Origin of the sequence: Paraburkholderia sp. BR14320, assembly GCF_040948665.1 — a bacterium.
In the GTDB taxonomy this organism is placed as follows: domain Bacteria; phylum Pseudomonadota; class Gammaproteobacteria; order Burkholderiales; family Burkholderiaceae; genus Paraburkholderia; species Paraburkholderia youngii.
This window is the reverse complement of sequence record NZ_JBFPKG010000020.1, coordinates 1-114,454: the sequence shown is the minus strand read 5'-3', so window position 1 is coordinate 114,454 and position 114,454 is coordinate 1. Positions and strand designations below refer to the sequence as shown.

The following is a 114,454-nucleotide window of genomic DNA, read 5'->3' as shown; positions in this document are numbered from 1 at the left end:
TTTCTCGCGCTTGAGTAACTCGCGGATGCGCGCCTTCAGCGCCCGCTTCTCCTCCGCGGACGGCGTCTCGGGCACCTTCGCCCACGCCTGCCCGATCCCGCAGGTCGTGCCCTGCGCCTGAGGCCGATCGAATTCGACGGTCCTGATCGCCTGCTGCTCCATCATCTCCTCTGCCCTCACCTGGCCGCCGCGGCTTGCCACTCGCGCAACACGCGCAACGCATTTGCACGGCCCAAAAATGCAAAACCCCGCCAACGCGGGGTTTTGTGACGTCCTTAAATTTTAATAGATTTCAGGCATAGCGACGCAGTCGCATCGCGAAGTCTTGCAGCGCCTTGATCCCGCTCTGCTCGGCGCGATGGCACCAGTCCTGCAATTGCGCCAGCAATTGCTCGCGCGACGCGTTGGAGCGCTCCCACATCGCCGCCAGTTCGTTGCGCATGTCGATGTAGGTCTTCAGCTTCTGGCTGCTCGCAAAAATTTGCGGCAGCTGGAGCCTCTGCGGCTCATTGAGGCCCGCCTCTTCCTTGTGGAACCAGCTACGCGCACCGCGCATCACCTGATACTTCTCGCGTGCGCCGACTTCCTTCAGATGCGCGAGCTCCTGACGGTACGCGCGCTTGATCGCCTTCGCGTAACGCTCCATCACTTCGTAGCGGTTCGCGAGCACGGCCTGCAGCGTGTCCTGATCGAGCACGAGCTTGCCGGTGGTCAGCCGCGGCGTCGGCGCGATCTTCTTCACCTTGGCCAGACGAAATGCCTGCATGATGCGGATGTACATCCAGCCGATGTCGAACTCGTACCACTTGTTCGACAGCTTCGCCGACGTCGCGTACGTGTGGTGATTGTTATGCAGTTCCTCGCCACCGATGATGATGCCCCACGGGAAAATGTTGGTGCTCGCATCCGACGAATTGAAGTTGCGATAGCCCCAGAAGTGCGCGAGGCCGTTGACCACGCCTGCGGCCCAGAAAGGAATCCACACCATCTGCACGGCCCAGATGGTCAGACCGACGACGCCGAACAGCGCGACGTTGATCACCATCATCAGGCTCACGCCGAGAATCGGGTATTTCGTGTAGACGTTGCGCTCGATCCAGTCATTCGGCGTACCGTGACTGAACTTGCGCATCGTTTCTTCGTTTTTGGCTTCGGTGCGATAGAGTTCGGCGCCTTCGAGCAGCACCTTCCAGATGCCGCGCGTCTGCGGGCTGTGCGGATCCTCTTCGGTTTCGCACTTCGCGTGATGCTTACGGTGAATCGCGGCCCACTGGCCGGTCAGCATACCGGTGGTCATCCACAGCCAGAAACGGAAAAAATGGCTGGCGATCGGGTGCAGATCCAGCGCGCGATGCGCCTGGCAGCGATGCAGATAGACGGTCACGCCGATAATCGTGATGTGCGTCACGATCAGCGTGTACACGACGAGTTGCCACCACGAGAAATGCAGCAGTCCGTGGGCAAGGAAATCGAGCAAAGAATTCAACAAGGTAAGTTACCTGCAGAACGAGAGATACGAAGCACACGCGGCGCGTGTGTCATGAAAGTGAAAGCATACAGCGGGATAGGACGATATTCTACTGGAAGCGTTCCAAGTGTTTGTAACAAATAGGGATTTTTTGTGCGCTATCAAGCTGCTAGCGATTGTCTCGGAACTGGCGCATCACTTGCGACGGCCAAAAGCTGGGCCTAACGACCGTCGTTGGTGGCCCCGTCGGCGGCCCTGAGCGCTGAATCGGTCGCGGCCTCGTGCGCGGGATCGGTCATTACTTCCGGGTGCGGCATTGCGCCGCCTGCCTGACCGACGATGCGCACCTCACGTTGCGCAAGCGGAATCCTGATGCCGTGCTCGGAAAAGAGGCGCCAGATGTTCCGGTTGACCGCCGAGAGCACGCCACGTGTGCCGCTCGCCGCGTCTTCGATCCAGAAGCCCAACTCGAGATTGACGCCGTCCGGGCCGAAACCGACCAGAAATGGCGTCGGCGCCGGCTCGCTCAACACCCGCGGCACGTCGGCGGCGGCCAGGGCGAGCAGCGTCATCGCCTGCTCGACGTCGGATGTGTAGGCGATCTGCACGGGCACCCGCGCGTGGCCACGAGTCAGAAACGACGACTGGTTCTGTACGACGTCGGTGATCAGCTTCTCGTTCGGAATCAGCGTTTCGATACCGTCGAGTCCGCGCACGACCGTATAGCGCGTGCGGATCTGCGTGACGCGGCCCTGCAGGCCGCCCACGTTGATCGTGTCGCCGATCCGCAACGAGCGGTCGAGCAGGATGATGAAGCCCGACACGTAGTTGCTCGCGATCTTTTGCATGCCGAAGCCGAGCCCGACGCCGAGCGCGCCGCCGAACACGCCGAGCACCGTGATGTCGATGCCGACGATCGACAGGCTGATCAGGATCGCCGCGAGCACGAAGGCCGCGCGCCCGACGCGCGCGACCACCACCTTCAGGTTTGCGTCGAGCGTCTTGGAGCGCATCAGGCGATCTTCGAACGACGAGCCGAGCCACATCGCGACGATCATCGTGACGGCGACCCACAACAGCCCCGTGATCAGCGACAGCAGCGTCATATGCGCATTGCCGACGCGGAAGCTCACGCTGTCCATCCATGCGATCACGGCATTCTGAATGCCCAACAGCGTGAGCACCATGCCGACCCAAACGACCACCGACACGATTTTCTCGACCAGAAACAGCCACGGATGCTCGCCCCCTTCGCGGTTGAACACCCGCCGCGCGAAGAAGAACACGATGTAGATCAGCCCGATGCCGACGAGCGGCACCAGCGCCAGATCGAGCAGCGCGGTGTCCATGAACTGGCCGGCGATCGCCCGCGCGAGCCACACGAGCGCCGCGCCGATCAGCGGAAAAGCCGCTCGATCCAGACTTTCCATGCCGAAACGCAGGCTCTCGTAGCGCGGCGATTGCGACCGCTTGATCCGGCGGCGCAGCGTCCGCGCGAGCAGCCATGCGACGAGCAGCGTCCCGAGCAGGATCGCGACCTGCCACAGCATCACGGGCTGACCGAAGTCGCGCGCGATGTCGCTGAACATGTGGGGGAAAATCGTGTGCATGGATGTCGCCGAAATCGCCGGCACGTGCGGATTCATCGGCCAATCCGCGCGCGCCGGCCTGCAGCCGGTTGCCTAGCTCTGGCGCTCGAGCACGGCGGCGAAGAAGCCGTCGGTCGCGTGGCGGTGCGGCCACAGCGACAGGTAGTCGCCCATCTCCAGCTCGATGCGCTGCTCGGCGAGCACGTCGCGCACGGGCACCAGCGCGAAATCAGTGTGGTCGGCGAGGAACTGCTGCACGACCGCCTCGTTTTCCGCGTCGAGAATCGAGCACGTGGCATAGACGAGCCGCCCGCCCTTCTTCACGAGACGCGCCGCGCTCGCCAGAATCGACGCCTGCTTCGGCGCCAGCTCGGCAATCGACTCCGGCGACTGGCGCCACTTCAGGTCCGGATTGCGGCGCAGCGTGCCGAGGCCGCTGCACGGCGCATCGACGAGCACGCGGTCGATCTTGCCAGCCAGACGCTTGATCTTCGCGTCGTGTTCGCTGTCGATCAGCACCGGGTTCACGTTCGACAGACCGCTCCTCGCGAGACGCGGCTTCAGCTTCGCGAGACGCCGCTCGGAGATGTCGAACGCGTAGAGCCGGCCGGTCGAGCGCATCGCCGCGCCGAGCGCCAGCGTCTTGCCGCCCGCGCCGGCGCAGAAATCGACGATCATCTCGCCGCGCCGCGGCGCGACCAGCGAGCACAGCAGTTGGCTGCCCTCGTCCTGCACTTCGAGCCAGCCCTGCTGGAACGCGTCGAGCTTCGTCAACGCCGGCTTGCCGACCACGCGCACGCCGAGCGGCGCGAACGGCGTCGCGCCTGCCTCGATGCCGGCCTTCGCCAGCGCGCCCAGCACGTCGTCGCGGCTCGCCTTGATCGGGTTCGCGCGCAGATCCAGCGGCGCGGGATAGTTCAGCGCGGCGGCCAGCTGCGCGAGCTCAGGGCCCTCGAAACGCGTGCTCAAAGCCTGGCAGATCCAGTCGGGCAGATTCAGGCGAATCCGCAGCGGCAGGCTTTCCGGGTCGATCTTCGACACGTGTTCGAGCCACGTCGCCTCGGCCTCGGTGACGAACGGCTTGAGCGCCGAGCGTCCGACCGTTTGCATCAGGCCCAGCAGGGCCATGCGGCGCGCCGGGCTGCCGGTGCCGCTTTCGGCCAGATGCGCGAACTCCATCCGGCGGCGCAGCACCGCGAACACCGCCTCGGCGATCACACCGCGCTCGGCGTGGCCGAGCTTCGGATGCGCGCGGAAGAAGCGGCTCGTGGTGGCGTCAGCGGGGCCGTTCAGCCGCAGTACTTCGGCCAGCAGCGTTTCAGTTTGTCCAATCAGGAAACCATGCAATCTCATGCGCCCTCTCCGGCGGTGTGACCGGCAAAGAGCCATTGCGGCTCCGACGGCGTAAGCGTGACGCGCGAGCCGTCCAGAGCGAGACGCCCTTCGACGAACCAGCGCACCGCGCGTGGATAAATGATGTGCTCGGTGGCGAGCACGCGTGCGGCGAGCGTCTGTGCGGTATCGCCCGCCTCGACAGGCACGGCCGATTGCACGACGATCGGCCCGTGATCCAGCTTTGATGTGACAAAATGCACCGACGCGCCGTGGAACCGCACGCCGGCGTCAAGCGCCTGCTGGTGAGTCTTCAGGCCCGGAAAGCTCGGCAGCAGCGACGGATGCACGTTCAGCATGCGCCCGGCGTAATGGTCGACGAAGCGCTCGGTCAGCACCCGCATGAAGCCCGCGAGCACGACGAGGTCCGGCGCGATAGCGTCGATCTGCTCGGCGAGCGCCGCGTCGAAGCTGTCGCGATCCGGAAACTGGCGGTGGTCGACCACCGCCGTGGTGATGCCATGCGACGCCGCGAATGCGAGCCCCGCGGCATCGGGACGGTTGGCAATCACGGCGGCGACCCGCGCCGGCCAGCCTTCGCTCGCGCAAGCGCGCACGATGGCTTCCATGTTGCTACCCCGCCCGGAAATCAGGATGACGAGTTTTTTCATGCGCGGATTTTATCATTCGGCAATCGCCCGACCGCGACCGCGCAGCCGTCTATTGCGCCAAGCGTTTATAATCGATTGTTTTGCGGCACCCTGCCCGCGTCCCTATTGCAATCGCAGCAATCCGCTATCGTGAGAGTCTTCCGCGGTCTTCCCAATGCCGAGAGCCGCGCGCCGTGCGCGCTGACCATCGGCAACTTCGACGGTGTCCACCGCGGCCACCAGGCTCTGCTCGCGCACGTGCGCGCGGCCGCCAACGCGCGTGGCCTGCCCGTCTGCGTGATGACCTTCGAGCCGCACCCGCGCGAGTTTTTCAACCCGGCCGGCGCGCCGCCGCGCATCGCGATGCTGCGCGACAAGCTCGAGGCGCTGCGCACCAACGGAGTCGACCGGGTCGTCGTCGAGCACTTCAATCACACGTTCGCGAGCCAGTCGCCCGATGCATTCGTCGAGCGGATCATCGTCAACGGCTTGCACGCGCGCTGGATCATGATCGGCGACGACTTCCGCTACGGCGCGAAGCGCGCCGGCGATTTCGCGTCGCTGCGGGAGGCCGGCAAGCATTACGGCTTCGAGGTCGAACAGATGGCGACGGTCGCCGATCCGTCGGGCGCGCGCATCTCGAGCTCGGGCGTGCGCGCGGCGCTGGTCGCGGGCGACCTCGACTCGGCGCGCGCCGCGCTCGGCCGCGACTATCTGATCAGCGGCCACGTCACCCATGGCATGAAGCTCGGCCGCGATCTCGGCTTTCCGACGCTCAATCTGCCGATCGCGCACAAGCGTCCGGCTCTGGCCGGCATCTTCGTCGTACAGGTGCACGGCATCGCCGAGCACCCGCTGCCGGGCGTCGCGAGCCTCGGCCTGCGCCCCACCGTCGACGATTCCGGCCGCGTGCTGCTCGAAGTGCACCTGCTCGATTGGCACGGCGACGCGTATGGCAAACTCGTGCGCGTCGAATTTCTGAAGAAGCTGCGCGACGAGGAGAAGTTCGTCGACCTCGAAACGCTGACCGCCGCGATCGCGCGCGACGTCGCCAATGCGCGTGCATGGTTCGCCGCGGTGGGCGCCGGCACGCCGGGCAGCCGTTCCACCGGTTTCGCCACTTCGGCCACCGACCGAATTAGATAACCGCCGCGGTTCGGGCCGGCGCGCCGCGCCGCACGAACCGTCGCCGCGCGCATCGAAGGGCATCCGGGCTTCACGCGGAGCCGCCTGCCGGGCGCGCCCCGCTCCTCGCGCAGCGCGCAATCCGCGCGCCGCTACGCATAGAAACGAATTCACCGCCACCCACATCATGAGCAACAAGAAAGCCGATTCGAAACCGCAGTCCCGCTACCCGGTCAACCTGCTCGACACGCCGTTTCCGATGCGCGGCGACCTGCCCAGGCGCGAGCCGCAATGGGTCAAGGACTGGCAGGAACGCAAGGTGTACGACAAGATCCGCGCCGCCTCCAAGGGCCGCACGAAGTTCATCCTGCACGATGGCCCGCCGTATGCGAACGGCGACATCCACCTCGGCCACGCGGTGAACAAGATCCTGAAGGACATGATCGTCAAGGCGCGCAATCTGGCGGGCTTCGACGCGGTCTACGTGCCGGGCTGGGACTGCCACGGCATGCCGATCGAAATCCAGATCGAAAAGCAATTCGGCAAATCGCTGCCGGCGGCCGAAGTGATGCAGAAGGCGCGCGCCTACGCGACCGAGCAGATCGAGAAGCAGAAGGCCGGCTTCCGCCGCCTTGGGGTGCTCGGCGACTGGGACAATCCATACAAGACGATGAACTTCGCGAACGAAGCCGGCGAAATCCGCGCGCTCGCGAAAATCATTGAAAAGGGCTACGTGTTCCGCGGCCTGAAGCCGGTCAACTGGTGTTTCGACTGCGGCTCGGCGCTCGCTGAAGCGGAAGTCGAGTACAAGGACAAGACCGATCCGACCATCGACGTGCTGTTCAGCTTCGCGGAACCGGAGAAGACCGCGCAGGCGTTCGGCCTCGCCGCGCTGCCGCGCAACGAAGGCGGCATCGTGATCTGGACCACCACGCCGTGGACCATTCCCGCCAACCAGGCGCTGAACCTGCACCCGGAAATCGTCTACGCGCTCGTCGACACGCCGCGCGGCCTGCTGATCCTCGCCGAGGAACGCGTCGAGGACTGCCTGAAGCTGTACGGCCTCGAAGGAAAGGTCATCGCGACGACGCCGGGCGAAAAGCTCGTGAACCTGCGCTTCAACCACCCGCTCGCGTCCGCGCACCCGGGCTACAAGCGCACCGCACCGGTCTATCTGGGCGACTACGTGACGACCGAAACCGGCACCGGCATCGTGCACTCGTCGCCCGCGTATGGCGTGGAAGACTTCGTGTCGTGCAAGTCGCACGGCATGGCCGACTCGGACATCATCAATCCGGTGATGGGCGACGGCCGCTACATCGAATCGCTCGCGCTGTTCGGCGGCCTGTCGATCTGGGCGGCGAATCCGCAGATCGTCGAGGCGCTGCAAGGTGCCGGCGCGCTGCTGCGCACCGAAAAGTACACGCACAGCTACATGCACTGCTGGCGCCACAAGACGCCGATCATCTACCGCGCCACATCGCAGTGGTTCGCCGGCATGGACGTGAAGCCGAACGACGGCGACAAGACGCTGCGCGAGACCGCGCTCGAAGGCATCGAGAACACGGCGTTCTATCCGTCGTGGGGCAAGCAGCGCCTCTTCAGCATGATCGCGAACCGCCCGGACTGGACGCTGTCGCGCCAGCGCCAGTGGGGCGTGCCGATGGCGTTCTTCGTGCACAAGGAAACCGGCGAGCTGCATCCGCGCACGCTGGAGTTGCTCGAACAGGTCGCGCAGCGCGTCGAAAAGGAAGGCATCGAGGCATGGCAGACGCTCGATCCGCGCGAGCTGATCGGTGACGACGCCAACCTGTACGAAAAGAACCGCGACACCCTCGACGTGTGGTTCGACTCGGGCACCACACACTGGCATGTGCTGCGCGGCTCGCACAAGGACGAGCTGCAGTTCCCGGCCGACCTGTACCTCGAAGGCTCGGACCAGCATCGCGGCTGGTTCCATTCGTCGCTGCTGACCGCCTCGATGCTCGACGGCCGCCCGCCCTACAACGCGCTGCTCACCCACGGCTTCACCGTCGACGGCGAAGGCCGCAAGATGAGCAAGTCGCTCGGCAACGGCATCGATCCGCATGAAGTGGCGAACCGCCTCGGCGCGGAAATCATCCGCCTGTGGATCGCGTCGACCGACTACTCGGGCGAGCTCGCGATCTCCGAAGAAATCCTGAAGCGCGTGACGGAAGGCTATCGCCGTATCCGCAATACGCTGCGCTTCCTGCTCGCGAACCTGTCGGACTTCGACTTCGAGCAACACGCGCGTCCGGTCGAAGACTGGCTGGAAATCGACCGTTACGCGGTGGCGCTGTCGGCGGATCTGCAAAACGACATCCTCGCGCACTACGAGAAGTACGAGTTCCACCCGGTCGTCGCCAAGCTGCAGACGTTCTGCTCTGAAGACCTGGGCGGCTTCTACCTCGACGTGCTGAAGGACCGCCTGTACACGACGGCGCCGGATTCGGTCGCGCGCCGCTCGGCGCAGACCGCGCTCTATCACATCGCTCACGGCCTGCTGCGCGTGATGGCGCCGTTCCTGTCGTTCACCGCGGAAGAAGCGTGGAAGGTGTTCCAGCCGAACAGCGAAACGATCTTCACCGAGACCTACCACGCGTACCCGGCCGTGCCGGACGCGGGCGCGCTGCTCGACAAGTGGACGCTGCTGCGTGCAGTCCGCGGCGACGTGACCAAGGCGCTCGAAGAGGCTCGGGTCGCGAACCTGATCGGCTCGTCGCTGCAGGCGGAAGTCGAAATCCGCGCGAGCGGCGCGCGTTACGACGCGCTCGCGAGTCTCGGCGACGACCTGAAGTTCGTGCTGATCACGTCGGCGGCGAGCGTCGTCAAGGTCGATAGCGAAGCGGACGAAGGTGTCGAAGTGATCGCCTCGAAGTACCTGAAGTGCGAACGCTGCTGGCACTATCGCGCGGACGTCGGCGCGAACCCCGAGCATCCGTCGCTGTGCGGCCGCTGCTTCAGCAATCTGTTCGGCAGTGGCGAAACGAGGAGCGCGGCATAATGGCGAGAACCATGTCGAAAACGTCCACCGCAAGCGGCTCGCTCGCACCCTGGCTCGGCATCGCGCTGATCGTCATCCTGTTCGACCAGCTGACGAAAATCGCGGTGCGCAAAGTGTTCGCCTACGGTGTGCCGCACGAGGTTACGCCGTTCTTCAACCTGATTCTCGTGTTCAACCGCGGTGCCGCATTCAGCTTCCTCGCGATGGCGGGCGGCTGGCAGCGCTGGGCGTTCACCGCGCTCGGCGTGATCGCGGCGCTCGTGATCTGCTACCTGCTCAAGCGGCATAGCGGGCAGAAAATGTTCTGCACGGCGCTCGCGCTGATTCTCGGCGGCGCGCTCGGCAATGTGATCGACCGGCTCGCGTACGGCCACGTGATCGACTTCCTCGACTTCCACGTGGGCGGCTGGCACTGGCCGGCGTTCAATCTCGCCGACAGCGCAATCACGATCGGTGCGATCCTGCTCGTGATCGACGAGTTGCGGCGGGTACGCGGCACACGCTAACGTCGCCGACGTGAGGCACGGCCGCGGTTGCGAGAGCCGCGCCTCACGTCCGGTTTGAAACGCGCGGCGACGGAGACGGGCAACACCCTCGCGCCGCCTCGCGATCACGCTTTGTCGGAGGCTTTCGTTGGCAACCGCTGAACTCGCAGGCAAACACCTCGTCCTCGGCATGACGGGCGGCATCGCCTGCTACAAGATCGCCGAACTGACGCGTCTGCTGACCAAGGCAGGCGCGACCGTGCAGGTCGTCATGACCGATGCGGCCACCCAGTTCATCACCCCCATCACGATGCAGGCGCTGTCGGGCCGGCCGGTCTACACAAGCCAGTGGGACGCTCGCGTGCCGAACAACATGGCGCACATCGATCTGTCGCGCGAAGCCGATGCGATCGTGATCGCGCCAGCATCGACCGACTTCCTTGCCAAGCTCGCGCACGGCATGGCCGACGATCTGCTGTCGACGCTGTGCATTGCGCGCGACTGCCCGCTGCTCGTCGTGCCGGCGATGAACCGGCAGATGTGGCAGAACCCGGCCACGCAACGCAACGCCGCGCAATTGCGCGCGGACGGCGTCGAAGTGCTAGGCCCCGATTCGGGCCCGCAGGCCTGTGGCGAGATCGGCGATGGCCGCATGCTCGAAGCGGCCGCGACCTACGAGGCGATCGCGTCGTTCTTCGCGCCGAAGATCCTGTCCGGCCGGCGCGTGCTGCTGACCGCCGGGCCGACCTTCGAGCCGCTCGACCCGGTGCGCGGCATCACCAATCGTTCGAGCGGCAAGATGGGCTTCGCGCTCGCGCGCGCCGCGCAGCAGGCCGGCGCCGACGTGCATCTGGTGGCTGGTCCGGTCGCGCTGGAAACGCCGTGGGGCGTATTGCGCGAGGACGTGCAGACCGCTCAGCAGATGCACGACGCAGTGATGCGCGCGGTCGCGCAGGCGGACATCTTCATCGGCGTTGCGGCGGTGGCCGACTGGCGCGTCGACCACGTCAGCGATCGGAAGATCAAGAAGACCGCCGAGCGCACGCTGCCGAGCTTTTCATTCGTCGAAAATCCGGACATCCTCGCCGCGGTCGCCCGGCTGCCGAAGCCGCCGTTCGCGGTCGGCTTCGCTGCCGAAAGCGACAATCTCGAAGTCCACGGCGAGGAGAAGCGCGCGCGCAAGAACGTGCCGCTGCTGATCGGCAATCTGGGGCCGCAAACGTTCGGGCTCGACGACAACGAAGTGATTCTGTTCGAAGCAGGCCGCGCGACGAAGCTGCCACGCGCCGACAAGCAGACGCTGGCGCGCGCGCTGATCGCGGAAATCGCGAAGCGTGTGCCGCCCGGCATCAGTCCGGTTGGCTGAACGAGCAAGCGACGGTGGGCCCGTCTGGCCCTACCGCCTTTGCCTGGCTAGCCGACCGGAATCACCTGGAGCACTACTGCCATGACGCTACTCTCCGTGCTCGATCAAACACCGGTGATCGCCGGCCATTCGGTGGCGGACGCGATCGCCGCGACCGTGGAACTCGCGCAGCTCGCCGACGATCTCGGCTACACGCGCTACTGGTGCGCCGAGCATCACGGCCTGCGCGGCGTGTCGAATCCCTGCCCTGAAGTGATGCTGGCGCGCCTCGGCAGCGTGACCAAACGCATTCGCATCGGCTCGGGCGGCATCATGCTGCCGTACTACAGCCCGTTCAAGGTCGCCGAGCAGTTCATGATGCTCGAGGCGCTGTTTCCGAACCGCGTCGATCTCGGCGTCGGACGCGCGCCGGGCGGCGACATGCGCACCGCGCAGGCGGTCGCCGCCGGCGCTTACAATCGCGGCGAGCTTTTTCCGCAGCAGGTCGCCGAGCTGCTCGGCCTCATGCACGGCGCGCTGCCCGACGATCATCTCGCGCAGGGTGTGCTGCTGCAGCCGCAGATCGAGACGCGCCCGCAGCTGTGGATGCTCGGCTCGAGCGAATTCGGCGGTCTGCTCGCGGCGCAGCTCGGCATCCGCTTCTCGTTCGCGCATTTCATCAACGCGCATTTCGGCAAGCAGGTCGCGCTGGCGTATCGCGAGCGCTTCCAGCCTGGCGACGAGGCATCGAAGCCGTATCTGGCGGCCGCGGTCTTCGTGATCTGCGCGGACACCGAGCAGGAAGCCGCGGACCTCGAAAAAGCCGTCGATCTGCGTCGCGTGCAGATGGCGTATGGTCTGAACGAACCGATTCCGTCGATCGAGCAAGGCATCGCACAGGAATATGGCGAGCGCGAACAGCTCGTAATCGACCGCGAAAAGCCGCGCAGCATCATCGGCACGCCTGAGCGCGTGACCGAGCGGCTCACGGATTTGCAGCAGCAGTTCCAGGCCGATGAACTGATGGTGCTGACCGTCGCGGGCAGTTATCGCGCCCGCTTGCGCTCCTACGAACTGCTCGCCGAGGCGTTCCAGCTCGGCTCGAACCAGGCGGCTTGATCACAGAGGTTTTGCCAGAGTCCGCCGCGCGCCCCTCCACCACACCCACCCCCACTATCGAACCTGAATGAAACTAGACCTGAAGATTCTCGATCAGCGCATGCGCGAACAACTCCCCGCTTACGCAACGACCGGTAGCGCCGGCCTCGATCTGCGCGCTTGCCTCGACGAACCGCTGACGCTGAAGCCCGGCGAAACCGCGCTGGTGCCGACCGGACTCGCGATCCACGTCGGCGACCCCGGTTATGCGGCGCTGATTCTGCCGCGCTCGGGGCTCGGCCATAAGCATGGGATCGTGCTCGGCAATCTGGTCGGCCTGATCGATTCCGACTACCAGGGCCAACTGATGATCTCGACGTGGAATCGCGGCGAAACGACGTTCGTGCTGAATCCGATGGAACGCCTCGCGCAACTGGTGATCGTGCCGGTCGTGCAGGCCAGGTTCAACATCGTCGAGGACTTCGAGGAAAGCGTGCGCGGCGCGGGCGGGTTTGGCAGCACCGGCAAGCATTGATCGATTGCCGCGACGCGGCGGCCGCGGCGTTCAGCGCACGCCGCCGCGGGCAGAAAGTCAGAGCATAAAAAAACGGCGCGGGATAAAACCCGCGCCGTTCTGTTTTTTTGTGTCAGGCCAGTTCGACTCGCCGCCGGCCTGACTGAGATCACTCGACTTCCACCGCCTCCGGATTCGGATTACGCGGCGCCGGATGCTCGTCGAAGGTCAACTGCACCTTGTCCTCGGCATCGACGTCGACCGTCACACGGCCGCCGTTCATCAGCTTGCCGAACAGCAGCTCATCGGCGAGCGCGCGACGGATCGTGTCCTGGATCAGGCGCTGCATTGGCCGCGCGCCCATCAACGGATCGAAACCGTGCTTCGCCAGATGCTTGCGCAGCGCATCGGTGAACAGCGCATCGACCTTCTTCTCGTGCAGCTGATCTTCCAGCTGCATCAGGAACTTGTCGACCACGCGCATGATGATTTCCTCATCGAGCGCACGGAAGCTGATCGTCGCGTCCAGACGGTTGCGGAACTCCGGCGTGAACATGCGCTTGATGTCGACCATCTCGTCGCCCGCCTCGCGGCGGTTCGTGAAGCCGATCACCGACTTGCCCATCGCCTCGGCGCCCGCGTTCGTCGTCATGATGATGATGACGTTGCGGAAGTCCGCCTTGCGGCCGTTGTTGTCCGTCAGCGTGCCGTGGTCCATCACCTGCAGCAGCACGTTGAAGATGTCCGGATGCGCCTTCTCGATTTCGTCGAGCAGCAGCACGCAGTGCGGCTTCTTCGTGATCGCCTCGGTCAGCAGGCCACCCTGGTCGAAACCGACGTAGCCCGGCGGCGCGCCGATCAGCCGGCTCACCGCGTGACGCTCCATGTACTCCGACATGTCGAAGCGGATCAGCTCGATGCCGAGCGTGAACGCGAGCTGCTTCGCGACCTCGGTCTTGCCGACGCCGGTCGGACCGGAGAACAGGAACGCGCCGATCGGCTTGTCGAGCTTGCCCAAGCCCGCGCGCGCCATCTTGATCGCAGCCGACAGCGCGTCGATCGCCGGGTCCTGGCCGAACACGACGCTCTTCAGGTCGCGGTCGAGCGTCTGCAGCTTGCTGCGATCGTCTTGCGACACGCTTTGCGCCGGCACGCGCGCGATCTTCGAGATGATTTCCTCGATCTCGTTCTTGCCGATGGTCTTCTTCTGCTTCGACTTCGGCAGAATGCGTTGCGCCGCGCCCGCTTCGTCGATCACGTCGATCGCCTTGTCCGGCAAATGACGATCGGTGATGAAGCGCGCCGACAGCTCAGCCGCCGCCGACAGCGCACCCGACGAATACTTGACGCCGTGGTGCTCCTCGAAACGCGACTTCAGCCCGCGCAGGATCGCCACCGTCTGCTCGACGGTCGGCTCGGTCACGTCGACCTTCTGGAAACGACGCGACAGCGCCGCGTCCTTTTCGAAGATGCCGCGATATTCAGTGAAGGTGGTCGCGCCGATGCACTTCAGCGTGCCCGACGAGAGCGCCGGCTTCAGCAGGTTCGACGCATCCAGCGTGCCGCCCGACGCGGCGCCCGCGCCGATCAGCGTATGGATTTCGTCGATGAACAGAATGGCGTGCGGACGCTCCTTCAGTTCCTTCAGCACCGTCTTCAGACGCTGCTCGAAGTCGCCGCGATACTTGGTGCCAGCGAGCAACGCGCCCATGTCGAGCGAATACACCTGGGCATCCGCGAGGATGTCCGGCACTTCGCCGCGCGTGATGCGCCATGCGAGCCCTTCGGCGATCGCGGTCTTGCCGACACCGGCCTCGCCGACCAGCAGCGGATTGTTCTTGCGCCGGCGGCACAGCACCTGGACCACACGCTCGACTTCCGACTCGCGTCCGATCAGCGGATCGATGCGGCCGTCCTTCGCCATCTGGTTCAGGTTCTGCGTGAACTGGGCGAGCGGCGTTTCCTTCTGCGCGGCGGCTTCGTCGGACTCGGCATTCGCGTCGCTCGCTTTCGCGGCGTCGGAGCTGCTCGTCTTGGCGATACCGTGCGAGATGAAATTGACCACGTCCAGACGCGTGACGCCCTGCTGCTGCAGGTAGTACACCGCATGCGAATCCTTCTCGCCGAAGATCGCGACCAGCACGTTCGCGCCGGTCACTTCCTTCTTGCCGTTCGAGGTGGACTGCACATGCATGATCGCGCGCTGGATCACACGCTGGAAACCGAGCGTGGGCTGCGTGTCGACGTCGTCCGTGCCCGGCACGGTCGGCGTGTTGTCATGAATGAAGTTGCGCAGGTTCTGGCGCAGATCCTCGATATTGGCCGCGCACGCACGCAGTACCTCTGCCGCCGTCGGGTTATCCAACAGCGCGAGCAAAAGATGTTCGACCGTTATGAACTCGTGCCTTGCCTGGCGCGCTTCCATGAACGCCATATGCAGGCTGACTTCCAGTTCCTGGGCAATCATGCTTCCTCCATCACACACTGCAGCGGATGCCCGGCCTGCCGTGCGTGGGTAACGACTTGCTCGACTTTGGTCGACGCGATGTCCCGCGTATAGACCCCACAAACTCCCCTGCCCTCGCGATGCACCTTCAACATGACCTGCGTTGCGGTTTCACGATCCTTATTGAAATATTCCTGCACGATCATCACGACAAATTCCATCGGCGTGAAGTCGTCATTCAGCAGCACCACCTTGTACATGGACGGCGGCTTGAGTTTCTGCTCCTGCCGCTCCAGTACGGTGCCGTCCTGCTTGTCCGGGATAATCGCCATACACCCATTCTAAACAACTAGGACAGGCCCGCAATCCTGTCAAAACCCGGCCGCCTGGCCGATGAGCCCGTTCGCTGCCGCCCGGCGGTCACAACGCTGTCATGATCGGCCGGCCTGTCGCGTTTTCGACGGGCCGATTGCGGTGCCGGCCCCCATCCTGTCATGCACGGTGCGTGCTGCACCGCGGTCGGATCGAGTATCGCACAACCTGCCGGTACTGGCTTCGAGCGCTCGCCGCGCTGGGCGTCGGCGCCGCGGGCACAGTCAGCATGTGAGTCGATTATGCGACTTTTCAAGCCACGCCGCTTGCGCCACCGCACATACGGAAGCGGTAAAAACCCTGGAAAGCGGCCTGTTTGCAACGCGACAACGACGTCTCAAAATTTTCTTGACACTCGAATAAAGAGCCCCAACAATCAAGCTGGCACTTTTTTCACTAAGCCATAATTTCGAAAAAATGCCGATGGTGAGCTTGTGAGGAGGGGACGACTGCCTCGCGCAGTCGTGGCTTTTCGAGGGCTCGTGGTAGTGACATGAGTTACAGGGGAAGTTGGAAATGGCAACTGGTACGGTCAAATGGTTTAACGACGCCAAAGGTTTCGGATTCATCACGCCTGATGAGGGTGGTGAGGATCTGTTTGCACACTTCTCGGCCATCCAGATGAATGGGTTCAAAACCCTGAAGGAAGGTCAGAAGGTCACCTTCGAGGTTGTGCAAGGCCCGAAAGGCAAACAGGCATCGAACATTCAGACTCCTGCCTGAGGCGGCACTGCGGCGGTTCGTTACCCGTCCTTTCTGAAACCCGGCTTCTCGCCGGGTTTCTTTTTTGCAGCGGCTTTCTGTTGCAGCGGATTTTCCCGCATGAAAATCGCGTGAAACTTCCGGGTAAAAAAATACCCCGGCCGTTTGCTGGCGCCGGGGTTTTTATGCAAACCGGATAATCCCGGCGCATCAATTACATATTTTCGATCATCACTTGCCCAAATGCGGAGCACGACACCTGGGTCGCGCCTTCCATCAGACGGGCAAAATCGTAAGTCACCCGCTTTTGCAGGATCGATTTTTCCATCGAGCTGATTATCAGATCCGCCGCTTCGAACCAGCCCAGGTGGCGCAACATCATTTCCGCTGACAGAATTTCCGAGCCGGGATTCACGTAGTCCTTGCCTGCGTATTTCGGCGCCGTGCCGTGAGTCGCCTCGAACATCGCAACCGAATCCGACATATTCGCGCCCGGCGCGATACCGATGCCGCCCACCTGCGCGGCCAGCGCGTCGGAGATGTAGTCGCCGTTCAGGTTCAGCGTGGCGATCACGTCGTATTCGGCCGGGCGAAGCAGGATCTGCTGCAGGAACGCGTCGGCGATCACGTCCTTCACGACGACGTCGCCGCCGGTCTTCGGATTCCTGACCTTCATCCACGGACCGCCGTCGACCAGTTCCGCGTTGAACTCTTTCTGCGCAAGCGCGTAGCCGTAGTCGCGAAACGCGCCTTCGGTGTACTTCATGATGTTGCCCTTGTGCACCAGCGTCACCGAGCGGCGTTCATTGTCGATCGCATACTGGATCGCCTTGCGCACCAGACGCTCGGTCCCTTCGCGCGACACCGGCTTGATGCCGATGCCCGACGAATCCGGAAAGCGGATCTTCTTCACGCCCATTTCTTCGCGCAGGAACCTGATGATCTTCTTCGCCTGCTCGGACTCGGCCGGCCATTCGATGCCCGCGTAAATGTCTTCCGAGTTCTCGCGGAAGATCACCATGTTGGTCTTCTCGGGCTCACGCACCGGCGACGGCACGCCCTTGAAATACTGCACCGGACGCAGGCACACGTAGAGGTCCAGTTCCTGGCGCAACGCAACGTTCAGCGAGCGGATGCCGCCGCCGACCGGCGTGGTGAGCGGCCCCTTGATCGATACGACGTATTCCTTGACCGCCTGCAGCGTTTCGTCCGGCAGCCATACGTCCGGGCCGTACACCCGGGTCGCCTTCTCGCCCGCGTAGATTTCCATCCAGTGGATTTTCTTCTTGCCGCCGTACGCCTTTTCGACCGCCGCATCCACGACCTTGAGCATGACTGGCGTGATGTCCAGACCGGTGCCGTCGCCTTCGATGTACGGAATGATCGGCTCGTCGGAAACGTTGAGCGAGAAGTCGGCGTTGACGGTGATCTTATCGCCACCTGCCGGAACCTTGATGTGCTGATACGGCATGATCGGACTCCAGTGAAAGCCGTGCAAAAGCTGATGGGAGACTGCGAAAGAGATGCCCTCGCCGCGCAATGCCGAACCACCGCGAGCGGCCAGGCCGCTATTCTAGCCCACGCTCCAGGCACGACGCGGCCGCCCCCGGCGCCGGGTTTTCCAATATGGACGGACCACCGAACGCGCCACGCTCCTCTAAAAGATACAAGAATCTGCATCCCGATTTATGCATTATCATCCCGCCGTATCGCTCTGCCGTATTTGCTCTGCCGTCTCGCTCTCCATGCGCCTTCTCGCCCTCAACAAGCCGTTCGGCACCATCTGTCAATTTTCGCCACATGAGACGCGCGCGTCGCTTGCAGACTGGGTCAAAGTACCCGGTGTCTATCCGGCTGGCCGCCTCGACTCGGATAGCGAAGGCCTGCTGCTGCTCACCGACGACGGCGCGCTACAGGCGCGCATCGCTGAGCCGCGTCACAAGCTCGTCAAACGCTATTGGGCGCAAGTCGAAGGCGCGGTCGACGACGCCGCGTTGAAGCAGCTCGCACGCGGCGTCGATCTCGGCGACTACGTGACACGCCCATGTCAGGCGCGGTACGTCGAACCGTCTGGCTCGCTATGGACGCGCACGCCACCGATCCGCTATCGCGCTGCGATCCCGACCACGTGGATCGAACTGTCGATCACAGAAGGCAAGAACCGTCAGGTGCGTCGCATGACGGCCGCGGTCGGTTTTCCGACGCTGCGTCTCGTGCGCGTGGGCATCGGTGCGCTTGACATTTTTTCACTCGGACTACAGCCCGGTGAGAGCATCGAGTTGCGAGCGAACGCGCCATGGGATGGCGTCGTCTGAACGTGAATCAGCCTGCACGTGATCACTGCAAACACGTTTCACGGCCGTGACATTCAACGCTAACTCGTTGTAGCAGCACGCGAAACAATGCGTGAAACGCAAGCCCGAAGTGCGTGAAACAAATGAGCTCGCGCGAGCCTGAGCGATGCAGTTCGATCGCGTGCGATGAGGTTAAAAATTTCCGCGCAATTCGCGTCAACCGCTGTACAAGCCCACGCGTTATTCGACGCAGATGCCGCCGAAGCTATCCGGCATTCAGCCTTAAAGACCTTTGCATAAGCCGTTTTTGCGCGGCGAGTACGAAAGTCCGAACGCTAGCAGACGCGTCGAAAAATTTTGTTCGATGCGGCTGTCAACCGAAAGGTGGATGGCACGTTTACCGACATGACTCTACATTTGCCGGGTCATTTGGTTAATTAACTCAAGCTGAGGATTCACAAAATGAACAAACTGATCGCCGCTCTGGTCGCTGGCCTCTTCGCAACGGCAGCATTCGCACAAGCATCGGCACCGGAAGCAGCTCCGGCAGCTCCGGCAGCAGCTTCGTCGGCAAAGAAGACCACCAAGCACGCTCACAAGAAGTCGCACAAGAAGGCAGCAGCTGCTGCTGCAGCTTCGGCAGCTTCGGAGTAAGTTGCTTGTAAAAACGCAGTAAAGAACTAGCTTCATTGCCGTTCTTACGGCGTTGTAAGGCAGATCACCGCAAGGCGATCTGCCTTTTTGTTTTTGACGCGCTCGCGTAACATGCGCGAGTCGATTTCAGCAAGGAGTCTTGTCGTGCGATTTTCCATCCGCTCGTCGGTTGCGCGTTTCGCCGTTGCCGTTGCACTGCCGCTCGCGGCGCTGTCGTTCGCCGCTACCACGGCTCCCGCCCTGGCGCAGCAGATACCGCCGGGCGCCAAGCAGCCGAGCGAGTTTCCGCGGGTCAAGCTGACCGCCGGCATGTTCGTGATCGACGCGGCCGTCGCCGCCAACGACGCGGATCGCGAACAGGGCTTGATGTATCGCACGAAGCTCGGGCCGAACGAAGGCATGCTGTTCGTGTTCAACGAGAACGCGGGCCACTGCTTCTGGATGAAGAATACGCTGATTCCGCTGTCGATCGCGTTCATGCGCGCCGACGGCACGATCACCGATATCGACGAGATGAAGGCCGAGACCACCAACAACCACTGCCCGACGCACAACGGCGTGTTCGCGCTGGAAATGCCCAAGGGCTGGTTCACGGCCAAGGGCATCAAGCCGGGCATGCAGATCCAGGGCTTGCCGCCGGTGCCGGGTATCACGCAGTAAAGCCGTCACCGCCGGGCTGCGCCCCTGCGCGGCCCGCAGACGGCCACCCGAGCGTCCCCGTAAGTTGCCACTAGCCAGCCCGACCGTCCGCCGCGCTTTCCAGAAAAACCCGGCGCCTCAACCCGAGGCGCCGGGTTTTTTTCCGCCCGCGCAGCCCCGCGCGGCCGCCCTTCGCGCCGGCTGGCAGGATTCATGCAAAAGACCAATCGACGCGCTATCCTTGTAATCTCGATTTGGTAACGCCACATAAAGCACTAAAGCACCACCCAGACTCCCCGGACGGCTTACGCGGTCGCCCGGCATGCGTTTCAGGCGCGCCATTACAAGGAGATTCACGTGCCCCGCAAGACTCCCATCGAGCGCTACCGGAATATCGGCATCAGCGCTCACATCGATGCCGGCAAAACCACCACCACCGAACGGATCCTGTTCTACACCGGCGTGACCCACAAGATCGGCGAGGTTCACGACGGTGCGGCGACGATGGACTGGATGGAACAGGAGCAGGAGCGCGGCATCACGATCACGTCGGCGGCCACGACCGCGTTCTGGAAAGGCATGGCCGGCAACTATCCCGAGCATCGGATCAACATCATCGACACCCCCGGGCACGTCGACTTCACGATCGAAGTCGAGCGCTCGATGCGCGTGCTCGACGGCGCGTGCATGGTGTACGACTCGGTCGGCGGCGTGCAGCCGCAATCGGAAACCGTGTGGCGCCAGGCGAACAAGTACAAGGTGCCGCGCATTGCGTTCGTCAACAAGATGGATCGCGTCGGCGCGGACTTCTTCCGCGTGCAGCGGCAGATCGGCGAACGCCTGAAGGGCGTCGCCGTGCCGATCCAGATTCCGATCGGCGCGGAAGAGCACTTCCAGGGTGTGGTCGACCTCGTCAAGATGAAGGCGATCTACTGGGACGACGCGAGCCAGGGCATCAAGTTTGAATATCGCGACATTCCGGCCGAACTCGCCGCAACGGCGAAGGAATGGCACGACAAGATGGTCGAGGCCGCGGCCGAGGCGAACGAGACACTGCTCGAAAAGTACCTGGGCGGTGAGCATCATCTGACCGAAGAAGAAATCAAGCAGGGTATTCGCGCACGCACGATCGCCAATGAGATCGTGCCGATGCTGTGCGGCAGCGCATTCAAGAACAAGGGCGTGCAGGCGATGCTCGACGCGGTGATCGACTATCTGCCGTCGCCGGTCGACGTGCCCGCGATCACCGGTCACGACGAGCACGACAAGGAGATCGAGCGCCATCCGAACGACGACGATCCGTTCTCGGCGCTCGCCTTCAAGATCATGACCGACCCGTTCGTCGGCCAGTTGATTTTCTTCCGCGTGTACTCGGGCGTCGTCAATTCGGGCGACACGGTCTACAACGCGGCCAAGGAAAAGAAGGAGCGCCTCGGCCGCATCCTGCAGATGCATGCGAACGAGCGCAAGGAAATCAAGGAGGTCTACGCGGGCGACATCGCCGCGGCCGTCGGCCTGAAGGAAGCGACCACCGGCGACACGCTGTGCGATCCGAATCATGTGATCATCCTCGAAAAGATGATCTTCCCGGACCCGGTGATCTCGCAGGCCGTCGAGCCGAAGACCAAGGCCGACCAGGAGAAGATGGGCATCGCGCTGAATCGTCTCGCGCAGGAGGACCCGTCGTTCCGCGTGCAGACCGACGAGGAATCCGGACAGACGATCATCTCCGGCATGGGCGAGCTGCATCTGGAAATTCTGGTCGACCGGATGAAGCGCGAGTTCGGCGTCGAAGCAACTGTCGGCAAGCCGCAAGTCGCCTATCGCGAGACGGTGCGCAACAAGGTCGAGGACGTCGAAGGCAAGTTCGTCAAGCAGTCGGGCGGCCGCGGCCAGTACGGTCACGCGGTGATCGCGCTCGAACCTTCCGAACAGGGCAAGGGCTACGAGTTCGTCGACGCGATCAAGGGCGGCGTGATTCCGCGCGAATTCATCCCGGCCGTCGACAAGGGCATCCAGGAAACGCTGAAAGCCGGCGTGCTGGCGGGCTATCCGGTCGTCGACGTGAAGGTCACGCTGACCTTCGGTTCGTACCACGACGTCGACTCGAACGAAAACGCGTTCCGCATGGCTGGCTCGATGGCGTTCAAGGAGGCGATGCGCAAGGCGAAGCCCGTGCTGCTCGAACCGATGATGGCCGTCGAGGTGGAAACACCCGAGGACTTCATGGGCAACGTGATGGGCGACCTGTCGAGCCGGCGCGGCATGGTGCAAGGCATGGAAGACATCGCGGGCGGCGGCGGCAAGCTGGTGCGTGCGGAGGTGCCGCTCGCCGAGATGTTCGGCTACTCGACGTCGCTGCGCTCGGCCACTCAGGGCCGCGCGACTTATACGATGGAGTTCAAGCACTACGCCGAAACTCCGAGCAACGTCGCCGAGGCCGTGATCAACGCGAAGAAGCAATGACGCTGACGCGGCGCCGCTGAGCGTCATCAGTCGAAGCCCGCTCCCTGTGAGCGGGCTTTTTTTTCGTGGCGCCGTTGGCATCGTCGTGCCACACAACCGTTTTTTGAACGTGCCAGAATGTCGAACAGGTACGCGGCACCCAAGCCGAGGAGGACGCACGATGAGCCAGGATCACGAACATCCGCATTACCGGGCCGAGCACGAAGCCGCCGAAACCGGCGGACAGATCGACTGGCGCGAGCACGGCGTGAAGGTCATCCGCGGCGATCAGCTCGACACCAACACCGCGCAAACGCCGGGCATGAACCGCGCGGCTGCGATCAACGCGGCGCGCGTCGGCGCGCAGAAGATCTGGGCCGGCACCGTAACGATCCATCCGAACGCGAAGACCGGCGCGCATCATCACGGCGCGCTCGAAAGCGTGATCTACGTGGTGCGCGGCCAGGCGCGCATGCGCTGGGGCGAGCATCTGGAATTCACCGCCGAGGCCGGTCCCGGCGACTTCATCTTCGTGCCGCCCTACGTGCCGCATCAGGAGATCAACGCGAGCACCGACGAGCCGCTCGAATGCGTGCTCGTACGCAGCGACAACGAAGCGGTCGTCGTTAATCTGAACATCGACGCGGTCGAGCAGCCCGAAACGGTCTACTGGGTCGATCCGATCCACAAGCATCCGCACGATCACTGAGTCGCTCATGCCTGCTCATTCACCTGCCGACTGACCCGCCCGCGCCACATGACGCCTACCGCTTCGCTGCGCCGTCGCCTCGCCACGCTCTACGCGGTGCTGATCGTCGCCAACCTCGGCGCATGGCTGTGGGCGCTGATCGCGTTTCGCCACTACCCGCTGCTGCTCGGCACCGCGCTGCTCGCGTATGGCTTCGGTCTGCGTCATGCGGTCGACGCCGACCACATCGCGGCGATCGACGCCGTCACGCGCAAGCTGATGCAAACGGGCAAGCGCCCCCTCGGCATCGGGCTCGCGTTTTCGCTCGGACACTCGACCATCGTGATCGCGGCGACGATCGGCATCGCGTGGACCACGCATTCGCTGCATGGGCGCTTCGAGAGCCTCAAGGAACTCGGCGGCACGCTCGGCACGCTGGTTTCGGCGACGTTCCTGCTGGTGCTCGCGGCGGTCAATCTTGTGATCCTGCGCGATGTGTGGCGTCGCTACCGGCACGCGCAACACGCTGGCGCGGCGGCCACCGCGTCAACCGATTCGCTCGCCCCAGCCGGGCTGCTGTCGCGTGCGTTGCGGCCGCTGTTCCGGCTGGTCACCCAAAGCTGGCACATGTACCCGGTCGGCGTGCTGTTCGGGCTCGGCTTCGATACCGCGACCGAGATCGGCCTGCTCGCGATCGCCGCGTCGCAGGCGAGCACCGGTCTGCCGCTCTACTCGATCCTCGTGTTCCCCGCGCTCTTCACGGCCGGCATGACGCTCGTCGATTCAACCGATAACGTGCTGATGGTGCATGCATACGGCTGGGCGATGGATGACCCGAAGCGCAAGCTGTACTACAACGCGAGCATCACGTTCGTGTCGGCGGTGGTCGCGACCGTGATCGGCGGCATCGAGGCGTTGGGACTACTGTCGGACCGCTTCGGCTGGAGCGGCGGCGTGTTGGATGCGATCGCCCGCATCAACGATCATTTCGGCGCGCTCGGCTATGCGATCGTCGCGGCCTTCATGGCGTGCTGGATCGGCTCGGTGCTGTTTCATCGCTGGAGACGGCCCGTTGTCCCCGAAGCGGCAGGTCAGCAGGTTTTTCCAGTGTCCCGCCATTCCCTCCGTAATCGCGACCACCTCTCGCGCGCACGTGTCCGGTAAACGTTGTGACGACGACACACCGCCCCTCATTTATCGGCGGACCGGCTAACGCGGCACGCCAGAGCCGCGAGCAATCGCTTACACTGAAACCGCTCTGCGCAGCGTTGCGCCTTCGCGACCGCGGCCCCGTCACCTCGCGCCGCCCATCGGGAAGCGCGCTGCCTTCCGCGCTGTCGCGCCGCTCGCGCGACGCTTCGGAACCAGCAATAGAACGGACTGGACACGCCATCGATGAAAACGCCAGCGGACCGATTTCTCGCCCCTGATGCATTGAACGAAGCCCGCCTCGCCGCCGACGCCTACGGCAACCACGCCCTCGACGAGTTCCTCGCCGGCCGGATCACGCGCCGCGAACTGCTGCGTTACGCGAGCGTGATCGGTCTTTCACTCGCGGGCGGCGGCTTGCTCGGCGCGCCGCGAGCGAGGGCGCAAGGTGCGCCGGCCCCGACGAACCAGACCATTCGCGTCGCGCATCTGACGCCGGCGGGCGCCGTCGATCCGCTAACGGTCACCGACGCCGCGAGTCTCGCGCTGCTAAACCAGACCGGCGAATTCCTGATCGACGACGACGGCGAGAAGCTGATGCTCAAACCCGCGCTCGCGCTGTCGTGGAAGCCGAACGACAAGGGCGACGTGTGGACCTTCAAGCTGCGCCCCAACGTCAAATTCCACGACGGCCAGAGCTTCGGCGCGAAAGACGTGGTCGCCACCTTCGACCGTCTCGCCGATCCCGCGAGCGGCTCGGCCGCGCTGTCGGTATTGAAGGGCGTGCTGTCCAAAGGCGGTGCGAAGGTCGTCGACGAACACACGGTCGAATTTCATCTCGACGCGCCGATCGGCAATTTCCCCTACTACGTATCCTCGGATAATTACAACGCGGTGATCCTGCCCGCGAATTTCGCGGGCAACTACGAAAAGAGCTTCATCGGCACCGGCCCGTTCAAACTCGAAAAGTATCAGCCGAAGGTCGGCGCGTCGTTCGTGCGCAATCCCGACTACTGGGGCGACAAAGCGTTACCGCAACGCGTACAGTTTTCGTTCTATGCGGACGAACAGGCGCAACTGCTCGCGCTGCAAGGCCACCAGGCCGACGTGATGGGCACCTTCACCGTGCAGGGCGGCGCGGCCATCCTGAACAATCCGGACTACAAGGCAGTGGGCGTGAAGTCGAGCGCGCATCGGCAGATTCACATGCGCAACGACAGCCCGCTCTTCAAGGACAAACGCGTGCGCCAGGCGCTCGCGTTGTCGCTCGATCGCGACGTGCTCGTGCGCGGTCTCTTCAAGGGTCGCGCGCAACTCGGCAACGACAGCCCGTTCGCGCCGGTGTTTCCGTCGTCGGATGCAGGCGTGCCGCAACGCAAGATCGACGTCGCGAAGGCGAAGCAGTTGCTCGCGCAAGCCGGCGTGCCGAACGGTTTCGATGTCACGCTGACCACCGAAAAATACATGGAGATTCCAGACCTCGCGGTCGTCGTGCAGAACGCCGCGAAGGCGATCGGCGTGCGCATTAATCTGAAGGTCGAGAGCCAGTCGCTGTACTACGGCGCGGGCACGCCGGGCAAATCCGACTGGCTCGACGCGCCGCTCGGCATCACCGACTACGGTCATCGCGGCGTGCCGAACGTGTTCCTCAACGCGACGCTGACGAGCAACGGCACGTGGAATGCTGCGCACTTCAAGAATCCGCAATACGATCAACTGGTCGCGCAGTTCGTCTCGGCGATCGACCTCGCCACGCAGAAGAAACTCTCCGGACAGATCCAGACGCTGCTGCTCGACGAAACGCCGTTGATCATCCCGTTCTTCTACGATCAGCTGATCGCGATGCGCAAGGGCGTGAACGGCGTGCGCTTCACCGCGCTCGCGCAGCTGTATTTCGATCGCGCGACGCTGAGCGCGTAGGTACCGCGCTGCTCAACGCACCTCCGCACGAGAACTCACGATGTCGGCTCCGGCGCCCGCTCCCGCCTCGAACCCATCGCGTTTGCCGCGCGCGACGAACGGCAACGCAGGCCGCGTCGCGCGTTTTCTGGCGACGCGCGTGGGTCTGTCGCTGATCACGCTGTGGCTGCTGTCGCTGATCGTGTTCGCGGGCGGCCAGTTGCTGCCCGGCGATATCGGCCGCGCGGTGCTCGGGCCGCTCGCCGATGCGCGCGCGGTCGCCGCGCTCAACCATCAGCTCGGCGCCGATCGGCCGCTGCTCACGCAATACATCGACTGGATCACGCACTTCGTGCGCGGCAACATGGGGCTGTCGTACGCGTATCGCGAACCGGTCGGGCCCTTCATCGCCGATGCGCTCGGACATTCGGCGAAGCTCGGCCTCTTCGCATTCATCGTCGTCGTGCCGCTCGGCATTGCGGGCGGCGTGTGGTCGGCGATGCATGCGGGACGCTGGCTCGATCGCACGATCAGCATTGCCGGTTTGTCGGCGACCGTGGTGCCGGAGTTCGTGTCATCGATCGTGCTGATCCTCGTGTTCGGCGTGTGGCTGCGCTGGCTGCCGATCGAAGCTTCGTTCCCGCCCGATGCAAGCGTGCTCGAACAGCTGCGGCATCTGGTGCTGCCGGTGCTGCCGCTCGTCTTCGTATTCTTCGGCTATATCGCGCGGATGGCGCGCGCGGGCACCGTCGAAGCGCTCGACGCCGACTACACGCGCACCGCGATCCTCAAGGGCCTGCCGCGCCACGTCGTGATCTGGCGGCACGTGCTGCGCAACGCGCTGCTGCCGACGATCACCGTGGCCGCCACCCAGCTCGGCTACATGATCGGCGGACTCGTGGTGGTCGAGACGCTGTTCCACTACCAGGGCATCGGCTCGCTGATCTACAACGCCGCCAAGGCGAAGGACTTTCCGATGCTCGAAGCGGGCGTGCTGACGATCGGCGTCGTCTATACGCTCGCGAATCTGGTCGCCGATGCGCTGCATGTGCTGCTCAATCCGCGGCTGCGGGTGAGGACCGCCGAATGAATACGAGCGTGCCGCCGGCTTCTTCAACGCCACCGGGCGTACCCGCGCCGGGCGCACCGGGCTCCGCGCCACGCGCGCCCGCCGAGCCACGCTTCCCGCGCCTGCTCCTGCTACTGAGTTCGCCGACCTTCCTCGTGGGCGCGCTGATCGTCGCGTGGTGGATCGTCTGCGCGATCGCCGGGCCCTGGTTCGTGCATCTCGATCCGTACGCGTCCGATCCGCTCAATTCGCTCACGCCGCCCGATCGCACGCACTGGTTCGGCACCGATCAGCTCGGCCGCGACGTGTTCTCACGCGTGATCGTCGGCGCGCGCGACATCCTGACCATCGCGCCGCTCGCGACGCTGCTCGGCACCGCGGCGGGCACCGCGCTCGGCCTGCTGGTCGGCTACTTCGACGGGTGGGTCGACGACGTGATCGGCCGCGTGATCGATGCGGTGCTCGCGCTGCCGCTCGTGATCATCGCGCTGCTCGCGCTCGCGGCGGTCGGCGCATCGAATCTCACGGTGATTCTCGTGATCGGCCTCACCTTCACGCCGATCACCGCGCGCACCGTGCGCGCCGCCGTATTCGCCGAGCGCCATCTCGACTACGTGGCCGCCGCGCAGCTGCGCGGCGAACGCGCCCCGTACATCATGTTCGTGGAGATCCTGCCCAACGTGCTGCCGCCGATCGTCGTCGAAGCAACGGTGCGGCTCGGCTATGCGATCTTCGCGGTCGCGACGCTGTCGTTTCTCGGCTTCGGCATCCAGCCGCCGTCGGCCGACTGGGGGCTCGCGCTGTCCGAGTCGTACACGCTGATGGCGGGCGGCGCGTGGTGGACCGTCGTGTTCGCGGCGGGCGCGATCGCGTCGCTGGTGGTCGGCGTCAATCTGATCGCCGACAGCGTGCAGGGAGTGCTCGACCGATGAACGGCGCGCCGCCCTCCTCGTTCGCCGCGTTCGACGTGTCGAAGAGCGATCGCACCGATGCGCTGACCGTGGTCGGCCTGACGGTCACCTACCGGATTCGCGGACGCGATCGCGAAGTGCTGCAAGACGTGTCGTTTCGCGTGCGGCGCGGCGAGGCGTATGGACTCGTCGGCGAATCGGGCTGCGGCAAGTCGACCGTCGCGATGGCGACGCTGCGCTACCTGCCGCGCAACGGCAAGGTGAAGGCCGGCAAGATCGCGATCGCCGGCGCGGACGTGCAGAAGCTCGGCGCCGATGCGCTGCGCAGCATGCGGGCGACGACCGTCTCGATGGTCTATCAGGACCCGGGCCGCGCGCTGAACCCATCGCTGACGATTGCCCGCCAGATATCCGAAGCATTCGAGGCGGCCGGCGTCGCACGCGACGAAGCGTTGCATCGCACGCTCGAGATGTTGCAGCGCGTGCGTATCGCGGCGCCCGAGCGCGTGATGGACAGCTATCCGCATCAATTGTCGGGCGGCATGCAGCAACGCGTCGTGATCGCGATGGCGCTCGCGTCGAACCCCGCGCTGCTGATTCTCGACGAACCGACCACCGGCCTCGACGCGACCGTTGAAGCGGAAGTGCTCGACCTCGTCGCGCAGTTACGCGAGGAGCTCGGCACCGCGGTGCTGTTCATCAGCCACAACCTCGCGGTGATCGGCCGCATGTGCGAACGTGTCGGCGTGCTGTACGCGGGCAAGCTGGTCGAGGAAGGCGCGACCCAGGACGTGTTCGCGCGGCCGCGTCATCCGTACACGGTCGGGCTGCTGCGCTGCCTGCCGAGCGCCGGACGCAGCAAGGACCGCGAGCGGCTCGATACGATCGCGGGCGGCTTGCCGTTGCCGGGCTCGGTCACGCAGGGCTGTATCTACGCGGAGCGCTGCCGTCTCGCCGACGAGCGCTGCCGGCGCGACGCGCCGCCGCCCTATCGGCTCGGCGCTGCGCATGGCGATCAGATGGCGCGCTGCCACTATCACGAGCGCGCGATCGAATTGCCGCGGGCGGCATCGAGCGAGGCGCCGGTGGTGGCCGCATCATCCAACGCGGCGGCGCGCGCGTCCTCCGCGCCGGTCTTGCGCGCTCGCAACCTGTCGAAAACATTCCACGTATCCGGCGCGCCGCTGCGCGCGGTCGATGACGTGTCGCTCGAACTCGCGAGCGGCGAGACGCTCGGCCTCGTCGGCGAATCGGGCAGCGGCAAGACGACGCTCGCGCGGCTGATGCTCGGCCTGCTCGCACCCGATGCCGGCGGCGTGCTCGAACTCGACGGCGCACCGCTCGCCGCGCGCGTCACGCGACGCAGCGACGAGCAGCTGAAGTCGCTGCAGATCGTGTTCCAGAATCCGGACTCGGCGCTCAATCGCGCGCATTCGGTCAAGCGGCTGATCGGTCGTGCGCTCGCGCGCTTCACCGCGCTGCGCGGACGCCAGATCGACGAAAGGCTCGGCACGCTGACGGACGCCGTGCGGCTGCCCGAGCGCTATCTCGACGCACGTTCGCGCCAGCTATCGGGTGGACTCAAGCAGCGCGTCGCGATTGCGCGCGCGTTTGCCGGCGAACCACGCGTCGTAGTTTGCGATGAGCCGACTTCATCGCTCGACGTGTCGGTGCAGGCCGCGATCCTGAATCTGCTCGCCGATCTGCAGCGCGAGCGCGGCGTCAGCTACGTGTTCATCTCGCACGATCTGCACGTGGTGCGCTATGTGTCGGATCGCATCGCGGTGCTCTATCTCGGCCGGCTGCTCGAAATCGGCCCGGCGGCGGCCGTGTTCGATGGGCCGCAGCATCCGTATACCGAGGCGCTGTTGTCCGCCGTGCCGACGCTGCCGGGCGACGGTGCAACCGGCGAAGTGCATCAACGCACGCGCATCCATCTGACGGGCGAGTTGCCCGGGCCCGGCGCGATGCCGTCGGGCTGCGTCTTTCACACGCGCTGTCCGCGCAAGCTCGGCGCGATCTGCGAGCAGCAGGACCCGCCGTTCCTCGACGCCGGCGGCGCCGCTGAGTCGCCTTCCGCGCACCGGATTCGCTGCCATATTCCGGTCGCCATTCTGCGCGAGCTGCAATGCGAGCCGCGCGACGACAACGCGGGCAACACGACGAACGGCGCCGCTTCCGACGACGCGTCGGAAAACGCCAGCTAGCGTCAATTCGAACCTCATCGACGTCGCGTGACGCGGCGTCATCCAGCACAGCGCCCCCTTAACGAATCCCGCGTCGGAAACACGCTTTTGCGTCCGCGCGTTTCATCGTCGCAACGTTTTCGGGCGTTTTTCCGGCGTGCGCATCGCACATCCCGAGATCGCCCGCGTCGCTTCAAGGCTCGGCGATGCGTGGCATGGATATCGCTAAATTTGCGGCCAGAGATTCGAAGCCACCCCGGGCGCGCAACGCCGCGCACATCCGCACGACGAGCGTCACCACGCGATGACGCGACCTCAAGCGATCAGCACGGCAGCGACGCGCGGGCAACTTCGGCACGACGGACTCGGGGTTCGACAAGACCCGCGTGCAGACAGGTCGGCCGCCGCTGTGGCAGCTGGAGACGCGCGATGAAAATCAGAAAATCAGATCGGCATTGCTGCGCAATGATGCGCCGCGCAGCGGTGCTCGCGGGGGCGGCGGTGCTGGCGGGCGAGGCCGCGTACGGGGCGTCGACGGACGTGATCGCTCGCTCGACGGTGTTGGCCGACGCGTCGCCGGCGCAAACCGGAGATTCAGCGCCGCTGCTGCTCGCGCAGAACGACGACGCGGCGACCGCCGCCACGGCCGCCGACGATGCCGCCTCGGTGTTCGCGCCGGTAGGCTGCGGCGGGCTTGGCGGTCCGGGCTGCGGCCGGCTCGGCGGCGGCAGTGGCAACGGCAGCGGTAGTGGCGGCGCGGCGGGTTCGAGCAATAGCGGGGCTGGCGCAAACGGTAACAGCGGCGCCGGGGCGGCGGGTTCAGGGAGCGGAAGTGGGAGTGGCGGTGCGGGCACGGGCGGTAAGGGAAATAGCGGCGGCGGAAGCAATGGTGGTAGCAGTAGTGGGGGCTGAACTGGTGGGGGTGGCAGTGGTGGCGGTGGAAGCGGTGGAGGCGCAAGCGGTGGAGGCGCAAGCGGCGGTGGCGGTGGCGGTGGCGGTGGCGGTGGCGGTGGCGGTGGCGGTGGCGGTGGAAGTGGAAGTGGAAGCGGAAGTGGAAGCGGAAGCAGCGGCGGCAGCGGGAGCGGCAGCTGCGGTTGCGGAGGCTCAAGCGGTGGCCCGAGTGGTGGTTTCGGCGGCGCGCATGGTGGAGGCTTTGGCGGCGGGTTTGGCGGTGGCTTCGGTGGCGGGTTCGGCGGAGGCTTTGGCGGAGGCTTCGGCGGCGGTCACGGAGCCAAGGGTGGCGGCAGCGGCGGCAGTGGCAACGGTGGCGGGAACGGGCACTAGGCGTCGCCCGTTGCCTTGGGTAGGGAGCCCGCGCCCTACCCGCCGGCGACATGTCCCGGCATACTGTCCGCTATCCGCTGGCAACGGCGGTGGCGTCCCGATCCCCCGGTCGGGCGTCACCGCCGCAGGCCGGCCGGAGCGGCCCACCCGCCTGCGGCGCGCGCTGACGGAATCGCCTGGAGCGCGCGCGAGCCGCGCCTCGCATCGTCGCGCGAACCGCACCGCGAGCGGCGGGAACACAACCTCCACTGCGTGTGAGTGTTATGGAACCAATCCGAAACGACCGCCTCATATCAAATTCATCGTTCGATATGAGGGCCCACAACATGCATAGAAGTGTCCCCCCCTCCGCGACCCGCACGGCAGCCGCCGTGCTGATGGCTAGCGCCCTGGGCCTCGCATCGCTCGCCAATGCGCAAACACCCGCGCAGCCAATGGCGCAAACCTTGTCGCAAGCGGCGCCACCGGTCGACCCGAGCTTCTCCGCCTACTCGCTCGTACAGAGCTGCAAACAGCGCCACGACAACGTCGCGCAAGGGCAATGCGTCGGCGCGATCCGCGGCATCATCCACGGTTATCAGTACGGCGTGCTGTTCCTCGCCCAACGCACCACCTTCCCCGTCAACGAAACCCAGCGCGTGTCGCTATGCCTGCGCGACGTGCCGGTGTCGTCGATCGTCGACGACTTCCTCGCCGATGCCGCCCAGGTACCGGACGACGCGCTGCAGCACACCCCCGCCGAAGTCGCCGTGCTCGGCTCCGTGCATCAGCACCACCCCTGCACCTGAGCGCCGCGTCAGCGGGCGTCCACAGCGCTTCGGGCCTCGCGCGCCGCCGCTCCGCAACGGACGGCGGCCGCGCCAGCGCTTACAGCATCTCCAGCGCACGCTTGCCGCGCGGCGGCTTGAAATACGCGTCGAGCGCGGCGAGTTCGCCCGCTTCCAGCACCAGTTGCGACGCGCGATGGTTGTCGCGCACATGCTCGACCCGCGCCGCCTTCGGAATCGCGCACACATTGGGCTTGCCCAGCACCCACGCGAGCGCCACCTGAAACACGGAGACGCCGCGCGCGTCGGCGATGTCGTCGAGCGGCGAGCGTTTCGGCAGCCGCGCATGATCGATCGGGCTGTACGCCATCGCCGGCATGTCGCGCGCGCCGAGCCATGGCAGCAGATCGAACTCCGGCCCGCGCCGCGCCACGTTGTACAGAATCTGGTTGGTCGCGCACGCGTCGCCGCCTGGCGTCGCGACGAGTTCTTCCATGTCGTCGGTATCGAAGTTGCTCACGCCCCAGTGACGGATCTTGCCCGCGCGCCGCAGTGCCTCGAAGCCATCGACGGTGTCCGCGAGCGGCACCGAGCCACGCCAGTGCAGCAGATACAGATCGAGCCGGTCCGTCTTCAGGCGCTTCAAGCTTTGCTCGCACGCGGCGATCGCGCCGCGTCGGCTAGCGTTGTGCGGATACACCTTGCTGACCAGAAACACCTTGTCGCGCAAACCGTCGAGCGCTTCGCCGAGCAGCGACTCGGTCGCGCCGTCGCCGTACATTTCGGCGGTGTCGATCAGCGTCATGCCGAGTTCGATGCCGCAGCGCAGTGCATCGATTTCCGCCGCGCGCCGTGCCCGCTGCTCGCCCATCTCCCACGTGCCCTGCCCCAGCGCCGGAATGCGCTCGCCGTCCGGCAAGCTCACGCTTGCGATCTCGCTCGTCATGCTGACTCCTTCGAAAGTGGCTCGATCCGGATGCGATGCAATTGCGCGAGACCTCACCGCGCAACGCATGCTACGAAAAATCTGGAGACGAGTTTAGCGGCTCCGCGGCCTCACGACGGCGCGCCAGGCAAAAGCCCGCTATAACGGGGCGCGCCGATGTTTTAAAATTGCCGCTTGCCCATCTTGCGTGAGCCCCATGACCTCTGCCTCGGAAGACCGCTGGCGCGACCTGCGCCCGGACCCGGAAAACGACACGCCGCTCTATCTGCAACTTGCCCGCAAGCTCGGCAGCGCGATCCACGAAAACCGCTGGAACGCCGGTGAAGCGCTCCCCTCGGAGCGGGTGCTGTCGGAGGCGCTCGGCGTATCGCGCATCACGTCGCGTAAGGCGATCGCTCTGCTCGTCGAGCAGGGTTTGATCCGCCGCACCCAAGGCGCGGGCAGCTTCATCACGCCGCGCTATGAAGATCCGTTGTCGCGCCTGTCGAGCTTCAGCGAAATGCTGCGGCGGCGCGGCTTCACGCCGAGTTCGAAGTGGCTGTCGCGCGAAATCTCGCCGGCCAATCGCGATGAAGTGATCCAGTTGGGGCTGTCGCCGGCCGCCGCGGTCACGCGGCTGCGACGACTGAGACTCGCCGACGGCATCGTGATGGCGGTCGAGAATTCCACATTCCCGGCCGCTGTGATTCCCGATCCGCAGGCAATCGGCGACTCGCTGTACACGTATCTGGAGAATCGCGGACTGACGATCGTGCGCGCGTTGCAGCATTTTCGCGCGGTGAACGCGAGTGACGAGATCGCGCAGCAGATGAGCATCGCGCCGAACGAGGCGTTGTTGTTGATCACGCGCGTGGGCTATACCGCGGATCAGCGCGCGATCGAGTTGACGGATACGTACTGCCGCAACGATTACTACGACTTCGTGGCGGAGTTGAGGAAGTAGGCTGCGACTCGGTGAATGGTCGGACGGCCGGGCGCGCCGCGGTTCAAACTCCACCGCGGCGCACGCTACCCTGTTAAGTCCACCGGGCTTCGTGCGCGCCGATGCGCGCCGGCGGCAGCGCATAAAACGCCGGCGTCTGTTCCAGTTCTTCGGCGGGCTGAACGCCGAGCACACACCCAAACTCCGATTGCACGCTCGCGACGCAATCGCGCACATGGTCGAGCGACATTTCCGGCACCTGCGGTCCATCGGCCAGCAACCCGAACGACTGCAGCCAGCGCCCGGTCTGCGCAAGCGACACCTTCACATGCCAGCTGCCACCCTCGCGTGCCCGCCGCGCGAGCGCGACCATCGCGCCGAACGCGGCCAGATAGCCGGTCGCGTGATCGAGCGCCTGACACGGCAGATGCCGCGGCTCGGCCGAACCCGCCGCCGCACGCTCCGTCCACGCGATGCCGCTCGCCGACTGCACCAGACTGTCGAAGCCGCGTCGCTGCGCCCACGGCCCCGTGTACCCGTACGCGCAAACCGACACATAGACGATGCCAGGCCGCAGCCGCGCCAGCTCGTCCGGCCCGAAGCCGCGCGCCGCGAGCGCGCCCGGACGATAGGCTTGCAGGAACACGTCGGCATCGCGCGCGAGTCCGCGCAACGTGTCGCAGCCAGCGGCGTCGCGCAGATCGACGAGCGCCGAACGCTTGCCGCGTCCGTTGTCGATCACGAGCGGCGCGATGTTCGGCAGATGCGGCCCGTTGATCGTCATCACGTCGGCGCCATGATGCGCGAGCGCGCGACCGGCCACCGGTCCCGCGATGATCCGTGACAGATCCAGCACCCGCACGCACGCGAGCGGACGGTCGATGCCGGGCGCGGCGTCGGCATCGGCATGGCGCGGCGGCTCGGCCGGCGCGTCGCCGATGCGCTCGATCTCGAACAGCGGCAAGCGCGCGATCGCTTTGGCCTGCTCGAGCGCGGCCCATTCGTCGGGCGTGCGAATCAAGGCGGCGCATAGGCCCGCGTCGGCGAGCGTTTGATCGAGCGTCGCGCCCTCCCAGCCGCGAATCGCGGCCGCCACCGATTCCCGGCCGTTGTCACAGCCGAGCACATCGAGCACGCCCTTCAAGTGATGCGCAAAATTCGTGTGCAGCTGGATCCAGCGGCCGTCGCCCGTTTCGTAGAAGCCTGTGACCGGATCGCGCAGCGCGGGCGGTGGCCCATCGTCGATCCGCAGATAGCGTTCGCTGCGAAACGCCGCCAGCGCGCGACGCATCTGCACCGACACCCGTTGCCTGCGTCCGCTGCGCAGGCGCCAGTATTCGGCGGCCGCGAGGCCTGTCGCCGCGATGGTCGACGACGCGAGGCTGCCGACGTGATAGACCGACGGCAAGCCGGGGTCCGCGCCGGCGAGCGACACGGCGTGCAGCGCGACCGGATCGCAGCCGGCGAGGGTCCAGATGTGCTTGAGGGCGAGTTCGGGTGTCATGGGATCGGGCGCGTTGACTGCGGACAGGAAGCAGGTGCACCGAGTCTAAATTTACGCCTTGCTGCAATCAATCTTGATTATGATAATCAATATATATTGATTTCTTCGGTTTTCACGCGCTTTCATGTCAGCCCCGATTTATCTGACCGCCGCCGAAGCGGCCGCGACGCTCGGCGTCAGCCTGCCGACCTTGTACGCGTACGTGAGCCGCGGCATGCTCGGCTCGTCGCCCGATGCGCAAGGCAGACATCGCCTCTACGATGCCGCCGAGGTGCGCCGCCTCGCGCGTCGCAAGGCGGACGGCAAGCGCGCCGGCAAGGTCGCGCAGAAGGTGCTCGACTGGGGCGTGCCGGTGCTCGAATCGTCGATCACGCTGGTCGCGGACGGTCGGCTGCTGTATCGCGGGCACGATGCGATCGAGCTCGCACGCAGTGCGTCACTCGAAGACGTCGCGGCGCTGCTGTGGCAATGCAGCGCGCGGCGCATCGCCGATGCGCCCGCCGTGCCGCTCGCCCCCGCGCAATGGGCGGCGTGGCTCAAGCTGTGGAGTGACAGCACGCCGCTCGATCGCGCGCTCGTGCTGCTGCCGGCCGCCGCCGCGCAGATGCCGCGCGTGTGGGCGCTTGGCCGCGACGCGCAACTCGACACCGCGTGCGCGGTGATGCGGCTGCTGGCCGCCGCGATGCTGCCGGCGGCAACGTCGAACGAACCGCTGCATCGGCAGATCGCGACGGCCTGGCGGGTGCGCAGCCGGCAACAAAGCGGGCTGCTGCGCGCGGCGCTGGTCGCGTGCGCGGATCACGAGCTGAACGCGTCGACGTTCACGGTGCGCTGCATTACGTCGACGGGCACGCATTTGTTCGGCGCGGTCGCGGGCGGCCTCGCGGCGCTCTCCGGGCCGCGTCACGGCGGCGAAACCGTGCGCATTGCCGCGCTGCTCGATGAAGCGTCGCGCTCGCCCGATCTGGACCGCTATCTGGCGAACCGGCTCGCGCGGCACGAGCACGGCGCGCAAGGTCCGGTGCTGTCGGGCTTCGGTCATCCGCTCTATCCGGACGGCGATCCGCGCGCGCGGTTGTTGCTGACGATGCTCGCCGACTGCGCGCCGGCCCGCTCGCCGCTCAACGAGGTGCTGCAGCTTGCGCGAGCGGTGCGCGACACGACCGGCGCGGAGCCGACGGTGGATTTCGCGCTTGCGGCGATCGAGCGCGTGCTCGGCTTGCCGACCGGCGCCGCATTCACGCTGTTTGCGCTCGGGCGGGTGGTCGGCTGGATCGCGCACGCGATGGAGCAGACGCGCGATGGCCGGTTGATCCGGCCGCGAGCGCGGTATATCGGGGAGTATGAGGCGGGAGGGGCTGCTTAGGGGCTGCTTAGGGGCTGCTTACGGGCTACGTCCGGCCTGCAAAGCGGCGGCTCGCCGGTTGCCCCGCATCAGACTACGCTCGGCCGACGCGCCAGCCAGGCCGGGATCGGCCAGCCGAGTAGCAGCGTCGGCAGCTTGCGCTGCGAGCCGCTCGCCAGCGCGAAACGCGCCCCTTCCCGCCCCGCGCTGATCCATGCCACCGATCCACGCGCCAACTCGATCGACTGCCCTGCCGCCAGCCAGTGATCTGCATACTCGCCCTCGACGGTCAGCCAGATGTTGCCGCTGATCATCTTGAAAATCGACGGACGCGTAACCCGCCAGGCCGTGACGGGCTCGCCATGTTCCAGTTCGAAAACTCGCACTTCTCGCATCGCCGTTCTCCTCGAAGAACTATCTGTTGTACCGATTATTGGCGTGCGATGATCGGAAACCCATGCACAGTTCCGAACACTTTCATCGGAACTGTTCAGTCAAAAAACCGAACAGTTGGCATGGCTCGCGCGACGCAGGTTAAAAGCTTGTGGGCTCGCCAGCCGGCGACACAAGGCAAGCGTATGAAACTCGAAATCCAGCTCGATCGGGACAACGGCGTACCGCTTACCGAGCAGATCGTCATGGGCGTTTCGGCGTGGATCCGTTCGCGCAATGCGCATCCTGGCTCGAAGCTGCCGTCGATTCGCCAGTTCGCCGCCGACTTCGGCGTAAGCCGCTTTCCGGTGATCGAGGCATACGACCGGTTGGTGTCGCTCGGCTATGTCGACTCGCGCCACGGCTCCGGCTTTTACGTCGCCGATCGCCAGCCGACGGACATGCGCTGTCAGGGCACGTCGGACCCGCGCCGCGCCGATGTCGAATCGGACCATTTGCTCGAACAATTCAACTTTCCGGGCGAGACGCTGAAGCTCAGCACCGGTTTTATTCCCGAAAGCTGGCGCGACATCGACGGCATTGCGCAGGCGATCCGCCATGTGTCGCGAACCGATCCGCCGAGCATGGTCGAGTACGCGACGCCGCTCGGCAATCCCGTCTTGCGCGAGCAGTTGCGCGGCCGCATTGGGCAGTTGGGCATCCAGGCGGACGCGTCGCAGATTCTGATCACCAATGGCGCGAGCCAGGCGTTCGATCTGCTGGTGCGCTACATGCTGAAGCCTGGCGACACGATCTTTGTCGAGGACCCCGGTTACTACAACCTGTACGGCCTGTTGCGACTGCACGGCATGAAGCTGATCGGCATTCCGCGCACCGGCAGCGGTCCCGACCTCGACGTGATGCAGGCGCAACTGAAGCTGCACCGGCCTAGACTGCTGCTCATCAACACCGTGTTCCACAATCCGACCGGCACCACGGTCGCACCGCAGGTCGCGTTCCGTTTGCTGCAAATGGCGCGTGAGCATGGCTTCCATATTGTCGAAGACGACATCTACGCGGATTTTCAGACTGACCTCACCGATCGCCTCTCGACCCTCGACCAACTCGAACAGGTGATCTACATCGGCGGATTGTCGAAGACGCTGTCGTCGTCGCTACGGATCGGCTGCGTGGTTGCGAATCACGCGATCATCAAGGATCTGGTCGATATCAAGATGCTGACGAGCATCGGCGGCTCGCGGTTTGCCGAAGCGGTGGCGGTGTCGATGCTGGAACGCGGCGCGTATCGCAAGTATCTGGAGCGACTGCGCCGCCAGATGCGCGGCGCGCTCGGCTCGACCGTCCAGACACTCGAAGATGCCGGCTGGGAGATTTTCGAAGAACCGGCGGGCGGCAAGTTCGTGTGGGCGCGCGTGCCTCATGTCGCGGACGCCGAGCGACTCGTTGAATGCGGTGTGCCGCTCGGTGTGACGGTGCTGCCTGGACAACACTTCAGGCCGAACCGGGAGCCGAGCCCGTGGATCAGGATTCATGTAGCGTTTGGCAACGATCCACGGGCGCAGGCGTTTTTTCATGCGGCGGCGCAGTTGCCGGCTGATGCGTGAACATCGCGCACAGCGCCGCCGCGACGCAGCGCTGGCACCTGCGCAAGACTGCGCCGCTCGCTGCGCCGGGACCCGCTTTTCCCTAAAATAGCGAGTCCCAGCCCGACCGAGCGCGCCCAGCCGCTTCATATGTCCACGACGCCGACTCCGCCCGCCCTCGCTCCCGACATCCCCTCTGGCCCTTCGCCCCGCGCACTGACGGTGATGCTGTGGCTGGTCGCCACCGGCTTTTTCATGCAGACGCTCGATTCGACGATCGTCAACACCGCGCTCCCCGCGATGGCGACGAGCCTCGGCGAGCTGCCGCTGCGCATGCAATCGGTGGTGATCGCCTACTCGCTGACGATGGCGGTGATGATCCCCGTATCTGGCTGGCTCGCCGACAAACTCGGCACGCGGCGCGTGTTCTTCAGTGCGATCCTCGTGTTCGCGGTGGGCTCGCTGCTGTGCGCGAACGCGCACACGCTGAATCAACTGGTGCTCTTCCGCATTCTGCAAGGCGTGGGCGGCGCGATGCTGCTGCCGGTTGGGCGGCTCGCGGTGCTGCGTACCTTTCCGGCGGAGCGCTATCTGCCGGCGTTGTCGTTCGTGGCGATCCCAGGCCTGATCGGACCGTTGATCGGCCCGACGCTCGGTGGCTGGCTCGTCAAAATCGCGTCGTGGCACTGGATCTTTCTGATCAACGTGCCGGTGGGCATCGTGGGCTGCATTGCCACGTTTATCTTCATGCCGGATAGCCGCAATGAACACACGGGCAAATTCGACCTCGGCGGCTACCTGCTGCTGGTGGTGGGCATGGTGGCAATTTCGTTCGCGCTCGACGGCCGCACCGAGTTCGGCATCCAACATGCGACGGTGCTGGTGCTGCTGATTCTGAGCATGGCGTGCTTCGTTGCCTATGGTCTGCACGCGGTGCGCGAGCCCGCGCCGATTTTTCCGCTCGATCTGTTCAAAATCCACACGTTTAGCGTCGGACTGCTCGGCAATCTGTTCGCGCGGATCGGCAGCGGCTCGATGCCCTACCTGATTCCTTTGCTGTTGCAGGTGAGCCTCGGCTATAGCGCATTCGAAGCCGGGCTGATGATGCTGCCCGTGGCAGCCGCGGGTATGGCAACGAAGCGTCTCGTGACGACGCTGATTCTGAGGTACAGCTACCGGCGCGTGCTGATGGCGAACACGATTCTGGTCGGCCTGATGATGGCGAGCTTCGCGCTTACGAGCACGAATCAGCCGCTGTGGCTGCGGCTCGTGCAACTGGCGATCTTCGGCGGCGTAAACTCGATGCAGTTCACCGCGATGAACACGTTGACGCTGAAGGACCTCGGCACCGGCGGCGCGAGCAGCGGCAATAGCCTGTTTTCGCTCGTGCAGATGCTTTCGATGAGTCTCGGCGTGACCGTGGCCGGTGCGTTGCTGACGACCTTTACCGGCATCATGCAGCGCGTGACTGCCGCAAATTCGCTGCCCGCGTTTCATGCGACGTTCCTGTGTGTCGGCATCATTACCGCATGTTCGTCGTGGATCTTTGCGCAGCTGTCGCCGGAGATCCGCACGCCGGCGAAAAAGACCGATCCGTCGGAGCGCACCTGAAATCCGCGCGGGCCGGGACGACGCATCCTCGCGCGCTTGCAAACGGATTTCCTGGCACCGCTCCACGCGGCCCCGCACGCCGCATCCCTGAACAGCGTCACCGACCCGCAACAGGGCGCGTCCCGCACCAGTGAAGTGCGTGTCATCGCCTTCGTACCGGAGCGGGCGCACGATGTTTGGCTCGGAGCATTGCTGGTGGGCGCTCGAGCTTTGTCGGTACACGCGCATAGTTCTTGCTCGACTATCCTGTAAACTCTTAGTCTGCGCGTGCAAACTCCTGCCGAGCCCTGCAAGCGCCGCCATTTCCACACGACCGACATGATGAGCATGATCGAACTCGATCCTCCCGGCTTCCAGCCACCACGCCCGATGGCCGGCGACGAAGGCTCGCGCCGTACCGTTCTGTATGGCGGCTACACCGTTTTCAGCGTGTTTCAACCGGTCTTCTCGGTATCGCACCGGCGCGCGATCGGGTATCACGCGTCGCTGCGCGTGCACGACGAGCATGAGCAGCAAGTGCCGTCGCACGAAGTCTTTACGCAGGCCGCGCGACGCGGCGACCTGCTGGAACTCGGGCGGCTGGCCGAATCGCTGCACCTCGGCAACTTCAACGCGTTCGACAGCCACGACGAATGGCTCTTCCTCAGCCTGCATCCGGCCGCACTGATGGACACCAGCTACGGCGACGCGCTGCTTGCCAGCCTGAAGACGCTCGGCCTGCCGCCGCAACGCGTGGTGCTCGAAGTATCCGAACAGGCCGGCGGCGAAACCACGCGCTTCGCCGAAATCGTCGATTCGCTGCGCAAGTCCGGTTTTCTGATCGCGCTCGACGGCTTTGGCGCCAAGCATTCGAACATCGACCGCGTGTGGAATCTGCGGCCGGACATCGTGACGCTCGACCGCTGCATCCTCGCGCAAGCGAGTGAACACTCGCACATCGAGCGTGTCTTGCCGGGCCTCGTCTCTCTGTTGCACGAGTCCGGGCAACTGGTACTGATGGGCGGTCTGAGCACCGAGCGTGACGCGCTGATCGCGCTCGAATGCAACGTAGATTTCGTCCAGGGCGCATTTTTCGCAGGCCCGAGCGTCGAACCCGTCAAGCCACAAGTTGCCGCTGGCCTGATGGATTCGCTCTCCGCCTCGCTGCGCGAACGCGTTGCCGCTCGAGAGAAAGCGCAATCCGCCCGGCTCGCACCGTATGTCACCGCGCTCGAGGCCGCCGCAGCGCAGCTGATTGCCGGGGAATCGATCGCGCAGGCGACCGCACCTCTGCTCGCGCTCGGAGAAACGGCACGCTGCTTTGTCCTGGACGGTTCGGGCCGGCAGATCGGCGACAACGTGCTGCCACCGGGCCGCACATCGCAACGTGCAAAGCGCTTCAGCCCGCTGCTGCACTCCGAAGGCGCCAGTTGGGAGCGCCGCCCGTACTTCATTCAGGCGATGCGTCAACCGGGGCGGGTTCATCTAACGCCGCCGTATCTGTCGATCAACGAAGCGCATCTGTGCGTCACGGCCTCGATTGCCGCGCATAACTCGCATGGTACGCAGGTGCTATGCGTCGACATCAACTGGGAAGTCGCGGCTCACCGCAACTGACACGCCCCGAGGGCCCTTGATGCGGGCAAGCAGTTCCCTGACCGCGTCACGGCCCAGCATTCGGTTGGCCGCCCGCAAATGCGCGGCGCTGGCCACGATGCGCAGTGAGACGATTCTCGCCGAAAGGTCCGTTGCGCCATCCGTCACCACGTCGATTAGCCCGACGATGTCGCCGTCGCAGAACAGTGCGATACACACCGCGCCCGCCATTGACACCACCTCGGTATAGCTCGCCTGTTGCGCGAGCGATGTAACCACAGCGATCCACTTCTGACCTGAACCGGGTTCGGGGGCGCCCTGCGCTTCGGCTCCAGGTGTCGGCCCTTGTGCGCGCAGGGCCAGGTTGGCCGTGGGGATTGGAGTGGGTGTAGCGTACAGAGGTACGTCGCTGATCAGTTGCGGCGCGTCGTTGAAAAGCTGCAGCAAGCCCGCCCGGTCTTGCGCTTCGAGCGCCGCGCGCAATCGCTCGACGATGCGCCCGTGCACCGCTGGATCGGGCCGCTCCAATGGCGCGCCCGCCCGTTTCAGACGCTCCTTGGCGCGATGAACCATTTGCCGGCAAGCGGCCGGTGTGCGCTCGAGAATCGACGCGATTTCGGCATAACCGCATTCGAACGCTTCATGCAGGACGAACGCCGCGCGTTCGTCTGGCTTCAGATGTTCGAGCAGCAACATCACGCCATATGACATATCGGCCGCGCGCAATGCCAACTCCTCCGCCGACGGTGCGACCTCGTCGAGCCACGGCTCCGGCAACCAGCCGCTAGCCTGCGACGCGCGCTCGCGCTGCGCGTGCCGCAGACGGTCGATCGCCGCGCGCGTGGTGAGCGTGGTAAGCCACGCGACCGGCGTTTGCACCGCCTGCGTATCGGCAAGATGCCATTTGAGCCAGACGTCCTGCACCACGTCTTCGGCCTCCGCACGACTGCCAAGCATCCGATATGCGAGCGCCAGCAGACGGGCGCGCGCGGCCTCGAAACTGGATGCCTTGTCGATTCCCTGTTCCGTCATGCGTAGACCTCCCGATGTTGCGTCGTGAAAAAGCGGCTGTACACCAGTGGCATGGCTCAGGCGCGCGTCGTGTTCGGTATTCCTGAGCTTGACGGTGGGCAACGGTTGATGTGACAGCTCCGCGCAAAAAAATTTCTGTCACAACGCCGGTCGCCGCTTCGTCAAATGAGCAACAACCCGCGCATGTCACGCGGCTTCTGATCCGAGGCGGGCTGCGCATCCCCGAATGCCCGTGCTATCCATCCTGAACGAGGAATCCATGCCTTCCAGTTACCCGTCTGTCTCCGCCCTGGGCCTCGTGCCCACGGTGATCGAACAATCCGGCCGGGGCGAGCGCGCCTATGACATCTACTCCCGCCTGCTGCGCGAGCGCATCGTGTTTCTTGTCGGGCCCGTGAACGAGCAGTCAGCCAGTCTGATCGTCGCACAATTGCTGTTTCTCGAATCGGAGAACCCCGACAAGGATATTTCTTTTTACATCAACTCGCCCGGCGGCTCGGTGTATGACGGCCTCGCGATTTACGACACCATGCAGTTCATCAAGCCGGAGGTCTCGACCTTGTGCACGGGCTTTGCCGCGAGCATGGGCACCTTTCTGCTCACCGCGGGTCAACGCGGCAAACGGTATGCGCTACCGAATGCTCGCATCATGATTCACCAGCCGTCCGGCGGTGGTCAGGGCACCGCGGCGGACATCGAAATCCAGGCAAAGGAGGTGCTGTATGTGCGAGCGCGTCTGAATGCGATGATGGCCGAACGCACCGGACGCAGCATCGAAGATATCGCGCGCGATACCGACCGCGACAACTTCATGTCGGCGCTCGAAGCGAGGGAATACGGATTGATCGACGACGTGCTGGAAGCTCGCGCGACGTGGAACAACGCAGGTCGTCGCGACACTCTGTAACGGCACTGACATGGAGCCACTCGCTGGGCGGCCGGACAAACCGCTTGCTGCAAATTCCCATCCAACTATCGGTGCGAGCGCACCACAAAAGCTGCTCACCTTCGCTGGAATCGCTATCATGTCGCGATTCGTCTACTTCGACGACCGCTTCAATGGAGATACACATGGCGTCATCCAACGAAAACGTCAGCATGGCGCTGTTCTGCGACTTCGAGAACGTCGCGCTTGGCGTGCGCGACGCGAAATACGACAAGTTCGATATCAAGCTTGTACTCGAGCGCCTGCTGCTGAAGGGCAGCATCGTCGTCAAGAAGGCGTATTGCGACTGGGATCGCTACAAGAGTTTCAAAGGGGCCATGCACGAGGCCAATTTCGAGTTGATCGAAATTCCGCACGTGCGCCAATCGGGCAAGAATTCCGCCGACATTCGGCTCGTCGTCGATGCGCTCGATCTCTGTTATACGAAATCGCACGTCAATACGTTCGTCATCATCAGTGGTGATTCCGATTTTTCGCCGCTCGTGTCGAAACTGCGCGAGAACGCCAAACAGGTCATCGGCGTCGGTGTGCAGCAGTCCACGTCGGATTTGCTGATTGCGAACTGCGACGAGTTCTTCTTTTACGACGATCTCGTACGCGAAAGTCAGCGCGCAGTCGCGAGGCGCGAATCGTCGCGCCAGCAGCAGAGCGCGCAGCAGGCAGCCAAACGTGCGGCTGATGAAGAGAAAGCCCCGCCGAAGGAAGATCTGGAGAAGCGTCGCAGCAAGGCTGTTGAAATTGCGGTGCAGACGTTCGACGCACTCGCTTCCGAACGTGGCGACAGCGGCAAGATCTGGGCGTCCGTGCTGAAGAACGCGATCAAACGGCGCAAACCGGATTTCAACGAAACGTATTACGGGTTTCGCGCTTTCGGCAATCTGCTGGAAGAAGCGCAGGCGCGCGGGCTACTCGAATTCGGCCGCGATGAAAAGTCAGGCGCGTACGTTTATCGAAGCACGGCCGTGAACGTCGCGAGTGAAGCGGCCAGTGAAAATATCGGCGAAACCGCGGCGGAGTCTGCTGAAACGGGGTCGGCTGAGTCGGCGTCGGCCGAACAGGCGGCCGAACATTCGTATCAAGCGCAGGCCGCGCAAGCGGCCGCGTCCGAGTCGGGCGGTAAGCATAAGTCGCGTCGTAAGGAGCGCGGCAACCGCAAGGCGGCCCGCGGTCAGGAGGCTGTGCACGGCAAGCGGGGGCACCACGAAACGGCTGATGAAGAACCTGCGGCTGGCGCTCCGGCTCTCACCGAACAGGCGGAGCCCGCCGAGTCTGCCCCGCGGCAGGAGCCGCGTGAACGCGCGCCGCTCCAAGACGAGTTCGTCACTGAACCGATAGGTGAAAACAGCGAAGCTCGCGCTGTAACAGCGGCAGCGGATACAGCCGCCGAACAAGTCGTCTTCGGTCAAGAAATCGAGCAAACCCCCGACAGCGACCACCCCGCACAGCGTGAAAGCGTCAAAAAGCGCGCTTCGCGCAAAACGGCCGCGAAGAAAGTGAAAAAAAGTACACCGCGCACGATCGAGGAAGTCCCTGAGATCGCGGCGCCGGCCGAGGCCGCTGCTCCGGCAGTCAACTCGGAAGAAGGACCTGAGGCCACCAGGAAGGTCACCCGTAAAACGGCGTCTCGCAGCCGTCGTCCGCGCAAAGCGGCGTCGACGGACAGCACGGAGTAAACAGCGGCACGGATTCGACGGTCGTCGCTACAAGCTACCGGCCGACAATGCAAGACAAGCAAGCCGGCCGGTCCCCCACTATCACCGTTCAGTAGGCCGGATAAGGCGCATACATGACGGGCGGAGGCGGTGCGTAGTAGTAAGGACGGGGCGCAACATACACCGGCTGCGTCGAATAGTAAGGCTGCGGCTGAGCGATCGTCTCGCCCTTCGAGGTCATGCACTGGGCGTAGGCGGTGTCATAGCGTGCCTGCAAGCCGGCCGCCGAGTACTGGGCGCCGTTCGCGCCGTTCGCGCCGCCGATCAGCAGACCGCTGCCCGCCCCGATCGCCGCACCCGCGCCGGCGTTGCCCGCCGCGGCGCCGAGCAGCGCGCCAACCGCCGCGCCGCCGAGCGTGCCGAGTGCCGCGCTGTTCACGCTGTTCGTGGTGGCTGCCTGCGCAGCGCCGGACGGATTCGTCGTTTGATTCGCGTAGTCGCGGCACTCGTAGTCGTTCTGCTGGAACTGGCTGAGCGGCTCGCCGCTGCGCGGCATCGCGGCTATGCTCGGGCCGCTCGGGGGCGCCACTGCGCAACCGCCTAACGCGAGCGCGATGACTGCGGCGGGAATCGCCAGGCTGATCGTTTTATTGCTGGAAATCATGGTGGTGCACTTCAGAGGATTGGAATTCAAACGTTAGGCTAATCGCGAAATTCCGTGGTTACGGCTTAGTTACAGAAAGTTTTTGCACGGCCGCCGAGCCTCGCCCCGGCTGCGCATCGTCGCGGCGTTGGGTAGGTTATATCGACAGGGACCGCCGCCCACACTAGTGTCAAACGGTCCCCGCCGCCCAAGCCAATCGACCGCGCGGAGGCCGCCTCAATCAACCGGTTCATTCTCGCCGCCGCAGCGGCTCGCATTGCCTGCGGCGCGCCCGCCCCCGCCAGCCCGGCGAAGTCGACGGGCGGCCGTCGAGGTCCACTTAGCGCCCCGCGAAACCGCGGTTACCAACTGTGACAAACTTCTTTCAGAAGCGATCCCTACCGTTCCAATCCGCCGCAGAAAAAGAAAAAGCCCTCGCGATGGAGGGCCTTCGTCTCTAGCTACCATCTTCAATCGCGACCGCAAGGATCACGACATCAGACGACGAGCTGCAACCGGAAATCTCAAGCGAAGTTCTTCGCTGCGAAGTCCCAGTTGACGATGTTCCAGTACGCTTCGACGAACTTCGGACGCGCATTGCGATAGTCGATGTAGTAAGCGTGCTCCCAAACGTCGATCGTCAGCAGCGCCTTGGCGTCGGTGGTGAGCGGCGTGGCGGCGTTGCTCGTCGACACGAGGTCGAGCGAACCATCGGCCTTCTTCACGAGCCATGCCCAGCCCGAGCCGAACGTGCCGACCGCGGTCTTCGCAAACTCTTCCTTGAACTTGTCGAACGAACCCCACTTCGCGTTGATCGCGTCAGCGAGCGCGCCGGTCGGTGCACCGCCACCTTGCGGCGAAAGGCTGTTCCAGAAGAACGTGTGATTCCACACCTGAGCCGAATTGTTGAAGATACCGCCCGACGACTTCTTGACGATCTCTTCCAGCGACAGGTTCTCGAACTCCGTGCCCTTGATCAGATTGTTCAGGTTGGTCACATAGGTCTGGTGATGCTTGCCATAGTGAAACTCGAGCGTCTCTTCCGACATGTGCGGAGCGAGCGCGTTTTTCGCAAACGGCAGCGGCGGGAGCGTATGTTCCATGGTGCTTTCCTTCTCTATATCTGTTGTGGGGAGTCTGCGGATGACGCTATCGAGCACTCGATTGTAGGCGAGTTGGAATAACCCCGCAAACGACCGGCCTTTATGTCCGGCATGTCGAACACGCCGTGCGCAAGGCCCTTCGGAAGGGCGCGCATGGCGCGTGCCCGGGTCGTCGGCAGGCAGGACATGACAGGAGATAGGCGCCACGCGCCCACCCGGCAAAACGTCAGAAGCCGTCAGTCAGACGTGCTTGCACGTCGGCGAGCGCGACGTCGGCCGAGCCTTCGGCGAGATGCATCGTCAAACGACGTCCGGGTTTCAGCGACGACGGCGTGCGAATCGCCCGACCGCTTTGCGCATCGAGCACGGCCGCATAGCCGCGCTCGAGCGTGCGCTGCGGACTCAGCACTTCGAGTCGCGCGCCGAGCATGTCGATGCGCGCGACCTGACGTTCATGCTGGCGCGACAGCGCTGCATTCAGGCGTTGCGCCAGCGTGTGGATGCGCGTGCGCTCGGCCGCGAGATCCGGCCGCCAGCGTTGCCAGCGCATCTGCAAGAGCGAGAATCGGGCTCGGGCGTCGCGCACCGGCCGCGCGCCCGCTGACGCGAGCCGCACGCGCAGTTGCTGCAAATGCGTGCGCTGCCGCGCGAGCCGCTCGGCTGGCGACACGAGCCGGCGCGTCAGCCAGTCGAGCTGCTGCGCGCGCCGCTCCATCATGCGGCCGAACCCGCGCGCGAGCGTCGCGTGCCGATGATCGAGTTCGCGCAGCAGCATGACGCGCTGCGGACTCACGAGTTCGGCGGCCCCGGTCGGCGTCGGCGCACGTACGTCGGCGGCGAAATCGGCAATCGTGAAATCGGTCTCGTGGCCGACGCCGCTCACCACGGGTATCACGCTTTCGGCAATCGCGCGCGCGAGCACTTCTTCGTTGAACGCCCACAGATCTTCGATCGAGCCGCCGCCGCGACACACGATCAGCACGTCGACCTCGCGGCGCGCGCCGGCCGTCTCGACCATCGCCGCCAGCTTCGCGCTGACACCCGCGCCCTGCACCGGCGCCGGATAAACGATCACCGGAATATGCGGCGCGCGGCGCGAGAGCGTCGTCAGCACGTCGCGCAATGCGGCCGCCTGCAACGACGTGACGATACCGATCGCGCGCGGATGCGTCGGCAGCGCGCGTTTGCGCTTGGCGGCGAACAACCCTTCGGCTTCGAGCTGCGCCTTCAACCGCAGAAACGCTTCATACAGACGCCCCTGACCGGTACGGCGCACCGCTTCGACATTCAGTTGCAATTCACCGCGCGGTTCGTACATCGTCACGAGGGCGCGCACTTCGATGCGATCGCCTTCGCGCGGCATGAATTCGGCGTACTGCGCGCGACCACGGAACATCACACAGCGCATCTGCGCCTGCGCGTCCTTGATCGAGAAATACCAGTGACCACTCGCGGCGCGCGTGAAGTTCGACACTTCGCCCGCAACCCAAACGAGCGGAAACGAGCGTTCGAGCATCGTGCCGATCGCGCGATTGAGCGCGGAGACGGGAACGACGACCTCACCGCCTGGTGTGGCCGCCGAAGCAAAAGGATTTTCGGGGTTCATGCGAGGAATAAATAGCGCTGGCCGGACAGACGATAGACCGAGCGACGAGCGGCGTCCAGCCGGAATCGCAGGATTGTTAAAAGTGTCCACATGGCGGGAACCGCCTGACGAATTCCGCCAGAACGCCCGCCAACGCCAATAGATTCCTGGCAGACCCTTGATTTATATGGCGTTTGCATCTCAATAGAGAGCGAGCACTTCGATCCAAAGCGCACGGAATGGCCCTCCCGGACGATCGGATGGCAGGTTCTCCACAAAGTTATCCACAGACTGTGGGCGACCGCACATAGCATGGACCGGCGTCCATCAAGCCCTGCGCGACTTGCCGGCCGGGACGCCCGCGCGCTAGAGTTGCGGGTTCGACGGCATGCCGATCGCGCGGTGCCCCGGGGAGCTTGCCGGCCTGAGGCCGATAAGCACGAGCCCTTTCGCCGCGCGGTTTGCACCTCATTTTTCGACCGTATTCGCATTCGATTGCCCGGAGAACCGCGTTGATGTTGACCCCGCGTAGTGCGCACGGCATGCAGTCCTTGCCCGCAACCCGCCCATGAGCGAACTCAGCGACCGTCTCGCAGCGCGCCTCGCGCGCGAATGGCAGCAACGCGGCCCGCTCGCCTGGGCGCTGACGCCGCTCGCCTGCGTGTTCGGCGCGGTCGCGGCCGCGCGCCGCGCCGCGTTTTCGCAAGGCTGGCTGAAGTCGGTGCGCGTCGGCGTGCCGGTGGTGGTGGTCGGCAACGTGACGGTGGGGGGCACCGGCAAGACGCCGACCGTCATAGCGCTCGTCGAAGCGTTGCGCACCGCGGGCTTCACGCCTGGCATCGTGTCGCGCGGCTACGGCGCGCGCGTGAGCACGCCGACCCAGGTCACGCCCGGTTCGTCGGCGCGCGTCGGCGGAGATGAGCCGTTGCTGATCGCGCGCCGCACCGGCGCACCCGTATGGGTCTGTCCGGATCGCGTCGCCGCCGCGCAGGCGCTCTGCGCCGCCCATCGCGACGTCGACGTGATCGTCAGCGACGACGGCTTGCAGCACTATCGCCTCGCGCGCGACGTCGAACTCGTCGTGTTCGATCACCGGCTCGGCGGCAACGGCTTCCTGCTGCCGGCCGGGCCACTGCGCGAGCCGTTGTCGCGCCGCCGGGACGCGACGCTGATCAATGATCCGTACGCGCGCACCCTGCCCGCGTGGCCGAACACGTTCGCACTGCAGCTCGCGCCCGCCGACGCGTGGCATCTCGACAATCCCGCGCTGCGCCGCCCGCTCGCGCAATTCGCCGGTCAACGCGTACTGGCCGCGGCCGGCATCGGCGCGCCGGAACGCTTTTTCGCGACAGTGCGCGCGGCCGGCATCACGCCCACGACGCGCGCACTGCCCGACCACTACGCGTTCGAGCGCAATCCGTTCACCGACGTCGACGCCGACGCGATCCTGATTACCGAAAAGGATGCGGTAAAATTGGGGGCCTGGCACGACGCGCGCATCTGGGTAGTCCCGGTCGAAGCCGCGCTTGATCACCGCCTCACTGCATTAGTTGTGGAGAAAGTCCGTGGACGCTCGCCTGCTTGAAATCCTCGTTTGCCCGATCTGCAAGGGCCCGCTCAGCTACGACCGCGCCGCGCAGGAACTGATCTGCAACGCGGACAAGCTCGCCTATCCGATCCGCGACGGCATTCCCGTGATGCTCGTCGATGAAGCGCGGCAGACCGTCGAAGGCACGCCGGTCGATCTGAATCCCGGCTCGGTCGCCTGACCCGGCGCGGCGCTGCACCGCGGCGCCGTGACGTCTCGCTCGCTCGCGGGTCACCGGGCAAAGCTTCGTTAACGCCAATGCCCGCCCGTATGTGCTCCACGATCGATCCGTAGCCGTTTCTGCCGCTCCGGCTTATGTCCGACTCTGCGTGCGCATCGCGCGCGCAGCCCCTTCCTCCGGCCTGATTGCCGCCCGTTCCCGATCCGATGATCCACACCACCCCTCATCCGTTTATCGCTGTCGTGCCGGCCCGTCTGGCGTCGACGCGTCTGCCCAACAAGCCGCTCGCGGACATCGGCGGCAAACCGATGGTCGTGCGCGTCGCGGAGCGCGCGCGCGAATCGGGCGCGCAGCAGGTGCTGGTCGCGTCGGACGCGCAGGAAGTGCTCGACGCGGCGCACGACCACGGCTTCGACGCAGTACTCACGCGCGCCGACCATCCGTCGGGCACCGACCGCCTCGCGGAAGTGGCGACGCGCTTCGGCTGGAGCGACGACACGATCATCGTCAACGTGCAGGGCGACGAGCCGCTGATCGACCCGGCGCTGGTGCGCGGCGTCGCCGCGCATCTGGCAACGACGGACGACTGCGCGATCGCGACGGCCGCCCATCCGATCACCGATCCCGCCGAAATTTTCAATCCGAACGTCGTCAAGGTCGTGCCCGATGCGCGCGGCGTCGCCCTGTATTTCTCGCGCGCGCCGATCCCGTGGGCGCGCGACGCATGGCAGCCGCACTGGCCCAACGTCGCGTCGATGCCGGCGCCGCCCGCGCCCGCCGCCGTATACCGGCACATTGGCCTGTACGCGTACCGCGCGAAATTTCTGCGCACGTACCCGAGCCTCGCGATCTCGCCGATCGAGCAGGTCGAAGCGCTCGAACAGCTGCGCGCGATGTGGCATGGCGAGCGCATCGCGGTACTGGTCACGCATGAGGTGCCGTTGCCGGGCGTCGATACCCCCGCCGATCTCGCGCGCGTACGGGCTTTATTCGGGTCTTGAGCGCGGGAAGCCGTGGCATAATCGAACGGTTATGCGCACCTCCCAGCGTAGGCGACACTCGGGTTATCCCGGTCGCGCTGTGCGGATCTTGCAGCGCCGTCGTCCCGACGTGCAGCGCGAGCTAGCCAACGGTAGCCGATGCGGAACCTGCGAGAATCGCCGGGAAGCCTGCTGCGCAAACAAAGAATTCACATAGATCTGGAGATATCCATGCGTTTGATCCTGTTGGGTGCACCGGGTGCTGGCAAAGGCACTCAGGCCAACTTCATCAAGGAAAAGTTCGGCATCCCGCAAATTTCGACCGGCGACATGCTGCGCGCGGCCGTCAAGGCTGGTACGCCGCTCGGCCTCGAAGCAAAGCGCTTCATGGATGCCGGCGAGCTCGTCACGGATGAGCTGATCATCAACCTCGTGAAGGAACGTCTGCAACAGCCGGACTGCGCGAACGGCTACCTGTTCGACGGCTTCCCGCGCACGATTCCGCAAGCCGAAGCAATGAAGCAGGCCGGTGTCGCGATCGACTACGTGCTCGAGATCGACGTGCCGTTCGACGAGATCATCGTGCGCATGAGCGGCCGCCGCTCGCACCCTGCGTCGGGCCGCACGTATCACGTGACGTTCAACCCGCCGAAGGTCGAGGGCATCGACGACGTGACGGGCGAGCCGCTGATCCAGCGCGACGACGACAAGGAAGAAACGGTCAAGAAGCGTCTGGAAGTGTACGAATCGCAAACCAAGCCGCTGATCGAGTACTACAACAGCTGGGCGAAGAACGGCGATGCGTCGAGCTCGGTGAAAGCGCCCCAATATCGCCGCATTTCGGGCCTCGGCAGCGTCGATGAAATTCGCGCCCGTGCGTTCGACGCGCTGAAGTAAGCTGGATTGATCTAAAATTTCCGCTGTTTGCGTTCGACCGAAACCCGCCCACATTGGGCGGGTTTTTTATTGGCTCAGCGCGCTAACCGCAACGGCAAGCGCTGTGCACGGAACGTCCAGCAGAACCGGTTGGTCTTGCATAGCGCTCGCATGTCCGCCGCCTCCGTCGCTTTCCGCAGCGCAGCACAGCCGCTACAATCGATCGTCGAAAAACGCTTCGATCCAGAATGCACTGAACAACCGTAGCGAAGGAGAAGACATGGAAATTCGTGACAACGTGTTCCTGATCACCGGCGGTGCATCAGGGCTCGGCGCTGCCACCGCGCGCCTGCTGGTCGAGCACGGCGGCAAGGTCGTGCTCGCCGACCTGAATCTGGACGCAGGCGAGGCGCTCGCCAAGGAACTCGGCGGCGTATTCGTCAAATGCGACGTGAGCCGCGAAGAGGACGCGCAACGAGCCGTCGAAGCCGCGACGAAGCTCGGCACGCTGCGCGGACTCGTCAACTGCGCGGGCGTCGCGCCGGCCGCGAAGACCGTCGGCAAGGATGGCCCTCATTCGCTCGATCTGTTCACGCGCACGATCTCGATCAACTTGATCGGCACGTTCAACATGATCCGGCTCGCCGCCGTGCAGATGTCGAAGAACGAGCCGAACGTCAGTGGCGAACGCGGCGTGATCATCAACACCGCATCGGTCGCCGCGTTCGACGGCCAGATCGGCCAGGCGGCCTACTCCGCGTCGAAAGGCGGCGTGGTCGGCATGACGCTGCCGATCGCGCGCGACCTGTCGCGCAACGCGATCCGCGTGATGACGATCGCTCCCGGCATCTTCGAAACGCCGATGCTGCTCGGCATGCCGCAGGAAGTGCAGGACGCACTCGGCGCGATGGTGCCGTTCCCCCCGCGCCTCGGCAAACCGGCCGAATACGCGATGCTCGCCAAGCAGATCTTCGACAATCCGATGCTGAACGGCGAGGTGATCCGGCTGGACGGCGCGATCCGTATGCAGCCGAAGTGAGGCGCGTGGCGATAAAAAAACGCCTGTACATGTGCGACATGTGCAGGCGTTTGCTTTTTATGCAGCGCGAAAGCGCGGCGCTATTCGCCGCCGTCGTGCCGCGTGCGCTGCCGCAATTCATGCAGTTGCGATTCGACCACGGTGGCATCTTCCGCATCGGGGCGATCCCCAAGGTAGCTTTCGAGGTCCTCGAGCGCGGGCCGCAGATAATCGAGCCGCGCATACGCGAAACCGCGATCACGCACTTCCTCGATATTGTCCGGCAGCAGAATGACGAGCCGCTGCTGCACGGCGAGCAGACGTTGCCAACGCTCGGTTTGCAGATAGATCGCCTTCAGGTTGCGCAGCATCCGCGCGACGATCTCGCGACGCGTGGCCGGTTGCAGCAGCATGCGCAACGCGCGGCCGACCGAATCGCCAGCCGACGCGACGTACGGTTCGAGCATCTCGACCATCTGCGCTTCGGACAGCGAATGACCGGTGGTCGGATCGAGCATCACGTCGCCGTCGGGCGTCGTCACGCGCAGCAGGAAGTGGCCCGGAAACGACACCCCGCGCACCGGAACGCCGAATTGCTCGGCCATCTCCAGATAGAGCACCGCGAGTGAAATCGGAATCCCGCGGCGACGTTTGAGTACGACGTTCAGATGACTGTTGTCGGGGTCGTAGTAATCGTTCAGATTGCTCGCGAAACCGAGTTCACGGAAAAAGAACCGATTGAGGATGCCAACCTTCTGACGGATGTCGGCATCGTCTGGCATGCGGCGGCGCAGCCGCAGCACCAGCTCGTCGATCTCGGCGAGCACCGACTGCAGATCGAGGTCGGGATAGGCGTCCTGCGCGAGCGAGAGCGCCGTCTCGGTCAGCGGCAGGCTCTCGTCTTCGGCGACGAGCGTACTGAAATAATCGAGAACCCGCGACATGGTGATCACTTCACTCGCCTTTTGAAATACGCGTACTTGAAGCCCATCAGCCAAAGCATACCGAAATATAGCGCGGCGAACAGTACGAGACACGCACCGAGCAACACCATGCGGCTAACCGGCTGGGTATGCATGCCGACCCAGTCGAAGCTGATTGCAAGCCAGCGCATCACGCCGGCGAGCACTAAGCACGCACCGAGCAACTGCACGAAAAACTTGAGCCAGCCGCTCGACGGCGTATAAATGCCGCGTTTGCGCAGACCGATGAACAGAAGCAACGCATTCACGCAAGCGCCGAGCCCGACGCTCAGCGTGAGGCCCGCGTGCGCGAACACCGGCACGAACGCGTAGTTGCACAGCTGCGTGACGACCAGCACGCCGATGCCGATCTTCACCGGCGTCTTGATGTCCTGCTTCGCGTAGAAGCCCGGCGCAAGGATCTTGATCAGGATCAGGCCGATCAGGCCAACGCCGTACGCGGCGAGCGCGCGGCTCACCATCACGACCGCGGTGCCGTCGAACTTGCCGTAGTTGAACAGCACCGCCGTCAGCGGCTGGGCGAAAAAGAACAGCGCGATCGCGCTTGGTGCGGCGAGCAGGAACGTGACGCGCAGTCCCCAGTCGAGCAGCGACGAATACTCGTGCGAATCGGCATCGACATGCGCCTTCGACAGGCTCGGAAGCAGGATCGTGCCCAGCGCGACGCCGAGCAGCGCAGTCGGAAACTCCATCAGCCGGTCGGCGTAGTTGATCCACGACACCGCGCCGGGGCCGATGTGCGATGCAATGTTGGTGTTGATGATCAGGCTGATCTGCGCGACCGAGACCGCAAACATCGCCGGCACCATCTTCGCGAGGACCCGCTTTACGCCGCGATGCGCGAGCGCGTGCAGCGGGTTCAGGCCGATGCGCGGCACCATGTCGATCTTCTTGAGGCCCGGCAGCTGCACCGCGAATTGCAGCACGCCGCCGATGATCACCGCCCACGCGAGCGCATAGACCGGCGTTTGCAGGCGCGGCGCGAGAAACAGCGCAGAGACGATGAACGAAACGTTCAACAGCACGGGCGCGAATGCGGGCAACGAAAAGTTCCGGTACGTATTCAGCACGCCCGACGCCAGCGACGTCAGCGAAATGAAAATGATGTACGGGAACATGATGCGCGTCATCGTGACCGCGAGCTGGTATGCGTGGCCCTCGCGCGCAAGGCCCGACGCGACGACGAACACGACGCCCGACGCGCCGACCACGCCGATCACCGACAGCACGGCGAGCGCCCACGCGAGCACGGTCGAGGTCGCGTCGACGAGCGCCTTGGTGGCGTCGTGGCCTTGCTGGTTCTTGAACTCGGCGAGGATCGGCACGAAGGCCTGCGAGAACGCGCCTTCGGCGGAAATGCGGCGCAGCAGGTTCGGAATGCGAAAGGCGACGTAGAAAGCGTCGGTGTATTGACTGGCGCCGAACGCACGGGCGATCAGCGTTTCACGGGCCAGTCCGGTCACGCGCGACAGCAGCGTGAAGCCGCTGACCGTCAGCAGGGCTCGGAATAGATTCATGGGGCGCTTATTATACGGGTCCCGCTAATGCGGGCGACGAGCCGGAACGCGATTCGGACCGATTTGCTGCGCGGACGTTCGCCGCAATCGGCTGAAAAGTGCGATTTTTGTCTTTTCAGCGGCTTTCCGTGCTGTGCCAGCACGTCAGCGTCATCATGACGCCGCTCCCCTTACTGTGACGCGGTCGCGCGTTTCCCGTTGTCACGTGCCTGATTTTGTTGCTATAATCGTCGGTTTCGAAGCTTGCTCAGTTTTCGCACGGTCTTCGGACGGGATTCTCAGGTTGGCGCAGCGCCGCCTGTCAATACATCCGAAGCCTTGAAACACGGGCCCGCCTTCGCGTAGTTCGATCGATTTTTTCGACACTTTTGCGCCCTTGGGCAATCGCTTCCAAGGGTTCGGATCGAGAAGCAGCACCTCGCCTCATCGTTGAAGGCCGGGTACTGGAAACAGGAACAGGATAAGGAACCGTCATGGCTAACTCCGCACAAGCACGCAAGCGCGCCCGCCAGGCCGCGAAGGCAAACTCGCACAACTCGGCACTGCGCTCGAAGTTCCGCACGGCTATCAAGGCTGTCCGCAAGGCAATCGACGCAGGCGACCAAGCCAAGGCCGCCGAAATCTTCAAGGCATCGTCGAAGACCATCGACATCATCGCCGACAAGAACATCATTCACAAGAACAAGGCAGCTCGCCACAAGAGCCGCCTCGCTGCAGCCATCAAGGGTCTGCAAGCGCCCGCAGCGCAGTAATTCCGGTCGGCCCGCTTCGGTGGGCTACCTCCTGTTTCCGCTGCACAAGAAGCCCGCTTTGGCGGGCTTTTTTGTTTTGGCTTGGTGACCAGCCACAAAAAAACCCGCTGCTTGCGGGTTTTTGTTTTTGCTTTTGCCGATCCGGCCAGCTTGCGTCAGATCGCATGCCGTTTGGCTTCCGGCGCAGGCGCATGCTCGAGTTCCAGTTCGCACGCCTCGGTGACGAGGAGGTCGTTGTCTTTCGCGAAGTTCAGAACGAAATCGAAGGCCATTGGCTCGATGTCGCGCAGCCGCGAATCGAGAATCACGCATTTGAGATCGCCGATCATGGTTGGCCGCACGTACAGCGAGTACTGCATATAGGCGTTCGGCCCCTTCCTCACGCCGGGCCCGAACGACGACATGACGCCCGCGAGCCGCTCCGACCAGTCGCTCGGCCGAAATCTTTTCCCGGTCGACGTAATGCCCTGAATGAAATATTCGATTGGAGCTGCTTCGGCCATGTAGAAATACCTGTGTGACTGCCCAGCGGACTGACGACCAACCGGCGACACCGATTGCACGCTCGAATTCACTGCAAGCGGCATGCACGGCGAGCGCTTGCAGCCACCTGCGACGTGCGTGGGACCTGGCGCTAACGCAACAATGACGAGCCGCACCACGAGAACCGCTGCGGCGAACCGGCTGAACCGCTCTGGCGCCTGTCATGACGGCCACGCCATGCGGACTTTCCGCGCCGCGCCAGCCGCGTTTCTTGATGCGAAACGCCGGCCTGCTGGGCTATGGGATAACCCTTAAATTATAGCGCAGCGGGCCCTTTTCCGCAGCGCACACAAGTGCCCTCCGATGACCTCGCGCAGCCCGACACAATGCCTTCCACTAGCTTTCTAATCGCTTTCACAGCCTTCCAGCTGACTCGTCAAACAGGGCGAAATCCTTTATGCTGGATTGAGTTACCACCAAACCGACGGCGGCGCAGTCCGGCAACCCTGCCGGGTGAGACCGCCGTATTTGTTTCATGACCGCCAAGAAAATTCGCCACTACCTGCAGTTCAAGGACTTCTCGCTGGAAGACTACGAGTACGTGCTGGAACGCGCGCGCATCCTGAAACGCAAATTCAAGAACTACGAGACCTATCACCCGCTGCATGACCGCACGCTGGCGATGATCTTCGAAAAGAATTCGACGCGCACGCGCCTGTCGTTCGAAGCCGGCATCTTCCAGTTGGGCGGCCACGCGGTGTTCATGAGCACGCGCGACACGCAGCTCGGCCGCGGCGAGCCGATCGAAGATGCCGCCCAGGTCATCTCGCGCATGGTGGACATCATCATGATCCGCACGTTCGGCCAGGACATCATCCAGCGCTTCGCCGAAAATTCGCGCGTGCCGGTGATCAACGGGCTCACGAACGAGTATCACCCGTGCCAGGTGCTCGCGGACATCTTCACGTACTTCGAACATCGCGGTCCGATCCGCGACAAGACGGTCGCGTGGGTCGGCGACGCAAACAACATGCTGTACACATGGATCGAAGCCGCGCAGATCCTCGGCTTCAAGCTGCGCCTGTCCACGCCGCCCGGCTACAAGCTCGACCGCGCGCTCGTCGCGGCGGAAAGCGCGCCGTTCTACGAGGAGTTCGACGACCCGAACGAAGCCTGCGCGGGCGCCGATCTCGTCACCACCGACGTGTGGACCAGCATGGGCTTCGAGGCCGAGAACGAAGCGCGCAAGAAGGCCTTCGCCGACTGGTGCGTGGACGCCGACATGATGGCGCGCGCGAATCCCGACGCGCTCTTCATGCACTGCCTGCCCGCCCATCGCGGCGAGGAGGTCAGCGCGGAAGTGATCGACGGACCGCAGAGCGTCGTGTGGGATGAAGCGGAAAACCGTCTGCACGTGCAGAAGGCGTTGATGGAATACCTGCTGCTCGGCAAGCTCAATCACTGAGCGGGCCGCTGACCAGGCACTCGCCGGGACTACGGTACAAAAAAAGGCGCCGGGAGGAAACTCCCGGCGCCTTTTTGCATTCGTCGGTGGTGAAACTCAGCGCCGCACGTCAGCGCGCATAGAGCGCACTTCCGCTCACAGGCAAACCGGCTCCGCCTCCAGCTCCACGCCAAATTGCTCGAACACTTCGTGCTGGATCGCCCGCGCCAGCGCCAGCACTTCCGTGCCGCTCGCGCCACCGCGATTCACCAGCACCAGCGCCTGGCGTTCATGCACGGCGGCCGCGCCCATCGCGCGGCCCTTCCAGCCGCATCGGTCGATCAGCCAGCCGGCCGCCAGCTTGACCCGGCCATCCGCTTGTGCGTACGACACGATTTCCGGCTCGCGGCGCTTCAGCGCCTCGAACTGCGCGGCCTCGATCACCGGATTTTTGAAGAAGCTCCCCGCATTGCCCAGTTCGAGCGGATCGGGCAGCTTCGCGCGCCGCACGGCGACGACCGCATCGAAAATGGCCTGCGCGGTCGGCTGCAGGGCCGCACCATCGGCTTCCAGTTGGCTTGCCGCGGGACCGCGTGCCGCCAGCTCACGGGCGAGATCCGCGTAGCCCGCGCGCGGCTGCCACGCCTTCGGCAAACGGAACGTGACCGACGTGATCACGAAGCGCTCGCGCCCTTCCCGCTTGAAGAAGCTGTCACGATAGCCGAACCGGCATGCATCGGCGCCGAGTTCGACGGCGTTGCCGGTCGCGAGCTCGATCGCCCTCAGCGATGCGAAGCGTTCGCAGATTTCGAGCCCGTACGCGCCGATGTTCTGGATCGGCGCCGCGCCGACCGTGCCCGGTATCAGCGCGAGATTCTCGAGGCCGGGCATGCCCTGCGCCAACGTCCACGCGACGAACTCGTGCCACGGCTCGCCGCCGGCCGCCTCGACATACCACGCATGCTGATCCTCGCGCACCACGCGGCGGCCGCGCAGCGCCACCAGCAGCACGAGCCCGGCGAAGTCGCCGGTCAGCACGACGTTGCTGCCGCCACCGAGCACGAGGCACGGCAGGCCCGCGACGCGCGGATCGCGCACCGCAGCGGGTAATTGCTCCTCACGCTCGATCAGGCACGCGAACTGCGCGCGCACGTCGAAGCCGAACGTGTTGTGGGCCTTCAGCGAATAGCCGGCCATGAGAGACGCGACGACGGGAGCGGCAAGAGCGGATTGGGGCATCGGAATGGCAACAGGGCAACAACGGGAAGCAACAGCAAACAACGAAAAACGACCAATACCGCGCCTGACTACACGAGCAGCGCCGCGCGGCGGCCTTGGGCAAAAGAGAGCGGCGTCGGTAAAATGACGTCCGGTCCGTGATTATAGCGAGTGCCTCGCGCGCAGCCGTCCGGCCGCGTCGCGCACTGCCGCACTATTGGGAGAAAGCAATGCCATCGTTTGACGTCGTCTGCGAAGCGAACATGATCGAAGTCAAGAACGCGATCGAGCAGTCCAACAAGGAAATTTCGACGCGTTTCGACTTCAAGGGGTCCGACGCGCGCGTCGAGCACAAGGAAAACGAAATCACCGCGTACGCCGACGACGACTTCAAGCTCGGCCAGGTGAAGGACGTGCTGCTGTCGAAAATGGCCAAGCGCAACGTCGACGTGCGCTTCCTCGACTACGGCAAGATCGAGAAGATCGGCGGCGACAAGGTCAAGCAGGTCATCAAGATCAAGAAGGGCGTGTCGGGCGATCTGTCGAAGAAAATCGTGCGCCTGGTGAAGGACAGCAAGATCAAGGTTCAGGCGAGCATTCAGGGCGACGCGGTGCGCATCACGGGTGCGAAGCGCGACGATCTGCAAAGCGTGATCGCGATGCTGCGCAAGGACGTGACCGACACGCCCCTCGACTTCAACAACTTCCGCGACTAAGCAGTACGGCGCGCGAGGCTTGCAGCGCAACGCGCTGCGCCGCGCCCAAAGTCTTCGAGCCGCTTCGCCTCAGGCCGGGCGATGCGGCTCTGCCCACTTCAAAGATCGTTGCCGGCCGCCGGACTCGCGGCCTTCTTCTTGTCGCCGATACGGCTCTCCTGCCCCTTCATCAGCTTCGCGATATTGCCGCGATGTCGCCACACGAGCAGCAGGCTCATCACCAGAACCGCGAGCGCAACGATGCGCGGCCCGAACAGAAACACGTAGAAAAGCGGCGCGAACAGCGCCGAGCACAGCGCCGCCAGCGACGAATAGCGCGTGAAGAACGCGACGATGATCCAGGTCAGCAAGGTCGCGACGCCGAGCGTCGGGTTGATCGCGAGCAGCACGCCCGCAGCGGTCGCGACACCCTTGCCGCCCTTGAAGCGGAAGAAGACCGGATACAGGTGACCGAGAAACACCGCGAGCGACGCAATCGCGATCGAGCGCTCGTCGAGCCCGTAGCGTGCACCGAATTGCACGACCAGCCACACCGGCAGCCAGCCCTTGAAGGCGTCGCCGATCAGCGTCAGAATCGCGGCCTTCTTGCTGCCGCTGCGCAGCACATTGGTGGCGCCCGGGTTGCCCGAGCCGTACGAGCGCGGGTCGTCGAGACCCATCGCGGCGCTCACGATCACGGCAAACGACAACGAACCGATCAGATAGGCAACGACAGCGACGATCAGGTTTTGCATCTAGGACTCTTATAAGGATCGCGGTCTGACATTCGATACCCCAACCGCAACAGGGTACGCCCGTCGAAACGAGGCGGCGCACATTTTACCGAAGGCGTCCGCGCGAAAAACATTCAGGCAAACGTCAACTCGCCCGTCGGCGTCAGTCCACGCTCGCGCACTGCACCGGCTTCGCCGCGAGCAGATCCGAGAGCACTTTCGGCTCGATGCTGACGAGAAAACCGCGCCGCCCTCCGTTCAACCAGATTTTGTCCATCTCGAGAATGGTCGACTCGACATACACCGGCATCTGCTTGCGCGTGCCGAACGGCGAGGTGCCGCCGATCAGATAACCCGAATGCCGGTTCGCGACTTCGGGCTTGCACGGCTCGACGCGCTTCGCGCCGATCTGCCGCGCGAGGTTCTTGGTGCTGACGGTGCGATCGCCATGCATCAGCACGATCAACGGCTTCGCGTGCTCGTCTTCCATCACCAGCGTCTTCACGACATGATGCTCGTCGACGCCGAGCTGGCGCGCCGATTCCGCGGTACCGCCATGCTCGACGTAGTCGTAAGGATGTTCGCCGAACGTGACGCCGTGACGGCGCAGCAGTTGCGTGGCGGGGGTTTCGGACACGTGTCTGGATTTGCTCATCGGCGCATTGTAATGGCGAGATTGCACAACGGCTATTTGCCGAACCGGCAATTGTGCGGGTTCGACGCTTGTGGCACGATCGTTCGAAATTATGCCGGCAGGGTGCGAAATAGTACGCGCAGAGCTACGAATTTAGTCTTGCAACCAATTGCACGGGACCAGAGGAGGCAGCGTTGAACCAGGCTTCATCCATCCGTTCCACGATCGACATCCCTGCGCTGCTCGCCGCCCTACCCGCGCGCATCAGCGACATTCCGGCGCTCGCCGCCGCACGCGATCCGCGGCATGTCGCGCTGATCGAAGATGCGCGCCGCCTGACCAACGAGCAACTGCTAGAGGCCGTCGATGCCGCCGCCGCGCTGCTGCGCGAATGGGGCGTGCGCGGCGGCGATCGCGTGATAATCGTCGCGGAGAACAGCATCGCGCAGGTCGTGCTGCTGTTCGCGACCGCCAGGCTCGACGCGTGGGCGCTGGTATCGAACGCGCGCCTGTCGGCCGCCGAACTCGATTCGATCCGCGCGCATGCACAACCGCGCGTCGTCGCGTATGCGGTCGAAAGCTCGCCCGACGCGCGCCAGCAGGCTGAGCGTCATCGAGCGACACCGGCACCTGCGCTGTCGCCGGACATCGGCGCATGGTCATACGCGTTGGACGGCAGCGTGCAGGCCGAAGCGGTCGAAGCCGCCAGCGACCACCAATGCGCGGCGCTGATCTACACGACCGGCACCACCGGCGCACCGAAGGGCGTGATGCTGTCGCATCGCAATCTGCTGTACATCGCGGCCGTGTCGAGCCGGCTGCGCCAGGTCGGACCTGAAGACGTCGTCTATGCGGTGCTGCCGATCTCGCATGTGTACGGCTTCGCATCGGTATGCCTCGGCAGCCTGCATGCGGGCGCGACGTTGCGGCTCGCGCCGCGCTTCGTGCCGGAAGCGGTGCGCCGCGCCCTCGCCGACGAGCACGTGTCGATCTTCCAGGGCGTGCCGGCGATGCACGCGAAGCTGCTCGAACATCTGCACACGCACGGCCACGCATGGTCCGCGCCGCAACTGCGCTTCGCGTACTCGGGCGGCTCGCCGCTCGACGCCGCGTTGAAGTCGCAGGCAGAAACCGTGTACGGTCTGCCGCTGCACAACGGCTACGGCATGACCGAAAGCAGCCCGACCGTGTCACAGACGATGGTCGACGCACCGCGCGCCGATTGCTCGGTCGGCGAAGTCATTCCGGGCGTCGAAGTGAAGTTCGTCGGACTCGACGGAGTCGAAGCCGCGCCGGGCGAGATCGGCGAGCTGTGGGTGCGCGGCCCGAACGTGATGCTCGGCTACTACCGCAACCCCGAGCAGACCCGCGCGACCGTCACCGAGAATGGCTGGCTGAAGACCGGCGACCTCGCGCGCCGGGACGCGGACGGTGCATTGCATATCGTCGGGCGCAGCAAGGAACTGATCATCCGCTCGGGCTTCAACGTGTATCCGGCCGAGGTCGAGCACGTGCTGAACGCGCATCCGCAGGTCGTGCAGTCGGCGGTGATCGGGCGCGCGGTCGAGGGCAACGAGGAGGTGATCGCGTTCGTCGAGCTGATTGCCGGCGCGACAGTCGCGCCCGCGGAGTTGATCGCGTGGTGCGGCGAGCGGCTCGCGCCGTATAAGCGGCCGGCCGAGGCGAAGGTGCTCGCGTCGCTGCCGGCCGCATCGACCGGCAAGATTCTCAAGCACCGGTTGCGCGAGTTGGTGTGAAGCGAGCGCAGGCCCGCGCGCTTCGCACCGTGCTCAGCCGCGCGGATGATGCTGCGCGTGCAGCGATTTCAGACGTTCTCGCGCGACGTGCGTGTAGATCTGCGTCGTCGAGATATCGGTGTGGCCGAGCAGCAATTGCACGACCCGCAGATCGGCACCGTGATTGAGCAGATGCGTCGCGAACGCATGCCGCAACGTATGCGGCGACAACGGCGCATGCACACCCGCCGCCTGCGCGTGTCGCTTGATGATGTTCCAGAACTGCTGGCGCGTCATGCCTTCGGCGCGTGCCGTCACGAATAGCGCGTCGGCCGCGCGCGGGCCGAGCAGCGCCGGGCGCGCCTCGCGAAGATAGCGCTCGATCCACGCGTGCGCCTCTTCGCCGAACGGCACCAACCGCTCCTTCGAGCCCTTGCCGGTGACGCGCACGACGCCTTCGTTGAGTCCCACCTCGACGGTCTTCAGCGTGACCAGTTCGGTCACGCGCAAGCCGCTCGCGTACATCAGTTCGAGCATCGTGCGATCGCGCAAGCCGAGCGGCGTGCCGAGGTCGGGCGCGCCGAGCAGCGCTTCGACCTGCGCTTCGCTCAAGGTCGACGGAAAACGCGGCGGCTGCTTCGCCGAGCGGATGCGCAACGTGGGATCGGCGGCCGCGCGATGCTCGCGCACCGCCCACGCGTAATAGCGGCGAAACACCGACAGCCGGCGGTTCGCCGAGGTCGCCTTGTCCTTTTGCCGCGCCGCGCTGTAGGCGCTCAGGTCGGCTTCGCTCGCGGTGTCGAGTGACGCATTGCGCGTGTGCGCGAGCCATTCGCAGAATAGACGCAAGTCGCGGCGATACGCGTCGAGCGTGTTGCGCGACAGGCCGTGTTCGAGCCACAGCGCGTCGCAAAAAGCGTCGATCGATGCGGCGCTGGTCAGCGGCAGCGGCGATACGGCGGCTGTGTCTTCGACGTGTTCAGCGGTATCGGGGGTCGTGCTCATACGTACGGCACACCTTCATGCGCGAGCAGCCAGCGCTTCACGTCGCGAAAGAAGCCATCGCCGCCATCGTGCGCGAAGCCGCCGATGCCGCTCGCACTCACCACGCGGTGACACGGAATCACGATCGGAAAGAAATTCGCGCCGCACGCCTGGCCGACCGCGCGCGGCACGCTGCCGAGCTGCTTCGCGAGTTGTCCGTAAGTCAGCACGACACCGGGCGGGATGTCGCAGATCGCCTGCCACACGCGCCGCTGGAACGCGGTGCCGCACACGGCGAGCGGCAGCTCGAACTTCGCGGACGCGCTCTCGAAGTAACGCTCGATCTGCTCGGCCGCCTCGCGTGCGAGCGGCGTCTCGGGCGCGACATTGCGCGTCGAGTCGGGCAGATAGACGATCTCGCGCACCGCCTCGCCTTCGAGCCGGATGCCGACCTTGCCGAACGGCGCATCGATCACTGCGTTGAACATGATTGCCTGCTCCTCTAGCGTGCCGGATTGCCGGCACCGAATTGCCACGACTTTACGCCGCTTCCAGCGCCCACTCCACATGCTCGCGCACGAGCGCCGACGGATCGTCGGCTCGCTGCTTTAACGCCCGCACGATCGCGTCGCGCGCATCGGCGTCGAGAGCTCCGGGCGCGGCGCGCAACGCGTTGCCCATGCCGACCGCGAGATTGCGCAGCCAGCACTCGTAGCCGATGCGGCGAATCGCGCTGCCCTGCATGCGCGTATCGAACTCCTGCGCGCTCCACGCGAACAGTTCGACCAGCGACGCGCGATCGAGCCCGTGCCGCACATCGAAATCGGCGACCGGTGCGGCCTGCGCGAACTTGTTCCACGGACACACGAGCTGGCAATCATCACAGCCATACACCCGATTGCCGATCAGCGGCCGCAGCTCGAGCGGAATGCTGCCCTTCAGCTCGATCGTCAGATACGAGATGCAGCGCCGCGCGTCGACCTTATACGGCGCGACGATCGCGCCGGTCGGACAGGCGCCGATGCAGCGCGCGCAGCTGCCGCAATGCGAGCCCGGCGTTTCGGGCGCGACCTCGGGCGAGATTTCGGCGTCGGTCGGCAGCGGGATGTCGACATAGATCTCGCCGAGGAAAAACAGCGAGCCGGCGTCGCGCTGCAAAAGCAAGGTGTGCTTGCCGCGCCAGCCGATGCCGGCCTTCTGCGCGAGTTCGACTTCGAGCACTGGCGCCGAATCGGTGAACACGCGATAGCCGAACGGCCCGGTCGCCGCTTCGATCCGGTCGGCGAGTTGTTGCAGGCGCTGACGCATCACCTTGTGATAGTCGCGGCCGCGCGCATAGATCGATACGACCGCCGTCGATGGGTCCGCGAGCCTCGCATGCTCGGCCGCGCGCCAGTCGCGCGCGCGGGGTGTCGCGCGTGAGACAGGTGGCGTTGCGTCTTGCGGCATGCTTTCAGGGGCGGCTTCATGCGCCCCTTCATACGCACCCTTGGCCACCTCACCTTCCAGCGTCCGCGCAGGCAAATAGGCGATGCGCACGGTGATCACGCGTCGCGTGCCGGCCACAAGCTCGGCGGGCCTCGCGCGTTTCATGCCGTGTTTGGCCATATAATCCATCTCGCCGTGGCAACCCGCTTCGAGCCATGCTGCAAGCGGCGCTTCGGCGGCCGACAGATCGGTATCGCTAATGCCGATCGCCCCGAAACCGAGTTCACGGCCCCACGTCTTGATGTCGAGCGCGAGCGCACGAAGCGCCGCCTCATCGAAACGGGACGTTGCATCAGAAGCTCGCACGGCATCATCGGCCGATGCGGGCGTGCAGGAAACAGGGGACTTCGGACTTCGGTTCATCACGTCATTTTACGAGAATGCCCGTCAATCCCGATCACGCGACCCTACCGTCCGCCCCGGTGCTGCTCGAACGCTCTTTCGCGCTCGCGGACGAAGCCGCGACGCAGACGTTCGGCGCGCGCTTCGCACAGGCGATCGAAAGCGTGCGCGCGGCCTCGCAGCAGGCGCAGTCAGCACAGCCCGGCGCCGCAAGCGACCTCGCATTCCACGGCCTGCAAGTCCAACTCGTCGGCGATCTCGGCGCCGGCAAAACCACGCTCGTGCGCGCGACCTTGCGCGGCCTCGGCCACACCGGCCGCGTGCGCAGTCCGACCTACACGCTCGTCGAACCGTATGTGCTCGCGCGGCCTGCTGGGGAACTCGCGCTCTATCACTTCGATCTGTACAGATTCTCAGATCCGGCCGAATGGGCCGACGCGGGCTTTCGCGAATATTTCGATAGCGGCGCGGTCTGCCTCGTCGAATGGCCGCAACGCGCGGGACCGCTGCTCGGCGTACCGGATCTCGTCTTCTCGCTCGGGCTCGCCGGCAACATGGACGCAAACGCGGACGCACGCGTACTCGTCGCACGCGCTTATAGCGAATCAGGAAAGGCATGTCTCGAAAGATGTTAATCAAACCGTTCCATTCGATCGAATCGGCAGCGGGCGCAACCCATAACTGGCGGCGCCGGCAGATCCTGCGCGCGGGCGCGTCGACGCTTGTGCTCGGCCTCGTCGCGCCGCGTCTCGCGGTTGCGAGCTCGGTGCTCGGCGTGCGCGTGTGGCCCGCGCGCGACTACACGCGCGTGACGATCGAATCCGATCAGCCGCTGCAGAACACGCAGCAACTGCTACAGGGACCGGACCGGCTCGTCGTCGATCTGAACGGCCTCGATCTCGATCAGGCGCTCAAGGAGCTGGTGTCGAAGATCACGCCGAACGATCCGCAGATTTCGTCGGTGCGGGTCGGGCAGTATCAGCCGCACGTGGTGCGCATGGTGTTCGACCTGAAGGGCTCGGTGAAGCCGCAAGTGTTCGCGCTGCCGCCGGTCGGCGCGTACAAGTACCGGCTGGTGTTCGACCTGTATCCCGCTGTCGCGCCCGATCCCCTGATGGACCTGCTCGCGCAGACCGAGCGCAAGCAGCAGGCGCTGAACGAAGAAAACAGCGCGCCGCCCGCGACGCTGTCCGGCCCCAGTACGCCGCCGCCCGTCGACAACAGCGAGGCGTTCTTCGAGCATTACGCGCAGAACGGTGGCGCGGGTAGTGGCGCAGGCAACGGCGCCGCGGGCGTACCTCGTCCGCCCGCGCGTGGCACGCCGGCGCCGTCAGCGCCGGCGATTGCCGGCAGGCAGCCCACACCCTCTGCGCCGTCCGCGCCGCCGAGCGCGATCGCCCGCAACAAGGGTGGCAACGCCAATAGCAACAGCACCGCACGCGGCCTCGACAGCAACAACGACAACCTCGGCGAGAACGGCGACACCTACGCATTCACCACGCCGAAGTCGGGCCGCAGCAACACCGTGCGACTGCTCACCGTCGCGATCGATCCTGGTCACGGCGGCGAAGACCCGGGCGCGATCGGCGGCTCAGGCACCTACGAGAAGCACGTCGCGCTCGACATCGCGAAGAAGCTGCGCGCGAAGATCGACGCGCAGCCGAACATGCGCGCGATGATGACGCGCGACGCCGACTTCTTCGTGCCGCTGAACGTGCGCGTGCAGAAGGCGCGGCGCGTCGGCGCGGACCTGTTCGTGTCGATCCACGCGGACGCGTTCACGACGCCCGAGGCGAAGGGTTCGTCGGTGTTCGCGCTGTCGGAGCACGGCGCGTCGAGCGCGGCCGCGCGCTGGATGGCGAACAAAGAGAACTCGTCGGACCTGATCGGCGGCATCAACATCAAATCCGACGACGCCACCGTGAACCGCGCGCTATTCGACATGTCGACCACCGCGCAGATTCGCGACTCGATGCGCTACGGCGACTTCGTGCTCAAGGAGATCGGCGACATCAACAAGCTGCACAAGGGCTCGGTCGAGCAGGCCGGCTTCGCGGTGCTGAAGGCGCCGGACATTCCGTCGATCCTCGTCGAGACCGCGTTCATCAGCAATCCGGATGAAGAGCGCCGCCTGAACGACGACGCGTATCGCGACAAGATGGCCAACGCGATTCTGACCGGCATCAAGCGCTATTTCGCGGCGAATCCGCCGCTCGCGAAGAGCCGCATGACGTGATGTCGGCACGCACTCACCGCCTCCAGCACGTATTGGCGTTGGCTGGAATGATGAAATGCCGGCTCTCGCCGCGTGAAGCCTCTGATGGAGTCGCGCCGACGCCTGGCGAAGATCGGGAGGCCTGATACGGCGCGGTCTTTTTCGCATGAAGAAGCCCCGCGGACGGTCCGGGCACAGGTGCGTCCGGGCCGGTTTTCATTGGGAAGTTGCTTGAGCCGCGCACGCAAGCGTTTGAGCCACGCGGGCAGTTTGCCGTATCAGCGTGTCACGTCCGCCCAAGCCATTTCGCACTGATTGGTGTGGAACGCGCGGATCAAGCTCAGCGCTTCCGGAGCGTGTGCCTGGCTTGCGGGTAGCAGACGCCGCCGTACGCTGCCGCTGGCCCAACAGTTGCTCAGCGCGCCGGCATAAAGCGCTGCACGACCCAGCCGCCGAACACGTTGACCGCGAGCCCCGCCATCACGAGCAATGCGCCCGCGACCTGCATTGCCGACAATTGCTCGCCGAGCAGCAACGAAGCCGACGCGAGTCCGACGATCGGCACCAGCAGCGAGAACGGCGCGACCTGGCTCGCCGGATAGCGCGACAGCAGACGGCTCCACAAGCCATAGCCGACCAGGGTCGCGATAAACGCCAGATAGACGATCGCGAAGATCGACAACGCGCTGATACCGGTCAGCGCGGCGGCGATCTCGCGCGGCCCCTCGAATACGAACGACGCGGCGAAGAACGGCAGCGGCGGAATCAGGCTGCCCCACACGACGAGTCCGACCAGATCGACCGTGCCGACCTTCTTCGTGACGATATTGCCGAGCGCCCACATGCACGCGGCGCACAGCGTCAGCAGGAATCCGACCAGCGACATCGTGTGGCCGCCTTGCAGACCGATCACCGCGAGCCCCGCCGCGGCGATCAGCAGGCCCGCGACATTCGGCAATCGGAAGCGTTCGTGCAGAAACAGCGCCGCGAAAATCAGCGTGAAAAACGCCTGCGCCTGCAGTACCAGCGACGCGAGCCCCGCCGGCATGCCGACATACATCGCCGAGAACAGGAACGCGAATTGCCCGAACGAGATCGTCGCGCCGTAGGCGAACAGCCACCGCCACGGCATCTGCGGCCGCTTGACGAAAAACACCGCCGGCACCGCGGCGAGCGCAAAGCGCAGCGCGCCGAGCAGCATCGGCGGCACACCATGCAGGCCGACCTTGATCACGACGAAATTGACACCCCACGCGACCACGACGATCAGCGCGAGCAGCAAGTCCCTGGGCGACATCCAGGTCTCCAGTGAAATGGTTCGATCCGGCAGTGTAGCCGAGCCTGCGATCCCGGTTCATCGCGCCCGCTGATCGCGAGCGTGCACCGTTGCCGTCGGCCGCGCGCGACGCGCAGTAGAATCGTCCATTCCAGCTTTCTTCTTCCACTTTCACGGCGAGCCTGCCCATGACCTCCTCGATCAAAGCCGTCCTCACACCGCACGTACGCGACATCGGCAATCTGGCCGTGCGGCGCGTACTGCCGGCGATGGCGGCGCGCCTCGTCGGCCCGTTCATCTTCTTCGACCACATGGGCCCAGCAACCCTCGAACCCGGCACCGGCCTCGACGTGCGCCCGCATCCGCATATCGGCCTCGCGACCGTCACCTATCTGTTCGACGGCGCGATCATGCATCGGGACAGTCTCGGCTCCGAGCAGAAGATCGTCCCCGGCGACGTCAACTGGATGACGGCCGGGCGCGGCATCGTCCATTCGGAGCGCACGCCGGCCGAAGACCGCGCACGCGGCCAGAGAATTCACGGCATCCAGACTTGGGTCGCTCTGCCGCTCGCCGATGAAGACGCCGAGCCGTCGTTCGCGCATCATGCGGCGGCGACCTTGCCGGTCGTCGAGCGCAATGGCGTGACGCTGCATGTGATCGCGGGCACCGCGTTCGGCGCGGTGTCGCCGGTCGCGACGTTCTCGGGCACGCTGTACGTGGCCGCCGACTTCACGCCGGGCAGCGCGTTCGCGCTCGAACCGGAGCACGAGGAGCGCGGCGTATATCTGGTGGAAGGCGATCTGGAGATCGACGGCACCACGCTCGAAGCCGGCCAGATGGCCGTGCTCGCGCTGGACGAAACCGTCACGCTCGCGAGCACCCACGGCGCGCGCGTGATGCTGCTCGGCGGCGAGAAGCTAGACGGCGAGCGCTTCATCGAATGGAATTTCGTCGCGAGTTCACGCGAGAAGATCGAAGCCGCGAAGCTCGCGTGGACGAATCAGGAAATGGGCCACGTGCCCGGCGAAACCGAATGGGTTCCGCTGCCGCAGCGCAAGTAACGGCGCCCGGGCCGCACGCGCAGGACCGCATTGAAATCGCGCGATTCGGCCCCAGCTAGCCACAAACCGTTTCTATCGACGAGGACGCAATGGACACCACTCTGGCCACTTTCGAACAGGACGTCATCAAGGCGTCGATACTGGCCCCGGTGCTGGTCGATTTCTGGGCGCCGTGGTGCGGCCCCTGCAAGAGTCTCGGCCCGATGCTCGAAAAGCTCGAGGCCGAAGCCGCCGGCAAATGGAAGCTCGTGAAGGTCAACGTGGACGAGAACCACGAACTGGCCGCGCACTTCCAGGTGCGCAGCATTCCGCACGTGATCGCGTTCGCCGACGGCCAGGCCGTCGATCAGTTCATCGGCGTGCTGACGGAAGGACAGCTGCGCGAGTTCCTCGACCGGCTCGTGCCGCAGGGCGCGCCGGGGGCGCGCATCGAAGCGCAAACCGCGCTCGCCGAAGGCCGCCGCGACGACGCCTACGACCTGCTGCAAGCGGCGCTCGCGTACGACCCGGGCTTCGACGACGCGCGCATGGACCGCATCGAGTTGCTGCTCGAAGACAACCGCATCGACGAGGCGCGCAACGAAGTCGATCTGCTGTCGCCGAAAACCACGCAAGGCATCGACGCGCGTTTCAACGCGATCAAAACCAGGCTCGACGCGGTGGACGCCGCCGCGGACCTGCCGCCCACCGATGCGCTCGAAGCGCGCGTCGCGGGCAATCCCGACGATCTCGAAGCGCGCTTCGATCTCGCGAATGCGTTTATCGCGCGGCACAAATATGCGCAGGCGCTCGAACATCTGCTCGCGATCGTGCAGCGCGACCGCGGGTTCCGCGAAGATATCGGCCGCAAGACGATGTTGTCGGTGTTCGATCTCGCCGCGCATCAGCCGGAGCTGGTGGCGCAGTGGCGGCGCAAGCTGAGCGCCTCGTTGAACTGATCGTTTGCGATGTTTTGCCCGATGGCGGCCTGGGTCGGAGCGGTTGAAACCGTCGCCCAGGCTGTCACCTAAACCGTCGCCTTCTTCGCGAGCTCCCGCAACACATACGCCGCGGCCGCGAAACCAAAGCTCGCGGTCACACACACGCTCGATCCAAACCCCGCGCAGTTCAAGCCGACCGGCCCCGTATGTCCGGGCGACGTGCTCACGTGCTCGGCTTCTTCATCGATATCGCAAACGGCCGCTTCCGGATAAATCAGCGGCTCGTCGGAATACACGGCGCTCACCTTGAACTTCGCTTTCGGCCCACGCGGAAAGCCGTGCTGCTTGCGCAACTGCCCGCGCACCTTCGACAGCAGCGGGTCCTGGATCGTCAGCGCCAGATCGTCGATGCGGATACGCGTCGGGTCGAGCTGACCGCCCGCGCCGCCGACCGTGATCAGCGGCTGCTTGCGCTCGACGCACCACGCGATCAGCGCGGTCTTCGTGCGCACGCTGTCGATCGCGTCGATCACATAGTCGAAACCGCCGCCGAGCGTCGCCGCGAAATTGTCCGGCTCGACGAAGTCTTCGATCAGGCGCACGTCGCAGTACGGATGGATCGCCTTGATGCGCTCGGCCATCGCTTCGACCTTCGGTTTTCCGTAGTTGCCGTCGAGCGCGTGAATCTGCCGGTTAGTGTTGCTTTCCGCGACGTTGTCCAGATCGATCAGCGTCAGCGTGCCGAGCGCGCTGCGCGCAAGCGCCTCCGCGACCCACGACCCCACCCCGCCGATGCCGATCACCGCGACGTGCGCACCCTCGAACGCGGCGAGCGCGGGCGCGCCATACAGACGGGCGATGCCGCCGAACCGGCGGGCGCGGTCGGCGGTTTCGTTCGCGTCGAGGCTGGTAGTAAGATCGGATTGCGCGGTGGTGCTGGACATGATGGCAGGGCTCGAAAACACAGGCGGAAAGTAACAGGCGGCGGCGCATTGGCAATTCGCTTTGGCCAATCTGGCGCGCAGCCCGTATTTTGCCTTAACACGTGAAAGCAGCCGCGCAGGACCCCGAGCCGCGACCCAACGTTGCAGGCCTGGCGCTCGCACCATGCGGCCGCCATACGTTGATCCGCTCGCGCGCAAAAACCCGGCGCCTTAGCTATACTTGGCCCACTGTAGCGTTCGCATAAGAACATGATCTCACTCGCCGAGCTTCGGAAAAACTACTCGCTGGGCTCACTGGACGTTGCCGACGTCAACCACGATCCGTTCCGTCAATTCGACACGTGGTTCCAGCAGGCCATCGACGCCAAGCTGCCCGAGCCGAATGCGATGACGCTTGCCACAGTCGACGCGCGCGGCCGGCCTTCGGCACGCATCGTGCTCATCAAGGGCGTCGACGAGCGTGGTTTCGTGTTCTTCACCAACTACGAAAGCCGCAAGGGCCGCGAACTGAGCGCGAACCCCTACGCGAGCCTGCTGTTTCACTGGATCGAACTCGAACGCCAGGTGCGCATCGAGGGCCGCGTCGTCAAAACGAGCGAGGCAGAAAGTGACGCGTATTTCGCATCGCGTCCGCTCGGCTCGCGGATCGGCGCATGGGCATCGAATCAGAGTCAGGTAATTGAAAGCCGCTCGCAGCTCGAAGTACGCGAACGCGAAATCAGCCTGCAATACGGCGAAAATCCTCCGCGTCCGCCGCACTGGGGTGGCTACCGTCTGGTGCCCGACGCGATCGAATTCTGGCAGGGGCGGCCATCGCGGCTGCACGATCGGCTGCTTTTCACGCGCGCGGATGAAGGCGCCAACTGGCTGATCGCACGCCTGCAACCCTGACCGGACGATGATGGGACGAATGACGCCGGCCGCGCCGCCATCGTAGCGGCGCGCGTCGGCGGGATTGCGTTGCGCGGCCCGCGGAATGCGCCGCACGCTGTCGCGATCCACATAGCTTTGCTTTAAATCAACGAACACGGAGAGATCACATGTTCTGGGAGAAAAAGCTGGCGCAGTGGGTTGAAGATGTCAAAAGCACAGCTAACCTGCCCGCACGCCTCGTGCTGTGGGACGGTCAGCAACACGACTTCGGGCAGTTCGCCGCGCCCCAGGTCACGCTACACGTGAAGAGCGCAACCGCGCTGCCCTACCTGCTCGAACCGAGCCTCGACAATCTTGGCGAAGCCTATGTCAAAGGCAAGATCGACATCGAGGGCAAGCTGTCGGACATCATCAATATCGGCTATCAGCTCGCGCGCAGTACCGTAACGAGCGCCGGCAAGCTCGCGCGCGTGCGGCGCTACTTCAATCATTCGAAGACGTCGGATAAGAAAGCCATTCAGTACCACTACGACGTGTCGAACGAGTTCTACAAGCTGTGGCTCGACGAGAACATGGTCTACTCGTGCGCGTACTTCGAGACCGGCACCGAAGACCTCGCGACCGCGCAGCTGAAGAAAATCGATCACATTCTGACCAAAATCCAGTTGCAGCCCGGCCAGCGTCTGCTCGACATCGGCTGTGGCTGGGGTGCACTCGTGCTGCGCGCCGCGCAGAAGTTCGGCGCGAAGTGCGTCGGCGTCACGCTGTCGCAGAACCAGTTCGATCTCGCCACCGCGCGCGTCAAAGCGGCCGGGCTCGAGAACCAGATCGAAATCCGCCTGCAGGACTATCGCGACATCCCGGGGCAGTTCGACCGCATCACGAGCGTCGGCATGTTCGAGCACGTCGGCCGCAAGAACCTGCCCGGCTATTTCCAGAAGATCCACGATCTGCTCGCCGACGACGGCATCGCGATGAACCACGGCATCACGTCGAGCGACGCCGATAGCGGCGAAACCGCGCTCGGCGGCGGCGAGTTCATCGACCGCTACGTGTTCCCGGACGGCGAGCTGCCGCATATCAGCCTCGCGCTCGAATCGATGCAGCGCGGCGGACTCGAACCGATTGACGTCGAAAGCCTGCGCCGTCACTATGCGCACACGCTCGACATCTGGGCGGAAAATTTCGAAGCCCACGCGGATCAGGCGCGCAAGCTCGTCGACGACGAAAAATTCCGCATCTGGCGCGTGTATCTGGCCGGCTGCGCCTATGCGTTCGAAAACGACGACGTGTCGATCTTCCAGGTGGTGTGCCGCAAAGCCGGCCGCAGCGCGAAAACCCTGCCGTGGTCGCGCCGCTACATGTACGAAAAACCGCTGTGACCGTGCCGTGACCGGTTGCGCCGCGGCGGCGTGCATGAAGCGCGCGCCGCGGCGCAATTCTGATCAACAGCAGGCCGGACATTGATGGACCACAGCAGGACGAGTGACATTGAAAAGCCGTTGAACGGCAAGAACGGCAGCGCGGACGATGCGGCGCACGACGCCACGCAGCAGTTCGATCTGTTCGGGATGCCGGTCGAGGCTGCGGCAGAAGCGCCGGCCATGTCCACGAGCGAGGCCGATTCCATCGCGAGCACTGCCGCGCAGCCAGAGCGCAAGCGCGCGCCGAAAACCGCAAAAGCAAACGCCGCCGCGTCGCTGTTCGAAGACGACGCCGCGCCCGACAGCCCCGCTGCTGAACCAGCCTCCGCACCCGCCGCCACCGACGCCCCGAAAAAGCGCCGCGGCCGCGACGTGCTCGCCGCGCCGCCGTCGCCCGAATTGCTCGCGCTTGCGGCGCAATTGCCGCCGCAGATCCATCTCGGCACGTCGACATGGTCGTTCCCGGGCTGGAGTGGCATCGTCTACGGCGACGACTACAGCAACAGCAAACTGTCGCGCGAGGGCTTGAGCGCGTACGGCGCGCATCCGCTGCTGAAGACGGTCAGCATCGACCGCTCGTTCTACCAGGCGCTGACGGTCACCGAATACCTGCGCTACGCGCAGCAGGTGCCCGAGCACTTCCGCTTCATCGTCAAGGCGCCGATGACGATCACCGACGCCACCGTGCGCGCCGAGCGCGGCGAGCCGGTGTCGATGAACCCGTGCTTCCTGAACGCGCAGATGGCGATCGACGATTTCGTCACGCCCTGTGTCGAAGGCCTCGGTGCAAAGGCCGGCGCGCTGGTGTTCCAGTTCTCGCCGCTGCCGGATCAGATGCTCGCGCAGCCGGCGGTGTTCATCGAGCGTCTGGGAGAGTTTTTCGGCGCGCTGCCGAGGCTGCCCGACGGCAGTTGCTATGCGGTCGAGATTCGCGACGCGAGCCTGCTCACGCCACGCTTCATCCGCATGCTGAAGACGGCGGGCGTGCGCTACTGCGTCGGCATTCATGCGCGGATGCCCGATCCGCTGCGCCAGGCCGCGGCGCTCGCGCTGCTCGACGGCGAGCCGGCCGGTCCGCTGATCGTGCGCTGGAGCCTGCACGGCGGCTTCAAATACGAACAGGCGAAAGCGAAGTACGAGCCGTTCAACCAGCTGGTCGACGAAGACCCGGCGACCCGCGCGTCGCTCGCCGAACTGGCCGCGCGCTACGCGCTCGCCGGCCAGCCGGTGGTGATCGCGGTCAACAACAAGGCGGAAGGATCGGCGCCGCTCAGCTGCGTGAAGCTGGCCGAAGAGATCGTCGAAGCCTGTGTGCGTGTCACTCAGGGACGCGGGGATAGTGGCGCTGGCGCTGATGATGCGCGATCGCAGGCACAGGAACCGTAGTGACGAACAGCAGCCGGCGGCCATGCGTATCCGCCTGCTGCCGACTCCGATCCTCGCGCTGCGCCGTTAGCCCGCCTTGATCCGATGCGCGAACTTCTGGCGGAATTTCGCGACCTTCGGCGCGACCACGAACGAGCAGTAGCCCTGATTCGGATGCTGCGCGAAATAGTTCTGGTGGTAAGCCTCGGCGGGCCAGTAATTGTCGCCGAGCGGCAGCACCTCGGTCACGATCTTGCCGTCGTAGATGCCCTGTTCGCCGATCTCGCGAATCGCCTGCAGCGCGGTTCCGCGCTGCGCATCGGAATGCGTGAAGATCACCGAGCGGTATTGCGTGCCGACGTCGTTGCCCTGCCGGTTCACCTGGGTCGGATCGTGGATTGCGAAGAAGATGTCGAGAATCTCGCGATAGCTGATCTTCGCCGGATCGAAGTCGACCTTGACCACTTCCGCGTGACCGGTGTCGCCGTCGCAGACCTGCTCGTAGCTCGGACGGCGCGTATGACCGCCCGCGTACCCCGACTCCACCGCATTGACGCCCTCGACGTCCAGATACACCGCTTCGAGGCACCAGAAACATCCACCGCCGAGCGTTGCCGTCTCGTTCATAAGCTTCACCCCAGGATCAGATCCACACAATGATCGGCAGTCGGCCTGCGTAGCGCCGCCGGGTCTGCCACCGCATCCGAATATATGGCCGAAAACGCGGACTAAAAGGCACAACCGATGCACCCGTCGCGCGGCGCCGCTTGCAACGCGTCGCGCAATTCCACGCGAATCCCGCAGTGCAGATATCGAGTATAGAAAGGCCGTCGCGCGACGGGTGAATAACCATGCAGCACAACAGCAAGCGCCGCGCCCACTCGATCGCATGCTCAGCGAAGCGAAGCGAAAAATGCGGCGAGACGAGGCATGACGATCGGCGTGTCCGCACGAAACACTGCGGCCGGTCCGTGCTGGACTGTGAGCGAGCTGACGCCGGAGCACGCACCGTACGCAACGCCGTGCGGCGCACGCGGCGATTACAGTTAAAATTGGCGGAAATCGATGATTTTCACCATGACTTTCGAAACATCCGCTGCCAGCCGCACATATCCGCGTTGTTATCCGCGCCTCGATTCGCGCTTTAGTCCGTCTTTCACACGGCGCGCGCCGGGGACCCTGCCCCGATGAAGAGCGCGAGCCCACCCAACTTCGACCAGTCCGCGTTCAGACAGGCGCTCAGCCAGTTCGCGACCGGCGTCACCGTGATCACGACACGCGCCGCGTCCGGCCAGTTGATCGGCATCACGGCCAGTTCGTTCAACTCGGTTTCGCTCTCTCCGCCACTCGTGCTGTGGAGTCTCGCGACGCGCTCGGCGTCGATGCCGGTGTTCCGCGCCAACAGTCACTACGTGATCAACGTGCTGTCTTCGACGCAGCTCGATCTGTGCAAGCGCTTCGCGACCGTGAAGGGCGACCGCTTCGAGGGGGTATCGCACGCGGCGGGCGACACCGGGATGCCGGTGCTCGACGGCGCGCTCGCGTGGTTCGAATGTCATAACCGCAGCCGCTACGACGAAGGCGACCACGTGATTTTCGTCGGTGAAGTGGAGCGCTGCGGCGTGCACGAAAATGCCGCGGACATGCTGCCGCTGGTGTTCCAGAGCGGACAGTTCCACGGCCTGAAGCCGCTTTGAGCGGCGCGGCGCGTCCCTCGCGCCGGTAGTGCGGGTCGGTCTGACGCGCCGGAAATGGCGCGCCCCTCGTCATCCTCAACGGTCGCTATGCGTGGCCCCGTGCCCGCTGCTCTTCTTCACCAGTGACACCGGCACGCCCGAGTCTTCCTTCAGCGTTTCGAGCACGATGTTCGAGCGGATGTCCATCACGCCCGGCGCCTTGTACAGGCGGTTGAGCACGAAATCCGAATAGTGCTTGAGGTTGTGCGCGAGCACGCGCAGCAGATAGTGGGTTTCGCCGGTCACGACGAACGCGCCGACCACTTCGGGCCAGTCGCGCAACGCCTCGGCAAAGCGCTCGTGCCAGTTCTGCTGGTCGTTGCGCATCGATACCTGCACGAACGCTTCCAGCTCGAACCCCAAAACTTCGCGGTTCAGACACGCGCGGTAGTGTTCGATGACGCCCTGCTCCTCCAGCAGACGCAGGCGCCGCAGACAGGCTGATGGCGACAGCGAGATACGCTCCGCCAAGTCGAGATTGCTGATCCGTCCTTCCTGCTGAAGCACCGTCAAGATACGGCAATCGGTGGCGTCGAGCGAGATCGCGTTCATATTCGGTCTCCCTTTCCTGTTTGGCTCAAATTATGTTCCAAGACACGGCTGGTTAGGAGATTTTTTCGCAATCACATTTCACGGCTTGACCTCTATCATTTAGAGATAGTCACCTTCCGTCGAAACCGTCATGCGAGCACTCTGGGACATCACCCCCGCCGTCGATCCCGCCACGCCCGTCTGGCCGGGCGACACGCCGGTCGGCATCGAGCGCGTCTGGCGCATGGAGGCTGGCTCGCCGGTCAATGTCGCGCGTCTGACGATGTCGCCGCACACCGGCGCGCATACCGACGCGCCGCTGCACTACGACGCCGAAGGCGCCGCGATCGGCGACGTGCCGCTCGACGCGTATCTCGGTTTGTGCAGAGTGATCGACTGTATCGGCGCGTCGCCTGTTGTGACGCCACAACACCTGACCGGCTCGCTCGACGATCTGCCGCCGCGAGTCTTACTGCGCACTTACAGAAATGCGCCAACGCGCGAGTGGGATAGCGCGTTCTGCGCGGTCGCGCCCGAGACCGTCGATCTGCTCGCCGCGCGCGGCGTGAAGCTGATCGGCATCGATACGCCATCGCTCGATCCGCAGGAATCGAAGACGATGGACGCGCATCACCGCATTCGCGCGCACCGGATGGCGATTCTCGAAGGCATCGTGCTCGACGCGGTCGAACCCGGCGACTACGAACTGATCGCGCTGCCGCTCAAGCTGACCACGCTCGACGCAAGCCCGGTACGCGCGGTGCTGCGCGCACTGCACGGCTCTCGCTAAGCCACGCGACTCGGCGAGCCAACAACCCGACAACCCAACCCTCGAACCACCATGAACCATCGTGACGAAGCCGTGGCGCTCGACAGCGCCGACCCGCTCGCAGCGCTGCGCGACCAGTTCGCGCTGTCGCCGACGACCATCTATCTCGACGGCAACTCGCTCGGCGTACCGCCGGCCGCCGCGGCGCAGCGCGCGCAAACCGTGATCGCCGCCGAATGGGGCGAAGGGCTGATCCGCAGCTGGAACAAATCCGGCTGGTTCGTGCTGCCGCGCCGGCTCGGCAACAAGCTCGCGCCGTTGATCGGCGCGGCCCAAGACGAAGTCGTGATCACCGACACGATCTCGATCAACCTGTTCAAGCTGCTGTCGGCCGCGCTGCGGCTTGCGAATGCGCGCGATCCGCAGCGTCGCGTGATCGTGTCCGAGCGCTCGAACTTCCCGAGCGATCTGTATATCGCGCAGGGTTTGATCGAGCAGCTCGATCGCGGCTACGAGCTGCGCCTCGTCGACGATCCGTCCGAGCTGCCCGACGCGATCGGCGCGGACACCGCGATCGCGATGATCACCCACGTGAACTATCGCACCGGCTACATGCACGACATGGCCGCGCTGACGAAGCTGATTCACGACAGGGGCGCGCTCGCGCTATGGGACCTCGCGCATTCGGCGGGCGCGGTGCCGGTCGATCTGAACGGCGCCGGCGCCGACTACGCGGTCGGCTGCACCTACAAGTATCTGAACGGCGGCCCCGGTTCGCCCGCGTTCGTGTGGGTGCCCAAGCGCCACCAGAACGAGTTCGCGCAACCGCTGTCGGGCTGGTGGGGGCATCGCGCGCCGTTCGAGATGAATCCGACGTATCAGCCCGACGACGGCGTGGGCCGCTTCCTGTGCGGCACGCAGCCGATGGTGTCGATGGCGCTCGTCGAATGCGGGCTCGACGTGTTCCTGCAAACCAACATGCAGGCGGTTCGCGAGAAGTCGCTCGCGCTGACCGATCTGTTCATCGAACTGGTCGAGACGCGTTGCAGCGAATTTCCACTGAAGCTCGTGACGCCGCGCGAGCACGCGCAGCGCGGCTCGCATGCGAGCTTCGAACATCCGCACGGCTACGAGGTGATGCAGGCGCTGATCGCGCGCGGCGTGATCGGCGACTATCGCGAGCCGCACGTGCTGCGCTTTGGATTCACGCCGCTGTACACGCGCTTCGTCGACGTATGGGACGCCGTCGAAACCTTGCGCGACGTGCTCACCCGCGAGGCCTGGAAAGCTCCTGAATTCGCCCAGCGCGGCGCCGTTACCTGAGGACGACAGAATGACCGATCACATGCACACGCCGGGCTTGCCAGAAGAACCGGCGGCACAAGGCTGCCCATTCGGGCACGGACGGACGGCTTCGGCGCCGGCCGCTAGTGCCACGACCGCCTCCGCGAGCACGGCCGATAGCGGCTGGCACGACGCGCAGCTCGACTTCTCGGAGTCGATGAGCTACGGCGACTATCTGTCGCTCGGCACGGTGCTGGACGCGCAGCATCCGTTGTCGCCGGATCACAACGAGATGCTGTTCATCATCCAGCATCAGACGAGCGAGCTTTGGATGAAGCTCGCGTTGTACGAGTTGCGCGCGGCGCTCGCGGCCGTGCATCGCGATGAGCTGCCGCCCGCGTTCAAGATGCTCGCACGCGTGTCGCGGATCATGGAGCAACTGGTGCAGGCGTGGAGTGTGCTCGCGACGATGACGCCGTCTGAATACACGGCGATGCGGCCGTACCTCGGCAGTTCGTCGGGCTTCCAGTCGTATCAGTATCGGCAGATCGAATTCCTGCTCGGCAACAAGAACGAGCAGATGCTGAAGCCGCACGCGCATCGCGCCGACGTGTATGAGCAAGTGAAGGCATCGCTCGAAGCGCCGTCGTTCTACGACGAAGTGGTGCGGCTGCTTGCGCGTCGCGGCTTCAAGATTTCACCCGCGCGGCTCGAACGCGACTGGACCAGGCCGACCGAACATGATGCGTCGGTGGAGGCCGCGTGGCTCGAGGTGTATCGCAATCCGTCCGAGCATTGGGAGCTGTACGAGATGGCGGAAGAACTCGTCGATCTCGAGGATGCGTTCCGCCAATGGCGCTTCCGCCACGTGACGACCGTCGAGCGCATCATCGGCTTCAAGCAGGGCACCGGCGGCACCAGCGGCGCGCCGTATCTGCGCAAGATGCTCGATGTCGTGCTGTTCCCCGAGTTGTGGCATGTGCGGACGATGTTGTAACGGTTGGCGCGTGTCAGACAGGGAATGACCGGAAATCACGGCAAGCATGATGCCGCGGTTGTTCCCGCTCGTTGCAGAACAGGCACCGTTCATCGGGCTGAGGAAAGTTCGGAGTTCTCCGAATCTTGAGAGATGGTCAGCATGCCAGCATCGGAACCCCATAAAAAACATCAGAGGGTTTCGATATGCCCGGTGTCGATAACGCCGAAGGAGTGAAGGTTGTACTGAGTGCCCCGCAACTCGCGGCCGTGCTATCTCGTCAGTCGATCAGCCAGTCGGAAATGCTTTCCAACCGGCTTTGGGGCGGGTTACAGGTCGTCGGCGGCGTGCTGGAAATGGTCGGCGCAGGTGTGCTGTGCGCTTTGCCAGATCCGACGATGGCGAGCAAAGCCGGGTGTGTCGTGTTCGGGGTACATGGCTCGGACTCGGCGGCGGCTGGCCTGCGGCAGGTCTGGACTGGTCGGGACACCGCCACGCTGACCCAGCGGGGCGCGACGAAACTCGCTGAAGCGATGCGGGCGAGCCCTGACATGGCGAACAATATCGGCCTGTCGCTCGATATCGCCGTGCCGTTCGGCTTTGCTGGCTCTATTAGGGCGGCACGCGCTGCGCGCGTCACGATGGGCCGGATCAAGCTGGACATGCACGAGGCGAAGGCGGGAAGCCGGATTGGTGGACATACGCTTTTGAAACATGTCGGTCGGACTGAAGCGCAGTTGCGGGAGAGGCTCAGGCTGGAGCCGAAAAGAACTGAAGTATCGTCTTTCGCAAATCTTCAGGAGGCTGAGTGGGCCATATCAGAAACGATGCTTGCAAATGCATCAAAGATCCGAAAATGGACAACAACATCAAAACGAACTCTGACGCTCGAGAAGGATGTTGGAAGAAAAGTAGGCTATGTATTGACCAAGAAGACTGACACCCTAGTGGACAGCAGTAAAGTGAAGGTCATCTTGAAGTACGGGACGTACAACGGGATGCCCTACTACATTCTCACGGCTATGATCGAAGGCTGAATTTCACATGGATATTGATATATGAGATACGAAAATTTGTATCAATTGATTTGTGGCCGCTTCCATGAAGACTTCGACCTTTTTGGCAACACAATCGAGGAATTGGTCTTGTCTTTTACATGCGAGTGCACACCGGAAGAGATTAATGCGACGGTGGCCGAGATAGACCGATTCAAGAGCGATCATGCTGGGAATCTCGACGCCGCGTTTGAGGAAAATTTTGGCTACCAGTGCGATCCGACTGTGTGGGAGCAAACCACCGAGGCTTTTCTCGACAAACTTAAGAGTCTTCTCCTGAGCGAGTAGCCTGATTTTCCTCGCACTGGACGGCGATACATGACATACGACGATCTGGATCAATTGATCGGTGTCTACTTCAATGAGGCTTCCGACTACTGGGGAAACACAATTGAAGAGTTGGTGCGGGCTTGTGCAAGCGGATGCACGCCAGAAATGATTAACGCAAAGGTGGCCGACATAGATCGGTTCAAGAGAGATCACGCTGGAAATCTTGGCGCTGCCTTAGAAGAGGAATTCGGCAGCCAGTTCGTTCCGACGCTGTGGGGTCGCACCGCCGAATCTTTTCTTGATGGGCTTAAACGTCTTCTTCTGAGTGAGTAGCCTGCACTTCCGCCCGCCGGACGGCCCCGCCGTCTGGCGGGGCTTCCGTCTACTTTCATTTCACCAGGCAACCGACGGCGCTTGACACCCCCTAGCGTGCGGTATACCCACCATCAATCGGCAAACACACCCCGCTAACCATCGACGCCGCATCGCTCAACAAAAACAGGATCGGCGCCGCGACCTCGGCGGATTCAGCAAAGCGCCTGAGCGGAATCGCCTGCAACGCAGGATCGCGTTTGACAGGATCGCTCCACGCCAGCACCGCCATCGGCGTCAGCGTGACCGTCGGGTTCACGCTATTCACGCGGATCCCGTGCGGCCCCAGTTCGATGCACAACGCGCGCGTGACCGCATCGAGCGCCGCCTTCGACGCCGAATAGCTCAGATGATCGTCGAGCGCGACGAGCGCGGCCTGGCTCGACACGTTGACGATGCTGCCCGCGCGCCCCGCGTCGAGCATGCCACGCGCGACGTGCTTCGCGACCAGCACCGCGCCGCGCGTATTCACCGCCATCACGCGATCGAAGCTCGCGGCCGTGGTATCCACCGCGCGTTCGAGCAACGCGATGCCCGCGCAATTGACGAGACCGTCGAACGGTTCGAGCGACGCGAATGCTTCGCCGATTGCGGCTTCATCGCTGACGTCGAGCTTCAACGGCTCGCAGCCGGTTTCCTCGGCGAGCCGCGCGAGCTCGTTCACGTTGCGCGCGGCCGCGACGACCGATGCGCCGCTCGCGCACAGCGCCTCGACCGTCGCGCGGCCGATGCCGCTAGAGGCGCCCGTCACCAGGATTGAGCGACCGGAAAAATCGAAAGTAGCGTTCATGATGATTGCAAGCGATGCATGACCGGCTTCAACGCCGGATAGAGATCCACGTACACGCCGAAGCGCTGCTCGTATAACGCCATGCGCCGTGCGTCGGGCTGCGCGCGCTCGATCAGCGTGACCCAGCCGTCTTGCGCCGCTTCGCGCGACACGAGGCCGACGCCGACCGCGGCGAGCAACGCCGCGCCCATCGCGGCTTCGACGTCCTGCTCGATCGTGTAGACCGGATAGCCGGTGACATCGGCGATGATCTGCATCCACAGGTCCGAATGCGCGGCGCCGCCCACGACGATCAACTTGTCGTCGAGCGATTGTGCGCCTTTGCGCCCCGCCTCGATGTTGTGCTTCAGCGCGAACGACACCCCTTCGAGCACCGCGCGATACAGATGCGCGCGCGTATGAAACAGCGACAATCCGACGAACGCGCCGCTCGCCTTCGCATCCCACACCGGACTTCGCTCGCCCATCAGATACGGCAGGAACAGCACGCCGTCGGCGCCCGCCGGCACTTGCGCGGCCGCTTCTTCGAGCAGCCGATGCGGATCGCCATGCGGTGTCGCGCGCGCGGCCTCGATCTCCGCCTGACAGAACTGCTCGCGATACCAGCTGACCGACGCGCCCGCGGTAATCGCGCCGCCGAATACGTAGATATCGTGCTGCCCGTTGAAAACGTGCGGCATGCTGACCAAACCGTGTCGCGCGTCGACACGCTGATTGATGTAACCCCAGCACATGCTGGTGCCGATCATCGCGACGTGCTGTCCCGCGCGCGTGACGCCGGCCGCGAACGTCGCCATCGCCGCATCGACGCCGCCCGCGACGATCGCCGTGCCCGCTTCCAGTCCGAGCTGCGCGGTCCATTGCGACAACAAGCCGCCCACCACCTCCGACGATTCGACGAGCCGCTCCGGCATCATCGTCGCGGGAATGCCGAGCATATCGAGCGCTTCGTCCGACCAGTCGCGCCGCGCGATATCGTAGACGCCGCCGATATTGCCAGCCGAGCTGTGATCAACGGCGACCTCGCCGGTCAGCATGTAGATCACGTACGCGTTCGGCGGCAGGAAATAGCGCGTATGCGCCCACACGTCCGGCTCGTTCTCGCGCAGCCACAGCATCTTCGTGTAGCCGTAGTAGCTGTCTACCCCATTACCGGTGATCGAATAGAGCCGTTCGAGATCGACGTTCTCGCGCACCCAGTCGACCTCTGCGGTCGCGCGCCGGTCCATCCAGATCAGGCACGGCGCGAGCGGCCGCATGTCGTTGTCGACCGGGATGCCCGAGCCGCCGTACAGGCTGCTCACGCACAGCGCCTTGATCGCACGCGGCGCGATGCCGGCCGCCTTCGCATCGCCGACGCACGCGGCCACGCATTCGACCACGGCCTTAAGCCACACTGCGGGCCACTGCTCGGCCCACAACGGCTTCGGCGTGTCGGGTTGATAGCTCGACGCATGCTGCGCGACGATCGCACCGTGCGCGTCGACCAGCAACGCCTTCGTGCTCTGCGTGCCGATATCGACGCCGATGACGTAGTTCATAGAGTCTCCGTTGAATAGCCACGCACGCGATTTACGCGCGCGGCTTCATCAGCACCTTGATCGAGTCGAGCGAGTTCGCGATCCTGATCGCTTCGTCCCATTCTTCCAACGAAAAGCCGTGCGTGACGATGCCCTTCGACGTAACGAGTCCACGCGCGAGCAGATCGATCGCGATCGGATAGCAATAGGGTCCAAGATGCGCGCCGCGCACATCGAGCTCCTTGCGATCGCCGATCACCGACCAATCGAGTGTCGTATCCGCGCCGAACACCGAAAATTCGACGAAGCGTCCGAGCTTGCGGATCAGGTCCATCCCCTGGTTCACGCCGATCGGCGCGCCGGTCGTTTCAATATAGACGTCGCAACCGTAGCCGTCAGTCAGTGAACGAATGATCGCGAGCGCGTCGTCCTTCTGAGGATTGATCGTCACGTCCGCGCCGTATTCGCGCGCGAGCGCGAGCCGCTCTTCGACGAGATCGATCACGACGAGCTTCTTCGGCGTCTTCAGATGCGCGACCTGCGTCATCATCAGACCGAGCGGCCCCGCGCCCGCGATCACGACGACGTCGTCGAGTTGCAGATCGCCGCGATTGACCGTGTGAATCGCGCAGGCGAGCGGCTCGATGATCGCGGCGTCTTCGAGCGAGATGCCGTCGGGAATCTTGTGGACGATCGCGGTCGGCGGAATTCGCATGTACTCCGCCATGCCGCCGTCCGCGACCTCGCGCTGAAAGCCGAAGATGTTGTGCACTTCGCACATCCAGTACTGGCCGGATTTGCAGTAGCGGCACTTGCCGCACGGCACGATCTGCTCGGCGATCACGCGCTCGCCTTTTTGCACGCCGAAGTGCTCGGCCGCGCCCTCGCCCAGTTCCTCGACATAGCCAAAGAACTCGTGGCCCGGAATCACCGGCGCCTTGACCCACGGGCTCGGGCCGCCCCAGAACATCTTCGCGCCCGAATGGCATTTGCAGTCGCTCGCGCAGATGCCGCACGCGGCAATGCGGATCACCAGTTCATGGGCGCGGGCGCGTGGCTTCTGCACCTGCTCGACGCGATAGTCTTTCGGTGCATGACAGACGATGGCGGTCATGTTCTGCTGGTCGGATGGAGTCGTCATTGCATGGTCCTGCGATAAGAGGGATGTGGGGAAGTGAGCGTTACTTTCTGCGGTCGCGGCTGATATAGATCGCGAGCAGAATGATTCCGCCCTTGATCACGTTCTGCACGTATGGATTGACGCCGACCATGTTCAGGCCGTTATTCAGCACACCGAGTAACAGCGCGCCGATCAGCGTGCCGATGATCGAGCCGCGTCCGCCGGAGATAGATGTGCCGCCCATCACGACGGCGGCGATCGCGTCGAGTTCGAAGCCGACGCCCGCGTTCGGCTGGCCGCTCATCAGACGCGCGGTCAGCACGATCGCGGCGAACGCGGACGTCAAGCCGGCGATCGTGTAGACGATCATCTTCACGCGCGCGACACGCACGCCGGACAAGCGCGTCGCCTGCTCGTTGCCGCCGATCGCATACACGTAGCGGCCGAACGGCATCCGTTCGAGCAGCACCCACGCGATCACATAGATCACCGCCATGATCACGACCGGCGCCTGGATGCCGAGTATCTTGCCGCTGCCGAAGAAGCTGACCCAGTCGGGCACACCGTCGATCGGGTAGCCGCCGGTGTAGATCAGCGCGAGGCCGCGGGCGATACCCATCGTCGCGAGCGTGACGATGATCGGCGGCATACCGGCGAACGCGACGAAGAAACCGTTGGCCGCGCCGAAGCCGAGACCGACCGCGAGCCCGACCGCCAGCGCAGCCACCGCATTCATGCCCGCGACCATCAGCCCGGCCGACAGCGTGCCCGCGAGCGCCATCACCGATCCGACCGACAGATCGATGCCGCCCGTCAGGATTACGCAGGTCATGCCGACCGCGATGATCGCGTTGATCGACACCTGGCGCAGCACGTTCTCGATGTTCGCGGCCGACAGAAAGCTGTCGCTCGCGAACACCATCACGATGCAGACCACCAGCAGGCCGATGAACGGATAGAACAGCGTCGAGCGTTTCAGCGCGGCCCACGTGAAGCGCACCGGCGCGCCCGGCGTGTCGCTGCTGACGGTCGAGGTTTTCGGCGAAGAGGAAGGATTAGGCATGTTCATGAGAAGCTCCAAGCGAACCGGCGGTCGCATAGGTCATCACGGCATTCGATTCGATCGTGTCGCCTTCGAGCAGCGCTTCGATGCGGCCCTGCCGGAACACGGCGACGCGGTCGCACATACCCACGATCTCCGGCAACTCGGACGAGATCATGATGATCGAGTAGCCGCGCGAGGTCAGTTCGCGCATCAGCAGATAGATTTCGGCCTTCGCGCCGACGTCGATGCCGCGAGTCGGTTCGTCGAAGATCAGGATGTTGGTGTGGTGATTGAGCCAGCGCGCGATCACGACCTTCTGCTGATTGCCGCCCGACAGCGTCGCGACTTCGGTGTGCATCGTCGGCGCCTTCACGCCGACGCGCTTCATGATGTCGGCGGTCGCGCGCGCCTCGCTGCGCTGGTCGATGAAGAAACGCAGCGAGCGGTACTTGGCGAGGTTGTTGATCGAGATGTTCTGCTTGATCGAGAAGTCCGTAATGAGCCCTTCCGTTTTGCGGCTCTCGGGCAGAATGCCGACGCCCGCGCGCAGCGCATCGGCCGGATCTGCAAGCTTCGCGGCCGTGCCGTTCACGCGAATTTCCTTCACGTACGCGCGCTCCGCGCCGATCACCGCGAGCGCGGTCTCGGTGCGCCCCGAGCCGACGAGCCCCGCGAAGCCGAGAATCTCGCCTTCGCGCAGCGTGAAGCTCAACTCGGGGCTGTCTTTGAACAACTGCAGGCGCACGACGTCGAGCACGACCTTCGCATCGGCGCGCGGCGCCGGCTTCGGCGGAAAGCTGCTTTCGATGCGGCGTCCCACCATCATCTGCACGAGCCGGCTCACGTCGGATTGCACGACCTCGGTCATGCCGACGTACTGGCCGTCCCGCAGCACCGTGATGCGGTCGCACACCTCGAAAATCTCTTCGAGGTGGTGCGAGATGAAGATCATCGCGACGCCCTGCTGCTTCAGTTCGCGCATGATCGTGAACAGATGCGCTGCTTCGGCCGGCGTCAGCGTCGCGGTCGGTTCGTCGAGGATCAGCACGCGCGCATCGAGCGACAACGCCTTGCCGATTTCGACGAACTGCTGCTGCGCAACGGACAGTTCCCGGATCGGCACCGACAGATCGATCTCGACGCCAAGCCGCTGAAATATCGCGGCCGCCGCGCGCCGCATCCTGGCGCGTTCGAGCAGGCCGAAGCGGTTGCGCATTTCACGGCCGAGAAACATGTTCTCCACCGCGTTCAGATACGGAATCAGGCTGAATTCCTGAAACACGATACCGACACCTGCGGCCACCGCGTCGTGATAGTTCGCGAAGTGGCGTTGCTCGCCGTCGAGCGTGATCGTGCCTTCGTCCGGCTGATAGATGCCGCACAGAATTTTCATCAGCGTCGACTTGCCCGCGCCGTTCTCGCCGAGCAGCGCGTGAATCTCGCCGCGCGCGATCTCGAGGTGAATGCCTTGCAGCGCCTTCACACCGGGAAAGCTCTTGCTGATGTTGTCGAGCTTCAGAATCGTGTCCATCGCGTGTTCCTCTGCCGCGCACCGCCGCGCATGATCGTCACGCGCGGCGGCCTGCGTTTGCATTACCAGCTGAAGCCCTTCGCGTTGCTCCTGTCGATCATCTTCACGTCGACCGGAATCGCCTTCGGCACATTGGCGCCCCACTTCTTCGCGAGCGCGATGCCGAGCGCGATGCGCACCTGATCGGCCGGGAACTGCGCGGAGGTCTCGACGAATTTCGAATTCGGCTTCTGGATCGCGGCGATCGCTTCAGGCGCACCGTCGACGCTCGTCAGCTTGATGTCCTTGCCCGACGATTCGATCGCCGACAGCGCACCCATCGAGCCGCCGTCGTTCACGCTGAACACGCCCTTCAGATTCGGATGCGCCTGGATCATGTTCTCGGTGACGGACAGCGCGGTCGCGCGTTCCTGCTTGCCGTTTTGCGTATCGACGAGCTTCACGCCCGGCGCTTTCGCCAGCGCCGCCTTGCAGCCCCGCACGCGTTCGAGAATCGGCACGACCGGAATGCCGTCGAGAATCGCCACTTCGCCGCTGCCGCCGATCGACTTCGCGAGGTAGTCGCAAGCCATCACGCCCGCGTCGTAGTTCTTCGAGCCGACGAACGAATCGACCGGACCGTTCGCGTTCGCATCGACCGCGACCACGACGACGCCCGCCTTCTTCGCCGACGTGACCGCCGACTGGATGCCGGTCGAGTCCGTCGGATTGACGAGCAGGATGTCGATCTTCTTTTGCAGCATGTCTTCGACGTCGCTGACCTGCTTGCTGACGTCGTGATGCGCGTCGGTGACGACGACCGTCGCGCCGGTCGACGCGGCCGCGTCGTTCAGCGCTTTTTGCATCGTCACGAAGTACGGGTTGTTGAGTTCCTGGAACGTCATGCCGATTTTCAGCGGCGCGGCCTGCGCGGTCTGCGCAGCCGACACGGCGGCGAGCGACAAGCCGACCGCGAGCGCGGCGACGCGGCGAGCGACCATCATCGAAGGATTGAGCAAAAGAGTAGACGGCTTCATGGTTGTCTCCATTTTTTGAAGTGAGCACGCCCCTCGCGCTGCGGGTGCACAGCGCGATCGATGCGTGTTGAAACGCGAGTGGACAAAAACAGCGGACTACCGGGCGGGCACTAGGTGACCGGATACGCGACGCCGCTACGCGGCAAGCCCGGCGCGAGCACGATCGCCGGTGCGTTGTCGATGCCCCGGCCACGCGCGGCCGCCTGCTCGGAAGCGTCGCGGCTCGCATCGTTGAGTTGCTGATAACGGCGGAACGTCGATGGCGCCATGCCCTTCATCGCGAGGAACTGCCGGTTGAAATTCGACAGGTTATTGAAGCCCGCCTTGAAGCAGATGTCGGTCACGCTCAGTTCGCCGTCGGTCAGCAACTGGCACGCGAGATTGATGCGCATGCGATTCACGTACTGCACGAAAGGCAGCCCGGTATGGCGGCGGAAATAACGCGAAAAAGCGCTGACGCTCTGGCCGGCGAGTTGCGCAAGCTCCGACTCGCGCAATTCGTTCGAGAGGTTCTTGCCGATATACGCGAGCACATGATTGATGCGGATTGCCGCGAAGCTGGTCGGGTCGGCCTGATACGCGGGACTCGCGAGCGTGTCGCGGTCCGACGCGTTCATCAGGATCTCGAGCATCGACATGAACAGCACGAGCCGGCGCAGTCCGCGCGCCGCGAGCAGTTCGAGAAAGAGCGGCTTGATTTGCGCCGAGGTCTCATGACCGAACGACAGGCCGCGACGCGCGTCGGCGAGCAGCGCCTCGACCTGCCGCCATTCCGGAAAACTCTCGAGACAGTTCGATACGAACTCCTGGCCGAACTGCACGACCAGATTGCGCTGCGCGACGCTCTCGCCTTCGGGCACGTCGCTGACCCAGTTGTGCGGCAGGTTCGGCCCCATCAGCACGAGATTGCCGGGCGCGAAGCTGCCGATGTGATCGCCGACGAACATCTTGCCGGTCGTCGCGACGATCAGATGGATCTCGTACTCCGGATGAAAGTGCCAGCGCACCGTGCGATACGGATAGCCATGCGACCACACTTTGAACGACTCGTCGTGACGTACGGCCACGATTTCGAGATCAGGTTGCACTGTCTGCCTCCATGGAGCGGCCCGGGTGAGGCGCCGCCGATCTTGATCTTGTAAAGCGAAAAGTAACCGCCAAACGCGTTGGCGACCACTTAAAAAGAAACCGCGGACCGATACTTTTTTGCACTGGGGTTAATCCCGACGCGCGCAAGGTCAAATTTGATGCAATGCAATATGCGAGGCCCAGCGCGTTCTCGACCCTTCGGATGCCCGTCGCTGCCGCAGCCCGCATGCCGCGCTGCGCCATCAAAACCCCGTTCCGTTGCCTTGACTTTCGTTTCGCCGGGTACGATCATTCGCTCACATACAGAGCAAATGCTCTGAACGCACAAAAACCCGCGCCACGAGCGCGGTGGACGTTTGCATGGGACCAGAGCAAGCGCTGAAGCGCTAACTCTGGCCGACACCGGAGACACGACATGAACAGCGGGCAAGGCAGCGGCGCGGCCGCACACGTGATCCTGCACATCGGCGCGGGATCGTTTCATCGCGCGCATCAGGCGTGGTATCTGCATCGGCTGAACGAAGCGAGCGCGGCCAGCGAGCCGCACTGGTCGCTGACCGTCGGCAATATTCGCGGCGACATGAACCCGGTGCTCGAAGCGCTCGCCGCGCAGAACGGCGTCTACACGCTCGAAACGGTCACGCCGCAAGGCCAGCGCGCGTACGAGACGATCCGCTCGATCGAGCGCGTATTGCCGTGGAGCGAAAGCCTCGACGGGCTGATCGAAGCGGGCTCCGACCCGGCCTGCAAGATCATCGCGTTCACCGTGACCGAAGGCGGCTACTACCTCGACGAACACGACCGGCTCGACACCGCGAACCCCGATCTCGCCGCCGACCTCGCCGGCGGCCACAAGACGATCTACGGCGCGCTCGCGGCGATTCTCGACGCGCGCGTGAAACGCGGCGCGGGACCCGTCACGCTGCAGACCTGCGACAACCTGCGCAGCAACGGCGAGCGCTTTCATGCGGGCATGAGCGAGTTTCTCGAACGACGCGGTGCGAACGAACTCGCGCAATGGTTCGATGACAACACCTCGTGCCCGTGCTCGATGGTCGATCGCATCACGCCGCGTCCGACGCCCGACGTGCGCGAGCGCGTGAAGGCCGCGACCGGCGTCGACGACGCGAGTCCGGTGATGGGCGAAGCGTTCATCCAGTGGGTGATCGAAGACCGCTTCATCGCGGGACGGCCGGCCTGGGAGAAGGTCGGCGCGGAACTCGTCGATTCGGTGCTGCCGTACGAGGAAGCGAAGATCCGCATTCTCAACGCGACGCATAGCTGCATCGCGTGGGCGGGCACGCTGGTCGGCCTGAACTACATCCATGAGGGCACACTCGACGCCGAAATCCGCCAGTTCGCGTACGACTACGTGACCGAGGACGTGATCCCGTCTCTGACACCGAGCCCGCTCGATCTCGAACGCTATCGCGACGTCGTGCTCGAGCGCTTCAGCAATCCGCATATTCTCGACACGAACCAGCGCGTCGCGGCCGATGGCTTCTCGAAGCTGCCCGGCTTCATCGCGCCGACACTCGCCGAATGCTTCGAGCGTGGCGTTACGCCGGCGGCGACCGCGATGCTGCCCGCGTTGTTCTTCCGCTTTCTGGAGCGCTGGCACACAGGCAAGCTGCCCTATGCGTATCAGGACGGCGTGATGGACGAGGGCGTCGCGCACGGCTTTTTCACGGCGCCCGACCCGCTGCGCGCATTCGCGGCCGACCGGCTGCTGTGGGGCGGCATGGCGCAGACGCCCGAACTCGAAGCGGCGCTCGCGGGCGCGCTCGCGCGTGTCGACGCATGGCTCGCGAAACGCGGCGCGGCTTGACGAGCCAGGCTTAATGCGCATGACAGCGCGCGCGATGTGCGGATAAAGTAGCGCATCTCCAACGACGAAGGTTTCGCTCCCATGTACCTAGGCATCGACCTCGGCACGTCCGAAGTGAAAGTTCTGCTGCTCGCCTCCGATGGCCGCGTGATCGGCACCGCAGGCTCGCCGTTCACCGTTTCGCGTCCGCACCAGCGCTGGGCCGAGCAGAATCCCGAAGACTGGTGGGCGGGCACGCGCAGCGCGCTCGCCGCGTTGCGCGCGCGTCATCCCGACGAGTTCGCGCAGATTCGCGGCATCGGCCTTTCAGGGCAGATGCACGGCGCGGTGCTGCTCGATGCGGAGAATCGCGTGCTGCGGCCCGCGATCCTGTGGAACGACATGCGCAGCGACAAGGAATGCGCGGAGCTGACCGAGCGCGCGCCGGATCTGCACAGCGTCGCCGGCAATCTGGCGATGCCCGGTTTCACCGCGCCGAAGCTGCTGTGGGTCGCGCGTCACGAACCGGAGATCTTCGCGAAAACCGCCTGCGTGCTGCTGCCGAAAGACTATCTGCGCCTGCAACTGACGGGCGGCAAGGTGTCCGATCCGTCGGACGCGGCCGGTACGCTGTGGCTCGACGTCGCGAAACGCGATTGGTCGGACTCGTTGCTCGCTGCATGCAACATGACGCGCGCGCAGATGCCGGCGCTGCGCGAAGGCAGCGCGCCGGCCGGCACGCTGCTGCCGGAACTCGCGCGCGAATTCGGCCTGCGCGACGACGTGATCGTCGCGGCCGGCGGCGGCGACAATGCGACTAGCGCGATCGGCATCGGCGCGACGCAACCGGGCGACGGCTTCGTATCGCTGGGTACGTCGGGCGTGCTGTGCGTGGTCGGCGACAGCTTCCGGCCGAACCCGGCCTCCGCCGTGCACGCGTTCTGTCATGCGATCCCGGATCGCTGGCATCAGATGAGCGTGGTGCTGTCGGCGGCGAGTTGTTTGCGCTGGGTCTGCAAGCTCACGTCGACCGACGAGCCGACGCTGCTCGCCGAAATCGAGGCGCTGCCCGCCGAGGCCTTGACCACCGCGCCACTCTTTTTGCCGTATCTGTCGGGCGAGCGCACGCCGCATAACGACCCCTACGCGCAAGGCGTGTTCTTCGGCATGACTCACGCCACCGACCGCGCGCTGCTGGGCTACGCGGTGCTCGAAGGCGTGACGCTCGCGCTGACCGACGGCCTCGACGCGCTGCGCGCGGCCGGCACCGAAGCGAAGGTGCTGTCGCTGCTCGGTGGCGGCGCACGCAGCGATTACTGGGCCCAGTTGCTCGCCGATGCGCTCGACACCGTCACCGTCAAGCATGGCGGCGGCGAAACCGGCGCGGCGCTGGGCGCGGCGCGTCTCGGCTGGCTCGCGGCAGGTGGCGAGCCGGCCACCGTGCTGACCAAGCCGCCCGTCGAAAAGGAGTTCACGCCGAATCCGCGTCGCCACGCGGAATTGCGCACGCGCCTCGAAGCGTATCGCGCGCTGTATCGCCACGTACGGCCGCTGTTCGATCCCGCGCGGGCACCGCTCGCCTGAGCGTCATCCGCGGCCGGCCTGCGCGACAGACGCGCCGCCGGCCGCTATCATCGGCACACTTCAAGCGAAATCTCATCGTGCCCAGGTCCACAGAAAAACTCGATCTCGCCACGCGCGCCGCGTGGCTTTACTACGTCGCGGGCAACACCCAGAACGAAATCGCCGAGAAGCTGCAGGTGTCGCGGCCAGTCGCGCAGCGGCTCGTCGCATTCGCCGTCGAAAAGAACCTGATCCGCGTGCGGGTCGATCACAAGCTCGCCGATTGTCTGTCGCTCGCCGATCAGCTGTCGAAGCGCTACGGCCTCAGCATGTGCGAGGTCGTGCCGATCGACGGCGATACACCCGAGGAACTCGACCGCAAGCTCGCGGTGGCCGGCGCGCAGGTGATGGAGCGTTATCTGACCGCGGAAAAGCCGATGGTCGTCGCGGTCAGCAGCGGGCGCACGCTGAAAGCCGCGGTCGATCAGATCGCGCAGCTGGACCGTCCGCAGCACCGGTTGGTATCGATGGTCGGCGCGATCGCGCAGGACGGCTCCTCGAACCGCTACGACGTCGCGCTGCACATTTCTGAAAAGACCGGTGGCAAGCATTTCCTGCTGCCCGCGCCGCTGCTCGCCGACAGCGAGGCCGAGCGCGCGCAGTGGTGCAATCACCGTCTTTATCGGATCGTCGAGTCACTGTCCGCGCAGGCCGACGTCGCGTTCGTCGGCATCGGCAACATCGGCATGACCTGTCCGTTGCACGAGGACGGCTTTATCACGGAAGGCGAGGTGAAGGAGTTGATGCACAACGGCGCGGTCGCGGAAATGCTGGGCCTGCCGATCGATGCGGCCGGCGCGCACGTCGAATCGCCGACCGGCCGGCGCGTGACGAGCATCGCGCTCGACGCGCCGCCACGCCGGCCGACCATCGGGTTTGCGGGCGGACAGCGCAAGCGTGAGGCGCTGATCGCGGTGCTCAAGGGTGGGTGGTTGTCCGGGCTCGTGACTGATGAGTTGTGTGCGCGGGCGGCGTTGGAGGCTTGAGGGGGATGAGTGGTGGTCGCGCATATCGCATCAACCCTCGAAAGCACCTCTAGCGTTTGCCGATCACAAAAAGGCACCACCCGGGCTGCGCAACAAGGGCCCGAAAAGGCAATTACCCAAGAAGACACAAAGGAGAAAAAAGCAATTTCTTCATCGTTTTAATCAGCTGCTAACGCCGCAACATGAAATCGAGGCTCGCTCCCCGCGTAGTACCGAAAGAGCATGACACATGTTCTGCGAGAAAAAGTATAGTTGTCATCGCGCGCCACGTGATTCATTCGTGCTGCACCTTGTCGAAATATGTTTCATCCTCGGGTGCGAGATTTTAACGACATTCGCATAAGCGATATTCAGCCGTTTGTTTTGCGTCGCAATCTCCGCCGCAAGAAAGCACTCCAACTGGTTAGTTGGTGCTCGTTACGTATTTTTCTCCGTCAAAAAAGTAACGCTTACGAACACTCTCCTCGGCAGTTCCGAAATCAATGTAAATGCCGACAAAGCCTCCGCGTGATTTCCCGGCAATCGCCACACTATAGCCACCAGTCGAAAGCATGAGTGACGGATTGCCTGTTGACGTTTTTTTCACTAGCCATATGGGACCCAGTGCCGCCCCCCATCCACAAGCCTGACTAGTCGTGACAAACCACGTAGATACCGAACTATCCGATGACAGTGGAATTTTTTTCCCTTGCATTTTGCAATTCAGCGACCCATAAGGTCTGAAGGAGATGTCTGATTCGATGGCTGAGCGAATTACTTCAGGGACCGGCCCAAGGTCTTGACTCTCCACGGATGCAAGAGGTTCGGAAGCGGATGCAAAACAGTTTGCACAGACCATCGCAAGAATTATCAGCATTGCTTTCATTGGCTACCTCGGTCCGCCACGTTAGAGCATATGTTATTCAGGATAAGATCAAATACTGGCATAACATGGGCCTCCGAAATGTCCTTTCCACCATAAGCCAGACTGGGGCCATCATGGTGATACGCGTAGGTCATCACAAAAACATTTCTCACAATGGCCCCGGCGGCAATCGCAAGTCGCTTATTTTCCAAATAATGCCTCACCATCGCATCAGCACCTTGTTCTGCATCGAAACGCTGACTGTTTGTATCGATTCCATAGGCACTTGCTGTTCGGTCAACAAATTGACCCAATCCTGAAGCGGAAGTCGTTCCTGCGGCAGCATCTGGATTGAAGCCAGATTCGTGACGAGTCATTGCCAAAACCATCGCAATATCGTCCCTGCTCAAGCGATACTGACGACCTTTTTGAACCAAAAGATTTATGACCTTAATTTGAGATATTTTTGATGCATCTCCGCCCCTTCGGCTATTACCGGCAATTCGACCCGGCGAGATATCAATTGGGAGTCGATAGTGACTCCAACTCACGATTTGATTATCTTTATATGCCGGCGCCGGGTGAGGCACCCAAATCGCATCATAGTTGATACAACCACATGATTGCGTATTGATAAAATTCCCCACCAGCCCAATCGGATTGATGTGATACACATCCGATCCGGGGAAGTCGGGGAGGCTGGCGGCCACCTCGTCCCACCACACCAGCTTCGCGATGCGCTTCTTCTCCTCTTCATGCTCAGGCCTGTGTCCGGTGCGCTCTTCGATGGCACTGACAAGCGCCTGCCACTTCGCCGGATTGGCCCATTCACTTTCGTGTTTCGCGATGAGGCGCGATGCGCGAAACGCGGCCCACGGAAATCCGGAACGCTGAGGGCTTTGTCCCGCGCTGCAAAGCTCGTCCGCCGCGTAAAGACCGTCACCGCCCGGATACAGGGCGCGATAGATTGCGGCCATCAGTGGGCTTAGCTTGCCAAGTGAACCCGGACCGGATGCCTCAGTGCGAAGCGCATAGTCCACATAGTCGCCCGTGGTTGCAAAAATGGTATGCGTCGGATCGTGGTCCTCGTCGTAACACTCGAAGTCGATCCAGCTTTGCGAAAACTCCCGCGTCACGCGACCGCCCTCGAAGCTCTGCTCACGTACCCATCCGCGAATGGTGTTGACTCGCACATCCGCGCTGTCCACCTTCCACCAGCGCCGTTTCGTCCCGTCGCTGCCAGGGTCTTGTTCCATGAACACGTGACCGTCATCCTGCGGCAGCGCGGCAAATCGATAAGCCTGGACCACATCGGTCTGTTTCGGGTCCTTGCCGGATCGCCCATTGGCATGGTCATGGTAGAGGGTCGTTCCACGCGCCACGCGCAGAATGGTGGGCTCCGGTGACAGGCCCAGCTCGCTCCACCGGTCCTCGTGCGCACAGTTGGCCCGAACCCAGTCGCGTCCGGACTTGATGAACTGCCTGATGCCCCCGTCGCAGAACACCTCGATGTGCGCCAGCCGCGTTCCGCTCGTACATGCGTTCAGCGAGTCATAGCGGCCAGGGTGGCCGATCAGGTCACCGGCCTTGACGGGAAATCCACCGGCTGTCCCCTGCGGATCGCCCGCGCTGCACGTCCGGTTGGTCGTGACAATCACCCGGTCGAACATCGAATCCGGAATCCGCTCTTTCGCGACCGGCCCGCCATTCTGCGCGCCCAGGCAAATCCATCCGTCCACCGCCGCGGAAGCTGCGACGTAGCCGCCCGCCTCGGGCGCATACAGCGTTGCTCCGTTCAGGTCCGTTAGCTGACCCCACGTTGCACCATGCACCGTGTCAGTCTTGCCGATGCTGACACTTGCCCCCTGCGGCACGATGCCAACGATGGAGCCATTCGGCGTCCTGCGCACAGGCAGACCCACCTGCGACGGATCCGCAACCTGCCCACTGCGACCCGGCCGCGGCCTGTCCTGCGCAAACTGCGTCACCTGCCACTGCCGCGACCAGTACGCCGGTTTCTGCCGCTTCGGGAAGTTGTCATAGTCAGCGCTGGACATCAGGTGCATGTACAGGCTGTAGAACGTCAGCTTCGTACCGCGCGGAAACTCCATCTCGTGCCGCACCAGGGCAAAGCCCGTGCTGTACGGAGCCTGAAGCGGCACGTTACTGCCGTCCACGCTTGCTTCGCTGACCGGATAGTCCTGGTTGGCGCGATACGCGATCAGCACACCGTCCGCGATGCCGCGTAGTCCCGCGTCGAGGTCGAGCGCCTGCCCCGCGCCCGCCTCCGTGATGTGGATGCCACCGTGCCACATGCCCTTGCGGCTGACGAGATACGCGCCGGACGGCTCGTTGGTGGCAAGAAGGCGGTAAATGTCATGCTCGTCGGTGAAACGGGTGGATGCACTGGCATTGCCTTGCGCCTTGCGCAGAAAGGGAAAGGCAAAGGCCAGTTGCTTGAGAGCCGGTGGTTTTGAGGTGTGCGGGTTGTGTGGTGCCGAGTTGCTCGTCATTGGCTCGGTGCACTCCTGAAAGGATTAGGGTACACCACACTATGACGGCCGGCTGACAGCGTCGAATAGCCAAACTCTGAAATTGTTCGAACAATTGTCAAGCCGAGAAGTTCGCTTGAGGTTCGCCAAGATCGCGAAGCTGGTCCTAAAACGGACCGCTATGGGTCATGAATGATTCGGAGAAGAAGGCGCTGTCCGGCGGCCAATACCGGGCCGCGGCAGCGCTGCTATCGCTGATCGACAGTCAGACTGCGCGGCGGCACAACATCGGTTAATTCCAAGGTGACAAAACAAGGGTACGCGAGCGTGTATGGAAAAGCGCAGCTCACGCCTATAGCGCACGCCGACCATCGCAATCGCGTAAAGCGGCGCCCATGCGCCGCTTTACCATTCATCAAGCCGCCAGCACCTCAACGATCTTGCGCTGGAACGCCTTCCCGTCGCTGTCGAACAGATGACAATGCTCCGGCGTCGCGCCGAGCTTTTGCGTATTGCCTTTCGCATGACGTTCGAGCGGCGGAATCCGCGCGATCAATCCGTCCGGCGCGACGCTCGACTCCGCGTACAGATATGCGGCATCGCCGAGCGATTCGACCGTCATCGTGCGTGCCTCGATACCGTCCTCGGTCGTGCTGACGTGCAGGTGCTCGGGGCGAATGCCGACCGTCACCTTGTCGCCCTGCTTCGCCGCTCCGGGCTCGACCGACACACGCTGCGTCTCGCCCGTCTCGTAACGCACCGTGACGCCATCGCGCGACACCGACTGCACGACGCCTTCCATGAAGTTCATCTTCGGCGAACCGATGAAGCCTGCGACGAAACGGTTCGCGGGCGCGTGATACAGCATCGTCGGGCTGCCGACCTGCTCCAGATTGCCCGCCGATAGCACCACGATCTTGTCGGCCAAAGTCATCGCCTCGACCTGATCGTGCGTCACGTAGATCATCGTCGTCTTCAGCTCGTCGTGCAGGCGCGCGAACTCGAGGCGCATCTTCACGCGCAGCGCGGCGTCGAGATTCGATAGCGGCTCGTCGAACAGAAACACCTTCGGCTTGCGCGTGATCGCGCGGCCGATCGCGACGCGCTGCCGCTGCCCGCCCGACAACTGCTTGGGCTTGCGATCGAGCAGATGGTCGATATGCAGAATCTTCGCCGCGTTGCGCACGGCCGCGTCGATCTCCGGCTTCTTCGCGCCGGCGAGCTTCAGGCCGAACGCCATGTTGTCGTAAAGGGTCATGTGCGGATAAAGCGCGTACGACTGGAACACCATCGCGATGCCGCGCTTGGCCGGCGGCACGTCGTTCATGCGCACCGCGTCGATGTTCAGATCGCCGCCCGTGATGTCCTCGAGGCCCGCGATCATCCGCATCAGGGTCGATTTGCCGCAACCGCTCGGCCCGACGAACACGACGAACTCGCCATCGGCGATGTCGAGATTGATGTCGCGCATCACTTCGTTGTCGTCGTAGGCCTTTCTGATGTTGCGCAAGGTTACGCTTGCCATGATGTGTCTCCGTGTAATGCCGTTCGATGCTGCTCGTTACTTCGTGCTGCTACCTGATGTCGTGTCGTGTCGCGTTCGTTCGCGCGCTCATGGCGCCGCGGCCGCCGCGGACAGTGTCCATTGCGCGACGAGGTCGGGCAACTGCCGCATATCGTCGAACACATGACGCGCGCCCGCCGCATGCAGACGGTCGATCTGCGCATCGCTCGCATGACCGCCGCCGATAAACCCCAGCACCGCCATGCCCGCCGTGGCCGCCGCCGTGACGCCCGTCACGCTGTCCTCGACGACGAGGCACGCGGCAGGCGCGAGCCCGAAGCCTTGCGCCGCCGCCAGATACACGTCCGGCGCGGGCTTCGGATTCGGCACCGCGTCGGCGCAGAACAGCCGCTCGCCGAAGAACCGCTTCAGGCCCGTGCGCGCCAGCACCGTCTCGACGTACGGCCGGAAGCTATTGCTCGCGCAGCCTTTGACGAGGGGCACCTGGGTCAGCGCCATCTCGATGCCGTCGACCGCGGGCGCATCGATCGCCGCCGCTTCGACCGCGCGGCGGATCGCATCGATATCGTCGGCGCCGAGCTGCTGGCCGAGCTGCGTCGCGGTGTCTTGCAACACGCGCTCGATGCGCAGCCCGAGCAGCGGCAGCACGACCGGCTCGACGTCGACGCCGGGCCAGCGCGCCTCGAGCTCATGCACCAGCATGCGCGCAGCCACCGCTTCGCTGTCGATCAGCACGCCGTCGCAATCGCAGATCAACGCATATCGCGCGATGCCTGGACCCGCCGTCGGGTCCGCCATCACTTGACCGCCCCGAACGTGAGGCCGCGCACCAGCTGCTTCTGCGACAGCCAGCCGACGATCAGGATCGGTGCGACCGCCAGCAACGATGCGGCCGACAACTTCGCCCAGAACAATCCTTCAGGACTCGAATACGATGCGATGAACACGGTCAATGGCGCGGCGTTCGAGCTCGACAGGTTGATGCTCCAGAACGCCTCGTTCCACGCGAGAATCACGAGCAGCAGCGCGGTCGACGCGAGTCCGGGCAGCGCCATCGGCATCAGCAGATAGACGATCTCCTGCCATGTCGCCGCGCCGTCGATGCGCCCGGCTTCGAGAATGTCGCGCGGAATTTCGGCGAAGTACGTGAACGCCATCCAGACCGCGATCGGCAGATTGATCAGCGTGTAGACGATGATCAGACCCGACACCGTATCGAGCAGGCCGCTGTTTTTCCACAGCAGATAGATCGGCACCAGCACGCCGACCGACGGCATCATCTTCGTCGACAGCATCCACAGCAGCACCTTCTGCGTGCGGTGCGTCGGGAAGAACGCCATCGCGTACGCACAAGGCACCGCGAGGATCAGGCACAGCAGCGTGACGCCGACCGAGATCAGCACCGAGTTCCACGCGAACGCGAAGTAGTTGCTGCGCGCGAACACTTCGCGGAAGCTGTCGAGCGTCGGCATGAAAAACAGCGACGACGCGTAGGCCTGCTGCTCGGTCTTGAACGCGGTGATCGTCATCCAGAAGATCGGGAAGAACAGCAGCAGCGCGACGAGCCACGCGATCACGCCGGGAATACCGCGGCGAATCGTGTCGAACGGCGATTTGGTCGGCACCGCGACGGGCTGCGTCGTCGATGCCGCAGTGGAGGCAACGTGGCTCATTTTTCGTACTCCCCTTTCAGGTTCTTCGCGAGCATCCGCACGAGGAAGAACGACACGATGTTGGCCAGCACGACCGCAAGAATACCGCCCGCCGATGCGAGACCGACGTCGAACTGTTGCAGGCCGAGCGAGAAGATCAGGTACGACAGCGTGGTGGTCGCATTGCCCGGACCGCCGCCCGTGGTCGTGTAGATCTCGGCGAAGATCGACAGCAGGAAAATCGTCTCCATCATCACGACGACCGCTATCGCGCGTCTCAGATGCGGCAGTGTGATGTAGAAGAACATCGAGAACGGACCCGCGCCGTCGATCTTCGCGGCTTCCTTCTGCTCCTGGTCGAGCGACTGGATCGCCGTGAACAGGATCAGGAACGCGAACGGCAGCCACTGCCATGCGACGATCATGATCACCGCGGTCAGCGGATAGTCGGCGAACCAGTCGATCGGCTGCATGCCGAGCGCACGCATGCCCTGCGCGACGAGGCCATACACCGGGTGCAGGATCATGTTCTTCCAGATCAGCGCGCTGACGGTGGGCATCACGAAGAACGGTCCGATCGCGAGCAGGCGCGCGATGCCCTGCCCGTAGAATTTGCGATCGAACAGGATCGCCATCAGCACCCCGCCGACCACGGTGATCACGAGCACCCACACGATCAGCTCGATCGTGTGCGCAATCGACGGACCGAACGACGGATCGGTGGCGAGATAGCGGTAGTTGTCGAAACCGGCGAAACCGCGCAGATCGGGATTCAGCAGGTTGTAGTGCGAGAACGAGAACCAGATCGTCATCGCGAGCGGAATGACCATCCACAGCACGAGAACGCTGACCGACGGCGCCACGAGCCAGCGGGCCGAATTGGCCTTACGCTCCTCACGTTCTTTTTCTGTCTGGGGATGGGCGTGCATCAAAGGTAGGCGCAAAGGACGCATGATGGACCACCTGTTCGGTAATGCGCGGAGCGTTCGCCCGAGCCGCGTGCGTGCGACGCGGCGTGCCGTGCTGAATGGCACACGGCGCGCGCCGCATCGCTTACGGCGCAGACCAACGGCCGCCCTGCTTCATGAGCCGCATCGGTCGATGCGGCGGGCCTGCCGGGTTACAGCAGCGCAGTTACTTCTGCGCAGTTATTTCTGATAACCCGCCTGCTTGACCGCGCGGTCCGCGGCCGCGTTGCCGGCGGCGAGCGCCTGATCGACCGTCATCTGACCTGCGATCGCGCCGGAGATGCTCTGCCCGACCACCGTGCCGAACGACTGGAACTCAGGAATTCCGACGAACTGCACACCGGTGTACGGGACCGGCTTCGAGGTCGGATGATCCGGGTCGGCGGTCTGGATCGCCTTCAGCACGAAGTCGCCGAACGGCGCGGCCTGCTTGTACTCGGGGCGCGCATAGGTGGACTGGCGCGTGCCCGGGGGCACCGAGGCCCAGCCTTCGTCCTTCGCGACCATTTCAATGTACTCCTTCGAGGTCGCCCACTCGATGAACTTCTTCGCCGAATCGGCCTGCTTCGACGACTTCGGAATCGCCAGCGCCCACGCCCACAGCCAGTGCGAGCCCTTCGGCGTGACCGCGACCGGCGCCGCGGCGAAGCCGACCTTGTCGGCGATCTGCGACTGCTGCTTGTTGTACAGCATGCCGGCCGCGACCGTCGCGTCGATCCACATTGCGCACTTGCCGGACGACATCAGCGTCAGGTTTTCGTTGAAGCCGTTCGAGCTCGCTCCCGGAGGGCCGTCCTTCTTCAGCAGATCGACGTAGAACGTCATCGCCTTCTTCCATTCCGGCGAGGTCAACTGCGCGTTCCACTTCTCGTCGAACCAGCGGCCGCCGAACGTGTTCACGACCGTCGTGCCGTACGCCATGTTCTCGCCCCAGCCCGCCTTGCCGCGCAGGCAGATGCCGTATTGCTCCTTGGACTTGTCGGTGAGCTTGTCGGCGAATTGCGCGATCTGGTCATAGGTCGGCTGGTCGGGCATCTTCAGGCCGGCCTTGTCGAACAGATCCTTGCGGTAATAGGTCATCGAGCTTTCGACATAGAACGGCAACGCGTACAGTTGGCCGTTCGCGGACAGGCCGTCGCGGGCCGTCTTCACGACGTCGTTCAGGTCGTAGTTCGCGGGCAGGTTCGTGATCGGCGCGAGCCAGCCGCGCTTGCCCCATTGCGGCGTTTCGTACGCGCCGATCGTCATCACGTCGAACTGGCCGCTGCCGGTGGTGATGTCGGTCGTCGCGCGCTGACGCAGCACGTTTTCTTCGAGGATCACCCAGTTCAGCTTGATGTCCGGATTCGCTTTTTCGAACGCCGGCGACAGCTTCTTCAGCTCGATCATGTCCGGATTGTTCAGTGTCGCGATCGTCACCGTCGCCGCCGACGCGCTCAGCGCGAAGCAGGTAGCCGCGCCGGCACCGGCCGCCTTCAGCGCGAATTTGAAAGCTGGTTTCATGGTTGTCTCCTTTCTCATACGTTATGTGATGCTGCGTTCGTTTGACGGAATGACGCGCCGCTCGGAGCAGCCAACGTGCCCGCTTACTGCTCTTCGTTCAGCTCATCCAGTTGCCGCCGTCGACGTTCAGCGTCTGCGCGGTGATGTAGTCGGCATCGGCAGACGCGAGGAACAGCGCGGCGCCGGTCAGGTCGTCGGGCACGCCCATGCGGCCGAGCGGCACGGCCTCGCCGACGAGGCGCTTCTTCTCGCCGAGCGGCCGGTTCTCGTAGCGTGCGAACAGCGCGTCGACCTCGTTCCACATCGGCGTGTCGACGACGCCCGGCGCGATGCCGTTTACATTGATCTTATGCGGAGCGAGCGCGAGCGCCGCGGACTGCGTATAGCTCAACACCGCCGCCTTGGTCGCGCAGTAGTGCGACACGAGCGCCTCGCCGCGCCGGCCGGCCTGCGACGACATGTTGATGATCTTGCCGCCATGGCCCTGCTCGACCATCTGCCGCGCGACCGCCTGCATCAGGAAGAACATGCCCTTCACGTTGACCGCGAACAGGCGGTCGAACACGTCCCAGGATTCGTCGAGGAGCGGGCGCATGTCGAACAGCGCCGCGTTGTTGAACAGGATGTCGATCTGGCCGAAGCAGCCGAGCGTGCTCGCGACGATGCGCTCGATGTCCTCGCGGCGCCGCACGTCGGCGCTGACGCTCAACACGCGTTCGCCATAGGTGCCGCGTAGCGCGCCGCCGATGCTGTCCGTCGGCTTCACGTCGACCAGCACGCAGCGCGCGCCTTCGTCGAGATAGCGCAAGGCTACCGCTTCACCGATACCGCTGGCCGCGCCCGTCAGAATGGCGACCTTGTCCTGCAATCGTGCCACTGCCTGTCTCCGGTTCGTTTTTGCATTTTGGCGCGTAGTGAGCGAACGCTCATCGCGCGATCAATTGCTCGGCTGGTGATCGAATGATCGGATACGAGCCGGGTCATGTCAAGGCACGCGGACGAATTTCGATGGTGCAGCGCGGCAGGCTTCACACCACGCGAAGATTCGCGCTGCTGACAAAAAATCGCGATACGTTATATCATTTCGACCTCGCCGCCCGCCCGGGGGCCGCCACGCCAGGAGATTCACACCGATGACTACGTCGCTCGCCGAACAGCACGCCATGCGGCTCGCGCATGCGGACGCGCACGCCGCGGCGCAGGGGCTCGCGCTGACGCCGCTGCGTCGCCAGGTGTACGCGGCGATCGTCGCGAGCGAGCGGCCGGTCGGCGCATACGAGTTGCTCGACGCGCTCGCGCCCGAGCGCGGTCGCATGCCGCCGACCACCGTCTATCGCGCGCTCGACTTCCTCGTCGCGCATGGCTTCGTGCATCGGATCGAATCGAAGAACGCGTTCGTCGCCTGCTGCGAAATCGGCGTGCCGCATCGCAGCCAGTTCCTGATGTGCGACGGCTGCGGCGCGACCGTCGAAATTCCCGGCGACGAACTCGCCGATCGCCTGTCGCACAGCGCGCCCGCGCATGGCTTCGAGGTGCATCGCCAGGTGATCGAGTTGAGCGGCCTTTGCGGGCCATGTGCGCGAGCGGCGAAGCCTGGCGGCGGAGCAGCAGGCGTTTCGTCGTGATCAGGCGCGCGGCGCCGCGCTGTATCTGGCCTTGCCACCCCGAGTAGCTCATTCAAACTCTCAAGCAGCAGGAAACAACGATGAAAACGATCCGCTTGATGTTGTCCAGCGCGCAGCGCGCGCTGAAGGGTTCGATGTCTGTACGCACCCATCTGCGCGCATGTCTGCTCACGCTCACGCTCGCGCTCGCGGCGCTCGGCTTCGGCCAGGGCGCGTTCGCCGCCGACGCGAAGATTCCTGTCGTCGCCGCGGAGAATTTCTATGGCGACGTGGTGCGGCAACTCGGCGGCGATCGTGTCGACGTGACCAGCATCCTCAACAACCCGGACCAGGACCCGCATCTGTTCGAAGCGAGCCCGGCCACCGCGCGCGCGTTGCAGCACGCGAGCCTCATCGTCTACAGCGGCGCCGACTACGATCCGTGGATGGCGAAGCTGCTGGCCGCGTCGAAAGGCGCGCAGCGCACGGTGATCGTCGCGGCCGATCTGGTGGGCAAAAAAGGCGGCGACAATCCGCACCTGTGGTACGACCCGGCGACGATGCCGAAAGTCGCGCGCGCGGTCAGCGACGCGCTCAGCGCTACTGACCCGGCGCACAAGTCGGCGTACGATGCGAACCTCGCGAAGTTTCTCGATTCGCTGAAGCCGATCGACGCGAAGGTCGCCGAGCTGCACGGCCGCTATGCGGGCCTGCCGGTTACTGCGACCGAGCCGGTGTTCGGCTATATGTCGGACGCGATCGGCCTGAACATGCGCAACCAGCGCTTCCAGCTCGCCGCGATGAACGACACCGAAGCGAGCGCGGCCGATATCGCCGCGTTCGAACGCGATCTGCGCGAGCGGCGCGTGCGCGTGCTGATCTACAACAGCCAGGCCACCGAGGCGCTGACCCGACGCATGCTGAAGCTCGCGCAACAATCGAAGGTACCGACGATGAGCGTCACCGAAACCCTGCCGGCCGGCAAGACCTATCAGACGTGGATGCTGACGCAGCTCGACGCGCTGCAGAAGGCGCTCGCGGCGGGTGATACGAACGGCGCGAACGGTGCGGCCAACGCGAAAGGACAAACTCCATGACTCCGACTGGCCATCGAACGCCAGCAAGTGCGCCAGCAGGCGCACCCACCGCGCGCCGCGACACGCCCGTGCTCGAACTCGACAACGTAACTCTCGATCTGGGCGGCCGCACGATCCTGCGTGACACGAGCTTCGTCGTGAACCAGGGCGAGTTCATCGGTGTGCTCGGGCCGAACGGCGCGGGCAAGACGACGCTGATGCGCGCGGTGCTCGGCCTCGTGCCGGCCGCGGCCGGCGCGATTCGCGTGCTCGGGCAGACGGTCGAGCGCGGCAACGCGTCGATCGGTTATATGCCGCAGACGCGCAGCGCACTCGCCGGCCGCCGTGTGCGCGGCCGCGATTTCGTCGCGATGGCCGCCGATGGTCATCGCTGGGGCTTGCCGCATGCGGATGCGAAAACGCGCGCTGACGTCGATCGGGTGCTCGAGCTCGTCGGCGGCACGAATCTCGCGAAGCGGCCGCTGTCGGAGTTGTCGGGCGGCGAACGGCAGCGGCTCCTGCTCGCGCAATGCCTGCTCGGTAATCCGAAACTGCTGCTGCTCGATGAACCGTTGATCAGTCTCGATCCGCATCACCAGAAGAGCGTCGTCGAACTCGTGCGGCGCGTGCAGCGGGAGCTCGGCATCGCGGTGCTGTTCTCCGCGCATGAACTCAATCCGCTGCTGAACTCGATCGATCGCGTGCTGTATCTCGGCAGCGGCGTCGCGGCGCTCGGCACCGTCGATGAAGTCATCACGCGGCCGGTGTTGTCGCGTCTGTACGGCTCGCCGATCGACGTGATGCGCGTGAACGGCCGCATCTTCGTGATGTCTGGCGGCGTCGAAGTGGAAAAGCACGATCACGAGCACGAACACGACGAGGACGGCGGACATACGCACTCGCACGACCACGGCCACGGTCATTCGCACGGCCACTCACACAGTCACTCGAACCCGCACGACTCACGCGACGGACACAAGCACGATGTTTGAATACGATTTCATGGTGAACGCATTCGCGGCGTCGGGGATCGTCGCGGTGCTGGCCGGCGTGGTCGGCTATTTTCTGGTGATGCGCGGACAGACGTTCGCGGGCCACGCGCTGTCGCATGTCGGCTTCACCGGCGCGACCGGCGCGGTGCTGATCGGCATCTCGCCGATCTGGGGGATGATCGGCTTCACGCTCGCGGCCGGTGTCGGCATGGGCGCGCTCGGCGAACGGCTCGCCGGCCGCGATGTCGCGATCGGCGTGATCCTTTCCTTGTCGCTCGGTTTCGGGCTGCTGTTTCTGCACTTCTTCACCGCCTATGCGACGCAGGTGACGGCGCTGCTGTTCGGCAACGTGCTCGGCGTCAATGCATCGACGCTCGGGGTGCTTGCCGCGCTCGGTGTAGTAAGTCTCGTGGCGCTCGCGGCGATCATGCGGCCGCTGCTGTTCGCGTCGCTGCAACCGGAGCTGGCCGAAGCGAAGGGCGTGTCGCTGCGCCGCGTGTCGGTGCTATTTCTCGCGATCGCCGCGCTGGCCGTTGCCGCCTGCACGCAGATCGTCGGCGTGCTGCTCGTGTTCACGCTGATGGTGGGCCCGGCCGCCGCCGCGCAGAACCTGAGCACGCGGCTGTCCACCGGTCTCGTGCTCTCGGCCGCGTTCGCACTCGCGCAGGCGTGGCTCGGCTTGACGCTCGCGTTCTATACCGATTGGCCGACGAGCTTCTGGATCACCGTGCTATCGGCGGCGGTGTATGGCGGCAGTCTGCTGAAGCGGCATTGAGAGACGCTTTCGTCGATCGCATGAAAAACGGCGGCACGTGATGTGCCGCCGTTTTTTCATTTAGCGCCGCGTTTTACGAGGTTTTTCAGCCGAGCAACACCTTCGCGTGATGCGCGAGATGATCCTCGATGAACGTCGAGATGAAGTAGTAGCCGTGGTCGTAGCCTTCGTGCCGGTGCAACGTCAATGGCTGCCCCGCGGCCTTGCACGCCGCTTCGAACACGTCGGGATTGAGCTGCGTGGGCAGGAACTGATCCGCGAGTCCCTGATCGACGAGAATCCCTGTTGCGAACTTGCGCGTCGCGTGCGCGACCAGTTCGCTCGCGTCGTACTGCTTCCACGCTTCACGGTTCTCGCCGAGATAGCCGCTGAACGCCTTCTCGCCCCACGGACAACGCATCGGCGCGGCGATCGGCGCGAACGCCGACACCGACCGATAAATATCCGGATTGCGCAGCGCGAGCACCAACGCGCCGTGCCCGCCCATCGAGTGACCGAAGATGCCGAGGCGCGCGCCGTCGACCGGCAATTCATTTACGACCGTCTCGCGCAGTTCATCCCGCACGTATGAATACATCCGGTAGTTCGTGGACCACGGCTCCTCGGTCGCGTCCACGTAAAAGCCCGCGCCGACGCCGAAATCCCACGCATCGCTCTCGCCTGGCACACCCGCGCCGCGCGGACTCGTGTCCGGCGCGATCAACGCGATGCCGTGCTGTGCCGCGAAGCGCTGCGCGCCGGCCTTGATCGGAAACGTTTCTTCCGTGCAGGTCAGTCCGGCCAGATAGAACAACGCCGGTACACGTCCCGCGTTCTCATGCAATGCCTGCGGCGGCAGATAGACCGAGAAGCGCATCGGCAGACCGATCGCGCGCGACTCGTGCCGGTAAAAACGCTGCTCGCCGCCATGACAGGCGTGCGACGATAGTAGTTCGAGCATCGTGACATTCCTCGTTTAGTAGAGCACGGCCGAGCGGATCGACTCGCTCTTCTTCCTCAGATCAAAGCCCTCGTTGATGCGCTCGAGCGGCAGACAGTGCGTCATCTAGTTGTCGGTGTGGCAGATGCCCGTCGTCTTCAGTTCGATCAGGACTTCACCGGCGCGCGGGCCTTCGAGATCGACTTCCTCGAGGGTCAACGGGGCGCCGGCTTTCCATGCGATTGCTGCTTTGCTCTTCATCGTCAATGCTCCTCCGAGTCCGTGAGTGCGTGAATGCGTGAATGCGAAATGGGCATCGCATGCCCGGCGACCACGTGGCGCGCGAAAAGCGTAATGGTATTGCATAGTGCGCGAAGGCTGCCCCGCCGATGGCTGCGCTCCGCGCCGCGTTCGACGCCGCCGCTGCTACTGAGCTTCGCGCGACGCCCCGCCACCGAACCACGGCTCGACCCGGCCATACAGATCGACGAAGCGCGCGTAGCGCTCGGCAAGCGCCGCATCGCCATGTGGACCCGCAACGCGCGTCGCGCCCGGCGCGAGCGCGGCGAGATCGCGCGTTAGCCAGTGGCCGCACGCGAGGCCGCCGAGGATCGCCGCGCCGCGCGGCGCTGCGTTCGGGCAATCGACCGCGTGCAGCTCGACGTCGAGCGCATCGGCGAGCAGTTGCCGCCAGCGCGCATCGACGGAGCCGCCGCCCGCGAGCTTGAGCGCCGACACCTGCGCGCCGCTAGCGCGAATCGCGTCGAGCCCCGCGCGCAACGAGAATGCGACGCCCTCGAACGCGGCGCGCATCATCGCCCCACGCGTATGCTCGAGCGATAAACCGAGCCAGCCGCCGCGCGCCTGCGGGTTCAGCCACGGCGTGCGCTCGCCGGTCAGGTACGGCAGGAAAGTCAGCGTCGACGCGGCGTGACCCGTTGCATCGGCGGCTGCGTCAGCCGCATCGCCGAATGCGTCGCGGTAAGCCTCCGCCCACTCATACGACAGCCACCCGCGCACCCGCTCCAACGCAATGCCGACGTTCTGCATCGCCGCCATCCGATACCAGTGATCGCTCGCCGCGCGATAGCGGTGCAAACCCTTCAGCGGCGCCGGTTTGTCGTTCGCGAGCACCACGATCTGTCCGCCGGTGCCGGTCGTCAGCAGCGCGTCGCCGTCCTGCGCGAGTCCGCTGCCGAGCGCCGCGCACGGCGTGTCCGCGGCGCCGGTCGCGAGCACGATACCGGCCCGCAAGCCGAGTGCCTGCGCGGCCTGCGGCGACAGCGCGCCCGACGCCGCATACGATGACGCCAGCGGCGCGAACCACTCGCGCGGAATCTCCAGACGCGCCAGCAGCGCCGTGTCCCACGCGCCGGCGGGATCGGCGAGCGCGGTCGCGCACGCATCGGACGCATCGGTCACGCACGCGCCGCCGAGCGCGACGCGCAGCCAGTCTTTCGGCTGGAGCGCCCAGCGCGTGCGACGCGCGGCTTCCGGTTCATGCAGCACGAGCCAGCGCAGCAACGGACCGGCCATGCCGGGCGCGACCGGATTCGGTTGCGGGTTGGGCCATGCGTCGAGCACGGCGAGCGCGCGCGAGTCGGGCCACAGCATCGCGCGCCGCACCGCCGCGCCGTTTGCATCGAGTAGCACGACGCCGTGCATCTGAGCGGAGAAGCCGATCGCGCGCACGCCATCACGCAGCTCGCGGGGCAGGCCCGCCATCGCATCGACGAGCGCGTTCCACCACGTCTCGACGTCGATTTCGGCCCAACCCGCGTGCGGCGTAACGAGCGCATAAGCGACGCTCGATACCGCCTGCTCGCGTCCATGTTCGTCGACGATTGCCGCTTTCAGGGAGCCGGTGCCGAGGTCGATGCCGAGAAAACTCATGAGCGCAGGGACGTTGAAATGAGGATGAGGAAAGAGCCCGCGAGGCTGGCGACGAGACCGGCAAGTGGAGCAAATAAACCTGGCCGCGGCGACACCGGGAACGCCCGGCGAACGGGTCGAAAAACTCGCGGAAATTAGCCCGTTCGCGGGTTAACCCCGTCGTGCGGCGAGCGTCGTCAAAACAGGACTATGCGGGAAGCGTGATACACGCCATTGATTCTCACACATATCCCCGCCGGCGACGACGCCGCGCCGCGCACGCGACGCACCGCGTCGGCAATCGCCGCCGCATAGGGCTCGCCGCCGCTGCACTGCCGATCCGCGCCACGCGTGGCTTCGATTTGCCTTTCAAAATAGGCCTGTGCATATCGTCGCCGGGAATGCCGGAATAGCCACGTATGGTCTTGTTGCGGCTTTTCGTCCCCGATACCTTGGAGTCATCCCAAAACGAGATGGTGGAGACAGACAATATGCAAGCGAACACGGTTCACCCGTGCGACGAGCGCCTACCGGCCGGCCAGTTGCTTACTCTCGGCATCCAGCACGTGCTGGTCATGTACGCTGGCGCGGTCGCGGTGCCGCTGATCATCGGCGCCGCGCTGAAGCTGCCGAAAGACCAGGTCGCGTTCCTGATCAGCGCCGATCTGTTTTCCTGCGGCATCGCCACGCTGATCCAGACGCTCGGACTGTGGATCTTCGGCATCCGTCTGCCCGTCATCATGGGCTGCACGTTCGCGGCCGTCGGCCCGATGGTCGCGATCGGCACTAATCCTTCGCTAGGCCTCCTCGACATCTTCGGCTCGACGATCGCGGCCGGCGTGATCGGCATTCTGCTCGCGCCCGCGGTCGGCAAGCTATTGCGCTTCTTCCCGCCGGTCGTGATCGGCGTGGTGATTTCGGTGATCGGTTTGTCGCTGATGGAAGTCGGCATCAACTGGGCGGCAGGCGGTGTCGGCAATCCCGAATACGGCAATCCGGTCTACCTCGGCCTGTCGCTGCTCGTGCTGACGCTGATCCTGCTGATTAACAAGTTCGCCAGGGGTTTCGTCGCCAACATCTCCGTGCTGCTCGGCATCGTCGCGGGCTTCGCGATCGCGCTGATGCTCGGCCGCGTCAACCTGGACGGCGTCATGCACGCGCCGTGGGTCGGCTTCGTAATGCCGTTTCACTTCGGTCTGCCGCACTTCGATCCGCTGTCGATCGCGACGATGGTCACCGTGATGTTCGTCACGTTCATCGAATCGACCGGCATGTTCCTCGCGGTCGGCGACATGGTCGATCGTCCGGTCGATCAGAAGACGCTGGTGCGCGGCTTACGCGTCGATGGTCTCGGCACGCTGATCGGCGGCATCTTCAACTCGTTCCCGCATACGTCGTTCTCGCAGAACGTCGGACTGATCGGCGTGACCGGCGTGAAGAGCCGCTTCGTGTGCGCGATGGGCGGCGTGATCCTCGTGCTGCTCGGCCTGTTTCCGAAGATGGCGCAGGTGGTCGCGTCGGTGCCGGCGTTCGTGCTCGGCGGCGCGGGCATCGTGATGTTCGGCATGGTCGCGGCGAACGGCATCAAGGTGCTGTCGCGCGTCGACTTCGTCAGGAATCAGCACAACCTGTTCATCGTCGCGGTCAGCATCGGGCTCGGCCTCGTGCCGGTGGTGTCGCCGCACTTCTTCTCGCAACTGCCGCCGGCGTTGTCGCCGCTGCTGCACAGCGGGATTCTGCTCGCGTCGGTGTCGGCGGTCGTGCTGAACCTGATCTTCAACGGCGTGAAGAGCGAGAAGAAGGCGAAGAGCGAGCGTCGCCGCGCCGGGCACGATCTCGACAGGAGCGCGGGCAGCGAGCCGCAGGGCAACGAGATGCTGCGGGCGGCGGATCTGCACTGAGCCCGTTGATGCATCGCTGATGCTTCACGCGGCACCGAGCGCCGCGCATAAACAGAAACGCCACGGCATGCCGTGGCGTTTCTGTTTTGCTTCAGCGGTTC

102 protein-coding genes and 1 pseudogene (1 of these 103 cut by a window edge) are annotated in these 114,454 nt (G+C 64.4%); 57 read left to right on the top strand and 46 right to left on the bottom strand.

The window, feature by feature from the left end:
• The 5 genes from nadA to purN all read right to left on the bottom strand — a co-directional run.
• Window positions 1-162, bottom strand: the start of a protein-coding gene (gene nadA / locus AB3X89_RS19920) for a quinolinate synthase NadA (protein ID WP_368584799.1). The gene continues 978 nt to the left of window position 1, outside the view; 162 of the gene's 1,140 nt are visible here — the first part of the coding sequence; the start codon lies at window positions 160-162; its stop codon lies off the left edge, out of view.
• 130 nt (window positions 163-292) lie between these two features.
• A complete protein-coding gene (locus AB3X89_RS19915; RefSeq protein WP_176105247.1) occupies window positions 293-1,489 on the bottom strand; it encodes an acyl-CoA desaturase in 1,197 nt (398 codons plus the stop codon).
• 200 nt (window positions 1,490-1,689) lie between these two features.
• A complete protein-coding gene (locus AB3X89_RS19910; RefSeq protein WP_368584787.1) occupies window positions 1,690-3,078 on the bottom strand; it encodes a mechanosensitive ion channel family protein in 1,389 nt (462 codons plus the stop codon).
• A gap of 72 nt (window positions 3,079-3,150) precedes the next feature.
• A complete protein-coding gene (locus AB3X89_RS19905) occupies window positions 3,151-4,410 on the bottom strand; it encodes an RsmB/NOP family class I SAM-dependent RNA methyltransferase (protein ID WP_368584786.1) in 1,260 nt (419 codons plus the stop codon).
• Window positions 4,407-5,060: a phosphoribosylglycinamide formyltransferase gene (gene purN / locus AB3X89_RS19900; protein WP_368584785.1), complete on the bottom strand. Its 654-nt coding sequence runs from the start codon at window positions 5,058-5,060 to the stop codon at window positions 4,407-4,409. The genes AB3X89_RS19905 and purN overlap by 4 nt, the downstream gene beginning before the upstream one ends.
• Window positions 5,061-5,189: 129 nt before the next feature.
• Here purN and AB3X89_RS19895 point away from each other — a divergent pair, with 129 nt between their 5' ends.
• The 6 genes from AB3X89_RS19895 (at window position 5,190) to dut (ending at window position 12,652) form a co-directional block, all read left to right on the top strand.
• Complete coding sequence (locus AB3X89_RS19895) at window positions 5,190-6,185, top strand: bifunctional riboflavin kinase/FAD synthetase (protein WP_176105244.1); 996 nt, start codon at window positions 5,190-5,192, stop codon at window positions 6,183-6,185.
• Window positions 6,186-6,351: 166 nt separating this feature from the next.
• Window positions 6,352-9,189 (top strand): isoleucine--tRNA ligase, encoded by a 2,838-nt coding sequence (gene ileS / locus AB3X89_RS19890; RefSeq protein WP_368584784.1) that lies wholly within the window; start codon window positions 6,352-6,354, stop codon window positions 9,187-9,189.
• The gene (gene lspA / locus AB3X89_RS19885) at window positions 9,189-9,695 is read left to right on the top strand and encodes a signal peptidase II (protein WP_368584783.1); all 507 of its coding nucleotides are present in this window, start codon (window positions 9,189-9,191) and stop codon (window positions 9,693-9,695) included. The genes ileS and lspA overlap by 1 nt, the downstream gene beginning before the upstream one ends.
• 127 nt (window positions 9,696-9,822) lie before the next feature.
• The gene (gene coaBC / locus AB3X89_RS19880) at window positions 9,823-11,040 is read left to right on the top strand and encodes a bifunctional phosphopantothenoylcysteine decarboxylase/phosphopantothenate--cysteine ligase CoaBC (RefSeq protein ID WP_368584782.1); all 1,218 of its coding nucleotides are present in this window, start codon (window positions 9,823-9,825) and stop codon (window positions 11,038-11,040) included.
• A gap of 81 nt (window positions 11,041-11,121) precedes the next feature.
• Complete coding sequence (locus AB3X89_RS19875; RefSeq protein ID WP_368584781.1) at window positions 11,122-12,138, top strand: LLM class flavin-dependent oxidoreductase; 1,017 nt, start codon at window positions 11,122-11,124, stop codon at window positions 12,136-12,138.
• Between the two features lie 67 nt (window positions 12,139-12,205).
• Entirely contained in the window at window positions 12,206-12,652 is a 447-nt protein-coding gene (dut, locus tag AB3X89_RS19870) for a dUTP diphosphatase (RefSeq protein WP_013090304.1), read from the top strand.
• 148 nt (window positions 12,653-12,800) lie between these two features.
• Here dut and clpA read toward each other — a convergent pair whose 3' ends face one another.
• Both clpA and clpS read right to left on the bottom strand, forming a co-directional pair.
• Complete coding sequence (gene clpA, locus AB3X89_RS19865; protein ID WP_368584780.1) at window positions 12,801-15,098, bottom strand: ATP-dependent Clp protease ATP-binding subunit ClpA; 2,298 nt, start codon at window positions 15,096-15,098, stop codon at window positions 12,801-12,803.
• Window positions 15,095-15,409 carry an ATP-dependent Clp protease adapter ClpS gene (clpS, locus tag AB3X89_RS19860; RefSeq protein WP_008919570.1) on the bottom strand — a complete coding sequence of 105 codons (315 nt, stop codon included), beginning with the start codon at window positions 15,407-15,409 and terminating at the stop codon, window positions 15,095-15,097. Before clpS ends, clpA begins: the two co-directional genes overlap by 4 nt.
• 556 nt (window positions 15,410-15,965) lie before the next feature.
• On the opposite strand from clpS, the gene cspD reads away from it, so the two are divergent.
• Window positions 15,966-16,172, top strand: coding sequence for a cold shock domain-containing protein CspD (gene cspD, locus AB3X89_RS19855; protein ID WP_176105238.1), 207 nt, complete (start codon window positions 15,966-15,968; stop codon window positions 16,170-16,172).
• Window positions 16,173-16,365: 193 nt separating this feature from the next.
• Here the strand turns inward: cspD and icd are convergent, their stop codons facing one another.
• Window positions 16,366-17,622, bottom strand: a complete 1,257-nt coding sequence (gene icd / locus AB3X89_RS19850; protein ID WP_368584779.1) for an NADP-dependent isocitrate dehydrogenase — start codon at window positions 17,620-17,622, stop codon at window positions 16,366-16,368.
• 274 nt (window positions 17,623-17,896) lie between these two features.
• Between icd and AB3X89_RS19845 the strand changes: the two genes are divergently transcribed.
• The 12 genes from AB3X89_RS19845 (at window position 17,897) to AB3X89_RS19790 (ending at window position 32,157) form a co-directional block, all read left to right on the top strand.
• Complete coding sequence (locus AB3X89_RS19845; RefSeq protein ID WP_368584778.1) at window positions 17,897-18,466, top strand: pseudouridine synthase; 570 nt, start codon at window positions 17,897-17,899, stop codon at window positions 18,464-18,466.
• Between the two features lie 441 nt (window positions 18,467-18,907).
• Window positions 18,908-19,099 carry a hypothetical protein gene (locus AB3X89_RS19840; RefSeq protein ID WP_083788686.1) on the top strand — a complete coding sequence of 64 codons (192 nt, stop codon included), beginning with the start codon at window positions 18,908-18,910 and terminating at the stop codon, window positions 19,097-19,099.
• A gap of 144 nt (window positions 19,100-19,243) precedes the next feature.
• Window positions 19,244-19,759, top strand: a complete 516-nt coding sequence (locus AB3X89_RS19835) for a DUF192 domain-containing protein (RefSeq protein WP_368584777.1) — start codon at window positions 19,244-19,246, stop codon at window positions 19,757-19,759.
• Between the two features lie 336 nt (window positions 19,760-20,095).
• A complete protein-coding gene (gene fusA / locus AB3X89_RS19830; protein WP_368584776.1) occupies window positions 20,096-22,204 on the top strand; it encodes an elongation factor G in 2,109 nt (702 codons plus the stop codon).
• Window positions 22,205-22,364: 160 nt separating this feature from the next.
• Window positions 22,365-22,892 carry a cupin domain-containing protein gene (locus tag AB3X89_RS19825; protein ID WP_368584775.1) on the top strand — a complete coding sequence of 176 codons (528 nt, stop codon included), beginning with the start codon at window positions 22,365-22,367 and terminating at the stop codon, window positions 22,890-22,892.
• Between the two features lie 48 nt (window positions 22,893-22,940).
• Complete coding sequence (locus tag AB3X89_RS19820) at window positions 22,941-24,035, top strand: HoxN/HupN/NixA family nickel/cobalt transporter (protein ID WP_368584774.1); 1,095 nt, start codon at window positions 22,941-22,943, stop codon at window positions 24,033-24,035.
• 231 nt (window positions 24,036-24,266) lie between these two features.
• Complete coding sequence (locus AB3X89_RS19815) at window positions 24,267-25,940, top strand: ABC transporter substrate-binding protein (protein WP_368584773.1); 1,674 nt, start codon at window positions 24,267-24,269, stop codon at window positions 25,938-25,940.
• 40 nt (window positions 25,941-25,980) lie between these two features.
• The gene (locus AB3X89_RS19810; RefSeq protein WP_368584772.1) at window positions 25,981-27,009 is read left to right on the top strand and encodes an ABC transporter permease; all 1,029 of its coding nucleotides are present in this window, start codon (window positions 25,981-25,983) and stop codon (window positions 27,007-27,009) included.
• Window positions 27,006-27,920, top strand: coding sequence for an ABC transporter permease (locus tag AB3X89_RS19805; protein ID WP_368584771.1), 915 nt, complete (start codon window positions 27,006-27,008; stop codon window positions 27,918-27,920). The genes AB3X89_RS19810 and AB3X89_RS19805 overlap by 4 nt, the downstream gene beginning before the upstream one ends.
• Window positions 27,917-30,106 (top strand): ABC transporter ATP-binding protein, encoded by a 2,190-nt coding sequence (locus tag AB3X89_RS19800; RefSeq protein WP_368584770.1) that lies wholly within the window; start codon window positions 27,917-27,919, stop codon window positions 30,104-30,106. The genes AB3X89_RS19805 and AB3X89_RS19800 overlap by 4 nt, the downstream gene beginning before the upstream one ends.
• A 408-nt stretch (window positions 30,107-30,514) precedes the next feature.
• Entirely contained in the window at window positions 30,515-30,997 is a 483-nt protein-coding gene (locus AB3X89_RS19795) for a hypothetical protein (RefSeq protein WP_368584769.1), read from the top strand.
• A gap of 698 nt (window positions 30,998-31,695) precedes the next feature.
• A complete protein-coding gene (locus AB3X89_RS19790; RefSeq protein WP_368584768.1) occupies window positions 31,696-32,157 on the top strand; it encodes a Rap1a/Tai family immunity protein in 462 nt (153 codons plus the stop codon).
• 79 nt (window positions 32,158-32,236) lie between these two features.
• Here AB3X89_RS19790 and AB3X89_RS19785 read toward each other — a convergent pair whose 3' ends face one another.
• Window positions 32,237-33,082 (bottom strand): aldo/keto reductase, encoded by an 846-nt coding sequence (locus AB3X89_RS19785; RefSeq protein WP_368584767.1) that lies wholly within the window; start codon window positions 33,080-33,082, stop codon window positions 32,237-32,239.
• A gap of 196 nt (window positions 33,083-33,278) precedes the next feature.
• On the opposite strand from AB3X89_RS19785, the gene AB3X89_RS19780 reads away from it, so the two are divergent.
• Window positions 33,279-34,025, top strand: a complete 747-nt coding sequence (locus AB3X89_RS19780) for a GntR family transcriptional regulator (RefSeq protein WP_013090333.1) — start codon at window positions 33,279-33,281, stop codon at window positions 34,023-34,025.
• A gap of 73 nt (window positions 34,026-34,098) precedes the next feature.
• Here the strand turns inward: AB3X89_RS19780 and AB3X89_RS19775 are convergent, their stop codons facing one another.
• A complete protein-coding gene (locus tag AB3X89_RS19775; protein WP_368584766.1) occupies window positions 34,099-35,508 on the bottom strand; it encodes a CoA transferase in 1,410 nt (469 codons plus the stop codon).
• A gap of 124 nt (window positions 35,509-35,632) precedes the next feature.
• On the opposite strand from AB3X89_RS19775, the gene AB3X89_RS19770 reads away from it, so the two are divergent.
• Window positions 35,633-36,874 (top strand): citrate/2-methylcitrate synthase, encoded by a 1,242-nt coding sequence (locus tag AB3X89_RS19770; RefSeq protein WP_368584765.1) that lies wholly within the window; start codon window positions 35,633-35,635, stop codon window positions 36,872-36,874.
• A gap of 68 nt (window positions 36,875-36,942) precedes the next feature.
• On the opposite strand, the gene AB3X89_RS19765 is transcribed toward AB3X89_RS19770, so the two are convergent.
• Complete coding sequence (locus AB3X89_RS19765) at window positions 36,943-37,248, bottom strand: DUF2917 domain-containing protein (protein WP_368584764.1); 306 nt, start codon at window positions 37,246-37,248, stop codon at window positions 36,943-36,945.
• Window positions 37,249-37,431: 183 nt separating this feature from the next.
• On the opposite strand from AB3X89_RS19765, the gene AB3X89_RS19760 reads away from it, so the two are divergent.
• The 3 genes from AB3X89_RS19760 to AB3X89_RS19750 all read left to right on the top strand — a co-directional run bounded on the left by AB3X89_RS19760 (window position 37,432) and on the right by AB3X89_RS19750 (window position 42,036).
• Window positions 37,432-38,850 carry a PLP-dependent aminotransferase family protein gene (locus AB3X89_RS19760; RefSeq protein WP_368584763.1) on the top strand — a complete coding sequence of 473 codons (1,419 nt, stop codon included), beginning with the start codon at window positions 37,432-37,434 and terminating at the stop codon, window positions 38,848-38,850.
• A gap of 204 nt (window positions 38,851-39,054) precedes the next feature.
• Complete coding sequence (mdtD, locus tag AB3X89_RS19755) at window positions 39,055-40,440, top strand: multidrug transporter subunit MdtD (protein WP_368584798.1); 1,386 nt, start codon at window positions 39,055-39,057, stop codon at window positions 40,438-40,440.
• A gap of 321 nt (window positions 40,441-40,761) precedes the next feature.
• The gene (locus AB3X89_RS19750) at window positions 40,762-42,036 is read left to right on the top strand and encodes an EAL domain-containing protein (RefSeq protein WP_368584797.1); all 1,275 of its coding nucleotides are present in this window, start codon (window positions 40,762-40,764) and stop codon (window positions 42,034-42,036) included.
• On the opposite strand, the gene AB3X89_RS19745 is transcribed toward AB3X89_RS19750, so the two are convergent.
• Entirely contained in the window at window positions 41,992-43,047 is a 1,056-nt protein-coding gene (locus AB3X89_RS19745; RefSeq protein WP_368584762.1) for a sigma-70 family RNA polymerase sigma factor, read from the bottom strand. The two genes, AB3X89_RS19750 and AB3X89_RS19745, sit on opposite strands and share 45 nt — an antisense overlap.
• Before the next feature lie 259 nt (window positions 43,048-43,306).
• On the opposite strand from AB3X89_RS19745, the gene clpP reads away from it, so the two are divergent.
• Window positions 43,307-43,954, top strand: a complete 648-nt coding sequence (gene clpP, locus AB3X89_RS19740; RefSeq protein WP_176105216.1) for an ATP-dependent Clp endopeptidase proteolytic subunit ClpP — start codon at window positions 43,307-43,309, stop codon at window positions 43,952-43,954.
• A gap of 164 nt (window positions 43,955-44,118) precedes the next feature.
• Window positions 44,119-45,666, top strand: coding sequence for an NYN domain-containing protein (locus tag AB3X89_RS19735; RefSeq protein WP_368584796.1), 1,548 nt, complete (start codon window positions 44,119-44,121; stop codon window positions 45,664-45,666).
• A gap of 88 nt (window positions 45,667-45,754) precedes the next feature.
• Here AB3X89_RS19735 and AB3X89_RS19730 read toward each other — a convergent pair whose 3' ends face one another.
• From AB3X89_RS19730 to xseA, 3 genes are all read right to left on the bottom strand, one after another.
• Window positions 45,755-46,309: a glycine zipper family protein gene (locus AB3X89_RS19730; RefSeq protein ID WP_368584761.1), complete on the bottom strand. Its 555-nt coding sequence runs from the start codon at window positions 46,307-46,309 to the stop codon at window positions 45,755-45,757.
• A gap of 503 nt (window positions 46,310-46,812) precedes the next feature.
• The gene (sodB, locus tag AB3X89_RS19725; protein WP_013090345.1) at window positions 46,813-47,391 is read right to left on the bottom strand and encodes a superoxide dismutase [Fe]; all 579 of its coding nucleotides are present in this window, start codon (window positions 47,389-47,391) and stop codon (window positions 46,813-46,815) included.
• Between the two features lie 226 nt (window positions 47,392-47,617).
• Window positions 47,618-48,997: an exodeoxyribonuclease VII large subunit gene (gene xseA / locus AB3X89_RS19720; RefSeq protein ID WP_368584760.1), complete on the bottom strand. Its 1,380-nt coding sequence runs from the start codon at window positions 48,995-48,997 to the stop codon at window positions 47,618-47,620.
• Between the two features lie 547 nt (window positions 48,998-49,544).
• Here xseA and lpxK point away from each other — a divergent pair.
• The 5 genes from lpxK to AB3X89_RS19695 all read left to right on the top strand — a co-directional run bounded on the left by lpxK (window position 49,545) and on the right by AB3X89_RS19695 (window position 53,640).
• Complete coding sequence (gene lpxK / locus AB3X89_RS19715; protein ID WP_368584759.1) at window positions 49,545-50,561, top strand: tetraacyldisaccharide 4'-kinase; 1,017 nt, start codon at window positions 49,545-49,547, stop codon at window positions 50,559-50,561.
• Window positions 50,542-50,745, top strand: coding sequence for a Trm112 family protein (locus tag AB3X89_RS19710; protein WP_007180583.1), 204 nt, complete (start codon window positions 50,542-50,544; stop codon window positions 50,743-50,745). Before lpxK ends, AB3X89_RS19710 begins: the two co-directional genes overlap by 20 nt.
• A gap of 206 nt (window positions 50,746-50,951) precedes the next feature.
• A complete protein-coding gene (kdsB, locus tag AB3X89_RS19705) occupies window positions 50,952-51,746 on the top strand; it encodes a 3-deoxy-manno-octulosonate cytidylyltransferase (protein ID WP_368584758.1) in 795 nt (264 codons plus the stop codon).
• A 210-nt stretch (window positions 51,747-51,956) separates the two neighbouring features.
• Window positions 51,957-52,622 (top strand): adenylate kinase, encoded by a 666-nt coding sequence (gene adk, locus AB3X89_RS19700; RefSeq protein WP_176121699.1) that lies wholly within the window; start codon window positions 51,957-51,959, stop codon window positions 52,620-52,622.
• 259 nt (window positions 52,623-52,881) lie between these two features.
• Window positions 52,882-53,640, top strand: coding sequence for a 3-hydroxyacyl-CoA dehydrogenase (locus AB3X89_RS19695; protein WP_368584757.1), 759 nt, complete (start codon window positions 52,882-52,884; stop codon window positions 53,638-53,640).
• A gap of 80 nt (window positions 53,641-53,720) precedes the next feature.
• Here the strand turns inward: AB3X89_RS19695 and AB3X89_RS19690 are convergent, their stop codons facing one another.
• Complete coding sequence (locus tag AB3X89_RS19690; protein WP_176110260.1) at window positions 53,721-54,563, bottom strand: SirB1 family protein; 843 nt, start codon at window positions 54,561-54,563, stop codon at window positions 53,721-53,723.
• 5 nt (window positions 54,564-54,568) lie between these two features.
• The gene (murJ, locus tag AB3X89_RS19685; protein WP_368584756.1) at window positions 54,569-56,119 is read right to left on the bottom strand and encodes a murein biosynthesis integral membrane protein MurJ; all 1,551 of its coding nucleotides are present in this window, start codon (window positions 56,117-56,119) and stop codon (window positions 54,569-54,571) included.
• 473 nt (window positions 56,120-56,592) lie between these two features.
• Here murJ and rpsT point away from each other — a divergent pair, with 473 nt between their 5' ends.
• Complete coding sequence (gene rpsT / locus AB3X89_RS19680) at window positions 56,593-56,871, top strand: 30S ribosomal protein S20 (protein WP_013090353.1); 279 nt, start codon at window positions 56,593-56,595, stop codon at window positions 56,869-56,871.
• A gap of 155 nt (window positions 56,872-57,026) precedes the next feature.
• Here rpsT and AB3X89_RS19675 read toward each other — a convergent pair whose 3' ends face one another.
• A complete protein-coding gene (locus AB3X89_RS19675; protein ID WP_368584755.1) occupies window positions 57,027-57,374 on the bottom strand; it encodes a DUF3579 domain-containing protein in 348 nt (115 codons plus the stop codon).
• Between the two features lie 515 nt (window positions 57,375-57,889).
• On the opposite strand from AB3X89_RS19675, the gene argF reads away from it, so the two are divergent.
• Window positions 57,890-58,819: an ornithine carbamoyltransferase gene (gene argF / locus AB3X89_RS19670; RefSeq protein ID WP_013090355.1), complete on the top strand. Its 930-nt coding sequence runs from the start codon at window positions 57,890-57,892 to the stop codon at window positions 58,817-58,819.
• Window positions 58,820-58,954: 135 nt separating this feature from the next.
• Here the strand turns inward: argF and murB are convergent, their stop codons facing one another.
• Window positions 58,955-60,037: a UDP-N-acetylmuramate dehydrogenase gene (gene murB, locus AB3X89_RS19665; protein WP_368584754.1), complete on the bottom strand. Its 1,083-nt coding sequence runs from the start codon at window positions 60,035-60,037 to the stop codon at window positions 58,955-58,957.
• A 209-nt stretch (window positions 60,038-60,246) separates the two neighbouring features.
• On the opposite strand from murB, the gene AB3X89_RS19660 reads away from it, so the two are divergent.
• The gene (locus tag AB3X89_RS19660; RefSeq protein ID WP_018421633.1) at window positions 60,247-60,732 is read left to right on the top strand and encodes a YajQ family cyclic di-GMP-binding protein; all 486 of its coding nucleotides are present in this window, start codon (window positions 60,247-60,249) and stop codon (window positions 60,730-60,732) included.
• Window positions 60,733-60,830: 98 nt separating this feature from the next.
• Here the strand turns inward: AB3X89_RS19660 and plsY are convergent, their stop codons facing one another.
• Together plsY and ybaK are read right to left on the bottom strand one after the other, a co-directional pair.
• Entirely contained in the window at window positions 60,831-61,466 is a 636-nt protein-coding gene (gene plsY, locus AB3X89_RS19655) for a glycerol-3-phosphate 1-O-acyltransferase PlsY (protein ID WP_368584753.1), read from the bottom strand.
• Window positions 61,467-61,608: 142 nt separating this feature from the next.
• On the bottom strand, window positions 61,609-62,100 hold the full coding sequence (ybaK, locus tag AB3X89_RS19650) for a Cys-tRNA(Pro) deacylase (protein WP_368584752.1): 492 nt from the start codon (window positions 62,098-62,100) through the stop codon (window positions 61,609-61,611).
• Between the two features lie 173 nt (window positions 62,101-62,273).
• Between ybaK and AB3X89_RS19645 the strand changes: the two genes are divergently transcribed.
• Window positions 62,274-63,836, top strand: a complete 1,563-nt coding sequence (locus AB3X89_RS19645) for a class I adenylate-forming enzyme family protein (protein ID WP_368584751.1) — start codon at window positions 62,274-62,276, stop codon at window positions 63,834-63,836.
• 33 nt (window positions 63,837-63,869) lie between these two features.
• On the opposite strand, the gene xerD is transcribed toward AB3X89_RS19645, so the two are convergent.
• Genes xerD through queG form a run of 3 tightly spaced genes read right to left on the bottom strand, consistent with a single transcriptional unit; the run spans window position 63,870 to window position 66,650 of the window.
• Window positions 63,870-64,820 carry a site-specific tyrosine recombinase XerD gene (gene xerD, locus AB3X89_RS19640; RefSeq protein ID WP_368584750.1) on the bottom strand — a complete coding sequence of 317 codons (951 nt, stop codon included), beginning with the start codon at window positions 64,818-64,820 and terminating at the stop codon, window positions 63,870-63,872.
• Window positions 64,817-65,287 carry a methylated-DNA--[protein]-cysteine S-methyltransferase gene (locus AB3X89_RS19635; protein WP_368584749.1) on the bottom strand — a complete coding sequence of 157 codons (471 nt, stop codon included), beginning with the start codon at window positions 65,285-65,287 and terminating at the stop codon, window positions 64,817-64,819. Before AB3X89_RS19635 ends, xerD begins: the two co-directional genes overlap by 4 nt.
• A gap of 52 nt (window positions 65,288-65,339) precedes the next feature.
• Complete coding sequence (gene queG, locus AB3X89_RS19630) at window positions 65,340-66,650, bottom strand: tRNA epoxyqueuosine(34) reductase QueG (protein WP_368584748.1); 1,311 nt, start codon at window positions 66,648-66,650, stop codon at window positions 65,340-65,342.
• A gap of 17 nt (window positions 66,651-66,667) precedes the next feature.
• Here queG and tsaE point away from each other — a divergent pair, with 17 nt between their 5' ends.
• The gene (tsaE, locus tag AB3X89_RS19625) at window positions 66,668-67,264 is read left to right on the top strand and encodes a tRNA (adenosine(37)-N6)-threonylcarbamoyltransferase complex ATPase subunit type 1 TsaE (RefSeq protein ID WP_368584747.1); all 597 of its coding nucleotides are present in this window, start codon (window positions 66,668-66,670) and stop codon (window positions 67,262-67,264) included.
• A complete protein-coding gene (locus tag AB3X89_RS19620) occupies window positions 67,246-68,865 on the top strand; it encodes an N-acetylmuramoyl-L-alanine amidase (protein WP_368584746.1) in 1,620 nt (539 codons plus the stop codon). Before tsaE ends, AB3X89_RS19620 begins: the two co-directional genes overlap by 19 nt.
• A 394-nt stretch (window positions 68,866-69,259) precedes the next feature.
• Here the strand turns inward: AB3X89_RS19620 and AB3X89_RS19615 are convergent, their stop codons facing one another.
• Window positions 69,260-70,141 (bottom strand): EamA family transporter, encoded by an 882-nt coding sequence (locus AB3X89_RS19615; RefSeq protein WP_368584745.1) that lies wholly within the window; start codon window positions 70,139-70,141, stop codon window positions 69,260-69,262.
• A gap of 167 nt (window positions 70,142-70,308) precedes the next feature.
• Here AB3X89_RS19615 and AB3X89_RS19610 point away from each other — a divergent pair, with 167 nt between their 5' ends.
• Window positions 70,309-71,184 (top strand): pirin family protein, encoded by an 876-nt coding sequence (locus AB3X89_RS19610; RefSeq protein ID WP_368584744.1) that lies wholly within the window; start codon window positions 70,309-70,311, stop codon window positions 71,182-71,184.
• 89 nt (window positions 71,185-71,273) lie between these two features.
• Window positions 71,274-72,122, top strand: a complete 849-nt coding sequence (gene trxA / locus AB3X89_RS19605) for a thioredoxin (RefSeq protein ID WP_368584743.1) — start codon at window positions 71,274-71,276, stop codon at window positions 72,120-72,122.
• A 68-nt stretch (window positions 72,123-72,190) separates the two neighbouring features.
• Here trxA and tcdA read toward each other — a convergent pair whose 3' ends face one another.
• Entirely contained in the window at window positions 72,191-73,048 is an 858-nt protein-coding gene (tcdA, locus tag AB3X89_RS19600; protein ID WP_368584742.1) for a tRNA cyclic N6-threonylcarbamoyladenosine(37) synthase TcdA, read from the bottom strand.
• Between the two features lie 249 nt (window positions 73,049-73,297).
• Between tcdA and pdxH the strand changes: the two genes are divergently transcribed.
• The 3 genes from pdxH (at window position 73,298) to AB3X89_RS19585 (ending at window position 76,731) form a co-directional block, all read left to right on the top strand.
• The gene (pdxH, locus tag AB3X89_RS19595; RefSeq protein ID WP_176135999.1) at window positions 73,298-73,939 is read left to right on the top strand and encodes a pyridoxamine 5'-phosphate oxidase; all 642 of its coding nucleotides are present in this window, start codon (window positions 73,298-73,300) and stop codon (window positions 73,937-73,939) included.
• A gap of 149 nt (window positions 73,940-74,088) precedes the next feature.
• Window positions 74,089-75,303 (top strand): class I SAM-dependent methyltransferase, encoded by a 1,215-nt coding sequence (locus AB3X89_RS19590; RefSeq protein WP_368584741.1) that lies wholly within the window; start codon window positions 74,089-74,091, stop codon window positions 75,301-75,303.
• A gap of 84 nt (window positions 75,304-75,387) precedes the next feature.
• Window positions 75,388-76,731, top strand: a complete 1,344-nt coding sequence (locus tag AB3X89_RS19585; RefSeq protein ID WP_368584740.1) for a DUF72 domain-containing protein — start codon at window positions 75,388-75,390, stop codon at window positions 76,729-76,731.
• A gap of 66 nt (window positions 76,732-76,797) precedes the next feature.
• On the opposite strand, the gene msrA is transcribed toward AB3X89_RS19585, so the two are convergent.
• On the bottom strand, window positions 76,798-77,337 hold the full coding sequence (gene msrA, locus AB3X89_RS19580) for a peptide-methionine (S)-S-oxide reductase MsrA (RefSeq protein WP_368584739.1): 540 nt from the start codon (window positions 77,335-77,337) through the stop codon (window positions 76,798-76,800).
• Window positions 77,338-77,897: 560 nt separating this feature from the next.
• Here msrA and AB3X89_RS19575 point away from each other — a divergent pair.
• Entirely contained in the window at window positions 77,898-78,407 is a 510-nt protein-coding gene (locus AB3X89_RS19575; RefSeq protein ID WP_176105187.1) for a flavin reductase family protein, read from the top strand.
• Between the two features lie 75 nt (window positions 78,408-78,482).
• Here AB3X89_RS19575 and AB3X89_RS19570 read toward each other — a convergent pair whose 3' ends face one another.
• Window positions 78,483-78,998, bottom strand: coding sequence for an Lrp/AsnC family transcriptional regulator (locus tag AB3X89_RS19570; protein WP_176105186.1), 516 nt, complete (start codon window positions 78,996-78,998; stop codon window positions 78,483-78,485).
• 130 nt (window positions 78,999-79,128) lie between these two features.
• On the opposite strand from AB3X89_RS19570, the gene kynB reads away from it, so the two are divergent.
• From kynB to AB3X89_RS19540, 6 genes are all read left to right on the top strand, one after another.
• Window positions 79,129-79,767, top strand: a complete 639-nt coding sequence (gene kynB / locus AB3X89_RS19565) for an arylformamidase (RefSeq protein WP_368584738.1) — start codon at window positions 79,129-79,131, stop codon at window positions 79,765-79,767.
• A gap of 51 nt (window positions 79,768-79,818) precedes the next feature.
• Complete coding sequence (kynU, locus tag AB3X89_RS19560; protein ID WP_368584737.1) at window positions 79,819-81,069, top strand: kynureninase; 1,251 nt, start codon at window positions 79,819-79,821, stop codon at window positions 81,067-81,069.
• Window positions 81,070-81,079: 10 nt separating this feature from the next.
• Window positions 81,080-82,027 (top strand): tryptophan 2,3-dioxygenase, encoded by a 948-nt coding sequence (gene kynA, locus AB3X89_RS19555; RefSeq protein WP_368584736.1) that lies wholly within the window; start codon window positions 81,080-81,082, stop codon window positions 82,025-82,027.
• Between the two features lie 185 nt (window positions 82,028-82,212).
• Window positions 82,213-83,043 carry an RNase A-like domain-containing protein gene (locus tag AB3X89_RS19550; RefSeq protein ID WP_368584735.1) on the top strand — a complete coding sequence of 277 codons (831 nt, stop codon included), beginning with the start codon at window positions 82,213-82,215 and terminating at the stop codon, window positions 83,041-83,043.
• A 21-nt stretch (window positions 83,044-83,064) separates the two neighbouring features.
• On the top strand, window positions 83,065-83,349 hold the full coding sequence (locus AB3X89_RS19545; RefSeq protein ID WP_368584734.1) for a contact-dependent growth inhibition system immunity protein: 285 nt from the start codon (window positions 83,065-83,067) through the stop codon (window positions 83,347-83,349).
• Window positions 83,350-83,379: 30 nt separating this feature from the next.
• A complete protein-coding gene (locus tag AB3X89_RS19540) occupies window positions 83,380-83,664 on the top strand; it encodes a contact-dependent growth inhibition system immunity protein (RefSeq protein WP_368584733.1) in 285 nt (94 codons plus the stop codon).
• Between the two features lie 91 nt (window positions 83,665-83,755).
• Here the strand turns inward: AB3X89_RS19540 and AB3X89_RS19535 are convergent, their stop codons facing one another.
• From AB3X89_RS19535 to AB3X89_RS19505, 7 genes are all read right to left on the bottom strand, one after another.
• A complete protein-coding gene (locus AB3X89_RS19535; RefSeq protein WP_368584732.1) occupies window positions 83,756-84,493 on the bottom strand; it encodes an SDR family oxidoreductase in 738 nt (245 codons plus the stop codon).
• On the bottom strand, window positions 84,490-86,034 hold the full coding sequence (locus AB3X89_RS19530) for an FGGY-family carbohydrate kinase (RefSeq protein ID WP_368584731.1): 1,545 nt from the start codon (window positions 86,032-86,034) through the stop codon (window positions 84,490-84,492). The genes AB3X89_RS19535 and AB3X89_RS19530 overlap by 4 nt, the downstream gene beginning before the upstream one ends.
• Before the next feature lie 31 nt (window positions 86,035-86,065).
• Window positions 86,066-87,154, bottom strand: a complete 1,089-nt coding sequence (locus AB3X89_RS19525; RefSeq protein ID WP_176105179.1) for an alcohol dehydrogenase catalytic domain-containing protein — start codon at window positions 87,152-87,154, stop codon at window positions 86,066-86,068.
• A gap of 40 nt (window positions 87,155-87,194) precedes the next feature.
• Window positions 87,195-88,202, bottom strand: a complete 1,008-nt coding sequence (locus AB3X89_RS19520) for an ABC transporter permease (protein ID WP_368584730.1) — start codon at window positions 88,200-88,202, stop codon at window positions 87,195-87,197.
• Window positions 88,189-89,709 carry a sugar ABC transporter ATP-binding protein gene (locus AB3X89_RS19515; RefSeq protein WP_368584729.1) on the bottom strand — a complete coding sequence of 507 codons (1,521 nt, stop codon included), beginning with the start codon at window positions 89,707-89,709 and terminating at the stop codon, window positions 88,189-88,191. Before AB3X89_RS19515 ends, AB3X89_RS19520 begins: the two co-directional genes overlap by 14 nt.
• 62 nt (window positions 89,710-89,771) lie before the next feature.
• A complete protein-coding gene (locus AB3X89_RS19510) occupies window positions 89,772-90,725 on the bottom strand; it encodes a substrate-binding domain-containing protein (RefSeq protein ID WP_368584728.1) in 954 nt (317 codons plus the stop codon).
• A gap of 110 nt (window positions 90,726-90,835) precedes the next feature.
• Window positions 90,836-91,813: an AraC family transcriptional regulator gene (locus AB3X89_RS19505; RefSeq protein ID WP_368584727.1), complete on the bottom strand. Its 978-nt coding sequence runs from the start codon at window positions 91,811-91,813 to the stop codon at window positions 90,836-90,838.
• A gap of 416 nt (window positions 91,814-92,229) precedes the next feature.
• Here AB3X89_RS19505 and dalD point away from each other — a divergent pair, with 416 nt between their 5' ends.
• The 3 genes from dalD to AB3X89_RS19490 all read left to right on the top strand — a co-directional run bounded on the left by dalD (window position 92,230) and on the right by AB3X89_RS19490 (window position 96,230).
• On the top strand, window positions 92,230-93,642 hold the full coding sequence (gene dalD / locus AB3X89_RS19500) for a D-arabinitol 4-dehydrogenase (protein ID WP_368584726.1): 1,413 nt from the start codon (window positions 92,230-92,232) through the stop codon (window positions 93,640-93,642).
• Between the two features lie 81 nt (window positions 93,643-93,723).
• Window positions 93,724-95,205: a xylulokinase gene (gene xylB, locus AB3X89_RS19495; protein ID WP_368584725.1), complete on the top strand. Its 1,482-nt coding sequence runs from the start codon at window positions 93,724-93,726 to the stop codon at window positions 95,203-95,205.
• Between the two features lie 77 nt (window positions 95,206-95,282).
• Window positions 95,283-96,230 (top strand): sugar-binding transcriptional regulator, encoded by a 948-nt coding sequence (locus AB3X89_RS19490; protein ID WP_176105172.1) that lies wholly within the window; start codon window positions 95,283-95,285, stop codon window positions 96,228-96,230.
• A gap of 403 nt (window positions 96,231-96,633) precedes the next feature.
• Here the strand turns inward: AB3X89_RS19490 and AB3X89_RS19485 are convergent, their stop codons facing one another.
• From AB3X89_RS19485 to AB3X89_RS19450, 8 genes are all read right to left on the bottom strand, one after another.
• A complete protein-coding gene (locus AB3X89_RS19485; RefSeq protein ID WP_368584724.1) occupies window positions 96,634-97,095 on the bottom strand; it encodes a hypothetical protein in 462 nt (153 codons plus the stop codon).
• On the bottom strand, window positions 97,092-99,587 hold the full coding sequence (locus tag AB3X89_RS19480) for a lytic transglycosylase domain-containing protein (protein WP_368584723.1): 2,496 nt from the start codon (window positions 99,585-99,587) through the stop codon (window positions 97,092-97,094). Before AB3X89_RS19480 ends, AB3X89_RS19485 begins: the two co-directional genes overlap by 4 nt.
• A 394-nt stretch (window positions 99,588-99,981) precedes the next feature.
• The gene (locus tag AB3X89_RS19475) at window positions 99,982-101,091 is read right to left on the bottom strand and encodes an ABC transporter ATP-binding protein (RefSeq protein WP_368584722.1); all 1,110 of its coding nucleotides are present in this window, start codon (window positions 101,089-101,091) and stop codon (window positions 99,982-99,984) included.
• 87 nt (window positions 101,092-101,178) lie between these two features.
• A complete protein-coding gene (locus AB3X89_RS19470) occupies window positions 101,179-101,889 on the bottom strand; it encodes an HAD family hydrolase (RefSeq protein ID WP_368584721.1) in 711 nt (236 codons plus the stop codon).
• A complete protein-coding gene (locus tag AB3X89_RS19465; protein ID WP_013090394.1) occupies window positions 101,889-102,764 on the bottom strand; it encodes a carbohydrate ABC transporter permease in 876 nt (291 codons plus the stop codon). The genes AB3X89_RS19470 and AB3X89_RS19465 overlap by 1 nt, the downstream gene beginning before the upstream one ends.
• Window positions 102,761-103,696 (bottom strand): carbohydrate ABC transporter permease, encoded by a 936-nt coding sequence (locus AB3X89_RS19460; protein WP_026229139.1) that lies wholly within the window; start codon window positions 103,694-103,696, stop codon window positions 102,761-102,763. Before AB3X89_RS19460 ends, AB3X89_RS19465 begins: the two co-directional genes overlap by 4 nt.
• A gap of 195 nt (window positions 103,697-103,891) precedes the next feature.
• On the bottom strand, window positions 103,892-105,214 hold the full coding sequence (locus AB3X89_RS19455) for a sugar ABC transporter substrate-binding protein (protein WP_013090396.1): 1,323 nt from the start codon (window positions 105,212-105,214) through the stop codon (window positions 103,892-103,894).
• Between the two features lie 97 nt (window positions 105,215-105,311).
• Window positions 105,312-106,091: an L-iditol 2-dehydrogenase gene (locus AB3X89_RS19450; RefSeq protein WP_368584720.1), complete on the bottom strand. Its 780-nt coding sequence runs from the start codon at window positions 106,089-106,091 to the stop codon at window positions 105,312-105,314.
• A gap of 256 nt (window positions 106,092-106,347) precedes the next feature.
• Between AB3X89_RS19450 and AB3X89_RS19445 the strand changes: the two genes are divergently transcribed.
• From AB3X89_RS19445 to AB3X89_RS19430, 4 genes are all read left to right on the top strand, one after another.
• Window positions 106,348-106,839, top strand: a complete 492-nt coding sequence (locus AB3X89_RS19445; protein ID WP_368584719.1) for a Fur family transcriptional regulator — start codon at window positions 106,348-106,350, stop codon at window positions 106,837-106,839.
• 80 nt (window positions 106,840-106,919) lie between these two features.
• A complete protein-coding gene (locus AB3X89_RS19440) occupies window positions 106,920-107,915 on the top strand; it encodes a metal ABC transporter solute-binding protein (protein ID WP_368584718.1) in 996 nt (331 codons plus the stop codon).
• Window positions 107,912-108,886: an ABC transporter ATP-binding protein gene (locus tag AB3X89_RS19435; protein ID WP_368584717.1), complete on the top strand. Its 975-nt coding sequence runs from the start codon at window positions 107,912-107,914 to the stop codon at window positions 108,884-108,886. Before AB3X89_RS19440 ends, AB3X89_RS19435 begins: the two co-directional genes overlap by 4 nt.
• Window positions 108,879-109,661 (top strand): metal ABC transporter permease, encoded by a 783-nt coding sequence (locus AB3X89_RS19430; protein ID WP_368584716.1) that lies wholly within the window; start codon window positions 108,879-108,881, stop codon window positions 109,659-109,661. Before AB3X89_RS19435 ends, AB3X89_RS19430 begins: the two co-directional genes overlap by 8 nt.
• Before the next feature lie 85 nt (window positions 109,662-109,746).
• Here the strand turns inward: AB3X89_RS19430 and fghA are convergent, their stop codons facing one another.
• The 3 genes and pseudogenes from fghA to AB3X89_RS19415 form a co-directional block, all read right to left on the bottom strand.
• Window positions 109,747-110,601 (bottom strand): S-formylglutathione hydrolase, encoded by an 855-nt coding sequence (gene fghA / locus AB3X89_RS19425; RefSeq protein WP_368584715.1) that lies wholly within the window; start codon window positions 110,599-110,601, stop codon window positions 109,747-109,749.
• A gap of 111 nt (window positions 110,602-110,712) precedes the next feature.
• Window positions 110,713-110,841, bottom strand: a pseudogene (locus AB3X89_RS19420) (S-(hydroxymethyl)glutathione dehydrogenase); the annotation flags it as partial.
• Window positions 110,842-111,006: 165 nt separating this feature from the next.
• Window positions 111,007-112,473 carry a xylulokinase gene (locus AB3X89_RS19415; protein ID WP_368584714.1) on the bottom strand — a complete coding sequence of 489 codons (1,467 nt, stop codon included), beginning with the start codon at window positions 112,471-112,473 and terminating at the stop codon, window positions 111,007-111,009.
• Between the two features lie 470 nt (window positions 112,474-112,943).
• On the opposite strand from AB3X89_RS19415, the gene AB3X89_RS19410 reads away from it, so the two are divergent.
• On the top strand, window positions 112,944-114,353 hold the full coding sequence (locus AB3X89_RS19410; protein WP_368584713.1) for a nucleobase:cation symporter-2 family protein: 1,410 nt from the start codon (window positions 112,944-112,946) through the stop codon (window positions 114,351-114,353).
• Window positions 114,354-114,454 lie beyond the last annotated feature (101 nt).

Bases quoted from the DNA above. Each gene is read 5' to 3' on its own strand.
- AB3X89_RS19805 (WP_368584771.1), top strand. From the start codon at position 27,006: ATGAATACGAGCGTGCCGCCGGCTTCTTCAACGCCACCGGGCGTACCC.
- dalD (WP_368584726.1), top strand. From the start codon at position 92,230: ATGAACAGCGGGCAAGGCAGCGGCGCGGCCGCACACGTGATCCTGCAC.
- AB3X89_RS19475 (WP_368584722.1), bottom strand. From the start codon at position 101,091: ATGGCAAGCGTAACCTTGCGCAACATCAGAAAGGCCTACGACGACAAC.
- tcdA (WP_368584742.1), bottom strand. From the start codon at position 73,048: ATGTCCAGCACCACCGCGCAATCCGATCTTACTACCAGCCTCGACGCG.
- sodB (WP_013090345.1), bottom strand. From the start codon at position 47,391: ATGGAACATACGCTCCCGCCGCTGCCGTTTGCGAAAAACGCGCTCGCT.
- AB3X89_RS19535 (WP_368584732.1), bottom strand. From the start codon at position 84,493: ATGAACGCTACTTTCGATTTTTCCGGTCGCTCAATCCTGGTGACGGGC.
- plsY (WP_368584753.1), bottom strand. From the start codon at position 61,466: ATGCAAAACCTGATCGTCGCTGTCGTTGCCTATCTGATCGGTTCGTTG.
- ileS (WP_368584784.1), top strand. From the start codon at position 6,352: ATGAGCAACAAGAAAGCCGATTCGAAACCGCAGTCCCGCTACCCGGTC.
- AB3X89_RS19690 (WP_176110260.1), bottom strand. From the start codon at position 54,563: ATGTCGCGGGTTCTCGATTATTTCAGTACGCTCGTCGCCGAAGACGAG.
- murB (WP_368584754.1), bottom strand. From the start codon at position 60,037: ATGCCCCAATCCGCTCTTGCCGCTCCCGTCGTCGCGTCTCTCATGGCC.
- AB3X89_RS19765 (WP_368584764.1), bottom strand. From the start codon at position 37,248: ATGCGAGAAGTGCGAGTTTTCGAACTGGAACATGGCGAGCCCGTCACG.
- AB3X89_RS19800 (WP_368584770.1), top strand. From the start codon at position 27,917: ATGAACGGCGCGCCGCCCTCCTCGTTCGCCGCGTTCGACGTGTCGAAG.
- AB3X89_RS19545 (WP_368584734.1), top strand. From the start codon at position 83,065: ATGAGATACGAAAATTTGTATCAATTGATTTGTGGCCGCTTCCATGAA.
- AB3X89_RS19795 (WP_368584769.1), top strand. From the start codon at position 30,515: ATGAAAATCAGAAAATCAGATCGGCATTGCTGCGCAATGATGCGCCGC.
- AB3X89_RS19745 (WP_368584762.1), bottom strand. From the start codon at position 43,047: ATGACGGAACAGGGAATCGACAAGGCATCCAGTTTCGAGGCCGCGCGC.
- AB3X89_RS19785 (WP_368584767.1), bottom strand. From the start codon at position 33,082: ATGACGAGCGAGATCGCAAGCGTGAGCTTGCCGGACGGCGAGCGCATT.
- purN (WP_368584785.1), bottom strand. From the start codon at position 5,060: ATGAAAAAACTCGTCATCCTGATTTCCGGGCGGGGTAGCAACATGGAA.
- AB3X89_RS19520 (WP_368584730.1), bottom strand. From the start codon at position 88,202: ATGAACATGCCTAATCCTTCCTCTTCGCCGAAAACCTCGACCGTCAGC.
- AB3X89_RS19510 (WP_368584728.1), bottom strand. From the start codon at position 90,725: ATGAAGCCGTCTACTCTTTTGCTCAATCCTTCGATGATGGTCGCTCGC.
- AB3X89_RS19470 (WP_368584721.1), bottom strand. From the start codon at position 101,889: ATGGCGGACCCGACGGCGGGTCCAGGCATCGCGCGATATGCGTTGATC.
- AB3X89_RS19635 (WP_368584749.1), bottom strand. From the start codon at position 65,287: ATGTTCAACGCAGTGATCGATGCGCCGTTCGGCAAGGTCGGCATCCGG.
- clpP (WP_176105216.1), top strand. From the start codon at position 43,307: ATGCCTTCCAGTTACCCGTCTGTCTCCGCCCTGGGCCTCGTGCCCACG.
- AB3X89_RS19695 (WP_368584757.1), top strand. From the start codon at position 52,882: ATGGAAATTCGTGACAACGTGTTCCTGATCACCGGCGGTGCATCAGGG.
- AB3X89_RS19515 (WP_368584729.1), bottom strand. From the start codon at position 89,709: ATGGACACGATTCTGAAGCTCGACAACATCAGCAAGAGCTTTCCCGGT.
- AB3X89_RS19760 (WP_368584763.1), top strand. From the start codon at position 37,432: ATGAAACTCGAAATCCAGCTCGATCGGGACAACGGCGTACCGCTTACC.
- AB3X89_RS19430 (WP_368584716.1), top strand. From the start codon at position 108,879: ATGTTTGAATACGATTTCATGGTGAACGCATTCGCGGCGTCGGGGATC.
- pdxH (WP_176135999.1), top strand. From the start codon at position 73,298: ATGATCTCACTCGCCGAGCTTCGGAAAAACTACTCGCTGGGCTCACTG.
- kdsB (WP_368584758.1), top strand. From the start codon at position 50,952: ATGATCCACACCACCCCTCATCCGTTTATCGCTGTCGTGCCGGCCCGT.
- AB3X89_RS19455 (WP_013090396.1), bottom strand. From the start codon at position 105,214: ATGAAACCAGCTTTCAAATTCGCGCTGAAGGCGGCCGGTGCCGGCGCG.
- tsaE (WP_368584747.1), top strand. From the start codon at position 66,668: ATGCCCGTCAATCCCGATCACGCGACCCTACCGTCCGCCCCGGTGCTG.
- AB3X89_RS19590 (WP_368584741.1), top strand. From the start codon at position 74,089: ATGTTCTGGGAGAAAAAGCTGGCGCAGTGGGTTGAAGATGTCAAAAGC.
- murJ (WP_368584756.1), bottom strand. From the start codon at position 56,119: ATGAATCTATTCCGAGCCCTGCTGACGGTCAGCGGCTTCACGCTGCTG.
- kynU (WP_368584737.1), top strand. From the start codon at position 79,819: ATGAACCATCGTGACGAAGCCGTGGCGCTCGACAGCGCCGACCCGCTC.
- AB3X89_RS19780 (WP_013090333.1), top strand. From the start codon at position 33,279: ATGACCTCTGCCTCGGAAGACCGCTGGCGCGACCTGCGCCCGGACCCG.
- AB3X89_RS19435 (WP_368584717.1), top strand. From the start codon at position 107,912: ATGACTCCGACTGGCCATCGAACGCCAGCAAGTGCGCCAGCAGGCGCA.
- clpS (WP_008919570.1), bottom strand. From the start codon at position 15,409: ATGGCGATTATCCCGGACAAGCAGGACGGCACCGTACTGGAGCGGCAG.
- argF (WP_013090355.1), top strand. From the start codon at position 57,890: ATGACCGCCAAGAAAATTCGCCACTACCTGCAGTTCAAGGACTTCTCG.
- cspD (WP_176105238.1), top strand. From the start codon at position 15,966: ATGGCAACTGGTACGGTCAAATGGTTTAACGACGCCAAAGGTTTCGGA.
- AB3X89_RS19575 (WP_176105187.1), top strand. From the start codon at position 77,898: ATGAAGAGCGCGAGCCCACCCAACTTCGACCAGTCCGCGTTCAGACAG.
- AB3X89_RS19615 (WP_368584745.1), bottom strand. From the start codon at position 70,141: ATGTCGCCCAGGGACTTGCTGCTCGCGCTGATCGTCGTGGTCGCGTGG.
- trxA (WP_368584743.1), top strand. From the start codon at position 71,274: ATGGACACCACTCTGGCCACTTTCGAACAGGACGTCATCAAGGCGTCG.
- AB3X89_RS19525 (WP_176105179.1), bottom strand. From the start codon at position 87,154: ATGACGACTCCATCCGACCAGCAGAACATGACCGCCATCGTCTGTCAT.
- xerD (WP_368584750.1), bottom strand. From the start codon at position 64,820: ATGAGCACGACCCCCGATACCGCTGAACACGTCGAAGACACAGCCGCC.
- lpxK (WP_368584759.1), top strand. From the start codon at position 49,545: ATGAGCGAACTCAGCGACCGTCTCGCAGCGCGCCTCGCGCGCGAATGG.
- xseA (WP_368584760.1), bottom strand. From the start codon at position 48,997: ATGAACCCCGAAAATCCTTTTGCTTCGGCGGCCACACCAGGCGGTGAG.
- AB3X89_RS19550 (WP_368584735.1), top strand. From the start codon at position 82,213: ATGCCCGGTGTCGATAACGCCGAAGGAGTGAAGGTTGTACTGAGTGCC.
- AB3X89_RS19770 (WP_368584765.1), top strand. From the start codon at position 35,633: ATGTCAGCCCCGATTTATCTGACCGCCGCCGAAGCGGCCGCGACGCTC.
- rpsT (WP_013090353.1), top strand. From the start codon at position 56,593: ATGGCTAACTCCGCACAAGCACGCAAGCGCGCCCGCCAGGCCGCGAAG.
- AB3X89_RS19465 (WP_013090394.1), bottom strand. From the start codon at position 102,764: ATGAGCCACGTTGCCTCCACTGCGGCATCGACGACGCAGCCCGTCGCG.
- AB3X89_RS19485 (WP_368584724.1), bottom strand. From the start codon at position 97,095: ATGAAAGCAATGCTGATAATTCTTGCGATGGTCTGTGCAAACTGTTTT.
- AB3X89_RS19840 (WP_083788686.1), top strand. From the start codon at position 18,908: ATGAACAAACTGATCGCCGCTCTGGTCGCTGGCCTCTTCGCAACGGCA.
- kynA (WP_368584736.1), top strand. From the start codon at position 81,080: ATGACCGATCACATGCACACGCCGGGCTTGCCAGAAGAACCGGCGGCA.
- msrA (WP_368584739.1), bottom strand. From the start codon at position 77,337: ATGAACGAGACGGCAACGCTCGGCGGTGGATGTTTCTGGTGCCTCGAA.
- AB3X89_RS19530 (WP_368584731.1), bottom strand. From the start codon at position 86,034: ATGAACTACGTCATCGGCGTCGATATCGGCACGCAGAGCACGAAGGCG.
- AB3X89_RS19905 (WP_368584786.1), bottom strand. From the start codon at position 4,410: ATGAGATTGCATGGTTTCCTGATTGGACAAACTGAAACGCTGCTGGCC.
- AB3X89_RS19820 (WP_368584774.1), top strand. From the start codon at position 22,941: ATGACGCCTACCGCTTCGCTGCGCCGTCGCCTCGCCACGCTCTACGCG.
- AB3X89_RS19610 (WP_368584744.1), top strand. From the start codon at position 70,309: ATGACCTCCTCGATCAAAGCCGTCCTCACACCGCACGTACGCGACATC.
- AB3X89_RS19480 (WP_368584723.1), bottom strand. From the start codon at position 99,587: ATGACGAGCAACTCGGCACCACACAACCCGCACACCTCAAAACCACCG.
- AB3X89_RS19810 (WP_368584772.1), top strand. From the start codon at position 25,981: ATGTCGGCTCCGGCGCCCGCTCCCGCCTCGAACCCATCGCGTTTGCCG.
- AB3X89_RS19445 (WP_368584719.1), top strand. From the start codon at position 106,348: ATGACTACGTCGCTCGCCGAACAGCACGCCATGCGGCTCGCGCATGCG.
- xylB (WP_368584725.1), top strand. From the start codon at position 93,724: ATGTACCTAGGCATCGACCTCGGCACGTCCGAAGTGAAAGTTCTGCTG.
- AB3X89_RS19620 (WP_368584746.1), top strand. From the start codon at position 67,246: ATGTCTCGAAAGATGTTAATCAAACCGTTCCATTCGATCGAATCGGCA.
- AB3X89_RS19790 (WP_368584768.1), top strand. From the start codon at position 31,696: ATGCATAGAAGTGTCCCCCCCTCCGCGACCCGCACGGCAGCCGCCGTG.
- queG (WP_368584748.1), bottom strand. From the start codon at position 66,650: ATGAACCGAAGTCCGAAGTCCCCTGTTTCCTGCACGCCCGCATCGGCC.
- AB3X89_RS19675 (WP_368584755.1), bottom strand. From the start codon at position 57,374: ATGGCCGAAGCAGCTCCAATCGAATATTTCATTCAGGGCATTACGTCG.
- AB3X89_RS19815 (WP_368584773.1), top strand. From the start codon at position 24,267: ATGAAAACGCCAGCGGACCGATTTCTCGCCCCTGATGCATTGAACGAA.
- AB3X89_RS19460 (WP_026229139.1), bottom strand. From the start codon at position 103,696: ATGCGTCCTTTGCGCCTACCTTTGATGCACGCCCATCCCCAGACAGAA.
- AB3X89_RS19570 (WP_176105186.1), bottom strand. From the start codon at position 78,998: ATGAACGCGATCTCGCTCGACGCCACCGATTGCCGTATCTTGACGGTG.
- fghA (WP_368584715.1), bottom strand. From the start codon at position 110,601: ATGCTCGAACTACTATCGTCGCACGCCTGTCATGGCGGCGAGCAGCGT.
- AB3X89_RS19540 (WP_368584733.1), top strand. From the start codon at position 83,380: ATGACATACGACGATCTGGATCAATTGATCGGTGTCTACTTCAATGAG.
- AB3X89_RS19660 (WP_018421633.1), top strand. From the start codon at position 60,247: ATGCCATCGTTTGACGTCGTCTGCGAAGCGAACATGATCGAAGTCAAG.
- AB3X89_RS19440 (WP_368584718.1), top strand. From the start codon at position 106,920: ATGAAAACGATCCGCTTGATGTTGTCCAGCGCGCAGCGCGCGCTGAAG.
- AB3X89_RS19585 (WP_368584740.1), top strand. From the start codon at position 75,388: ATGGACCACAGCAGGACGAGTGACATTGAAAAGCCGTTGAACGGCAAG.
- AB3X89_RS19415 (WP_368584714.1), bottom strand. From the start codon at position 112,473: ATGAGTTTTCTCGGCATCGACCTCGGCACCGGCTCCCTGAAAGCGGCA.
- dut (WP_013090304.1), top strand. From the start codon at position 12,206: ATGAAACTAGACCTGAAGATTCTCGATCAGCGCATGCGCGAACAACTC.
- AB3X89_RS19735 (WP_368584796.1), top strand. From the start codon at position 44,119: ATGGCGTCATCCAACGAAAACGTCAGCATGGCGCTGTTCTGCGACTTC.
- mdtD (WP_368584798.1), top strand. From the start codon at position 39,055: ATGCTGTGGCTGGTCGCCACCGGCTTTTTCATGCAGACGCTCGATTCG.
- AB3X89_RS19875 (WP_368584781.1), top strand. From the start codon at position 11,122: ATGACGCTACTCTCCGTGCTCGATCAAACACCGGTGATCGCCGGCCAT.
- adk (WP_176121699.1), top strand. From the start codon at position 51,957: ATGCGTTTGATCCTGTTGGGTGCACCGGGTGCTGGCAAAGGCACTCAG.
- AB3X89_RS19845 (WP_368584778.1), top strand. From the start codon at position 17,897: ATGCGCCTTCTCGCCCTCAACAAGCCGTTCGGCACCATCTGTCAATTT.
- kynB (WP_368584738.1), top strand. From the start codon at position 79,129: ATGCGAGCACTCTGGGACATCACCCCCGCCGTCGATCCCGCCACGCCC.
- AB3X89_RS19910 (WP_368584787.1), bottom strand. From the start codon at position 3,078: ATGCACACGATTTTCCCCCACATGTTCAGCGACATCGCGCGCGACTTC.
- clpA (WP_368584780.1), bottom strand. From the start codon at position 15,098: ATGATTGCCCAGGAACTGGAAGTCAGCCTGCATATGGCGTTCATGGAA.
- ybaK (WP_368584752.1), bottom strand. From the start codon at position 62,100: ATGAGCAAATCCAGACACGTGTCCGAAACCCCCGCCACGCAACTGCTG.
- AB3X89_RS19730 (WP_368584761.1), bottom strand. From the start codon at position 46,309: ATGATTTCCAGCAATAAAACGATCAGCCTGGCGATTCCCGCCGCAGTC.
- AB3X89_RS19775 (WP_368584766.1), bottom strand. From the start codon at position 35,508: ATGACACCCGAACTCGCCCTCAAGCACATCTGGACCCTCGCCGGCTGC.
- AB3X89_RS19410 (WP_368584713.1), top strand. From the start codon at position 112,944: ATGCAAGCGAACACGGTTCACCCGTGCGACGAGCGCCTACCGGCCGGC.
- AB3X89_RS19825 (WP_368584775.1), top strand. From the start codon at position 22,365: ATGAGCCAGGATCACGAACATCCGCATTACCGGGCCGAGCACGAAGCC.
- lspA (WP_368584783.1), top strand. From the start codon at position 9,189: ATGGCGAGAACCATGTCGAAAACGTCCACCGCAAGCGGCTCGCTCGCA.
- AB3X89_RS19750 (WP_368584797.1), top strand. From the start codon at position 40,762: ATGAGCATGATCGAACTCGATCCTCCCGGCTTCCAGCCACCACGCCCG.
- icd (WP_368584779.1), bottom strand. From the start codon at position 17,622: ATGCCGTATCAGCACATCAAGGTTCCGGCAGGTGGCGATAAGATCACC.